General features: G+C 72.8%; 102 protein-coding genes and 1 pseudogene (2 of these 103 only partly in view). 61 read left to right on the top strand and 42 right to left on the bottom strand.

Annotated features, from left to right (window positions below; genetic code table 11):
- Positions 1-381, top strand: the 3' portion of a protein-coding gene (locus SJY07_RS03575; RefSeq protein WP_380157077.1) for a GMC family oxidoreductase. 1161 nt of this gene lie to the left of the window's left edge; only the last 381 of its 1542 coding nucleotides appear in the window; the start codon falls outside the window, past its left edge; its stop codon occupies positions 379-381.
- Between the two features lie 43 nt (positions 382-424).
- Here the strand turns inward: SJY07_RS03575 and SJY07_RS03570 are convergent, their stop codons facing one another.
- The gene (locus SJY07_RS03570) at positions 425-1153 is read right to left on the bottom strand and encodes a Type 1 glutamine amidotransferase-like domain-containing protein (RefSeq protein ID WP_380157075.1); all 729 of its coding nucleotides are present in this window, start codon (positions 1151-1153) and stop codon (positions 425-427) included.
- The gene (locus SJY07_RS03565; protein WP_380157073.1) at positions 1143-2498 is read right to left on the bottom strand and encodes an FAD-dependent oxidoreductase; all 1356 of its coding nucleotides are present in this window, start codon (positions 2496-2498) and stop codon (positions 1143-1145) included. Before SJY07_RS03565 ends, SJY07_RS03570 begins: the two co-directional genes overlap by 11 nt.
- 66 nt (positions 2499-2564) lie before the next feature.
- Here SJY07_RS03565 and SJY07_RS03560 point away from each other — a divergent pair, with 66 nt between their 5' ends.
- Positions 2565-4229: a protein kinase gene (locus SJY07_RS03560; protein ID WP_380157071.1), complete on the top strand. Its 1665-nt coding sequence runs from the start codon at positions 2565-2567 to the stop codon at positions 4227-4229.
- Between the two features lie 3 nt (positions 4230-4232).
- Here the strand turns inward: SJY07_RS03560 and SJY07_RS03555 are convergent, their stop codons facing one another.
- The 5 genes from SJY07_RS03555 to SJY07_RS03535 form a co-directional block, all read right to left on the bottom strand.
- Positions 4233-5123: a TIGR01777 family oxidoreductase gene (locus tag SJY07_RS03555; RefSeq protein ID WP_328295614.1), complete on the bottom strand. Its 891-nt coding sequence runs from the start codon at positions 5121-5123 to the stop codon at positions 4233-4235.
- A gap of 77 nt (positions 5124-5200) precedes the next feature.
- Positions 5201-7009 (bottom strand): 2-oxoglutarate dehydrogenase, E2 component, dihydrolipoamide succinyltransferase, encoded by a 1809-nt coding sequence (sucB, locus tag SJY07_RS03550; protein WP_380157069.1) that lies wholly within the window; start codon positions 7007-7009, stop codon positions 5201-5203.
- Positions 7010-7073: 64 nt separating this feature from the next.
- Positions 7074-8453, bottom strand: coding sequence for a dihydrolipoyl dehydrogenase (lpdA, locus tag SJY07_RS03545; protein ID WP_380157067.1), 1380 nt, complete (start codon positions 8451-8453; stop codon positions 7074-7076).
- A 203-nt stretch (positions 8454-8656) separates the two neighbouring features.
- Positions 8657-9046: a hypothetical protein gene (locus tag SJY07_RS03540; RefSeq protein WP_328295617.1), complete on the bottom strand. Its 390-nt coding sequence runs from the start codon at positions 9044-9046 to the stop codon at positions 8657-8659.
- A gap of 333 nt (positions 9047-9379) precedes the next feature.
- Positions 9380-10879: a leucyl aminopeptidase gene (locus SJY07_RS03535; protein ID WP_328295618.1), complete on the bottom strand. Its 1500-nt coding sequence runs from the start codon at positions 10877-10879 to the stop codon at positions 9380-9382.
- A gap of 22 nt (positions 10880-10901) precedes the next feature.
- Between SJY07_RS03535 and SJY07_RS03530 the strand changes: the two genes are divergently transcribed.
- On the top strand, positions 10902-11609 hold the full coding sequence (locus SJY07_RS03530; RefSeq protein WP_380157064.1) for a GNAT family N-acetyltransferase: 708 nt from the start codon (positions 10902-10904) through the stop codon (positions 11607-11609).
- On the opposite strand, the gene SJY07_RS03525 is transcribed toward SJY07_RS03530, so the two are convergent.
- A complete protein-coding gene (locus SJY07_RS03525; RefSeq protein ID WP_380157062.1) occupies positions 11534-12739 on the bottom strand; it encodes a nicotinate-nucleotide--dimethylbenzimidazole phosphoribosyltransferase in 1206 nt (401 codons plus the stop codon). The genes SJY07_RS03530 and SJY07_RS03525 overlap by 76 nt on opposite strands.
- Positions 12740-12930: 191 nt before the next feature.
- On the opposite strand from SJY07_RS03525, the gene SJY07_RS03520 reads away from it, so the two are divergent.
- From SJY07_RS03520 to SJY07_RS03485, 8 genes are all read left to right on the top strand, one after another.
- Positions 12931-14190 (top strand): GAF domain-containing protein, encoded by a 1260-nt coding sequence (locus tag SJY07_RS03520; protein WP_328295621.1) that lies wholly within the window; start codon positions 12931-12933, stop codon positions 14188-14190.
- Between the two features lie 92 nt (positions 14191-14282).
- A complete protein-coding gene (locus SJY07_RS03515; protein ID WP_380162139.1) occupies positions 14283-15806 on the top strand; it encodes an aldehyde dehydrogenase family protein in 1524 nt (507 codons plus the stop codon).
- A gap of 103 nt (positions 15807-15909) precedes the next feature.
- Positions 15910-16266: a DUF779 domain-containing protein gene (locus SJY07_RS03510; RefSeq protein ID WP_380157059.1), complete on the top strand. Its 357-nt coding sequence runs from the start codon at positions 15910-15912 to the stop codon at positions 16264-16266.
- A gap of 58 nt (positions 16267-16324) precedes the next feature.
- The gene (locus tag SJY07_RS03505; RefSeq protein ID WP_380157057.1) at positions 16325-17371 is read left to right on the top strand and encodes a Gfo/Idh/MocA family oxidoreductase; all 1047 of its coding nucleotides are present in this window, start codon (positions 16325-16327) and stop codon (positions 17369-17371) included.
- Between the two features lie 167 nt (positions 17372-17538).
- Positions 17539-18843 carry an MFS transporter gene (locus tag SJY07_RS03500; protein WP_328295625.1) on the top strand — a complete coding sequence of 435 codons (1305 nt, stop codon included), beginning with the start codon at positions 17539-17541 and terminating at the stop codon, positions 18841-18843.
- An 86-nt stretch (positions 18844-18929) separates the two neighbouring features.
- Entirely contained in the window at positions 18930-20030 is a 1101-nt protein-coding gene (locus SJY07_RS03495; RefSeq protein WP_328296285.1) for a quinone-dependent dihydroorotate dehydrogenase, read from the top strand.
- A 37-nt stretch (positions 20031-20067) separates the two neighbouring features.
- Positions 20068-21588: an MFS transporter gene (locus SJY07_RS03490; protein ID WP_380157055.1), complete on the top strand. Its 1521-nt coding sequence runs from the start codon at positions 20068-20070 to the stop codon at positions 21586-21588.
- 10 nt (positions 21589-21598) lie between these two features.
- The gene (locus SJY07_RS03485; protein ID WP_328295627.1) at positions 21599-21808 is read left to right on the top strand and encodes a hypothetical protein; all 210 of its coding nucleotides are present in this window, start codon (positions 21599-21601) and stop codon (positions 21806-21808) included.
- A 46-nt stretch (positions 21809-21854) separates the two neighbouring features.
- On the opposite strand, the gene SJY07_RS03480 is transcribed toward SJY07_RS03485, so the two are convergent.
- The 3 genes from SJY07_RS03480 to SJY07_RS03470 are packed head-to-tail and all read right to left on the bottom strand — an operon-like array spanning position 21855 to position 24400.
- Positions 21855-22865: an aldo/keto reductase family protein gene (locus SJY07_RS03480; RefSeq protein WP_328295628.1), complete on the bottom strand. Its 1011-nt coding sequence runs from the start codon at positions 22863-22865 to the stop codon at positions 21855-21857.
- A 25-nt stretch (positions 22866-22890) separates the two neighbouring features.
- On the bottom strand, positions 22891-23787 hold the full coding sequence (locus SJY07_RS03475) for a heme A synthase (RefSeq protein ID WP_380157052.1): 897 nt from the start codon (positions 23785-23787) through the stop codon (positions 22891-22893).
- Positions 23788-23800: 13 nt separating this feature from the next.
- On the bottom strand, positions 23801-24400 hold the full coding sequence (locus SJY07_RS03470; protein WP_328295630.1) for a DUF3043 domain-containing protein: 600 nt from the start codon (positions 24398-24400) through the stop codon (positions 23801-23803).
- Between the two features lie 74 nt (positions 24401-24474).
- On the opposite strand from SJY07_RS03470, the gene SJY07_RS03465 reads away from it, so the two are divergent.
- From SJY07_RS03465 to SJY07_RS03440, 6 genes are all read left to right on the top strand, one after another.
- A complete protein-coding gene (locus SJY07_RS03465; protein ID WP_380157051.1) occupies positions 24475-25887 on the top strand; it encodes a dipeptidase in 1413 nt (470 codons plus the stop codon).
- 90 nt (positions 25888-25977) lie between these two features.
- Positions 25978-26349, top strand: a complete 372-nt coding sequence (locus tag SJY07_RS03460) for an iron-sulfur cluster assembly accessory protein (protein ID WP_328295632.1) — start codon at positions 25978-25980, stop codon at positions 26347-26349.
- Entirely contained in the window at positions 26333-27196 is an 864-nt protein-coding gene (gene aat, locus SJY07_RS03455; protein WP_380157048.1) for a leucyl/phenylalanyl-tRNA--protein transferase, read from the top strand. The genes SJY07_RS03460 and aat overlap by 17 nt, the downstream gene beginning before the upstream one ends.
- A 91-nt stretch (positions 27197-27287) precedes the next feature.
- The gene (gene coxB / locus SJY07_RS03450) at positions 27288-28247 is read left to right on the top strand and encodes a cytochrome c oxidase subunit II (protein WP_328295634.1); all 960 of its coding nucleotides are present in this window, start codon (positions 27288-27290) and stop codon (positions 28245-28247) included.
- Positions 28247-30013 (top strand): cytochrome c oxidase subunit I, encoded by a 1767-nt coding sequence (ctaD, locus tag SJY07_RS03445; protein WP_328295635.1) that lies wholly within the window; start codon positions 28247-28249, stop codon positions 30011-30013. Before coxB ends, ctaD begins: the two co-directional genes overlap by 1 nt.
- Before the next feature lie 2 nt (positions 30014-30015).
- The gene (locus SJY07_RS03440) at positions 30016-30417 is read left to right on the top strand and encodes a cytochrome c oxidase subunit 4 (RefSeq protein WP_328295636.1); all 402 of its coding nucleotides are present in this window, start codon (positions 30016-30018) and stop codon (positions 30415-30417) included.
- Positions 30418-30485: 68 nt separating this feature from the next.
- Here SJY07_RS03440 and SJY07_RS03435 read toward each other — a convergent pair whose 3' ends face one another.
- From SJY07_RS03435 to rutA, 5 genes are read right to left on the bottom strand one after another with little or no spacing between them, the layout of a single operon-like run.
- Positions 30486-31499: an ABC transporter permease gene (locus tag SJY07_RS03435; protein WP_380157045.1), complete on the bottom strand. Its 1014-nt coding sequence runs from the start codon at positions 31497-31499 to the stop codon at positions 30486-30488.
- Positions 31496-33091: a sugar ABC transporter ATP-binding protein gene (locus SJY07_RS03430; RefSeq protein ID WP_380157043.1), complete on the bottom strand. Its 1596-nt coding sequence runs from the start codon at positions 33089-33091 to the stop codon at positions 31496-31498. The genes SJY07_RS03435 and SJY07_RS03430 overlap by 4 nt, the downstream gene beginning before the upstream one ends.
- Positions 33088-34269 carry a sugar ABC transporter substrate-binding protein gene (locus tag SJY07_RS03425; protein WP_380157041.1) on the bottom strand — a complete coding sequence of 394 codons (1182 nt, stop codon included), beginning with the start codon at positions 34267-34269 and terminating at the stop codon, positions 33088-33090. The genes SJY07_RS03430 and SJY07_RS03425 overlap by 4 nt, the downstream gene beginning before the upstream one ends.
- Before the next feature lie 52 nt (positions 34270-34321).
- The gene (locus SJY07_RS03420) at positions 34322-35230 is read right to left on the bottom strand and encodes a carbon-nitrogen hydrolase family protein (protein ID WP_380157040.1); all 909 of its coding nucleotides are present in this window, start codon (positions 35228-35230) and stop codon (positions 34322-34324) included.
- Complete coding sequence (rutA, locus tag SJY07_RS03415) at positions 35227-36303, bottom strand: pyrimidine utilization protein A (RefSeq protein WP_328295641.1); 1077 nt, start codon at positions 36301-36303, stop codon at positions 35227-35229. The genes SJY07_RS03420 and rutA overlap by 4 nt, the downstream gene beginning before the upstream one ends.
- Positions 36304-36680: 377 nt before the next feature.
- Here rutA and SJY07_RS03410 point away from each other — a divergent pair, with 377 nt between their 5' ends.
- Both SJY07_RS03410 and SJY07_RS03405 read left to right on the top strand, forming a co-directional pair.
- A complete protein-coding gene (locus SJY07_RS03410) occupies positions 36681-37910 on the top strand; it encodes an Ig-like domain-containing protein (protein ID WP_380157037.1) in 1230 nt (409 codons plus the stop codon).
- A complete protein-coding gene (locus tag SJY07_RS03405; RefSeq protein WP_380157035.1) occupies positions 37859-38851 on the top strand; it encodes a YbhN family protein in 993 nt (330 codons plus the stop codon). Before SJY07_RS03410 ends, SJY07_RS03405 begins: the two co-directional genes overlap by 52 nt.
- A gap of 74 nt (positions 38852-38925) precedes the next feature.
- On the opposite strand, the gene SJY07_RS03400 is transcribed toward SJY07_RS03405, so the two are convergent.
- From SJY07_RS03400 to SJY07_RS03380, 5 genes are all read right to left on the bottom strand, one after another.
- Entirely contained in the window at positions 38926-39687 is a 762-nt protein-coding gene (locus SJY07_RS03400; RefSeq protein WP_328295644.1) for an SDR family oxidoreductase, read from the bottom strand.
- Between the two features lie 100 nt (positions 39688-39787).
- Positions 39788-41458 (bottom strand): ubiquinol-cytochrome c reductase cytochrome b subunit, encoded by a 1671-nt coding sequence (locus tag SJY07_RS03395; protein ID WP_328295645.1) that lies wholly within the window; start codon positions 41456-41458, stop codon positions 39788-39790.
- Positions 41455-42486, bottom strand: a complete 1032-nt coding sequence (locus tag SJY07_RS03390; protein WP_328295646.1) for a Rieske 2Fe-2S domain-containing protein — start codon at positions 42484-42486, stop codon at positions 41455-41457. The genes SJY07_RS03395 and SJY07_RS03390 overlap by 4 nt, the downstream gene beginning before the upstream one ends.
- A 58-nt stretch (positions 42487-42544) precedes the next feature.
- Positions 42545-43330, bottom strand: a complete 786-nt coding sequence (locus SJY07_RS03385) for a c-type cytochrome (protein WP_380162137.1) — start codon at positions 43328-43330, stop codon at positions 42545-42547.
- A 108-nt stretch (positions 43331-43438) separates the two neighbouring features.
- Entirely contained in the window at positions 43439-44098 is a 660-nt protein-coding gene (locus SJY07_RS03380; RefSeq protein ID WP_380157032.1) for a heme-copper oxidase subunit III, read from the bottom strand.
- Between the two features lie 314 nt (positions 44099-44412).
- Between SJY07_RS03380 and trpD the strand changes: the two genes are divergently transcribed.
- On the top strand, positions 44413-45483 hold the full coding sequence (trpD, locus tag SJY07_RS03375) for an anthranilate phosphoribosyltransferase (RefSeq protein WP_380157030.1): 1071 nt from the start codon (positions 44413-44415) through the stop codon (positions 45481-45483).
- A gap of 45 nt (positions 45484-45528) precedes the next feature.
- On the opposite strand, the gene SJY07_RS03370 is transcribed toward trpD, so the two are convergent.
- Together SJY07_RS03370 and SJY07_RS03365 are read right to left on the bottom strand one after the other, a co-directional pair.
- A complete protein-coding gene (locus tag SJY07_RS03370; protein ID WP_328295650.1) occupies positions 45529-45807 on the bottom strand; it encodes an Lrp/AsnC ligand binding domain-containing protein in 279 nt (92 codons plus the stop codon).
- 9 nt (positions 45808-45816) lie between these two features.
- Positions 45817-47577: a DEDD exonuclease domain-containing protein gene (locus SJY07_RS03365; protein ID WP_380157028.1), complete on the bottom strand. Its 1761-nt coding sequence runs from the start codon at positions 47575-47577 to the stop codon at positions 45817-45819.
- Between the two features lie 228 nt (positions 47578-47805).
- Here SJY07_RS03365 and SJY07_RS03360 point away from each other — a divergent pair, with 228 nt between their 5' ends.
- The 3 genes from SJY07_RS03360 to SJY07_RS03350 are packed head-to-tail and all read left to right on the top strand — an operon-like array spanning position 47806 to position 50340.
- Positions 47806-47991, top strand: coding sequence for a hypothetical protein (locus SJY07_RS03360; protein WP_328295652.1), 186 nt, complete (start codon positions 47806-47808; stop codon positions 47989-47991).
- A gap of 7 nt (positions 47992-47998) precedes the next feature.
- On the top strand, positions 47999-49153 hold the full coding sequence (locus SJY07_RS03355; protein ID WP_380157026.1) for a hypothetical protein: 1155 nt from the start codon (positions 47999-48001) through the stop codon (positions 49151-49153).
- Positions 49150-50340, top strand: a complete 1191-nt coding sequence (locus tag SJY07_RS03350) for a glycosyltransferase family 4 protein (RefSeq protein WP_380157024.1) — start codon at positions 49150-49152, stop codon at positions 50338-50340. Before SJY07_RS03355 ends, SJY07_RS03350 begins: the two co-directional genes overlap by 4 nt.
- Here SJY07_RS03350 and SJY07_RS03345 read toward each other — a convergent pair.
- Positions 50243-51616: a hypothetical protein gene (locus tag SJY07_RS03345; RefSeq protein ID WP_328295655.1), complete on the bottom strand. Its 1374-nt coding sequence runs from the start codon at positions 51614-51616 to the stop codon at positions 50243-50245. The genes SJY07_RS03350 and SJY07_RS03345 overlap by 98 nt on opposite strands.
- An 8-nt stretch (positions 51617-51624) precedes the next feature.
- The gene (locus SJY07_RS03340) at positions 51625-53424 is read right to left on the bottom strand and encodes an AMP-binding protein (protein WP_328295656.1); all 1800 of its coding nucleotides are present in this window, start codon (positions 53422-53424) and stop codon (positions 51625-51627) included.
- Positions 53425-53620: 196 nt separating this feature from the next.
- On the opposite strand from SJY07_RS03340, the gene SJY07_RS03335 reads away from it, so the two are divergent.
- The 4 genes from SJY07_RS03335 to SJY07_RS03320 all read left to right on the top strand — a co-directional run bounded on the left by SJY07_RS03335 (position 53621) and on the right by SJY07_RS03320 (position 57219).
- Positions 53621-54229 carry a hypothetical protein gene (locus SJY07_RS03335; protein WP_380157021.1) on the top strand — a complete coding sequence of 203 codons (609 nt, stop codon included), beginning with the start codon at positions 53621-53623 and terminating at the stop codon, positions 54227-54229.
- Positions 54230-54341: 112 nt separating this feature from the next.
- Positions 54342-55343 (top strand): ROK family protein, encoded by a 1002-nt coding sequence (locus tag SJY07_RS03330; protein WP_328295658.1) that lies wholly within the window; start codon positions 54342-54344, stop codon positions 55341-55343.
- Between the two features lie 32 nt (positions 55344-55375).
- On the top strand, positions 55376-56458 hold the full coding sequence (locus SJY07_RS03325; RefSeq protein WP_380157019.1) for an ROK family glucokinase: 1083 nt from the start codon (positions 55376-55378) through the stop codon (positions 56456-56458).
- Positions 56458-57219: an endonuclease/exonuclease/phosphatase family protein gene (locus SJY07_RS03320; protein WP_380157017.1), complete on the top strand. Its 762-nt coding sequence runs from the start codon at positions 56458-56460 to the stop codon at positions 57217-57219. The genes SJY07_RS03325 and SJY07_RS03320 overlap by 1 nt, the downstream gene beginning before the upstream one ends.
- Positions 57220-57228: 9 nt before the next feature.
- Here the strand turns inward: SJY07_RS03320 and SJY07_RS03315 are convergent, their stop codons facing one another.
- On the bottom strand, positions 57229-57765 hold the full coding sequence (locus tag SJY07_RS03315) for a hypothetical protein (RefSeq protein ID WP_380157015.1): 537 nt from the start codon (positions 57763-57765) through the stop codon (positions 57229-57231).
- A 113-nt stretch (positions 57766-57878) separates the two neighbouring features.
- On the opposite strand from SJY07_RS03315, the gene SJY07_RS03310 reads away from it, so the two are divergent.
- The 3 genes from SJY07_RS03310 to SJY07_RS03300 all read left to right on the top strand — a co-directional run bounded on the left by SJY07_RS03310 (position 57879) and on the right by SJY07_RS03300 (position 61236).
- Positions 57879-58679, top strand: coding sequence for a lysophospholipid acyltransferase family protein (locus SJY07_RS03310; RefSeq protein ID WP_328295662.1), 801 nt, complete (start codon positions 57879-57881; stop codon positions 58677-58679).
- 75 nt (positions 58680-58754) lie between these two features.
- Entirely contained in the window at positions 58755-59786 is a 1032-nt protein-coding gene (locus SJY07_RS03305; protein ID WP_380157013.1) for a 6-phosphofructokinase, read from the top strand.
- A 55-nt stretch (positions 59787-59841) separates the two neighbouring features.
- Complete coding sequence (locus tag SJY07_RS03300) at positions 59842-61236, top strand: class II 3-deoxy-7-phosphoheptulonate synthase (protein ID WP_380157011.1); 1395 nt, start codon at positions 59842-59844, stop codon at positions 61234-61236.
- A 53-nt stretch (positions 61237-61289) separates the two neighbouring features.
- Here SJY07_RS03300 and pknB read toward each other — a convergent pair whose 3' ends face one another.
- Both pknB and SJY07_RS03290 read right to left on the bottom strand, forming a co-directional pair.
- The gene (gene pknB / locus SJY07_RS03295; RefSeq protein WP_380157009.1) at positions 61290-63164 is read right to left on the bottom strand and encodes a Stk1 family PASTA domain-containing Ser/Thr kinase; all 1875 of its coding nucleotides are present in this window, start codon (positions 63162-63164) and stop codon (positions 61290-61292) included.
- A gap of 32 nt (positions 63165-63196) precedes the next feature.
- Positions 63197-64342, bottom strand: coding sequence for a LysM peptidoglycan-binding domain-containing protein (locus tag SJY07_RS03290; protein WP_328295666.1), 1146 nt, complete (start codon positions 64340-64342; stop codon positions 63197-63199).
- Positions 64343-64517: 175 nt separating this feature from the next.
- Here SJY07_RS03290 and SJY07_RS03285 point away from each other — a divergent pair, with 175 nt between their 5' ends.
- Complete coding sequence (locus SJY07_RS03285) at positions 64518-64913, top strand: Rv2175c family DNA-binding protein (protein WP_328295667.1); 396 nt, start codon at positions 64518-64520, stop codon at positions 64911-64913.
- A gap of 51 nt (positions 64914-64964) precedes the next feature.
- Here SJY07_RS03285 and SJY07_RS03280 read toward each other — a convergent pair whose 3' ends face one another.
- The 3 genes and pseudogenes from SJY07_RS03280 to SJY07_RS03270 all read right to left on the bottom strand — a co-directional run bounded on the left by SJY07_RS03280 (position 64965) and on the right by SJY07_RS03270 (position 68580).
- Positions 64965-65924: a phytoene/squalene synthase family protein gene (locus SJY07_RS03280; protein ID WP_380162135.1), complete on the bottom strand. Its 960-nt coding sequence runs from the start codon at positions 65922-65924 to the stop codon at positions 64965-64967.
- Positions 65925-65926: 2 nt separating this feature from the next.
- A pseudogene (gene crtI / locus SJY07_RS03275) lies at positions 65927-67588 on the bottom strand (phytoene desaturase family protein); the annotation flags it as partial.
- Positions 67483-68580, bottom strand: coding sequence for a polyprenyl synthetase family protein (locus tag SJY07_RS03270; protein ID WP_328295669.1), 1098 nt, complete (start codon positions 68578-68580; stop codon positions 67483-67485). The gene SJY07_RS03270 and the pseudogene crtI, both read right to left, overlap by 106 nt.
- Positions 68581-68681: 101 nt before the next feature.
- On the opposite strand from SJY07_RS03270, the gene SJY07_RS03265 reads away from it, so the two are divergent.
- Positions 68682-69326, top strand: a complete 645-nt coding sequence (locus tag SJY07_RS03265; protein WP_380162133.1) for a CDP-alcohol phosphatidyltransferase family protein — start codon at positions 68682-68684, stop codon at positions 69324-69326.
- Here SJY07_RS03265 and SJY07_RS03260 read toward each other — a convergent pair.
- From SJY07_RS03260 to SJY07_RS03225, 8 genes are all read right to left on the bottom strand, one after another.
- Positions 69323-70789 (bottom strand): phytoene desaturase family protein, encoded by a 1467-nt coding sequence (locus tag SJY07_RS03260; RefSeq protein ID WP_380162131.1) that lies wholly within the window; start codon positions 70787-70789, stop codon positions 69323-69325. The genes SJY07_RS03265 and SJY07_RS03260 overlap by 4 nt on opposite strands.
- Entirely contained in the window at positions 70786-71889 is a 1104-nt protein-coding gene (locus SJY07_RS03255; RefSeq protein WP_380157005.1) for a glycosyltransferase family 2 protein, read from the bottom strand. Before SJY07_RS03255 ends, SJY07_RS03260 begins: the two co-directional genes overlap by 4 nt.
- A complete protein-coding gene (locus SJY07_RS03250; RefSeq protein ID WP_380157003.1) occupies positions 71886-72674 on the bottom strand; it encodes a carotenoid biosynthesis protein in 789 nt (262 codons plus the stop codon). The genes SJY07_RS03255 and SJY07_RS03250 overlap by 4 nt, the downstream gene beginning before the upstream one ends.
- A 44-nt stretch (positions 72675-72718) precedes the next feature.
- On the bottom strand, positions 72719-73414 hold the full coding sequence (locus SJY07_RS03245) for a monooxygenase (RefSeq protein WP_380157001.1): 696 nt from the start codon (positions 73412-73414) through the stop codon (positions 72719-72721).
- Positions 73415-73423: 9 nt separating this feature from the next.
- Positions 73424-74245 carry an alpha/beta fold hydrolase gene (locus SJY07_RS03240; protein WP_380156999.1) on the bottom strand — a complete coding sequence of 274 codons (822 nt, stop codon included), beginning with the start codon at positions 74243-74245 and terminating at the stop codon, positions 73424-73426.
- Positions 74242-74763, bottom strand: a complete 522-nt coding sequence (locus tag SJY07_RS03235; RefSeq protein WP_380156997.1) for an aminoacyl-tRNA deacylase — start codon at positions 74761-74763, stop codon at positions 74242-74244. Before SJY07_RS03235 ends, SJY07_RS03240 begins: the two co-directional genes overlap by 4 nt.
- 66 nt (positions 74764-74829) lie before the next feature.
- Complete coding sequence (locus SJY07_RS03230) at positions 74830-75540, bottom strand: PKD domain-containing protein (RefSeq protein WP_380156995.1); 711 nt, start codon at positions 75538-75540, stop codon at positions 74830-74832.
- A gap of 125 nt (positions 75541-75665) precedes the next feature.
- Positions 75666-76280 carry a DUF6318 family protein gene (locus tag SJY07_RS03225; RefSeq protein ID WP_380156993.1) on the bottom strand — a complete coding sequence of 205 codons (615 nt, stop codon included), beginning with the start codon at positions 76278-76280 and terminating at the stop codon, positions 75666-75668.
- Between the two features lie 354 nt (positions 76281-76634).
- On the opposite strand from SJY07_RS03225, the gene SJY07_RS03220 reads away from it, so the two are divergent.
- The 6 genes from SJY07_RS03220 (at position 76635) to SJY07_RS03195 (ending at position 84298) form a co-directional block, all read left to right on the top strand.
- The gene (locus tag SJY07_RS03220; protein WP_328295677.1) at positions 76635-77039 is read left to right on the top strand and encodes a DUF6504 family protein; all 405 of its coding nucleotides are present in this window, start codon (positions 76635-76637) and stop codon (positions 77037-77039) included.
- A 57-nt stretch (positions 77040-77096) separates the two neighbouring features.
- Entirely contained in the window at positions 77097-77528 is a 432-nt protein-coding gene (locus SJY07_RS03215; protein ID WP_380156990.1) for an SAV_6107 family HEPN domain-containing protein, read from the top strand.
- 97 nt (positions 77529-77625) lie between these two features.
- A complete protein-coding gene (locus tag SJY07_RS03210; RefSeq protein ID WP_380156988.1) occupies positions 77626-81585 on the top strand; it encodes a DNA polymerase III subunit alpha in 3960 nt (1319 codons plus the stop codon).
- 91 nt (positions 81586-81676) lie between these two features.
- Positions 81677-82426 carry a methyltransferase domain-containing protein gene (locus SJY07_RS03205; protein ID WP_380156986.1) on the top strand — a complete coding sequence of 250 codons (750 nt, stop codon included), beginning with the start codon at positions 81677-81679 and terminating at the stop codon, positions 82424-82426.
- A 27-nt stretch (positions 82427-82453) separates the two neighbouring features.
- Positions 82454-83680 carry a DNA polymerase IV gene (dinB, locus tag SJY07_RS03200; protein WP_328295681.1) on the top strand — a complete coding sequence of 409 codons (1227 nt, stop codon included), beginning with the start codon at positions 82454-82456 and terminating at the stop codon, positions 83678-83680.
- 222 nt (positions 83681-83902) lie between these two features.
- Positions 83903-84298: a DUF3040 domain-containing protein gene (locus SJY07_RS03195; RefSeq protein ID WP_328295682.1), complete on the top strand. Its 396-nt coding sequence runs from the start codon at positions 83903-83905 to the stop codon at positions 84296-84298.
- 113 nt (positions 84299-84411) lie between these two features.
- Here the strand turns inward: SJY07_RS03195 and SJY07_RS03190 are convergent, their stop codons facing one another.
- The 3 genes from SJY07_RS03190 to SJY07_RS03180 are packed head-to-tail and all read right to left on the bottom strand — an operon-like array spanning position 84412 to position 89061.
- Positions 84412-86712 (bottom strand): transglutaminaseTgpA domain-containing protein, encoded by a 2301-nt coding sequence (locus tag SJY07_RS03190; RefSeq protein ID WP_380156983.1) that lies wholly within the window; start codon positions 86710-86712, stop codon positions 84412-84414.
- Complete coding sequence (locus SJY07_RS03185; RefSeq protein ID WP_380156981.1) at positions 86709-88034, bottom strand: DUF58 domain-containing protein; 1326 nt, start codon at positions 88032-88034, stop codon at positions 86709-86711. Before SJY07_RS03185 ends, SJY07_RS03190 begins: the two co-directional genes overlap by 4 nt.
- A 7-nt stretch (positions 88035-88041) precedes the next feature.
- Positions 88042-89061 carry an AAA family ATPase gene (locus tag SJY07_RS03180; protein ID WP_380156979.1) on the bottom strand — a complete coding sequence of 340 codons (1020 nt, stop codon included), beginning with the start codon at positions 89059-89061 and terminating at the stop codon, positions 88042-88044.
- A gap of 454 nt (positions 89062-89515) precedes the next feature.
- Here SJY07_RS03180 and mraZ point away from each other — a divergent pair, with 454 nt between their 5' ends.
- From mraZ to SJY07_RS03065, 23 genes are all read left to right on the top strand, one after another.
- Complete coding sequence (gene mraZ / locus SJY07_RS03175) at positions 89516-89947, top strand: division/cell wall cluster transcriptional repressor MraZ (protein ID WP_328295686.1); 432 nt, start codon at positions 89516-89518, stop codon at positions 89945-89947.
- 196 nt (positions 89948-90143) lie between these two features.
- The gene (rsmH, locus tag SJY07_RS03170; RefSeq protein WP_380162129.1) at positions 90144-91301 is read left to right on the top strand and encodes a 16S rRNA (cytosine(1402)-N(4))-methyltransferase RsmH; all 1158 of its coding nucleotides are present in this window, start codon (positions 90144-90146) and stop codon (positions 91299-91301) included.
- A complete protein-coding gene (locus SJY07_RS03165; RefSeq protein ID WP_328295687.1) occupies positions 91301-91747 on the top strand; it encodes a hypothetical protein in 447 nt (148 codons plus the stop codon). Before rsmH ends, SJY07_RS03165 begins: the two co-directional genes overlap by 1 nt.
- A 56-nt stretch (positions 91748-91803) precedes the next feature.
- Entirely contained in the window at positions 91804-93711 is a 1908-nt protein-coding gene (locus SJY07_RS03160) for a peptidoglycan D,D-transpeptidase FtsI family protein (protein WP_380156976.1), read from the top strand.
- An 82-nt stretch (positions 93712-93793) separates the two neighbouring features.
- Complete coding sequence (locus SJY07_RS03155; RefSeq protein WP_380156974.1) at positions 93794-95362, top strand: UDP-N-acetylmuramoyl-L-alanyl-D-glutamate--2,6-diaminopimelate ligase; 1569 nt, start codon at positions 93794-93796, stop codon at positions 95360-95362.
- Positions 95359-96834: a UDP-N-acetylmuramoyl-tripeptide--D-alanyl-D-alanine ligase gene (gene murF, locus SJY07_RS03150; protein WP_380156972.1), complete on the top strand. Its 1476-nt coding sequence runs from the start codon at positions 95359-95361 to the stop codon at positions 96832-96834. Before SJY07_RS03155 ends, murF begins: the two co-directional genes overlap by 4 nt.
- A complete protein-coding gene (gene mraY / locus SJY07_RS03145; RefSeq protein ID WP_328295691.1) occupies positions 96831-97922 on the top strand; it encodes a phospho-N-acetylmuramoyl-pentapeptide-transferase in 1092 nt (363 codons plus the stop codon). Before murF ends, mraY begins: the two co-directional genes overlap by 4 nt.
- The gene (gene murD / locus SJY07_RS03140) at positions 97919-99487 is read left to right on the top strand and encodes a UDP-N-acetylmuramoyl-L-alanine--D-glutamate ligase (RefSeq protein WP_380156970.1); all 1569 of its coding nucleotides are present in this window, start codon (positions 97919-97921) and stop codon (positions 99485-99487) included. The genes mraY and murD overlap by 4 nt, the downstream gene beginning before the upstream one ends.
- 1 nt (position 99488) lies before the next feature.
- A complete protein-coding gene (gene ftsW / locus SJY07_RS03135) occupies positions 99489-100820 on the top strand; it encodes a putative lipid II flippase FtsW (protein WP_380156968.1) in 1332 nt (443 codons plus the stop codon).
- Complete coding sequence (gene murG, locus SJY07_RS03130; RefSeq protein WP_380156967.1) at positions 100821-101909, top strand: undecaprenyldiphospho-muramoylpentapeptide beta-N-acetylglucosaminyltransferase; 1089 nt, start codon at positions 100821-100823, stop codon at positions 101907-101909. It abuts the gene before it with no gap.
- Positions 101906-103297 carry a UDP-N-acetylmuramate--L-alanine ligase gene (murC, locus tag SJY07_RS03125; protein WP_380156965.1) on the top strand — a complete coding sequence of 464 codons (1392 nt, stop codon included), beginning with the start codon at positions 101906-101908 and terminating at the stop codon, positions 103295-103297. Before murG ends, murC begins: the two co-directional genes overlap by 4 nt.
- On the top strand, positions 103297-104250 hold the full coding sequence (locus tag SJY07_RS03120) for a cell division protein FtsQ/DivIB (protein WP_380156963.1): 954 nt from the start codon (positions 103297-103299) through the stop codon (positions 104248-104250). Before murC ends, SJY07_RS03120 begins: the two co-directional genes overlap by 1 nt.
- 250 nt (positions 104251-104500) lie before the next feature.
- Positions 104501-105952 (top strand): cell division protein FtsZ, encoded by a 1452-nt coding sequence (ftsZ, locus tag SJY07_RS03115; protein WP_328295697.1) that lies wholly within the window; start codon positions 104501-104503, stop codon positions 105950-105952.
- Between the two features lie 15 nt (positions 105953-105967).
- Complete coding sequence (pgeF, locus tag SJY07_RS03110) at positions 105968-106696, top strand: peptidoglycan editing factor PgeF (protein ID WP_380156960.1); 729 nt, start codon at positions 105968-105970, stop codon at positions 106694-106696.
- Positions 106693-107409, top strand: a complete 717-nt coding sequence (locus SJY07_RS03105; protein WP_380156958.1) for a YggS family pyridoxal phosphate-dependent enzyme — start codon at positions 106693-106695, stop codon at positions 107407-107409. The genes pgeF and SJY07_RS03105 overlap by 4 nt, the downstream gene beginning before the upstream one ends.
- A 73-nt stretch (positions 107410-107482) precedes the next feature.
- The gene (locus SJY07_RS03100; protein ID WP_328295700.1) at positions 107483-108058 is read left to right on the top strand and encodes a cell division protein SepF; all 576 of its coding nucleotides are present in this window, start codon (positions 107483-107485) and stop codon (positions 108056-108058) included.
- A 41-nt stretch (positions 108059-108099) separates the two neighbouring features.
- Complete coding sequence (locus SJY07_RS03095; protein WP_328295701.1) at positions 108100-108405, top strand: YggT family protein; 306 nt, start codon at positions 108100-108102, stop codon at positions 108403-108405.
- A 134-nt stretch (positions 108406-108539) separates the two neighbouring features.
- On the top strand, positions 108540-109223 hold the full coding sequence (locus SJY07_RS03090) for a DivIVA domain-containing protein (protein WP_328295702.1): 684 nt from the start codon (positions 108540-108542) through the stop codon (positions 109221-109223).
- A gap of 226 nt (positions 109224-109449) precedes the next feature.
- Positions 109450-109923: a TraR/DksA C4-type zinc finger protein gene (locus SJY07_RS03085; RefSeq protein ID WP_328295703.1), complete on the top strand. Its 474-nt coding sequence runs from the start codon at positions 109450-109452 to the stop codon at positions 109921-109923.
- An 84-nt stretch (positions 109924-110007) separates the two neighbouring features.
- Entirely contained in the window at positions 110008-110571 is a 564-nt protein-coding gene (gene lspA / locus SJY07_RS03080) for a signal peptidase II (RefSeq protein WP_380156955.1), read from the top strand.
- Complete coding sequence (locus tag SJY07_RS03075; protein WP_328295705.1) at positions 110564-111487, top strand: RluA family pseudouridine synthase; 924 nt, start codon at positions 110564-110566, stop codon at positions 111485-111487. The genes lspA and SJY07_RS03075 overlap by 8 nt, the downstream gene beginning before the upstream one ends.
- Before the next feature lie 107 nt (positions 111488-111594).
- Entirely contained in the window at positions 111595-115146 is a 3552-nt protein-coding gene (gene dnaE, locus SJY07_RS03070; protein WP_380156953.1) for a DNA polymerase III subunit alpha, read from the top strand.
- Positions 115143-115343: the beginning of a hypothetical protein gene (locus SJY07_RS03065; protein WP_380156951.1), read on the top strand. 279 nt of this gene lie beyond the right edge of the window; 201 of the gene's 480 nt are visible here — the first part of the coding sequence; it begins with the start codon at positions 115143-115145; its stop codon lies off the right edge, out of view. Before dnaE ends, SJY07_RS03065 begins: the two co-directional genes overlap by 4 nt.

Below are 115343 nucleotides of genomic sequence, written 5' to 3'. Positions count from 1 at the left end.
GTCCAGCCGAACTACCTCGCCGAACCCGACGACCTGCAGGCGCTGGTCGAGTCGATCGACACCGTCTTCGACCTGATGGCGACCTCGGGGTACCGGGCGCTGAGTTCCGGGGCGGCGGCGCCGGACCGTCGCCCGCGCGACCGGGCGGAGGCCGTGGCCTTCGTCCGGCGCAGCGTCGACACGTTCTTCCACTCCAGCGGTACCGCCGCGATGGGGACCGACGACCGGTCGGTGGTCGGGCCGGACCTCGCGGTGCACGGGGTGGAGGGGTTGTTCGTCTGCGACGCGTCGGTGTTCCCGTCGCTCCCGACCTGCAACACCCAGGCCCCCGTCGTCGCCGTCGCCGAACGCGCCGCCGACCTGTTCCGCGCCCGTTCCTGACCCGCGATCCCGCGGGAAAACCCGGCGAGATCGCGGGTAGGGGTCAGAGGGGGCGGGGGTCGACGCGGGTCTCGACGACGCCGTCCTCGCCCCGCCGGACGATGTAGGCACCCTTGCCGGGGACCTCGGTGACGGCCTCGACGAGTTCGGTGTCCTGGTAGACCAGACCCACTCCGTCGTCGCTGCAGTGCGTCTCGCCCAGGACCCCGGAACCCACGAGTTCGTGGACCAGCGGACGGCGACGGGCCTCGGAGTCGTAGTGGACGCCGTTGCCGTAGGGGAGCAGGCCCAGTCCGTTCGTCACGGGGCGCAGTTCCGTCCCGAAGGAGTCGGTCGTGCCGCCCTGGAACCAGCAGATCGACCCCGCGCTCACCCCGCCGAGGACGACCCCCGCCTGCCACGCAGCGCGGAACGCCTCGTCGAGCTCGTGGACGCGCCAGACGGCGAGGAGGTTCGCGACCGAACCCCCGCCGACCCAGACGACGTCGGAACCCAGCAACTGCGCGGCCGGGTCCTCCACGCTGGGCATCGGGAACAGGTCGAGCACGGTGGTGGAGAACCCGGCCCGTTCACCGGCGGCGTGCACCTCGGCGGCCCAGGTCCGCTGGTCGCCACCGGCGGTGCCCAGGTAGGTGAGCCGGGGACGCCGGCTCGCGGGGACCTTCGCGAGCTCCACGGCGAGGTGCGCCGTTCCCGCCCAGTCCAGCCCGCCGCGCTCACGACGGGTGAAACCGCCCGACGTCGCGACGATGGTCGGGCGGTCAGCCGGCACGGCGGATCCCGTTGCGGCCGAACACGCTCGACACCACGGCGTCCGCGGCGCGCCGACCGGACACGAGCGCGCCCTGCAGGGAGGAGTTCTCGCGGTGGTCCCCGGCGACGAACACGCCGTCGCCCACCTCGACCGGCTGCGGCCCCTCGAAGGGCGGCGCGACCACGGGCAGCGCGTGCGGGATGGAGTGCGCGGTGACCAGCGCCCAGGCGCCGGTGTTCACGCCGTAGACCCGGCCGAGCTGCTCGCGCACGCGCTGTTCCGTCTCGGCGCTGGTGTCGGTGCCGAGGGTCTGGGCGCTGACGAGCGCGCGGTGGTCGCTGCCGGCCAGCACGTAGCCGGGGGCCACCGACGACACGACGGCGGAGTTCACGACGGGACCCGACCGGTCGCCGTCGAGGTGCAGCAGCTTCTCCCGCGACTGCGGCGCGGGGGAGGTCGCGGCGGTGAACCAGAACGTCGACAGCCCGTTGCTGTCGGGAACCGAGAGTTCGGGGACCAGGTGGGCAGCGGTGTGCGCGTCGGTCGCGACGACGATCCGCTCGCAGTTCACCCCGCCCGCCACGGTCTGGACGACCAGCGAACGCGGTGCGAGACCGATGTGGCGCACCTCCGTCCCGAGGACGACGGACCCGGCGGGGAGCCCCGCCGCCAGCTGGTCGGGGACGGCCTGCATGCCCCGGGCGGGTAGGCCCGGGGTCCCGCGCAGGAAGCTCCGGACGAGCAGGTCGACGAAGCGGCGCGACGTGGTCCCGTCGACCTCGCCGAGCACCCCCGCCAGGAACGGCTCGAGGATCGACCAGCGCAGTTCGCCGTGGACGTCGGCCGCGTCCAGCGCGTCCGACCAGCCCGTGTCGGCGTCCTTGAGGTCGCCCGCGGAGGTGACCTTCAGGACCCAGCGCGCGAGGGCGGCCTTCTCCTTCACCGAACCGAGCGGGAAGCGCAGGGCGTCCAGCACGGCCGTCGGGTGGCGCCGGGGGTCGCGCAGCGTGCTGACCCGGCCACCGCGGTGCACGGCGACTCCGGCGTCGAAGGACTGCAGGTCGAGGGCCTCCACGTCGAGGACCTTCGGGACCTCGGGGTAGGCGGGGTTCAGCAGCTGGAACCCGCGGTCGACGCGGAAGCTGCCCACCGTCTCCGTGCGCACCCGGCCACCGACGGCGTCGGCGGAGTCCACCACCACCACGTCGAGCCCGGCTGCGCTGAGGTGCTTGGCGCACGCGAGGCCGGCGAGCCCGGCGCCGATGACGACGACCTCGGCCGAGGAGCGCAGCGCCGAGCCGTGCGGGGACTCCGTCCCGTACGGGCTGAGGGAGGAGGCATCGGAAGTGGTGCTGACGGTCACCCGCAGAGCCTATCGAGCCTGTGGACAACCGGCACGGCAGTCCCCGTCGTAGCGCACCCTTGAGACGTGGAGCGCACAGGACCCGGAACGCAGACGGCCCCCGCCCGGCAGTGGCGGCGGGAGGCGCTGGCCGCGCTCGGGGACGATCCCCGCCGCCGCGCCCCCGAGGTGGACGGCTACCGCATCGACCGCCTGCTGGGCGCCGGCGGTTCCAGCGTCGTCTGGGCGGGCACCGGCGTCGACGACGTCGAACGTGCGCTGAAGGTCCTGCACCCCGGGGGTTCCGGGGACCTCCTCGCCGAGCTCTCCATGCTGCGCCGGGTCCGCCACCCCCGGGTCGTGGCGGTGCACGACATCTCCACCGACGCCGAGGGGCGACCGGTCCTGGTCCTCGACCTCGCGGTCGGCGGGTCGCTCGCGGCCCTGGTGGCGCAGCGCCGGCGCCTCAGCGCCGGCGAGGTCTCCGGGCTGCTCGCGGTGCTCGGCCCGGCCCTGGAGGACCTGCACGCGGCCGGTGTGGTGCACGGGGACATCGCCCCCGGCAACGTCCTGCTCGACGCCCGCGGCGAACCGCTGCTGGCCGACCTCGGGGTCTCGCGGGCCCTGGGGCGCCAGCACGGCAGCGTCCTGGGGACACCCGGTTTCGCCGACCCCACCGCTCTGGGCGGCGGTGGTGTCGGTGCGGCCTCGGACGTCTACGGGCTCGCCGCGCTGGGGTGGTGGGCGCTGACGGGTGAGGTGCCGGCCCGCGCCGGGGCGCTCGGCGCGCGGTCGGCCGTCCGGCGGGCGGCCGCGGACCTGCCGCCCGGATCCTCCGCCGTCGTGCTCGCCGCGTTGCAGGAAGGGCTGCACCGCAGCCAGTCCCGTCGTCCGACACCCGGTGAGCTGGCCGCGGCGGTGTCCGCGGCGTCCCGTCCGCGGGCGGTCCGGGGTCTGACGCCGAGCGCTGCACCCGCCGCGCCCCGGCGGGTTCCGGGCACCCCGGCACCCGTGGTCCCGCCACCGCCGGGAGCCACCCGGCAGCTGTCCGAGACGGCCCCGCCGCCGGTCAGCGCGCGCCCGAGCCCCGCGACGCCCACCGTTCGGCGCCGGGCGGTTCCTGCGAGGCCGCCCCGGCGTCGGGCGGGCGGCGGGACCCGCGGCGTGCGGCTCCCCCTCGTGGCCGGAGGCGTCGTGCTCGTCGTGGGCGCTGGGGCGTTCGCCCTCTCGCTGCGCGGCGACGGTTCCGGGTCGTCGGCGCCCGCCTCCCCGGTCGCGTCCGCCGCGGCGCCCGACGTCGCGGCGCCGGTCGCGGGGAAGACCCCGGCAGCGCCGGTGGGTGAGACCCCCGCGGTGATCGCCGGCGCCGACGTCCTCCGGGGGGTCGATCCCGTCGCCGTCGTAACCGAACTCGCCGACCGCCGGGCGAGCGCGCTCTCCTCGGGGGAGGCCGGTGCGCTCGACCGGGTGGACGTCCCCGGGTCGTCGGCTGCCGCGACGGACCGGGCGGTGCTCGACGACCTCGCCCGTGCGGGGACCACCCTCACGGGGCTCGGGTTCGCGGTGAGCGACGTGCGGGTCGAGAGCAGGACGGAGGAGCAGTGGACCCTGAGCGCCGACGTCGTCACGTCGGCGCACGAGACCGTCGCCGCGGACGGGGCCCGGACCAGCGTCCCGCAGAGCGCACCGCGCACGTCCCGGTTGACCCTGGACCGGGTCGAGGGGGAGTGGCGGATCAGCGCGGTCGGGTGACGCTCAGGCGTTCGCCAGCCAGCCGGTGACCGAGGCGACGTCGGGATGGCGGAAGGTGAACCCCGCCTCCAGCAGAGCGGTCGGGACCACCCGCTGGCTCGCGGTGATCTGCTCGGCGAACTCGCCCAGCACCATCCGCAGCGCGAACGACGGGACGGGCAGCAGGGCGGGACGGTGCAGGGCCGCCCCCAGGGCGCTCACGACGGCGGTGTTCGTCGCGGGTTCCGGGGTCGCGAGGTTCACCGGCCCGGGAACGGGGTGGGTGAGCAGGAACTCCAGCGCCGCGAGTTCGTCCGGCATGGAGATGAGGCTCCACCACTGGCGGCCGTCGCCCAGCGGTCCGCCCAGACCGAGGCGGAACAGCGTCAGCAACTGTCCGAAGGCGCCGCCGACGGGGTTGGCGAGCAGGCTGGTGCGGGCCAGGCTGACCCGGATCCCCGCTGCGGCAGCGGGTTCGGTCGCCTCTTCCCACTCCCGCACGACCTCGGCGAGGAAGTCCCCACCGCGGGGGGCGGCCTCGGTGAGCACGGTGTCGCCGCCGTCGCCGTAGGCCCCGATCGCCGACGCGTTCACCAGGACCTCGGGGCGTTCGTCCAGGGCCACGAGCGCGCGCACCAGGGTGGACGTCGTCTCGGTGCGGGAACGGAGGATGAGTTCCTTGTACTTCGGGGTCCACCGCTTGTCGCCGACCCCGGCCCCGGACAGGTTCACCGCGGCGTCGATCCGGCCGAGGCGGGCCGGGTCGAGGTCCCCGGTGGCCGGGTCCCAGCGCAGCTCGGACGGTTCGCGTTCGGGGCGACGGACCAGCACCACGACCTCGTGACCGCCGTTGCGCAACTTCGCGACGAGGTGACGGCCGATGAGCCCGCTGGCTCCGCTGACGAGGATGCGCACGGTGGAACTCCAGGTTCTCGGGAAAGGAACAACCCCGTTCCCGCCGGGCGGGAACGGGGTTGTCGGAACAGGTCGGGTCAGAGACCGAGGTCGCCCTCGAACTCGCCGGCCTCGATGCGCTTCTTCACGGTCTGCAGGTAGCGGGCCGCGTCCGCACCGTCCACGACCTGGTGGTCGTAGGACAGCGCCAGGTACATCATCGAGCGGATCGCGATGGTCTCCTGCCCCTCGGCGTCGGTGAGGACGACCGGACGCTTGACGATCGCGCCCGTTCCGAGGATCGCGACCTGCGGGGCGTTGAGGATCGGGGTGTCGAAGAGCGCCCCGATGCTGCCCGTGTTGGTGATGGTGAACGTGCCGCCGGACAGGTCGTCCGGGGTGATCTTGTTCGACCGGGTGCGGGCCGCGAGGTCGGCGATCTTGCGGGCCAGGCCACCGAGGTTGAGGTCCCCGGCGTCCTTGATCACCGGGGTGATCAGGCCCTTGGGGGTGTCCACGGCCATCGAGACGTTCTCGGTGCCGTGGTAGACGATGTTCTCGCCGTCGATGCTGGCGTTGAGCGAGGGGTGCTGCTTGAGCCCCTCGACCGCGGCCTTCACAAAGAACGGCAGGAACGTCAGCTTCGCGCCCTCGGTCGCGGCGAAGTTGTCCTTCGCCCGCGCCCGCAGCCGGGCGACCCGGGTGACGTCGACCTCGATGACCGTCGTCAGCTGCGCGGAGTTCTGCAGCGAGTCCTTCATGCGCTGGGCGATGACCTTGCGCAGGCGCGACATCTTCTCGGTGGTGCCGCGCTTGGCGGACAACTCCACCGTCGCGGCGGGCTTGGCTGCGGGCTTCTCGGCCGCAGGGGCCGGGGCCGGGGCCGCAGCGGCCTTCGCGGCGGCCGCCGCCTTGTCCGCGGCCTCCTGCACGTCCTGCTTGCGCACGCGGCCACCGACACCGGTGCCGGTGAGGGAGGAGAGGTCCACCCCGAGGTCCTTGGCCATCTTGCGCACCAACGGAGTCACGTAGGTGCTGCCACCGGTGGCCTCGGCCGCGGCCGGAGCCGCCGGCTTCTCCGGGGCGGGAGCGGGGGTGGGTGCCGGAGCGGATTCCCGGGCCGGAGCGGCCTCGGGTTCCTTCGCGGCCGGCGTCGAGGGCTGGGTGGCCTGCTCGGCCTGCGACTGCGCGGTCTCGCGCTCCGCGACCTCGTCGGCCAGGGACTCCTCCCGCGGCGACTCCTGCGGCGCGGGGGTCTCCTCCTGCGGGGCCGGGGACTGCGCGGAGGCGTCGCCGATGCGGGCGAGGTCGGCGCCGACGTCGGCCGTCTCGTCCTCGCCGACGAGGATCTCCAGCAGGGTGCCGGCGATCGGGGAGGGAATCTCGGTGTCGACCTTGTCGGTCGAGACCTCGAGGAGCGGTTCGTCGACCTCGACGCTGTCCCCGACGGCCTTGAGCCAGCGGGTGACGGTGCCCTCGGTGACGGACTCACCGAGCGCGGGCATCTTGACGGGCTCGCCACCACCGGAGCCGGCGGAGGGCGCAGCAGCCGGGGCCGGGGCGGACGGGGCCGCGGGTTCGGGCTCCGGCGCGGGTTCGGGCTCCGGCGCGGGTTCCGTGCTCGACTCCTCCTGCGGCGCCGGCGCGGACTCCCCACCGCCCTGCTCGCTCGCCTCACCGATGCGGGCCAGGTCGGCGCCGACGTCGGCCGTCTCGTCCTCGGGCACGAGGATCTCCAGCAGGACACCAGCGATCGGCGAGGGGATCTCGGTGTCGACCTTGTCGGTGGACACCTCCAGCAGCGGTTCGTCCACCTCGACGGTGTCACCGACCGACTTCAGCCACCGCGTGACGGTGCCCTCGGTCACGCTCTCACCGAGAGCGGGCATCTGCACCGAGTTCGACATGTCTTCGGTTCTCCTCACGGACGTTCTCCGGCGCCCGGAGGACGCCGCGGGTTTCAGTTTCGGGTCAGGAGTGGGAGTGCAGCGGTTTCCCGGCCAGCGCCAGGAACGCCTCTCCGACGGCCTCGTTCTGGGTGGGGTGGGTGTGCACGAGGGCGGCGACGTCCTCGGGGTAGGCCTCCCAGTTCACGATGAGCTGCGCCTCGCCGACCTGCTCGCTCATGCGGGAGCCGACCATGTGGACGCCCACGACGGGGCCGTCCTTCTGCCGGACCAGCTTGACGAAACCGGTGGTGCCGAGGATCTGGCTCTTGCCGTTGCCCCCGAGGTTGTACTCGAGGACGTCGACGTCACCGAACTTCTCCCGGGCCTTGGCCTCGGTGAGGCCGACGGAGGCGACCTCGGGCTCGCAGTAGGTCACCTTCGGGATGCCGAGCTCGTCGACCGGTTTCGGGTCGAGGCCGGCGATCTCCTCGGCGACGAAGATGCCCTGGGCGAACCCGCGGTGGGCCAGCTGCAGGCCGGGGACGATGTCGCCGACGGCGTAGACGCCGGCGACGTTGGTCGCGAGGCGCTCGTCGGTGAGGACGAACCCGCGGTCCATCGTGATGCCCTGTTCCTCGTAGCCGAGGCCGGCGGTGTTCGGACCACGACCGACGGCGACGAGCATGAGGTCGGCGTCGAAGGTCTTGCCGTCCTCGAGGGTGACGACGACACCGGAGTCGGTCTGCTCGACCCCCTTGAAGCGGACGCCGAGGGAGAACGTGATGCCGCGCTTGCGGAACGCGCGCTCGAGGGCCTTGCTGGCCGCCTCGTCCTCGAGGGGGACCAGGTGCGGGAGGGCCTCGACGATCGTCACGTCGGCACCGAAGGAACGCCACACGCTCGCGAACTCGACGCCGATGACCCCGCCGCCGAGGACGATGACCTTCTCGGGCACCGAGTCCAGGCCGAGGGCCGTCTCGCTGGTCATGATCCGGCCACCGATTTCGAGGCCGGGCAGGCTGCGGGAGTAGGAACCCGAGGCCAGGACGACGGACCGGCCCGTGTAGCGCTGACCGTCGACCTCGACGGTGTCCTTCGCGACGAGCTTGCCGGTCCCGGAGATCAGGTCGATCTTGCGGGACTTCACGAGCCCCTGCAGACCCTTGTAGAGGCGCGCGATGACGCCGTCCTTGTACTTGTTGACGCCCGCCATGTCGATGGACTCGAAGGAGGCGCGGACCCCGAAGGTCTCCGACTCCCTGGTCGTGTCGGCGACCTCGGCGGCGTGCAGGAGGGCCTTGGTCGGGATGCACCCGCGGTGCAGACAGGTTCCTCCCAGGAGGTCCTTCTCCACCAGGGCCACCTTCAGGCCCAGCTCGGCGGAACGCAGTGCGGCGGCATAGCCCCCACTACCTCCCCCGAGGATGACGACGTCGTACTGCTGCTCGGCGGCACCTGCCACGAAATGCTCCTGAGGTCGGCTGTGCTGGCGACTGCTCCGTCGCGATCCTCTCACCACGTCCCGCACGCAGCGCGAGGGGGTGTGTGAGCGAGCGGTGACGCTGGGGGGCAGGGCTGGACGCACGACAGCGCCCGGTCCCGGGGGAGCAGGCGCTGTGTGCGGGGGGTTCGGTTCGTCTGGACCGGCAGGTCTGGAGGAGCGGTTCAGCGCTCCTTCTCGGAGGTGACCGATTCCTTGCGGTCCACCGCGGACTCCTTGCGCAGGGTCGCGGATTCCTTGCGGGCGACCGTGGACTCCTTGCGCTGCGTGCTGGATTCCTTGCGGGCGACCGTGGATTCCTTGCGCTGGGTCGCGGACTCCTTGCGGTCGACCGTGGACTCCTTGCGCTGCGTCGCCGATTCCTTGCGCTCGACCGTCGAGGTCGCCTTCAACCCGGGGGCCACCTTGGCGGTCGTGAGGGTCGCGGACGGGGCAGCCGACGCGACGGCCGCCGAGGCCAGACCGCCACCGGCCAGGACGGCGGTGGCCGCGAGACCGGCGGCGAGACGCGCGAGGCGGCGGGAGGAGCGGGACGGGATGGCGGTGCTGGACATGGTGCCTCCGTGACGAGAGCCCCGGTGCACACCGGGGAGCTGTGCGATGTACCGAACCGGTCGGCGTGGTGACGCCCCCGAACTAGGTCGTCACCGAGAGCATATAGCTAGTTGCAGAGAGTGCACGAGTTGTCTCGGAAACGATCACTCGATCAGCAGGCCGGGGCTTCTTCGATCATGGAAACCGTCGGTGAACAGCCTCTGATGCAGAGGTTCCCGTTCCCAGAACGTTTCACCACGGGAATCGGACCGAGAAGCACCGGAATGCCTCATCGGGGCCGCGGCCCTTTCCGGGGAACGGCCCCGCAGGTGCGTCCCGGGCCCCGGCCGGGCTCAGCGCCCGGCGTGGTCCTCGGCCAGCGCGACCAGGGTCCGCACCGCGACACCCGTCCCGCCGCGGTGGGTGTACCCCCACGGCTCACCCGTGGCGAAGGCCGGACCGGCGATGTCCAGGTGCGCCCAGGGGATCGCGGTCCCCGCGGCGGAGTCGCCGACGAACTCGCGCAGGAAGACCGCCGCCACGAGCATCCCGCCCGCCCGGTCGCCGATGTTGGCCAGGTCGGCCACGGGGGAGTCCAGCGTCGCCCGCAGCTCCTCGGGCAACGGCATGGGCCAGAACGACTCCCCGGCCCGTTCGGCCGCGGCGAGGACCGCGCTGCGGAACTCCTCGTCGTTGCCCATGATCCCCGAGACCCGGTTCCCCAGGGCCACGACCTGGGCGCCGGTCAGGGTGGCCACGTCGACGATGGCGTCAGGACGTTCGGCCGAGGCGGCGTCGAGCGCGTCACCGAGGACGAGCCGTCCCTCGGCGTCGGTGTTCAGGACCTCGACCGTCGTCCCGCCGTGCATCGTCAGCACGTCGGAGGGGCGGATCGCGGTGCCGGAGGGCATGTTCTCCGCGATGGCCAGCCAACCGGTGACCTTGACGGGGAGCTTCAGGTCGGCGACCGCCCGGACCGCGGCCAGCACGGCCGCGGCACCCGACATGTCGCTCTTCATCGTCTCCATGCCGCCCGCGGGCTTCAGTGAGAGACCGCCGGAGTCGAAGGTGATGCCCTTGCCGACGAACGCGAGGTGGCCCTTGGCCTTGGCCGGTGCGTGCTCCACGACGACCAGGCGCGGGGGACGCGAAGACCCCTGGCCCACACCGAGGATGCCGCCGAAGCCGCCGTCGGCCAGGGCCTGCTCGTCCAGCACGCGAACGGTGAGCGAGGTCCCCGCCGCGGCCTGCAGCGCCGCCGCGGCGAGGTCGGCCGGTGCGAGGTCGCCCGGTGCCGTGTTGATGAGGTCGCGAGCCGTCGCGACGGCCCGGGCGAGGACCTCGGCCCGCTCGACCGCGGCGCGGAAGGTCTTGTCCCGGGGCTTGTCGACCAGCAGCGTGACCTCGGCGACCGGTTCACGCTCGGCGGCCTTGTAGCGGGTGAAGGCGTAGGCACCGAGCCCGGCGCCCTCGGCGACGGCGGCCAGCGTGGCGGCGTCGGGGGTGGGCAGCGCGAACGCGACCCGGCCCTTGCCGGTGAGGGCGCGCACGGCCTGACCCGCGGCGCGGCGCAGGGTCTCGTGGTCGGGGGCGGTGCCGACGCCCACGAGTGCGACCAGGGGCGTGGCGAGCCCGGTCGTCCCGGGGACGAGGTGCACGGTGCCCGGTTTGCCGTTCGCACCCAGGGCCAGCGCGGCCTCGGCCAGCGCGGAACGCGTCGCGCGGGGGAGGTCGTCACCCCCCAGGACCTCGGGGGCGCCGGGACGCTTGCCGGTCGCGGGAGCCAGTCCCAGGACCAGCGCGTCGACCGAGACGCTCTTGACGGACTTGCTGCTGAGCAGGAGACGCGACACCACGGCACCCTAACGTGGGGGCGTGATCCAGCCACCTGCGCCGCACCCAGACCCCGACGTCAGCGCCGGCCCGCACGAGCTCCGCCCCGGTCTGTGGTGGCGTCAGGTCGGCGTGGCCGACGTCCCCGCGCTGCAGGAGATCTGCCTGCGCACCGGTGACGCGGGTCGCGACGCGACCGCGCGCACGGCCTTCCCCGAACTGCTCGCCGACGTCTACGCGACGCCGTACGCCCACCACGAGGCCCGGTTCGGAACCGTCGTCGAGGACGCCGACGGCGTCGCCGGGTACCTCCTCGGCTGCCGGGACACCGCCGCGTTCGAACGCTGGCGCGAGGCGGAGTGGTGGCCGCCGCTGCGGGCGCGCTACCCCCGCCCGGAGGACGTGCAGGGCTTCGACACCGGGCCGCTGCGGACCGTCCACGGCGGTGTCACCCCGGAACCCGTCTGGGCCACCCACCCCTCGCACCTGCACGTCGACCTGCTGCCCCGGCTGCAGGGCAAGGGGATCGGGCGGGCGCTGGTGCAGCGGGTCTGCGCCCAGCTGGCGGCCGACGGGTCGCCGGGGGTCCACCTCGGCGTGTCGGGCGCCAACCCCGGCGCCGTCGCGTTCTACCGGCGCGCGGGGTTGGTGGAACTCGCCGCGACGGCGCGGGGCTACACGTTCGGGCGGTCGTTCGGGTCGGTGGGTCCTTCCGCGGCGGGTTCCACCGCGACGGCTCCGGCCTCCTGAACCGGGGCCCCGGGTTCCGGCCCGGGTTCCGGCTCGGGCTCCGGCTCGGGCTCGGGCTCGGGCTCCGGTTCCGGGTCGGGCAGCGGGGGGAGCGCCGCCTCGTCCGCCGCAGCCAGGGCCTGCGCAGCCCGCAGCACGCCGAGGGCGCTGAGCGCGCCCGACCCGCCCCCGCGACCGGCGCCGAGGTCCAGCACCGGCACCATCTTCAGCCGGTCCGCGGCGAGGGCCTGCGCCGGTTCCGCGCTCGCCGCGCCGACCTGCCACCACTTCTCCGCCCCCGGCACCCCGCGCGAGGCGAGCAGTGCGGCGGCGACCCCGACCACCCCGTCCAGCAGCACCGGGGTCCGGCGGGCCGCGGCCCGCAGCAGGAACCCGACCGCCGCGGCCAGGTCGGCGCTCGCGACGGCCTGCAGGACGGCGGTGGGCCGGGTCGCGAGCTTGCGCGAGCGGCGGACGGCGTCGCGCACGGCGGCCGTCTTGCGCATCCAGGCGTCGTCGTCGACGCCGCTGCCGCGTCCGACGACGTCGACCGCGCCCTTGCGCAGGCAGGCGGCCACCAGCGTCGCGGCGACGGTCGTCGCCCCGGCGCCCAGGTCCCCGAGCAGCAGCAGGTCCACCCCGGCGTCGACCTCGGCGTCGGCGATCGCCGCCCCGGCGCGGACCGCGACCTCGACCTCCTCGGCGCTCAGCGCGTCCCCGACGGCGATGTCCCCGGCGGGCCGGAGCGCGTGCTCGAGCACGGCGGCGGGCACGCCGTCGGGGCCCTGCTCGCCCCAGTCCACGCCCAGGGCGTGCACGGCCACGGGGACCCCGACCGCCGCGGCGAGGGCGGCGAAGGCCCCCCGACCGGCGACGAGTTCGCGCACGGCCTGCGCCGTCCACCCCGGCTCCAGCCGGGAGATCCCCCGGGCGGCGACACCGTGGTCACCCGCGAACACGACCAGGCGCACCCGCTCCAGCGGAGCCGGCACGTCACGGTCCTGCGTCCCGGCGAGCCAGGACGCCAGCCCGTCGGCGCGCGAGGCCGGACGCAGCGGCGCCACCAGCCGGGGGCGCGCGAGCGGGGTGTGCGGCGAGCGCAGACCCTCGGCGATCTCACGCAGGTTCAACGGCCGCGGGCCGTCGGTCATCGGTGCTCCTCGGGGGGACGGGTGGGACGGGTCTCGCAGCGTGCCACGCGAACCGCGCACGGCGGCGTGCCCCGCATGGTCGCACCTCCGGGCGCCCCGGCGGGCGAGCCGTCCCTTGTCGCTCGTCGCCGACCGGCCTACCGTTCTCCCACCCGGGTCCGACGGAGGGCCCGAGGGGGAGGGACGAGCGGGTGTCGGCACGGTTGTCCCGATCGCGCGAGGACTGGCTGGCGTCCTGCGAGAGCGGGCCCGCGGGGACGCCGTTGCCCGGTGCCCGCGACCTCGTGTCCTCCTCCTGGTGGCGGGCGCGCAGCACCGGCCTCGACCCCGACCGCGTCCTGCCCCCGGTCCTGCTCGAGGGGACCGACCTGCTCGAGCGTCGCGACGCCCACCCCCTCGCCGGTGTCCTGCCCACCGCCCGTCGGTTGCTGCTCGAGGAACCCCTCGGGGTGCCCGTCCTGATGGCCGTCAGCGACGTCGACGGGACGTTGCTGTGGGTCGAGGGCGACCCGGGACTGCGCCGGGCGGCCGAACGGATGGCCTTCACCGCCGGGGCGCGCTGGAGCGAGGACGTCGCCGGCCTCAACGCCCCGGGGACGGCCCTCGCCCTCGGCCGTCCCGTCCGGGTCCGGGCCGAGGAGCACTACGCGACGGCCGTCTCCCGCTGGAGCTGCTCCGCCGCCCCGGTGCGCGACCCCTCCTCCGGGGAGGTGCTCGGCGTCCTCGACCTCACCGGCGGGGACGACCTCGGCCGGGAACGGGCCCTGCAGTTCGTGCGCGCCGCCGTCGGGGCGCTCGAGGGGGAGCTGCGGGTCGCCGCGCTGCGCCGTGGCCTCGGGGGGACGCCCGTCGCGCTGCCGCCCCCCGCTCCCCGGTTGTCGGTGCTGGGGTCCGCCGCGCACCTCGGGGTCGCCGCCGACGTCCGCCCGTTGTCGTTGCGCCACAGCGAGGTCCTGCTCACGCTGCTCACCGGCCCGGAGGGTGGGCAGTCCGCGGCCCGGCTGGCCGCCGAGCTCGACGAACGCCACCTCGCCCCCGTGTCGGTGCGCGCCGAGGTGCACCGGCTGCGGTCGGTGCTCGGGGAACGCACCCGGGGTCTCGTCGCGCTGTCGCCCGCGCCCTACCGGCTGGTCGGAGCGCTCGGCTGCGACGCCCTCGAGGTCCGGGACGCGCTGCGGGCCGGCCGGGTGCGGGACGCGGTCCGGGGCTGGACCGGTGACCTGCTGCCCGCCTCCGACGCCCCCGGGATCCGGGAACTGCGCGAGGAACTGCGCGCCGGGCTGCGCGCCGCCGTCCTCGAGGGGGAGGACGACCAGGCCCTGCTGGAGTTCTCCCGGACCGGCATCGGTCGTGACGACCCCGTCGTGGCCCACGACCTCGTCCGACGCCTGGCCCCCGGGGATCCCGGGCGGGCCGAGGCGCTGGCCCGGGAGGTCCGCCTCCGCGGGTGAGCGCCGCCTGCAACGGGGTTGCAACGCAGCACGGCGCACTGTGGTGGGCAGCGACGGAGCAGTCGCTGTTCTCCTTCACCACGGAGGTCTCCATGACGGTCTACGAAGCCCCCGGACGCACCGGCAGCGTGGTCGAGTACGCCGACCGCTACGACCACTGGATCGGCGGCGAACGCGTGGCGCCCGCCGAGGGCGGCTACTTCGAGAACCCCAGCCCCGTGAACGGGCAGACCTTCACCGAGGTGGCCCGCGGCACCGCGGCCGACATCGAACGGGCCCTCGACGCCGCCCACGCCGCGGCTCCCGCCTGGGGCCGCACCTCGGTCGCCGAACGTGCCCTCGTCCTGAACCGGATCGCCGACCGCATCGAGGCCAACCTCGAGAAGATCGCCGTCGCCGAGACCTGGGACAACGGCAAACCCGTCCGCGAGTGCCTCGCCGCCGACATCCCGCTCGTCGTGGACCACCTGCGCTACTTCGCGGGCGTCGTCCGCGCCCAGGAGGGCGGGATCTCGCAGATCGACGAGGACACCGTCGCCTACCACTTCCACGAACCCCTGGGCGTGGTCGGGCAGATCATCCCCTGGAACTTCCCGCTGCTGATGGCGATCTGGAAGCTGGCCCCGGCGCTCGCGGCGGGCAACTGCGTCGTCCTGAAGCCGGCGGAACAGACCCCGGCCTCGATCATGTTCCTGATGGACCTCATCGGCGACCTGCTGCCACCGGGCGTGGTGAACGTCGTCAACGGGTTCGGGGCCGAGGCCGGGAAACCCCTGGCCAGCAACCCGCGCATCCGCAAGATCGCCTTCACCGGTGAGACGACGACCGGCCGCCTGATCATGCAGTACGCGAGCCAGAACCTCATCCCGGTCACGCTGGAACTGGGCGGCAAGAGCCCGAACATCTTCTTCGACGACGTGGCGAGCGCGCACGACGACTTCTACGACAAGTCCCTCGAGGGTTTCACGATGTTCGCCCTCAACCAGGGCGAGGTCTGCACCTGTCCGTCGCGCGCCCTGATCCAGAACGGGATCTACGAGTCGTTCCTGGCCGACGCCGTGGAACGCACCCGCGCCATCAAGCAGGGGAACCCGCTGGACACCGAGACGATGATCGGCGCCCAGGCCAGCAACGACCAGCTCGAGAAGATCCTCTCCTACATCGACATCGGCAAGCAGGAGGGCGCCAAGCTCCTCATCGGCGGCGACCGGGCCGACCTCGGGGGCGACCTCGCCGGCGGGTACTACGTGAACCCGACGATCTTCGAGGGCGACAACTCGATGCGCATCTTCCAGGAGGAGATCTTCGGGCCCGTGGTCTCGGTCACCCGCTTCGAGGGCCCGGACGACGCGCTGAAGATCGCCAACGACACCCTCTACGGTCTCGGGGCCGGAGTGTGGTCCCGCGACATCCACCTCGCCTACCGCATGGGCCGGGGGATCCAGGCCGGGCGGGTGTGGACGAACAACTACCACGCCTACCCCGCGCACGCCGCGTTCGGCGGGTACAAGAGCTCGGGCATCGGGCGGGAGAACCACAAGATGATGCTGGACCACTACCAGCAGACGAAGAACCTCCTCGTCAGCTACTCCACGAGCAAGCTCGGCTTCTTCTGAGCCACCGCGCGCGTTCGCCTCTCCCGACGAGAAGGAGTTCGACGATGACCCCGACGATCGCACCGCCCGGCGTCTCCCGTCCCGCGGGTGACCGGGAGGCGACGTGCCGGTAGGACTGACCGCGGAGGCGGCGGCGCAGTTGCGCCGCCTCCGCGCCCGGCACGGGGAGCTGATGTTCCACCAGTCGGGGGGCTGCTGCGACGGTAGTTCCCCGATGTGCTTCCCCGACGGCGACTTCATCCTCTCCGACGCGGACGAGTTCCTCGGGAACCTCGAGATCCCGGCCGAGGACGGTTCCGAGGCGTTCACCGTCGGGGTGTGGATGTCGAAGGAGCAGTACCTGCGCTGGGCCCACACCGAACTGACCATCGACCTCGTCCCCGGGCGCGGGGCCGGGTTCTCGCTCGAGGCGCCGGACGGGGTGCGCTTCCTCGTCCGGTCCCGGTTGTGCCGGGTCTGAGCGGGAGGTTGCCGGTCTCCCCGGTCCTCGCGGAGGACGGGTGGCTACGGTGGCCCGCGTGAGCGACGCCGACACCCGCCCTGAACCCGTGACCTTCGCCCTGCTCGGGTACGGCGGGGGTGGGCGCTTCTTCCACGCCCCGATCATCGCGGGCGCCCCCGGGGCCCGGCTGGGGGTCGTCGTGACCTCCGACGCCGAACGGGCGGCGCGGGCGAGGGCCGAGCACGGGGTCGAGGTCGTCGGCTCGCTCGCCGAGGCGAAGGACCTGGGTGTGGACGCGGTCGCGATCTCCACCCCGGCGGCGACGCACACGGACCTGACGAACCAGGCGATCGACCTGGGTCTGCCCGTGGTCTGCGACAAGCCCTTCGCCCTCGACGCCCGGAGCGCGATCGAGACGGTGCAGCGCGCGGAGGCCGCCGGGGTGCTGCTGGCGCCGTTCCAGAACCGCCGTTGGGACTCCGACTTCCTGACCCTGCAGCGGGTGCTGACCGAGGGGGAACTCGGGGACGTGGTGCGCTTCGAGTCCTCCTTCGAGCGGTGGTCCGCGGGCGACCCGCCGGCGGCCGGGGGCGGCCTGGTCCGCGACTTCGGAGCGCACCTGGTCGACCAGGCGCTGCACCTCTTCGGGCCGGCGCGCAGCGTGAACGCGCAGGCCCGGGGCGGGAAGGGGCGCGAGGACGACTTCCGGATCCAGATCGAGCACGTCGGTGGGGTGCGCAGCGAACTGTCCGGGTCGTGGAAGCAGGCCCTGCCGGGACCGCGCTACCGCGTGACGGGCACCCGGGGCAGCTTCGTCGTCGAGTCCCCGATGGACGTCCAGGAGGAGGTCCTCCTCTCGGGCCGGACACCCTCCTCCGAAGGCGCGGCGTGGGGCGCGGAGCCCGCGAGTCGCTGGGGGTGGCTCGCCCTCGGTGGCGGCGCGGTGCGCCGGGTGCCCAGCGAGGCCGGCCGCTGGCCCGACTTCTACGCCGGGTTCGCGGCCGCGGTGCGCGGGCGGGGTCCCGTCCCCGTCGACCCGTGGGACGCGGTCGAGACCTGCACCACCGTGGACGCGGTGCACGGCAGCATCGAACACCAGGAAGTCGTCTATCTCACGGAGTGAGACGGTCGTCTCGCTTGTTGGATGCCTCACAGCTGGGGCGTAGGATCTGCGTCACACCCGGAACGACGACGGCGACCCCGGTTGGGCGACTCCGGGTGTCACGCGCCCGCCAGGACGAACCCTGGGAACGGCTCCCGCACCCACCCGTCGTCCGAAGGTTTCCACTCATGGGTCCCGCCGACCTCAGCACCACCCGGGCAGCGCCGCCGACCAACCCCACGGGGAAGGTCGCAGCCGCCAGCCTCATCGGCACCACGATCGAGTTCTACGACTTCTACGTCTACGCGACGGCCGCCGTCCTCGTCTTCCCGCAGCTCTTCTTCCCCTCCGACAACGACACCGCCGCCGCGCTGGCGTCGCTGGCGTCCTTCGCGATCGCCTTCGTCGCGCGCCCCATCGGCTCGGTCGTGTTCGGGCACTTCGGCGACCGGATCGGCCGCAAGACGACGCTCGTCGCCGCGTTGCTCGTCATGGGCGTCTCGACGGTGCTCATCGGCGTCCTGCCGACGCACGCGAGCGCCGGGACCCTCGCTCCCGTCCTGCTCTGCATCCTGCGCTTCGGGCAGGGTTTCGGGCTGGGGGGTGAGTGGGGCGGCGCGGCGCTGCTCGCGACGGAGAACGCCCCGGCGAACCGCCGGGCCCTCTACGGCATGTTCCCCCAGCTCGGTGCGCCGCTCGGCTTCATCATCGCGAACACGCTGTTCATCGTCCTCTCCTCGACCATGAGCGACGCGACGTTCACCGCGTGGGGCTGGCGGGTGCCGTTCCTGCTCAGCGCCGTGCTGGTGGTCCTGGGGCTCTGGATCCGGCTCAGCCTGGCCGAGACGCCGATCTTCGCCAAGGCGCTGTCGGAGAACCGCCGGGTGCGCGTCCCGGTCGCGGAGACCTTCCGCAGCAGCTGGCGCATCGTCGTCCTCGGCGCCTTCTCGGTAATGCTGACGTACACCCTCTTCTACCTCACCACGACCTGGTCGCTCAGCTACGGGACCAAGGCGCTGGCCTACTCCCGTCACGACTTCCTGCTGATGCTGTGCGTCGCCGTGCTCTTCATGGCCGCCGCCACCCCGCTCTCCGGGATCCTCTCCGACCGGATCGGTCGTCGTCCGGTCCTGGCCACCGCGATGGTCGGCGGCGCGGTCGTGGGGCTGCTGACCGGTCCGCTGCTGGGTTCCGGCAGCACCGCGCTGGTCATGGTGTGGCTGTGCGCCGGGTTGTTCTTCATGGGCCTGGTGTTCGGTCCGATCGGGGCGTACCTGCCCGAGCTCTTCCCGACCAACGTCCGCTACACCGGGGCCTCGCTGGCCTTCAACTGCGGCAGCATCCTCGGCGCCTCCCTCGCGCCGTACACCGCGGTGAAGCTGGCCGCGGCCCACGGCGTCGGTTGGGTCGGGTTCTACCTGGCCGGCACGGCCGTCGTCAGCCTCGTCGCGCTGTCGCTGTTGCGCGAGACCCGGACGTCCTCGATCAGCTGATCCACCGTCTATCGTGAGGCACCACGGCCGCGGGGACGGCGGCCGTGGTGCTCGAACGCAGCGTGACGACCGGGGGAGTGCAGGACGTGGTGGCTGGATCGGGACGCGCCTACAAGACGGTGTACCGACACCTGCTGACGCGCATCGACGCCGAGGACGCCCACCGCTGGGCCTTCGCCGGGATGCGGGTCGCGAGCCGCGTTCCCGTTGCCTCGCAGGTGCTGCGCCGTGTCTTCGTCGAACCGGATCCCCGGTTGCGCACGACGGTCTTCGGCCTCGACTTCCCGACCCCGCTGGGGTTGGCCGCCGGGTTCGACAAGAACGCCACGGGGATCGCGGCGCTCGGCAACTTCGGGTTCTCCTGCGTCGAGATCGGGACCGTGACGGCCCTGCCGCAGCCGGGGAACCCCAGACCCCGTCTGCACCGGCTCGTCGCCGACCGGGCCGTCGTGAACCGGATGGGTTTCAACAACGCCGGCGCCGAGGTCGTGGCGCGGCGGTTGCGCCAGGTGCGGGCCGTCCCGCCCGTGCACCCCGTCGTGATCGGGGTGAACATCGGCAAGAGCAAGGTCGTGGCCGAGGCCGACGCCGCCTCCGACTACGCGGTCTCGGCGCGGCTCCTCGCCCCCTACGCCGACTACCTCGTCGTCAACGTCTCCTCCCCGAACACGCCGGGACTGCGTGACCTCCAGGCCGTCGAGAAGCTCCGGCCGGTGCTGCGCTCCGTGCGCGAGGCCGCCGACGCCGCCGCCCACCGCCACGTCCCGCTCCTGGTGAAGATCGCCCCCGACCTCTCCGACACCGACGTCGACGCCGTCGCCGACCTCGCCCTGGAGGAGGAGCTCGACGGGATCGTCGCCACGAACACCACGATCTCGCGCGAGGGACTGCGTTCCGGCGCAACGCTCGTCGTCGCCGCCGGTGGGGGCGGTCTCTCCGGTGCCCCGCTGAAGGAGCGTTCGGTCGAGGTGCTGCGCCGGCTCGCTGCGCGCACCCACGGACGCCTCGTGCTGATCAGCGTGGGGGGGATCGAGACGGCCGCGGACGTTCAGGAACGCCTCGACGCCGGCGCCTCGCTCGTGCAGGCCTACACCGCGTTTGTCTACGAGGGCCCGGGCTGGGCCCGACGCGTCCTGGGCGAACTGGCTGCCAGCCGCACCCGTCGTGAGGGCGACAAGCGGTTCTGAGTTGTGCCACCCGCGGACGCGGGTGATGGTCGGACCCGTGACCGACCTGGCCCGACGCCCCTCCGCTTCCTCCGACGGGCCCTCCTCCTCCGACCCGGCGCCCGATCCGAACCGCTGGCGTGCCCTCGGGGTCTGCCTCGCCGTCGGGTTCATGACCCTCCTCGACGTCTCCATCGTGAACGTCGCGCTGCCCTCGATCGAGACGTCCCTGGGGGCGGGGTCCAGCCAGATCCAGTGGATCGTCGCCGGCTACGCCCTCGCCTTCGGCCTGGTCCTCGTCCCCGCCGGGCGCGTCGGCGACCTCTACTCCCGGCGGCTGCTCTTCGTCGTGGGTCTCGCCGGTTTCGTCCTCACCAGCGCGGGGGCCGGGCTCGTCCAGTCCGCGACGGCGCTCTCGATCGTCCGCCTCGCCCAGGGGGTGACGGCCGGGCTGGTCAACCCCCAGGTCCTCGCCCTCATCCAGGAGCTGTTCTCCGGCGCCGAACGGGGCAAGGCCTTCGGGCTGTTCGGAACCACGATCGGGCTCTCCACCGCCATCGGGCCGCTGCTCGGCGGCGGGATCCTCGCGGTGTTCGGCGAGGATCAGGGCTGGCGGGGGGTCTTCCTGGTGAACGTCCCCATCGGGATCGTGCTGCTGCCGCTGGCGTGGAAGTGGCTGCCCGGCCGCGACCGGTCGAGGGCCCGCTCCAAGCTCCACCTCGACGTCCCGGGGTTGCTGCTGCTGGCCGCGGCCACGGTGTTCGGCATGCTGCCCTTCGTCCTCACCACCGGCCAGGGGGACTCACCCGCCCGCTGGTGGTTCCTGCTGCCGGGTGCGGTGCTGCTCGCCGCGTTCGTCGGCTGGGAACGCTGGGAGGGCAAGCGCGGTCGCGACCCGGTCGTGGCGGGTGAGCTGGTGCGCACGGCGTCCTTCACCGGCGGAGCCCTCGTCGGGATCGCCTACTTCGCCGGGTTCACCGGGATCTTCCTCGTCGTCACGCTCTACCTGCAGACCGGGCTGGGGTTCTCGCCCCTGCAGGCCGGGCTGGTGCAGACGCCCTTCGCGGTGATGTCCGCGATCTTCGCCCAGGTCGGGGGGCGCCAGGTGAACCGGCGCGGTCGGCCGGTCGTCGTCGTCGGGCTGGTCGTCGTGGCCGTGGGGCTGGCCGGGGCCGACGTGGTGTCCGCCGCCCTCCAGGGCACCGCCGGCGCGCTCGCCCTGTCGGCGTGCCTCGCGGTCGCGGGGGCCGGCAGCGGGCTCGTGATCTCCCCGAACCAGACGCTGACGTTGGCCGAGGTGCCGCGCAGCGTCGCCGGGGTCGCGGGCGGGGTCCTGCAGACGGGACAGCGCGTGGGCTCGGCCGTCGGGGTCGCGGCCACGACCGCGATCTTCTTCTCCACCGTCGCCGCGGGTCCGCGCTCGCAGGAGGTCTTCGGCGAGGCGCTCTCCGACGGGCTGCGCGTCTCGCTGGGACTCGTCGTGCTCGCGCTGGTGCTGGCGATCGTCGACCTGCGCCGCCGCGCCGGGCACCAGCACGGCGCGCACGACGCCAGCGCGGCCCGGCACCGGGTCGAGTAGGTTCGCGAGGGTGAGACCGACGCAGTGGACCTGGAAGTACGAGGACGTCGAGGGTCGTGCCCTCGACGGTGACGAGACGGTGTTCCCGACGCAGTCCGACGCCGAGGTGTGGATCGGTGAGTCGTGGCGTGAGCTGCGCGCCCGCGGCGTCGAGAACGCCCACCTGTGGGCGGACGGCGCCGAGGTCTACGGCCCGCTCTCGCTGCGCCCCGTCGACTGACGAACCGTGATCTTGCTGGAAGACCCAGCAAGATCACGGTCGGGGATCAGGACGGGCGGGACGTGGGGGCGGTCGCGGCGGTGCGGGCAGGGTCGCGCTCGACGACCTCGCCGAGGGCGGCGTCGATCTTCTGGAGCAGCTCCGCCGGGATCGTCACGCCGGAGGCCTTGACGTTCTCGTGCACCTGCTCGGGACGCGAGGCGCCGATGATCGCGGCCGCGACGTTGTCGTTCTGCAGCACCCACGCGACGGCCAGCTGCGCCATCGAGAGCTGCAGCTCGCTTGCCACCGACTTCAGCTCCTGGACCCGCGACAGCACGTCGTCGCGCATCCAGCGGCTGATCATCTGCTTGCCACCCTTCTCGTCGGTGGCCCGGCTGCCCTCGGGCGGCGCACCACCAGGGGTGTACTTGCCGGTCAGCACGCCCTGGGCGATGGGGGAGAAGACGACCTGGGAGATGCCCAGCTCGCGCGAGGTCGGGACGACCTCCTCCTCGATCACGCGGTAGAGCGCGGAGTACTGCGGCTGGTTGGAGATGAGCTGAAAACCCAGGTCCTTCGCCAGCGCGTGGCCCTGGCGGAGCTGGTCGGCGGTCCACTCGCTCACGCCGATGTAGAGCGCCTTGCCGGCGCGGACGACGTCGGCGAAGGCCTGCATCGTCTCCTCAACCGGGGTCGAGACGTCCCAGCGGTGAGCCTGGTAGACGTCGACGTGGTCGGTGCCGAGCCGCTTGAGCGACCCGTCGATGGACTCGTGGATGTGCTTGCGGGACAAGCCCGAATCGTTGTGGCCCTTGGGGCCGGTCGGGAAGAAGACCTTCGTCAGGATCTCCAGGCTCTCCCGGCGCTGGCCCTTGAGCGCGATGCCCAGGACCGTCTCGGCGGCCGTGTTCGCGTAGACGTCAGCCGTGTCGAACGTCGAGATGCCCGCGTCGAGCGCGGCGTGGACGCACGCGATCGCCGCGTCGTTCTCGACCTGGGAGCCGTGGGTGAGCCAGTTGCCAAAGGTGATCTCTGAGATCTTCAGTCCGCTGCGACCGAGGTGTCGGAACTCCATGGTCGCGAACCTAACCTGTGGGCGCTCAGACGGCGAGGGCCTCGGGGGCGAGTCGGTCCACCGTGGAGCTGCGGGCGGCCAGCAGCACGCGCGTCGCACCGGACGCGGTGAGCGCGGCACCGAGGAGGTGCAGGACCACCGCGACCCCCGGGAGGCCGTCGAGGCTCTGGTAGATCCCGAGGCCGGCCTGGAGGACGAAGAGGACCAGCAGGATCGTCGCGCGACGGTGGACCAGGTCGTCCCCGGCACGCTTCGCCACGACGACCACGACGGCCGCGAGCACCAGCGCGAGGACGGCCGAGATCCCGTGCACGACCGTGACGGCCGTCCAGCTCGCCGGGATGCGGTGGATCTCGGCGCTGTCACCGGGGTGCGGCCCGGACCCGGTGACGATCGTGCCCAGCACCACGACGACACCGGTCACCACGACCAGCCCACGGGCCAGCCGGCGGGTCGTCTCGGCCGGTGCGGGGATCACCGCGCGGTGGGCGATGTCGTAGCTGACCGTCGCGGAGACCAGCAGGGCGATGGCGGCGACGAAGTGGGCGGCCACGATGTAGGGGTTCAGCCCGGTGAGGACGGTGATCCCCCCGACGACGGCGTTGAGGACGACCCCGAGGAACTGCCCCCAGCCGGACCAGAGCAGCGCGCGGTGACGCGGCCGCTGCAGCAGGCAGGCGATGATCACGGCCCCGACGGCGATGCAGATGACCGTCGTGAGGAGCCGGTTGCCGAACTCGATCGCGCCGTGGATGCCCGTCGAGGCGGCGGCGGAGGTGAAGGAGTCGGCGGTGCAGCGCGGCCAGGTCGGGCAGCCGAGCCCGGAGCCGGAGACCCGGACGATCCCGCCGGTCACGATGATGAGGATGGCGACGGCCAGGGCCGCCGCGGTCGTCCAGCGGACGGCGCGGGAGTGGGTCACGGTGCGGCTCCGGTCAGCGGGGGAGGGCGCCGCGGTCCACCATCGGCACCGGTCGGCGCATCCGGCGGATCTGCAGCGCACGGGTGACGCCGTAGGAGACGAGACCGCGCTCGGGCTCGGGGAACCGGGCCTTCACCGCACGGGACACCTTGCGGCCCAGCAGGATGCTGTCGATGATCACGACGGCCAGCATCAGGTAGATGAGCAGCGTGGTGCCGAGCAGGAGCTGCGCGGAACCCAGCGGCTGGGCGATCATCGAGAGGATCAGCGAGGCACCGGCGATGATGAGGAAGTACTCACCGACGTTGCGACGGGCGTCGACGACGTCGCGGACGAAGCGCTTCTGGGCTCCGCGGTCGCGCACCGGCAGGTAGCGCTCGTCGCCCGTGAGCAACGCGGTCTGCATCTTGGCGCGCTGTTCGCGCTGGGCCTCGCGGCTCAGCTTCTGCGCTGCCTTGCGGTCGGTGGGGACCAGGGGGCGGGCGTTGCGGGCGCGGGCCTCGCTGCGCTTCGGCGTGGGGCGGCCCTTGCCGCCCTCCTTGGTCAGCTCGACGAGCGACCCCTCGACGACCTGGGTCGAGGCGGCTGGCTTCTCCTTCGAGCGTCCGAACACGAGACCGAGGGTACGTCACCGCGCACCACCTCCACCTCCTCCTGCGGCGGTGGGGCCTGTGTAGCGTCGCGGTCGTGACGGACCTCACGCTGCCATCCCCCGGACCCGACCGCACCGCCGCCCTGCGGGCCGCCTCGAGCGCCCAGGACGCCGCCACCCGCGCCGACCTCGAGGCGCTCGTGCGCATCCCCAGCGTCTCGGCGCGCGCCTTCGACGCCGCGCACGTCAGCGCCAGCGCGCAGGCCACCGCGGAACTGCTGCGCACGGCCGGGATGCCGAGCGTGGAGATCGTGACGGCGCACGCCGCGACGCCCGAGGGGGACCTGGAGTCCAACCCCGCCGTGATCGCGCACCGCCCGGCCCCGGCCGGTGCCCCGACCGTCCTGCTCTACGCCCACCACGACGTGCAGCCGCCGGGGGAGGAGGCCGCCTGGTCCTCGCCCGCCTTCGAGCCGACGGAACGGGACGGACGCCTCTACGGCCGCGGCGCGGCCGACGACAAGGCCGGGGTGATGGCCCACGTCCACGCCCTGCGCACGCTGCTGCCGCTGTGGGGCCCCGAGGACGGGGTCGGCGTGACCGTCTTCCTGGAGGGGGAGGAGGAGATCGGCTCGCCGACCTTCGGCGCCTTCCTCGCCCAGCACCGCGAGGCGCTGGCCGCGGACGTCATCGTCGTCGCGGACTCCGGCAACTGGCGGATCGGGATCCCGGCGATCACCACCACCCTGCGCGGTCTCGTCGACTGCGACGTCACCGTCGACGTGCTCACCCACGCCGTGCACTCCGGGGTCAACGGTGGGCCGGTGCTCGACGCCCTCACCAGCCTGGCCCGTCTGCTCGCGACGCTGCACGACGAGAACGGCGACGTGGCGGTGAAGGGGCTGCTCACCACCTCCGCCCCCGACGTCGACCTCACGGAGGAGATGTTCCGCTCCGACGCCGGCGTGCTGGCGCAGGTCCACCTCGCGGGGACGGGGACGATCGCGCAACGGCTCTGGACCAAGCCCGCCATCGCCGTCATCGGCCTGGACGCCACCCCGGTGGACCGGGCCAGCAACACCCTGGTCCCCTCCGCCCGGGCCAAGATCAGCATGCGCATCGCCCCGGGGCAGGACCCGTCGGCGGCGATGACGGCCCTGCGGCGCCACCTCCTGGCCAACGCCCCGTTCGGGGCGCGGGTCACCGTCGCCGACGGTGAGGAGGGGCAGGCGTTCTCCGCCGACACCACCTCCACGGCGCACGACGTGGCCCGGGCCGCCTTCGCCGAGGCCTACGGCGCACCGACGGTCGAGATGGGCATGGGCGGGTCCATCCCGTTCGTCGCCGACCTCGCCGCGGTCTACCCCGGCGCCGCGATCCTGGTCACCGGGGTCGAGGACCCCGACTCCCGGGCCCACGGGGCCGACGAGTCGCTGCACCTGGTGGACTTCACCCACGCGTGCCTCGGCGAGGTGCTCCTGCTCGACGGTCTCTCCGCGGCGACGTAACCTCGGGGCAGGGAACATCCGCGGTCACCGCGCCGTTCCTGACGAGGACTGCACGGCAAGGCCCCGCGAGCGAATCTGGAGACGATGCTCATGACCACGACCACCGACACGACCACCACCGGGTCGACGGGTGCGAGCCACGGGGTCCTGCTGACCGACGTGGCCGCGACGAAGGTCCGCACGCTGCTCGAGCAGGAGGGCCGCGACGACCTGCGTCTGCGCATCGCCGTCCAGCCCGGTGGCTGCTCGGGCCTCATCTACCAGCTCTACTTCGACGAGCGCACGCTGGACGGGGACGCCCTGCGCGACTTCGACGGCGTCGAGGTCGTCGTGGACAAGATGAGCACCCCTTACCTCGAGGGCGCCACCATCGACTTCGCGGACACGATCGAGAAGCAGGGCTTCACGATCGACAACCCCAACGCCGGGAGCAGCTGCGCCTGCGGTGACTCCTTCAGCTGATCCGCAGAACCCCGCACTGCACCCGTCGGCCCCCGCACCCACCGGTGCGGGGGCCGACTGCGTCTGGGGGGTACCCCTGCCCGAGGGGCCGCAGGGTCGCCGACGCCGGGATCCGGGTCCGGCCCTCTTCGGGTTCGCCGACCTCGCCGTCGAGGCGGGGGAGGACCTCGCCGCCGCGGGTGGGGACCTCTCCCCGGCGACCCTCCTCGAGGCCTACCGGCACGGGTTCTTCCCGATGGGTCTGGGAGGCGGCGGCGCCGGGCCGGTCGGCTGGTGGTCGCCGGACCCCCGTGGCCTCCTCGTCCCCGAGCGGGTCCACGTGTCCCGGTCGTTGCGCCGCTCGTCGCGCCGCTTCGAGGTGCGCGTCGACACCGCCTTCGAGGAGGTCGTCGCCGGCTGCGCCGACCCCGGACGCAGCGGCGCCTGGATCACCCGGGAGGTGGCCCGGGCCTACGCCCGGCTGCACCGGCTGGGCTGGGCGCACTCCGTCGAGGTCTTCCTCGACGGGGAGCTCGCCGGCGGTCTCTACGGCCTCAGCATCGGCGGGCTCTTCGCGGCGGAGTCGAAGTTCCACCGCGTCACCGACGCCTCCAAGGCGGCGGTCGTGGCGCTGGCGCAGCTGATGACCGCCGATGGCGTCCCGGGTCGCCTCGTCGACGTGCAGTGGCGCACCGACCACCTGGCCACCCTGGGGGTGGAGGAGGTCGACCGCACGGCCTACCTGCGCCTCCTCGGGGCCGCCCTGCCCCTGCCCGTGCCCCGCGCGTTCACGGCGGCGGGGGTGCCCCGCGACGAGGTGCACGACGCGGCACGCCCCGATCGGCCCATCGACTACGACAAGGGGTAGTCTCCTCACCAAAGGACGGCTCTGCTCAAGACCAACGCGTCGGGAGCACGAAACGTCCCCGTTCACCGCACGAACCGTGGGAAGGCCGACGTTGGGCACGCGAGACTCGGGCGCGACACGTCGTCGCCGTCCCCCCAAGGCACTGCTGGCAGGCGCCCTCACCGGTGGTGCGGCCCTGCTGCTGTCCGGCTGCGCCGGCGACTGGCCGGACGCTTCGGCGAGCAACTTCTTCCTGCCGAACGCCAGCATCGGCGCAACGGACATGACCGACCGGATCTCCAAGCTCTGGGACGGGTCGTGGATCGCCGCCCTGGCGGTCGGCGTCCTGGTCTGGGCCCTGACGATCTGGTGCGTCGTGGCCTACCGGCGTCGCAAGAACGACCCGGAGATGCCGCCGCAGGTCCGCTACAACATGCCGATCGAGATCCTCTACACGATCGTCCCCGTGATGATGGTCGGTGTCCTCTTCTACTACGTGGCGCGCGACCAGCAGACGATCCTCGACACGAAGAAGGCCCCGGACGTCACGATCCAGGTCGTGGGCAAGAAGTGGTCCTGGGACTTCAACTACCTCGAGGACAACTCCAAGCCGGGCGTCTACGACACCGGTCGTCAGGCCGACCTCTCGGGTCGGGCCGACGTCGAGGACGAGCTCCCGACGCTGTACCTGCCCGTCAACGAGACGGTCCGCTTCGACCTGTACTCCCGCGACGTCATCCACTCGTTCTGGGTCCCGGCGTTCCTCATGAAGATGGACCTCATCCCGGGCAGCCCGAACGCCTTCCAGGTCACCCCCACCAAGGAGGGGACCTTCAAGGGCAAGTGCGCCGAGCTCTGCGGTGAGTACCACTCCGAGATGCTCTTCAACGTGAAGGTCGTCTCGGCGGAGGAGTACCAGCAGCACCTCGACGACCTCGACGCCGCGGGTCAGACCGGCTCGTTGCCGACGACCCTCGCCGGCGCCGAGGAACTCGCGGGTGTCCAGGCCGACTCCGTCGGCGAGGCCCCTGAGACCGCGAAGGACACGACCAGTGACGGGAACAACGGCTGATGGCTGCTGAGAGCTTCAACCTGCCCGGGACGGCAGCGCGCGTCACCACGCGCCAGCCCCTGGGGCAGGTCATCCCGCGCCGTCGTGGCGCGGTCATCGCCGGCTGGCTCTCCAGCACCGACCACAAGGTCATCGGCAACCTCTACTTCATCACCGCGTTCATCTGGTTCCTGCTCGCCGGGATCATGGCGCTGCTCATCCGTGCCGAGCTCTTCGAGCCCGGCATGCAGGTGTTCAACACCAAGAACGAGTACAACCAGGCGTTCACGATGCACGGCACGATCATGCTGCTGCTGTTCGCGACGCCGTTGTTCTCCGCCTTCGCGAACGCGATCATGCCGCTGCAGATCGGTGCACCGGACGTCGCCTTCCCGCGGCTGAACATGTTCGCGTACTGGCTCTTCCTCTTCGGCGGTCTCACCGCCGCGGCCGGTTTCGTCACCCCCGGCGGCGCCGCCTCCTTCGGGTGGTTCGCCTACGCGCCGCTGAGCGACGTCGTCCACTCGCCCGGTCTGGGCGGGAACCTCTGGGTCATGGGCCTGGCGTTCTCCGGGTTCGGGACGATCCTCGGTGCCGTCAACTTCATCACCACGATCATCTGCATGCGCGCCCCCGGCATGACGATGTTCCGGATGCCGATCTTCACCTGGAACACCCTCATCACCAGCGTGCTGGTCCTGATGGCCTTCCCGGTGCTGGCCGCCGCGCTGCTCGCGCTGGCCGCGGACCGCATCCTCGGGGCCCACGTCTTCGAGGCCGCGAACGGTGGGCCGATCCTCTGGCAGCACCTGTTCTGGTTCTTCGGGCACCCGGAGGTCTACATCATCGCGTTGCCGTTCTTCGGCATCGTGACCGAGATCTTCCCGGTGTTCAGCCGCAAGCCCGTCTTCGGCTACAAGGGCCTCGTCTTCGCGACGATCTCCATCGCCGGCCTCTCGGTGACGGTCTGGGCCCACCACATGTACGTGACCGGCAAGGTCCTGCTGCCGTTCTTCTCGTTCATGACGATGCTCATCGCGGTCCCGACGGGCGTGAAGTTCTTCAACTGGATCGGCACGATGTGGCGCGGGTCGCTGACCTTCGACACCCCGATGCTCTGGGCCGTCGGCTTCCTCATCACCTTCCTCTTCGGTGGTCTGACCGGCGTCATCCTCTCCGCGCCGCCGCTGGACTTCCAGCTCTCCGACTCCTACTTCGTCGTGGCGCACTTCCACTACGTCGTCTTCGGGACCGTCGTCTTCGCGATGTTCGCCGGCTTCTACTTCTGGTGGCCGAAGCTGACCGGGAAGATGCTGCATGAGGGCTGGGGCAAGCTGCACTTCTGGCTGCTCTTCGTCGGGTTCCACACGACCTTCCTCATCCAGCACTGGCTGGGTGCGGCCGGGATGCCGCGTCGTTACGCGGACTACCTGCCCGGTGAGGGGTTCACCACCATGAACCAGATCTCCACCATCGGGTCCTTCATCCTGGGCCTGTCGTTCCTGCCCTTCCTCTGGAACGTCTACCGCACCGCCCGCCACGGCGAGCAGGTCACCGTGGACGACCCCTGGGGCTACGGTGCCTCGCTGGAGTGGGCGACGTCCTGCCCGCCGCCGCGGCACAACTTCACCTCGCTGCCCCGGATCCGCTCGGAGCGTCCGGCGTTCGACCTGCACCACCCCGAGATCGCCGCGCACGACATCCACGACGGCGGCGGCAACCTGCTGGACGCGGTGTACGGCGGTTCCGACCGCCGTGGCCGTGAAGACGTGACGGAAGGCCGCTGACGATGAAACCCGAAACCTGGCTGTTCTCCGGCGGGATCCTGTTCTTCGTCCCCGTCGCGTTCGTCTACGGGATGCTGACCCAGTGGACGGAGTGGGTCGGCTTCATCGCCCTGCTGCTCACCGGTGGTCTCGCCCTGCTGGTCGGTACCTACCTGACCATCACTGCACGGCGCATCGACGAGCGTCCCGAGGACAACCCCCGGGCCGACATCAGCGAAGGCGCGGGCGAGCAGGGCATGTTCTCCCCGCACTCCTGGTGGCCGTTGTTCCTCTCCGCCGGCGGGGCGGTGACCTTCTTCGGGGTCGCGGTCGGCTGGTGGCTCTGGTTCATCGGGGTCGTCATCTCCGTGCCGATGATCGTCGGCTGGGTCTTCGAGTACTACAAGGGCGAGCACGCCCACTGAGTTCCACCCGCACGACGAAGGGCCCCCACCGGAATCCGGTGCGGGGCCCTTCCTCGTGCGGTGGGGGCTCAGCGGGTCGCGCGGTGGCGGACGTAGCGGGAGAGGCCGACGGCCACGACCAGCGCCCCGCCGTAGAAGAGCTGCTGGACGAAGCTCTGCGCGCCCAGCATCTGCAGACCGACGACCCCGGAGGAGAGGAAGTACACGGCGACGACGGTGCCGAGGGGGTTGAACTGGCCCGGGACGATCGCGGTGGCGCCGAGGTAGGCCGCGGCGAAGGCCGGCAGCAGGAACGACTGCGCCGAGGACGGGTCGGCGCCGCCGAGGGCCCCGGCGTAGACGACGCCGGCGAGACCGGCGATGGTCGAGCACCCGAGGAACGCCCCCGCCCGCAGGCGCGGGACGTCGAACCCGGACAGCTTCGCCACCTGCGGGGAACGACCGACGAAGAGCAGCCGTCGTCCCAGGGGGGTGAGCTCCAGGAGCGCGGCGAGCAGGACCGCGGCGGCGAGACCGTAGAAGAACTGCAGCGGCACCCCCAGCAGTCGCGTCCCGACGGTCGCCTGGACGAGGTGGGGGTCGATCCCGGTCACCGTGGACTGCCCCGAGATCCACTGCACGACGCCGAGCGCGAAGGTGCCGGACCCGAGCGTCACGATGAACGACGGGATCCCGAACACGACGACGCCGATGGCGTTGACGATGCCCACGCAGAGCGCGGAGGCTACCCCGGCCAGCACCGCCGCACCGATGCTCCAGCCGTGCTGGACGTTCATGACGGCCGTGACCATGGAGGACAGACCCAGCGCGGAGGCGACCGAGAGGTCGAACTCCCCGGTGATGAGGGGGAGCAGGACACCGAGGGAGGCGACCAGCAGGACCGCTTGGGAACCCAGGACGCCCTGCAGGTTCCCGGCGGTCGGGTAGGTCTGCGGCCGGGCGAGGGAGAACACCACCAGGACGACGACCCAGACGCCGATGAGGGCGAACCGCTCGGCGTGCGGAGCCAGTCGCCACCGGCTCCGGCCACCGGCCTCCGTGCTGGGGTCGGTGGACGTGGCGGTGCGGGTGCTCGTGCTCACGAGGCCTCCCTGGTCTGGGTGGGGACGGGGAAGTGGGTGTCCAGCAGCCGGGTGCTGGACAGGACGCGGTCGGACAGCGTGGCCTGGGTGAGCTCGGCGCCGCTCAGTTCGGCGACCACGTGGCCGCGGGCCAGGACCAGGACGCGGTCGCAGACCGTGGCGAGCTGCTCGTAGTCGGAGCTGGCGAGCAGGATCGAGGCGCCCCGCTCGGCCGCCTGGCGCAGCAGGTCGAAGACGAAGGCCTTGGCGCCCACGTCGATCCCCTGGGTCGGTTCGGCGAGCAGGACGACCCGCGGGTCGGTCTGCAACCACTTGGCCAGGACGGCCTTCTGCTGGTTGCCGCCGGAGAGGGTCCCGAACGCCTTGCCCGGGTCGAAGGGCCGCACGTCGTAGCGCCGGGACAGCTCCTGGGCCCGGCGCTGCAGGGCACGGCGGTCGAGGCGGAACCGCGACCCCAGCGTCGTCATGACCGGCATCGTGACGTTCCGCTCCACCGACTCCTCGGCGATGCCACCGTCGCGGCGACGGTCGGCGGGGACCAGGACGATCCCCGCGCCGAGGGCCCGGGCGGGGGTCAGGGACGAGAGCTGGAGGGCGTCGCGGTCGACGAGGAGGTCCCCGGAGACGTCGTCCGCGGCCCCGTAGAGCGCGGGGAGGACCTCGTCGTAGCCGGAACCGGCCAACCCGGTGAGCCCGAGGACCTCGCCGCGTCCGACGTCGAAGGACACCCCGTGCAGGCGCGGCGCGACCAGGCGGGCGACCTGGACCAGTCCCTGCCCCGGGACCGGTCCCGGCTGCGGACCCGGTGCGTCCGCGTCGGCGCGCTTGCGCAGGGCCGCGGCCAGGTCGGCGCCCACGATCAGCTCGGTGAGACCGACCGGGTCCGTCGTGGCCGAGTCCACCGTCCCCGCCCGGCGACCGTCGCGCAGGACGGTGACCTGGGCGGTGTGCTCCAGCACCTCGGTGAGGTCGTGGGAGACCAGCAGGACCGAGGTGCGGTCGTCCGCGACGAGGTCGCGCACGACCCGGAACAGCAGGTCGGTGCCCTCGCGGGGGAGGAAGACGGTGGGCTCGTCGAGGATCAGCAGCGTGCGGGAGTCCCCGAGCTCGTCGACCGCGCGCAGGATCGCCACCAGCGCCCGTTCGGTGTCGCTGAGGGTGGCGACCGCGGCGGCCGGGTCGATGTCGAGGCCGTGCCGGCGCAGGGTCTCGCCCGCCAGTCGGCGTTCGGTCCGCCAGGAGACCACCGCGCGACGGGTGGCGATCCCCTGGGCGATGCGCATGTTCTCGGCCACGGACAGCTCGGGCAGCAACCCGAGATCCTGGTGCACGACGCTGATCCCGAGGGCCCGGAAGGCCCCCGGGGCCAGCGGCAGGGGGGCAGGGCGGCCCCCCACCTCCAGGACCGCTCCGGCGTCCGGCTCGTAGACCCCGGTGAGGACCTTGATGAGGGTCGACTTGCCCGACCCGTTCTCCCCCAGGAGCCCGTGGACGGTCCCGGCGGGGATCTCCAGGCTGACGTCGTCCAGGGCGCGGTGGCCGCCGAAGGTCTTGGTCAGCCCGGTCAGCCGGATGGCGGGGGCGGCTGTCACGGTCGGCCCCAGAGCGCCTCGTACCCCGCGACGTAGGCGTCGCCGTAGCCGGTGCCGGCGGCCGGCGGGGTGCCCGTCTCGGCGACGTTGTCATCGGTGAAGACCTTCAGCGGGGTGCCCTCGTCGCCGTCCTCGACGATCGGGGCCCCGGTCAGGACGCGCCCGGCCTGGTCCAACGTCGAGTAGGCCAGCCAGGAGATGTTCTCGCCGACGTCCATCGCCATGACGTCGCCGTCCTGGATGAGCTTCAGCAGGTCGGGGGTCCCGTTGAACGAGGCCATCTGGACCTGGCCGGTCTTCCCGGCCGCGGTGATGCCCTGCTGCGCGTAGATCGACATGGAGTCGTAGATCGGCAGGACGTAGTTCACCTCCGGGTCGGACTGCAGGGCGGTCTGGACCTCGCCGGAGATCTTCGTCGCCCAGTCGGTGGTCGGGACGTTGACGACCTTGCTCGTGCAGGAGGGGCAGTTCTCCTTCAGCGTGGCCTGCATCGCCTCGACCATGCCGTTGGAGGGCGGCACCTCCTGGGAGGTGATGATGACGGCGTCGACCGAACCCCCGGAGTCGGCGATGGACCAGTTCGCGATGAGGGCGGCGGCCTCGTTGAACGGGGCCGTGACCTGAGCCGCGATCAGGGGCGCCGAGGTGGCGCTGAACGTCGTCCCCGTCTGCTGGGTGTGGGTCACGATGACCGGGATGCCCGCGGTCTTGGCCCGTTGCAGGGCCGGGGTCAGCAGGTCGGCGTTGATGCCCTGCGCGAGCACGATGAGGTCCGCGCCCTGGCTGATGGCCTGGTCGATCCCGGCGCTGTGCTCGGTGGGGGTGCCCTGGTTGGTGTACTCCACCCAGGTGGCTCCGTACTTCTCGGCGATCGTCGCGCTCTCGTCGTCGACGGCCTGGATGTAGGGGATCGCACTGGAGTTCGGGATGTTGAAGATCTTCTTGCCCTTGATGCCGGACATCGCGAACGCCGGGGCGTCGAGGGTGAACGTCGGGTCGACGCTGGCGGCCTCGACCGCGGCGGCGGCCGCGGTCACCCCGGCCTGGTCGACGTCGCCGGAACCACCACCGGTCGAGGCGTCGGAACTGCTGCAGGCGGTGAGGGTCGCGGACAGGCCGACGGCGAGGAGGAGGGCAGCGGCCCGGAACGAGGGGCGGCGCGGCGAGGCGACGGGCACAGGAGCTCCTGGAGGGTCGGCGGGAGTTCGTGGGGGGTTTCGTGCTGGTGGTTCAGCGGGTCGCGACGAGGCGGGCGAGCAGTTCGACGACGTCGGAACGGCGGTCGCGCGACAACGGGAACGCCGCGCGGGTGCGGGTGACCAGGTCGAGGTCCAGGTCGACCTGCAGGACTGCTCCGGCGGAGTGCGCGGGTGCCTCGGAGAGGACGGCGCCGGTGGGGTCGACCGCGCAGGAACGGCCGAAGTAGCTGACCCGGTGGCCGTTGAGCTCCTCGGCGCCGGCCCGGTTGGCGGCGAGGACGAACACCTGCGACTCCATCGCCCGGATCGACAGTTCCTGCAGGAACAGCTCCTCCCGGCTCCCCAGGGAACTCACGACGGCCAGCACGACCTCGGCGCCCATCGCCCGGGCCAGCGCCCAGTGCTCGGGGAAGGACCGGTCGTAGCAGATGACGCAGGCGAAGCGGACCCCGAGCACGTCGAGGACGACGGGGGAGGCGCCGGGGGAGAAGAAGAACTTCTCGTCCACGTCGACACCACCGACGTGGTTGGCCGGCAACGACAACTTCCGGTAGGCCGGGCGGCTGTTCCCGTCGGCGTCCCGCCAGGGGAGCAGGTCGCCGTTCGCGTCGACCGCGACGGCGGAGTTGTGCAGGACGTCGGAACCCGTCCGCTCGTACATCCCCCAGACGATCGCGACCCCGAGTTCGCGGGCGAGGGCGGCGAAGCGTCCGGTGGTGGGCCCGGGCAGGGTCTGCGCCCACCCGGAGCGGTCCGTCGCCCGGGAGGTGCAGAAGTAGGGGGTGGTGATGAGTTCCGGGAGCAGCACGAGGTCCGGGGACGTCCCGTCGTCGCGTCGGGATGCCCTGCGCACCAGCGCTTCCAGTGAGTCGAGGTTCGCGTCGAGGTCTTCGGTGGACTCCCCGGCCTGGACGACCGCCGCGCGCAGGACCCGGCTCACGCGGGGACCGCCACGTGCCGGCGACTGGTCATGAGCGGCTGGATGCGTTCCCCGAACGCGTCCACGCCGGCGACGAAGTCGTCGAAGGTCAGCATGACGCCGGCGATCCCGGGGACCGTGGACAACTCGTCGAGCATCCGCGCGACGGAGGCGTAGGAACCGATGAGGGTTCCCATGTTGAAGTTCACCGCGCCCTCGGGGAGGGAGATGGTGCGGGCGGTCGAGTCAGCGTCGGCGTGCACGTCGGCGGCGGCCTCGTCGGCGCGGTAGTCGAGGGCGGAGAGGTCGGCGTTGGCGTGGTAGTCGTGCCACTTCGCCATGGCCAGCTCGTCGGTCTCGTCGGCGATCACCATGAACAGGGCGAGCGCGCCGACGTCGCGCCCGGACTCCTTCGTCGCGGCCAGCAGGCGTTCGCCGTGCGGGGCCATCGCGGTCGGGGTGTTGATCCCGACGCCGTTGAGGAAGTCGTACTCGGTGTTCTCGGCCGCGAAGCGGATCCCGGTCTCGGACTGACCGGCGGCGACGACGTCGATGTGTCCGGGACGGGGGGAGAGCACGCAGTCGTCCATCGTGTAGAACTCGCCCTCGAGGTCGCTGCGACCGTTCTCGGTGAGGTCGCGCAGGACCCGCACGTACTCCTCGGCTCGGCGGTAGCGGTCGCGGAAGTGGTCGTCGCCGGGCCAGAGACCCATCTGCGAGTACTCCTTCGGGGCCCACCCGGTGACGATGTTCACGCCGATCCGCCCGGGGGCGATCGAGTCGATGGTCGACACCATGCGGGCGACCAACGCCGGGGGCAGGGTGAGGATCGCGGTCGAGGCGTAGAGCTTGATGCGGTCGGTGACCGCCGCGAGCCCGGCCATCAACGTGAAGGACTCCAGGTTGTGGTCCCAGAACTCCGTCTCCCCGCCGAAACCGCGGAGTTTGATCATCGAGAGGGCGAAGTCGAACCCGTGCTGCTCCGCCTTCTGGACGATGGTCTTGTTCAGTTCGAAGCTGGGCATGTACTGCGGCGACGACGTGGAGATGAGCCAGCCGTTGTTGCCGATCGGGATGAAGACGCCGACGTCCACGAGACTCCTCGGTTGGTCGTGGGTGGGTGCGTGACCTGCTTCGATGACTTCGAATGTCACTCGAGTCGAACGTAGGTCGTCCGCGTTGCTTGCTCGTCTCGTTCCTGTGAACAGCTCGTTTCGCCGGGGCCGGGAACATCCGGGGCCCGGCCCGGGCGGGGAAACCCTGCGGCTGGTCGTCCGGGGATCGCGGTCTCCCGTCACCCGTTGCCGGCATCCCCCCGACCGGTACCCGTCGCGACCGTGACCGGATCGTGATGTGCACGCGTGCAACGCGACGTGTCCGCGCGGCGTCACCAGGGTGAGCCGTCCAGGTGCGAGGATCGACGGTGGGGGAAGTACGAGAGGGTCCTGGTGACCCGGGGGAGAAGCGCTCGGTGGAGAACAGCACGTACGTCCAGGTGCGGCGACGCACGATCGTCGCGGCGGTCCTGGCGGGGGTCGCCCTGCCGTTCGGGCTGACCGCCTGCCAGTCGGACGCCGACTCCGGCGCGGCCGGGAAGCCGTCCGCGAGCGGGACGCCGTCCGCACGGCCGGCCACGATCACCGTGACCCCGGCCGACCTGACCGGTGACGTCCGTCCGGACGCACCCGTCACCGTCACCGCGGCCGGGGGCAAGCTCACCGACGTCACCGTGACCGCGGCCGACGGCACCCCGCTGGCCGGTGCCGTGGACGCCGCCGGGACCACGTGGACCAGCAGCGCGGCACTCGCGCCGGCCACGGCCTACGCCGTGCACGCCGTCGCCACGAACACCGCGGGTTCGGCCGCGACGCGGGACAGCACCCTCACGACGTTGACCCCGACCGAGACGGCCTTCCCGGCCGTGGCGCCGCTGGCCGGTTCCGAGGTCGGGGTCGGGATGCCGGTCATCGTCACCTTCGACGCCCCCGTCGCCAAGGACAAGCGCAGCGTCGTCGAGCAGAACATGACCGTCACGGGGTCCCCGAACCCCGTCGCCGGGTCGTGGAACTGGCGTTCCGACACCAAGGTCGAGTTCCGGCCCGAGCAGTACTGGCCCGCGCACAGCACGGTGCACGTCGGCCTCGCGCTCGGCGCGATCGAGGTCGCCCCGGGCGTGTGGGGCAAGAGCCGCGACATCGACTTCACGATCGGCTCCGCGATGCTCAGCACCGTCGACATCGGTGCGCACACCCTGACCGTCACCCGCGACGGTGAGGTCCTCAAGACCATCCCCGTCACCCTGGGGCAGTCCGGCAGCGGCGGGCAGTTCGTCACCCGCAGCGGCACCAAGGTGATCATGAGTCTCGAGAAGTCCCGGGAGATGAACTCCGAGACCACCGGCATCGGGCAGGACGACCCGCGCTACTACAACCTCGACGTGAAGTACGCGATGCGTCTCACCAACTCGGGGGAGTTCCTGCACGCCGCCCCGTGGTCCGTCGCCTCGCAGGGCAGGGCGAACGTCAGTCACGGCTGCACGGGCATGAGCACCGAGAACGCGCAGTGGATGTTCCAGAACTCCAAGGTCGGTGACGTCGTGACCTACACCGGCAGCGACCGCGGCATCGAACCCGGCAACGGCTTCAACGTGTGGAACGAGACCTACGACCAGTGGCGCCAGGGCTCCGCGCTGACCGCCTGAGACGCCGCCGACGGTGGGCCCGTCGCTTCTGGCGGGTCCTCCTCGCGGTCGCCACCGTCGTGGCCGTGGTCGTCCTCGTGCACCGTCTGCAGGGGGCCGACCTGGGGGAGCGGCTGCGCTCCGCCGACCCCGGCTGGGTGACGATCGCAGCGATCGTCGCCGTCGTCCCCCTGCTCGGCAACGTCGCCTCCATGACGGCCCTCTCGCCCGTGCGGATCCCGGTCGTGCGGACCTGCCTGCTCTGGCTCGCGACGTCCTTCGTCAACCTCGTCACCCCGTCGAGCACCGGGGGGGTCGCGCTGACCGTCCGCTACCTGCAGCAGCGGGGCCTGCCGCTCGCGGTCGCGGCCACCACCATCGGCATCGTCCAGTCCACCTCGTTCGTCGTCACCGCGGTGCTCCTGCTCGGCTGCGTCCTCCTCGCGGGTCGCGAGCCCGAGGCCGGGGTGTCGCTGCCCTGGCCGGTCCTCGGCGGGGCGGTCGTGCTCGCGGGCGTGCTGTTCCTCGTCGTCCGCTGGTGGCCCCGCGCCCGGCGTCTCGTCGCCGAGAAGGTGGTCGAGCCGGTCCGGGCGGAATGGCCGGCGCTGCGCCGCGTCCTGACCCACCCGACCCGCGTCCTGGTGGCCCTGCTCGGACACCTGGCGGTGCCCCTGGGGTTCGCCTCCACCCTGCTCTGCTGCGCCCGTGCGGTCGGGGGAGACCCCTCGCTGCCCCTGCTGGTGCTCGTCGTCGTCGGGAGCTCCGCCGTCGCCGCCGCGATCCCCGTTCCGGGGGGCATCGGCGCCTCCGAGGCCTCACTGGCCGCGGGACTGGTGGCGTCGGGGCTCGACCCGGTGCCCGCTCTCTCTGCCGCGCTCCTCTACCGGGCCCTGACGTTCTGGCTCCGCGTACCCTTCGCCTGGGTCGCTCTCCTCTGGCTGCGGCGGCGCCGCGCGGTCTAGGGGTTCGGACCGTCGACGCACCGGGCGAGACGGTCCGCCCGGTGCGTCGACGGTTCCCACCCGGGCGGGCGGGATCAGCCGGTGAAGCTGCCCGTGTCGCCGACGTAGCGGGTGTGGTCCGCGGGGACCGGGTCGACCGCGGCACTCGCCACCTCGGCGGCGAACTCGGCGACGTCGTAGAGCTTGCCGGCGGCCTCCTTGCGGGTGGCCAGCGCACCGGGGTTGGAGCGTTCGAGCAGGGTGGCGGTGATGGTGCCCTCGATCATGTCCCCGGACACGACGACGAACTCGATCCCGCGCGCCTCGAGATCGGGGAGGAGAGCCCGCAGTGCGTCCTCTCCGGCCCGCTTGCTGCGCGCGACCGCTTCGTACTCCGGCATGGTCTCGGTCGTGTTGATGAAGTGCGCCTGGTGGCTGGTGACGAAGACGATGCGGGAGCCGGCGGCGAGCAGGGGGAGCGCGGTCTGCAGGACGCGCACCTGGGCGTCGCGGTTGAGCTGCATCGCGTAGTCCTCGGCCATGCCCTGTTCCATGCCGCCCGAGGCGTTGAGCACCAGCACGTCGAGACCACCGAGTTCGGCGCGGACCGTGTCGAACATCGCGGTGACGGAGGCGTCGTCCGTCAGGTCCGCGGCGACGGCGAAGGCCGTGGCGCCCGACTCGGTGAGCTGGGCGACGAGCTTCTCGGCGCGAACGGCCTTGTTGCGGTAGTTGATCACCACGGACGCACCCGCCTGAGCGAAGTACGTGACGGTCTGGGCGCCGATGCCGCGGGAGGAACCGGTGACGAGGACGCGCTTGCCGGTCAGGGTGTCAGGGGCGAGGGGGGAAGTCACGGGGGGAGAGCCTAACTGTTCGGTTCAACGGTTCGACGTGTCGAGGGACAGCAGAAGGGCCCCGAACCGTTCCCGGCTCGGGGCCCTTCGGTGGAGCTGATCAGCCGTGGGTCGTCTGCGACGTCCCGATGGCCGGGTTGTCACCCCGCTCGAGCTCGTCGGCGTGGGCGTTCTCGAGCTCACTGTGCTCGTCGTGGTGCGAGGCGGCCAGTTCCGTCGGGGTCACCGGCTCGACGCGGTCTTCGAAGTAGAACTTCGACAGCTGGCGCTGGATCTTCCCGTAGATCGTGTCCGGGTTCCCCGCGTCGACGCGGTCGTCGATCTCCATGGGGCGCGGGTTGTCGTGCTGGACCAGGGTCCACCGCTCCAAATCGGTCAACGGGGCGTGGACCTCGATGAACTCACCGTGGGGGAGGCGGACGATGCGCCCGGTCTCGCGACCGTGCAACGCCTTTTCGCGGTCGGCCCGCTGCAGGCCGAGGCAGATGCGCTTGGTGATGACGAACGCGAGGGCCGGGAGGACGAACACGGCGAGCCGCAGGAAGCGCGTGATGTCGTTGATCGACAACGAAAACATGTGGGCGATGATGTCGTTGCCGCCCGAGATCCACAGCAGGACGTAGAACGTCAGCGCCATGACACCGAGACCCGTGCGGGTCGGCTGGTTGCGCGGCCGGTCCAGCAGGTGGTGCTCACGACGGTCGCCCGTCGCCGCCTGCTCGATCCAGGGGTAGACGACCGCCGCGAGGACCATCAAGCCGCAGATGACGAGAGCCATCAGGATGTTGAACGAGAAGGTGTGACCCCACAGCTGGAACTCCAGCCACCCCGGCATCAGCCGGACTGCACCGTCGGTCCAACCCATGTACCAGTCCGGCTGCGAACCGGCGGTGACGGGCGAGGGGTCGTAGGAGCCGTAGGCCCAGATCGGGTTGATCGAGACCAGCGACGCGATGAGGGCGATGACCCCGAAGACCAGGAAGAAGAACCCGCCGGCCTTGGCCATGTACACCGGGAAGAGGGGGAAGCCGACGACGTTGTCCTCGGTGCGGCCCGGGCCGGGGTACTGGGTGTGCTTGTGCACGACGACGAACATGAGGTGCACCGCGATGAGCGCGAGCATGATCGCCGGCAGCAGCAGGATGTGGATGGTGAAGAACCGCGGGATGAAGTCCGTCCCGGGGAACTCGCCACCGAAGAGGAAGAAGCTGATGTAGCTCCCGACCACCGGGATCGCGAGGATGATCGCCGACGCGATGCGGATACCGGTACCGGAGAGGAGGTCGTCCGGCAGCGAGTACCCGGTGAACCCCTCGCCGACGGCGAGGACGGCGAGCAGGACGCCGATGACCCAGTTGACCTCACGCGGCTTGCGGAACGCGCCGGTGAAGAACACCCGGCACATGTGCACGACCGTCGCGGCCACGAAGACCAGCGCGGCCCAGTGGTGGACTTGGCGCATCAGCAGTCCACCACGGACGTCGAAGGACAACCGCAGGGTGGACTCGTAGGCCTCCGAGACGTGCTGTCCCGTCAGCGGCAGGTAGATGCCGTTGTACGTCGTCTCGGCCGCGGACGGCTCGTAGAAGAACGTGAGGAAGGTGCCCGTGAGCAGCAGGATCACGAAGCTGTACAGCGTGATCTCGCCGAGCATGAACGACCAGTGGTCGGGGAAGATCTTGCGGGCGAACCCGTTGACGACCTTGCTCGCGCCGACGGTGTCGTCGGCGAAGTTCGCGACGCCACCGGCCGCCTTGTCGATGGTGCTCATCCGCGCTCCCAGAAGCTCGGGCCCACGGCTTCGTCGAAGCCGTCCGTCGCCACGAGGTACCCCTCGTCATCCACCGCGATGGGCAGTTGGGGGAGGGCCCTCTTGGCGGGGCCGAAGATCACCTTGCAGTCTTGCGTCAGGTCGAACGTCGACTGGTGACACGGGCACAGCAGGTGGTGGGTCTGCTGTTCGTAGAGGGCCACCGGGCAGCCCATGTGAGTGCAGATCTTGGAGTAGGCGACGGTTCCGTCGACCCCCCACTCTGCGGACTTCTGCGTCAGCAGACCCTCGTCCAGACGCATGAGCAGCACGGCCGACTTGGCCTTCTCGTTGAGGACCGACTCGGCGTTCTCGATGCCTTCGGGCAGCACGTGGACGACAGACCCGATGCTGACGTCCGCCGCACGGATGCGACCACCCTCGGGGTCCTTGACCAGGTGGGTGCCCGCTTCCCACATCGTGATGGAGAGCTTGTTGCCGGGCAGCGGACCCGTGTCGCGGAAGAAGAACACCGCGGGGATCGGGAAGAGTGCCAGCGCACCGACGAGGGTGTTGCGGATGAGCGGACGACGCCCCAGACCGGCCTCCGCGGTGCCCTCCTTGAGGATCCCCACGGCTTCGTCACGCTCGGCGGTGGTCCCGCGCTGGCGGTGACGGAGGTCGATGCGCTCGTCGTCGGGCATGAGGGTCTTGGCCCAGTGCACCGCCCCGACCCCGAGGGCGAAGAGGGAGACGAACATCGACAGGCCGATCGCCTTCGTCGACAGGCTGACCCGCTCGAAGCTGTCGTCGTACTTGATCGCGATGATCGAGACGATGATCCCGATCGTGCCGATCATCGAGAGGATCAGGAAGAAGGCGACCTGACGTTCGGCGCGCCGGGCGGCGGCCGGGTCGGTGTCACCCATGCGGTGCCGGTGCTCCGGCAGCCCCGGGTTGTCGAAGCGGTCGGGAACGCCGCCTGAGGGCTTGGCGAGGGTGGTGTTCGCCTGCCCGTGCGCCTCTTCGGCGCGTTCGATGTCGCTCATGCTCCCTGTCCGTCCGGTTCCTTCGCCTGTCGCTTCGCGGTGTTGCAGATGTCGCTCATCAGGACGACTTCATCCCCAACCAGACGGAGACGCCGATCAGGAGGCCGATGCCGCCGATCCAGGCCAGCAGACCCTCGGAGACCGGGCCGATGGAACCCAGCGTGAGGCCGCCCGGGTCCGGCCGCACGTCCTCGTTGGTCAGCCAGGCGATGATCGCCGTCTTGTCCTCGGTGCTGATGGTGTTGTTGTTGAAGACCGGCATCGACTGCGGGCCCGAGACCATGGCCTCGTAGATGTGCTTGGCGGAGACCCCGTCGAGGCTCGGCGCGTACTTGCCGGCCGTGAGAGCTCCACCCTTGCCGGCGAAGTTGTGGCACATCGCGCAGTTGGTGCGGAAGATCGCGGCGCCCTGCGCGAGCTGCTCCTTGCTGACCGAGCTGGTGTCGAGCTGCTCGTCCGTCGGCATGGCCGGGCCCGGGGCGAGGGAGGCGATGTACGCCGCCATCTGGTCGATCTGGTCCTGCGAGAAGCGGACCTTGCTCACCTCGGGGGCCTGGGCGCCCGACTGGGCCAACGGCATGCGCCCGGAGCCGACCTGGAAGTCGACGGCCGCGGCGCCCACGCCGATGAGGGAGGGGCCGGGGTTCTTGCCCTCGACCACGCCACCACCCTGCGCGTTGAGCCCGTGGCAGGTGCTGCAGTTGGCGAGGAACAGCTTCTTGCCCGCCTCGACGTCATCGGCCGACGCGGTCGCGGTGGTCGCCTGCGCGTCGCGCGGGGCCACCGCGGCGTACAGGCCGCCGACGAGGAGGAGCGCCAACGCGATCAGCACGACGACGGCCATCGGGTGGCGCCGTCGGGCGCTGAGTGCGGTGAGGGTCCTGGTCACGGTGCTGGTGCTCGCTTCCTACGGGGCGTTCGGACTGCGGGAACTGCGCTGGCGGTCGGGGCGTTACTTGAGGATGTAGATGATCGTGAACAGACCGATCCACACGACGTCGACGAAGTGCCAGTAGTACGAGACGACGATGGCGCTGGTCGCCTCCTGGTGCCCGAAGCGCTTCACGGCGAAGGACCGGCCGATGACCATGAGGAAGGCGATGAGTCCGCCGAAGACGTGGATGCCGTGGAAGCCGGTGGCGAGGATGAAGACCGAGCCGTAGGCGTTGGTGGCGATGGTCAGACCCTCGTGCGCGAGTTCCGCGTACTCGAAGACCTGACCGGCGACGAAGAGCGCCCCGAAGATGTAGGTGAGGACGAACCACTCCTGCATGCCCCACTTGGAGAGCTGGTGGAGCTTGCCGAGGCGGCGCGGCTGGAAGCGCTCCGCGGCGAACACCCCGAACTGGCACCAGAACGACGAGATCACGAGGATCGTCGTGTTGACGCTGGAGAACGGCACGTTCAGCAGCTCGGGGCCGGACTCCCAGAGCGCCGGGGCCACCGACCTGATCGTGAAGTACATGGCGAACAGGCCCGCGAAGAACATGAGCTCGCTCGACAGCCACACGATCACGCCGACCGACACCATGTTCGGTCGGTTCACGGACCCGTGGGCCGGACTCGGGGTACTGCTCTGGACAGCCTGTGCACTCGCCACGCGCACAATCATGCCCCACCCGTTTCCGCTTCGCTGCCCGGCCCACCGACAACGTGTCGTAGATCTCCGTTGGGCCGGTCGGGGGAGGTTCGCCACGGGGTGTGCGCAGGTCGTGCGGAGGGTGCGGATCCTGCGTGGAGCAAGGCGTCCGGGCCGCGCGACGGCGTCTACCGCCCCCTGAGGTCACGGAACGGTCTCGATCTGGGGGCCGCGCGTCCGGCGCGTCGGCAGGTGGGCCCGCCCGTTCCCGCGATCAGTAGGGTTCGGGTCGCCGCGTGCTCGAGCGCGGCGCTCGATCGTCTCGACCCAGGGAGCCAGGACCAGCCATGACCACCCCCGCCGCACCCACGTGGTCCGGGCTGCTGACCGAGCTGATGGCCGGTCGCGACCTCGCCCTGGAGCAGGCGTCGTGGGCCATGGACCAGGTGATGCGCGGCGAGGCCAACGACGTCCAGCTGGCGGGCTTCCTCGTGGCCCTGCGCGCCAAGGGTGAGACCAGCGCCGAGCTGACCGGGCTGGCCGAGGCCATGCTGAGCCACGCCGTGCCGTTGGAGGTCCCCGGCCCGATCGTCGACCTCGTCGGCACCGGCGGGGACCGCGCGCACACGGTGAACATCTCGACCATGGCCTCGCTGGTGCTCGCCGGAGCCGGCCACCGCGTCGTCAAGCACGGCAACCGGGCCGCCTCGTCCTCCTCCGGCTCCGCCGACGTGCTCGAGGCGCTCGGGGTCCGGCTCGACCTGCCGCCGCAGCGGGTCGGCCAGCTCGCCGTCGAGGTCGGGATCACGTTCTGCTTCGCCCAGGTCTTCCACCCCGCCATGCGCTTCGCCGCCGGCGCCCGCAGCGGCCTCGGGGTGCCGACGGCCTTCAACGTCCTCGGCCCGCTGACCAACCCGGCGCGGGCGGGGGCCTGCGCCATCGGGGTCGCCGACCGCCGGATCGCCCCGCTCGTGGCCGGCGTCCTGGCCGGCCGGCGGACCTCGGCGCTGGTCTTCCGCGGCGAGGACGGGCTCGACGAGCTCACGAGCACGGGGCCGGCCCGGATCTGGGTCGTGAGCGGCGGCCAGGTCACCGAGACGGTGCTCGACGCCGTCGCGGAGCTCGGGCTGGCGCCGTCGACGCTGGCCGACCTGCGCGGCGCGGATGCGGCCTACAACGCGGAGGTGGCCCGCCGCCTGCTCGCGGGAGCCCGGGGTCCGGTGCGCGACGCCGTCGTCCTCAACGCGGCCGCGGCGATGGTCGCGGCCGGGGTGCGGGCCGCGGGCTCCACCGCCGTCGACCCCGCGCCCGCGCTCGTCGACCACCTCGCCGAGGGGATGCGGCGGGCCGAGGCCGCGCTGGACTCCGGCGCGGCGGCCGACGTGCTCGACCGGTGGGTCCGCGCCAGCGCGGCCTGACTCCCGGGCGCCCCGCGGTGGGGGTCCCGCAGTCGAAACCGTCCCTCAGTCGAAACCGAGGGCGAAGGCCGTCTCGAGGTCGTGCTTGGAGTAGGCGCGGAAGGCGATGTTCGTCGTCGTGCTGACGACGCCGTCGACCCGCGCGATCCCGCCGGCGATGACGTCGGCCAGCCGGTCGTGCTCCTGCACGCGGACCATGACGACGAGGTCGACGTCCCCGGTCACCGAGTAGACCTCGCTGACCCCGTCGAGGTCGGCGAGCGCCTGCGCGACCTCGGGGATGCGCCGGCCGTCGCACTGGACGTTGACGATGGCGGTGATCACGCGCCGAGACTACTCGGGCTGCCCCGGGCGCAGGTGGTACCGCGCCCAGCCCGCGCCGCGCACGGGTGAGGCCCAGGGGCGCCGGTCGTCCTCCTCGACGCTGACCAGGCGCACCCCCGGTTGCTCGAGCCAGCCCAGCAGCAGGTCGGTCTCCTCCACCAGCAGGCCGCTGCGGGCGGCGTCGGGCGCGGGGACGGCCTCGCCGGTGGCCCGCAGGGCGGCGATGTGCGGCATCGGGTCGGCCCCCCGCGGGGTCACGCACGTCCCGGCGAGCCGGCCGTGACGGATGAGGACGACCTCCCAGCCGCCGTTGCGCCAGCCCGGCGTCGCGACGCTGCGCCGAGCCGCGACGATCTCGGGGGCCGAGGCGATCGGCGCGCGACGCTGGGAACGGTCGGCGGCGTGCAGGAACGCCTCGAGGCGGTCCCGGGCCCCGGCGGCCTCCTCGTAGCGCTGCTGCTCGGTGAGGAGCTGCAACCGGTCCCGGCCGCGGGTGAAGGTCGTCGTCGCGTCGTGGTGCATCGCGTCGCGGACGGCCGCGACGACACCGGCGTAGGACTGCGCGTCCTGCCCGCCGCGTCCGGTGCCCAGGCAGGGCGCGCCGCAACGACCGATCTCGAGCAGGACGCAGGCGCCCGGGCCGTCCTGCGTAGGGTTCTTCGGGATGCGACGGGTGCACTGGCGCAACGGGTGGGCGTCGTGCAGGGCCTCCACGGCGAGCTCGGCGGTGCGGGCCGAGCGGAAGGGGCCCAGGTAGTCGCCACCGTCCTCGCGCCGTTGCCGCACCAGCGACAGGCGGGGCCAGGCGTCGGTGGTGAGCTTGACCCAGGTCACCTTCTCCGGGGTCTTCGACCGCCGGTTGTAGGGCGGGGCGTGCTCGGCGATGAGCCGGAGTTCGCGCACCCTCGCCTCCAGCGGCGTCTCGCAGACCACCGGGACGACGCTGGTCGCCGCCCGGACCATCTCGGTCATCCGCGGACGCGTCTCCGAGGCCGTGAAGTAGGACGACACCCGCCGGTGCACGTCGACGGACGTGCCGACGTAGAGGATCCGCCCGGCGGCGTCGCGGAACTGGTAGACCCCCGGGGCCGAGGGCAGCCCGACGGCGAGGTGCTTCTTCTCCCGGCGTGCCTTGCTGACGACCGTCGCGGCGAACGCGGTCAGGTCCTCGATCGTGTGGACGCCGCGGTTGCCGACCCGCCCGAGCAGCGCGTGCAGGACGTCGACCGTCGCGCGGGCGTCGTTGAGGGCGCGGTGGTCCGGGGTGGTCACGGTGCCGAACAACCGGGCCAGCGAGCCGAGCTTGTTGTTCGGGGCCTCGTCGCGGTCGACGAGCTGACGGGCCAGGACGACGGTGTCCACCACCCGCGGCTTCGGCCAGTCGCGGTCGGTGAGCCCGCAGGCGGCGACGAGGAACGAGACGTCGTAGCGGGCGTTGTGCGCGACGAGGACCGCGCCGCGGTCGAAGCCGGCGAACTCCAGGAACGCGGGGAGCGCCTGCCGCAGCGTCGGCGCCGAGGCGACCATCCGGTTCGTGATCCCCGTGAGGACCTGGACGAAGGCGGGGATGGGGGAGGTCGGGCGCACCAGGGTCTGGAACTCGCCGAGGACCTGGCCCCCGCGGACCTTCACCGCGCCGATCTCGGTGATGCCGGCCTCGGCCGGGGGGCCACCGGTCGTCTCGAGGTCGACGACCACGAAGGTCACGTCCGCCAGCGGCCGGCCCAGGTCCTCGAAGCTGCTCTGGAAGCTGGTGGTGCCGCTGGACATGGGGGGACCGTAGGCGCCGGGCCCGACAGGACCGCGGCGCGACACGCGCAGACCGCCCTCCGCGGTGGTCGGCCAGCACGCCGCTCCGTCGGGCGCTGCGGTGCCCACGGACCTCCCCCGGCCCGCTGACCTGGTCGAACGCCCGTTCGAGGGGTCGTGTCGGAGGGCGGTGCTGGGATGCGGAGCACCGGCCGCTGGGGCCGGTCCCGACGATCCGGAGGTCACCCGGTGCTCATCGACTGCGACAGCTGCACGGTCCGTCCGCAGGCGTGCTCCGAGTGCGTCGTCTCGGTCCTGCTCGGACCACCGGGGGACGCGGTGCTCGACGTCGACGAGCTCGGGGCGGTGGAGGTGCTCGCGGCCTCCGGGCTGGTCCCCCCGCTGCGGCTGGCGACCCGGCGCGAGGCGGGATGATGCCGAGGTGCGTCCCGTCCCGTCGTTGCCACGACGGCTCTTCCTCCTGGCGCCCCCCGTCCTCGCCGGGTGCTCCGCGCGGCCCACGGCCCCCGCAGCCGACGGCGTCCAGCAGGTCCTCGCCGCCCGCGGGGCCGCGCTGGTGGCCGGTGACCTCACGGCGGCCGGTGCGGGCTACGACCCCGCCGAGCGCAGCGCCGTGCGCGTCCTCGACGCCCGGGCCGTGCGCGCCGGACTGCGCGAGTGGGCCGTCAGCGGGCTCGACGACGCTGCCGCGGGCGTCGCGGGGACCCTCCGGGTCCGCGTCGAGGGCGAGGGGCGGGCCGTCGCCGGCGCCTTCCGGGCCGGCTGGGACGGTCGGCTCCGCACCTCCACCGCGGGGACACCGCAGCCGTGGGACCTCGGTGACGTCGAGGCCCGGGTCGTCGGGGGCGGGGTCGTCCTCGTGCTCGACCTCGCCGCCGGTGAGGTCGCCGACCAGGTCGCGGCCGACCTCCCCGACGCCACGGCGCGCGTCGACGCCGCCTGGGGCGGGGACTGGCCCCGGGGGACGGCGGTCGTCGTCCTCCCCACGGCCGCCGAGGTCACCCGGTTCGCCGGACGCGACCCCTCCGGGCGGCTCGACGCCGTCGCCGTGGGCCTCGACGCCGACCTGCCCGACGGTGCCCCGGCCGGGGTCCGCGTCGTGCTCTCGGTGGAGCGCTTCACCGCGCTGAGCCCGCTGGGGCGCAGCGTCACCCTCACCCACGAACTCGTCCACGTTGCGACCCGGGCGACCCCCCGCGCCGCCGGTGCCGTGGTGCCCACCTGGCTGACCGAGGGCTACGCCGACCACGTCGCCCGCCTGCGCCGTGACGTCGCCGCGACGGCGCTCGCCGCCCCGCTGCTGAGCGCGGACGGCGTCCCGCAGGTCCCCGACGACGCGGCGTTCCGCAGCTCGGAGCCGGCGGCGCTGCAGCTCGCCTACGCCGCGGCGTGGACGCTGGTGACCTCGGCGGCCCGGGTGGCGGGGACGTCCGCGGTGACGGCCCTGCTCCGCACGGTGCTGGCCGGGACGGACCTGGAGGCCGCCTGCCGGCAGGCGCTGGGCCGCTCGTTCGCGGACGTCGTCGAGACCTGGCGCGCCGACGTCGTGAGCGACCTGGTGGGGTGGGGGCCGTGAGCACGCTCGTCGTCACCAACGACTTCCCGCCGCGGACCGGGGGGATCGAGTCGTTCGTCCACGCCGTCGTCCGCCGCCTGCCCGCCTTCGGCGACGGCGACGCGGCCCGGGTCGTCGTGCACACCGCCCGCCAGCGGGGTGACACCGCCGTGGACGCGGAGCTGGCCGCGCGGGGGATCGTCGTGGTCCGCGACCCGTCCCCGCTGATGGTGCCCACCCCGGGCATCGTGCGGCGGGTGCAGCGCACGGCCCGCGAGCACGACGCCGACCGGGTCTGGTTCGGGGCGGCGGCCCCGCTGGGGCTGATGGCGCCCGCGCTGCGCACGGCCGGGGTGCGGCGCACGGTCGCGACGACGCACGGCCACGAGGTGTGGTGGTCCAGCCTGCCCGGATCCCGCTCGGCCCTGCGCCGGATCGGGGAGGGCAACGACACCGTCACCTACCTCGGCGACTGGTGCCGCTCGCGCATCGAGCGACCGCTCACCGTCGCCGCGAGGTCCCGGATGCGCCGGCTCACCCCGGGCGTCGACGCGGAGGTGTTCCGTCCCGACCCCGCGGCCCGGGAGCGGGTGCGCGCCGAGTTCGGCCTGGGGCAGCGCCCCGTCGTCGTCTGCGTCTCGCGGATCGTCGCCCGCAAGGGCCAGGACGTCCTGGTCCGGGCGCTCCCCGAGATCCGGCGGCGGGTGCCGGGCGCGGCGCTGCTGATCGTCGGCGACGGTCCGCACCGCGGGGCGGTGGAGGCGCTCGCCCGGCGCGCGGGGGTGTCCGGGGACGTCGTCTTCACCGGGTCGGTCCCGTGGGACCGGGCGCCGGAGTACTACGCCGCCGGTGACGTCTTCTGCATGCCGACCCGCACCCGCCTCGGCGGGCTGGAACCCGAGGCCCTCGGCATCTGCTACCTCGAGGCCGCCGCCTGCGGGTTGCCCGTCGTGGCGGGGGACTCCGGGGGAGCCCCGGACGCCCTCCTCGACGGGGTGAACGGTCACGTCGTCGACGGCCGCTCCAGCGCTGAGGTGGCCGCCGCGGTCGCCGACCTGTTGCAGGACAGGAGGACCGCCGAGGCGTTCGGTGCCGCGGGACGCGAGTGGGTCAGCCGTCGCTGGGGCTGGGAGGAGCAGGCACGTCGACTGGCCGACCTGCTGGCCGGGACCGACGTTCCGCCCGACCCGGCGGAACGGCGGGACTGAGCGCGCCCGAGGACGCGGCCACGGCGAGCAGCAGCAGGGCCCCGACGAGCCAGAACTGGTTGTAGAAGGCCTGCTTGTTCACCAGGTTCGCCACGAACAGGACGGCCGCGCACCAGCTCAGCAGGCCGGCCAGGCCGACCGCGCGGCGGCGCAGCGTCACCACGGCCGCACCCAGGACCGCCAGGACGACCACCCCGACGACGGCGATCGGCAACTGCACGCCGGCCTCGTTGAGCACGAAGGTGTAGAGCGTGTCGGCGAAGCGCAGGGGGGCGAGGTCGAGCATCGTCGTGACCGTGTCGTGCCGGAAGTCGCCGAACCCGGCGACGATCCAGGGCGCCATGAGCAACCCCGCCCCGCCGGTGGCGACCGCCGTGCGCCGCCAGCCGAAACGGGGCCAGACCGCGAGCAGCGGCAGCAGGGCCACCACGTGCTGCTTGCTGGCCAGCGCCACCGCGAGCGGGACCACGGCCCACCAGGCACGCCCGGTCCGCACCAGCAGCGCCCAGCCGGCGAGACCGACGAGCACCGTGGGTTCCGTCCAGGCCTGCTCGATCAACGTCCCGGAGCCGGGAGCGAGCAGCAGCAGCGCGGCCGCCGCGACCGCCGGCCGGCGCCAGCGGCCCAGCGCACCGACGCAGAGGGCGCTGACCAGCACGAGGACCAGCAGCGCCCAGCGCACGTCCCCGGCGAGCCAGCGACCCGGGGCCGTGAGCACCGCCGTCCACGGCAGGTACGCGAAGGCGTCGGTGATGCCGGGGGAGCCGACCCAGGTCTGGGCGTACATCGACTTCCCCGCCGCCATCGCGTCCGCGGACTGCTGCAGGATGACCCAGACGTCGATGCGGGGCGCCGGGTCGCCGACGATCACCAGCGTGCCCGTGCCCACGGCCCCGACGACCCCCGCGAGCACCGCCAGTCGCCGGCTCGCCCCGCTGCCGGGCAGCAGCAGCCCGGCGACGACGAAGCAGCACACCCCGAGCACGATGCGGACCAGCAGCTGCCCCGCGTCGTCGAGGTAGCTGAAGGCGGGGACGCCCAGGTTCACCAGGCCGACGAGCGCCAGCAGGGCGGAGGGCACCCACCCGCCCGCTGCGCCGTCCCGTGCCTCCCGAGCCTCGCGGTCGTCGCGTGCCGTCCACGCCAGCCCCACGACCAGGGCGGCGATGACGACGTAGCCGGCGACGATCCACCACCGGTAGCGCACCACGCTGTGGGTGGCCAGGGCCATCAGCCCCGTCCACGCCACGAGCGTGGACGCGTCGCGACGGCTCATCGAGTGGATCACGAGGAGTAGAGGGCCTCGACCTGGTCGGCGAGGTCCTTCAGGACCTCCGACCGCTTCACCTTGAGGGAGGGGGTCAGGTAGCCGTTCTCCACCGTGAAGTCGTCGGCCAGCACCCGGAACTTGCGGATCGACTCCGCCCGGCTGACCGACTCGTTGGTCCGGTCGACGGCCTTCTGCAACTCCGCCAGCACCTCCGCGTCGGTGCGGGCGGTCGCGAGGTCGAGACCGGGTCGGCCGTGGTTGGCGCCCCAGCCCGGCAGCGCCTCCTCGTCCAACGTCAGCAGGCAGGCCACGAAGTGGCGCCCGTCGCCCACGACGACGGCCTGCGAGATCAGCGCGTGCGCCCGCAGCCGGTCCTCCAGCGCGGACGGCACGACGTTCTTGCCGTTCGCGGTGACGATGATCTCCTTCTTGCGCCCGGTGATCCGCAGGTAGCCGTCGTCGTCGAGGGTGCCGAGGTCGCCGGTGCGGAACCAGCCGTCGGCGAAGGCCTCCCGGGTCTCCTCGGTCCGTCCGCGGTACTCGTGGAAGACCCCGACCCCGCGGGCCAGGATCTCGCCGTCCTCGGCGATCGTGATGTCGGTGCCCGGCAGGGGGAGTCCGACCGTTCCGACCTTGATCTTCGAGGGGCGGTTGACCGTCAGCGGGGCCGTCGTCTCGGTGAGGCCGTAGCCCTCGAGCACGACGAGGCCGACGCCGCGGAAGAAGTGCGCGAGGTGCTCACCCATGGGCGCACCGCCGGAGACGGCGTACTCGACGCGGCCTCCCATGAGCGTCCGCAGCTTGGAGTAGACCAGGCGGTCGAAGACGCGGTGGCGCACCCGCAGCGCCACCGACGGGCCGCCGGTGTCGATGGCCCGCGACCACGCGTCCGCGGTGAGCGCGGCCTGCTCGAAGATCCGCGCCCGGAACCTCCCGCCGGAGGCGGCGCGCTGCTCGGCCCCGTTGAAGACCTTCTGGAACACCCGCGGCACGGCCAGGATGAAGGTGGGCCGGAACCCGGCGAGGTCGGGCAGCAGGTCCTTGGCGTCGGCCGTGTGGCCCATCCGGATCCGGCTGACCAGGCACAGCGCCTGGATGAAGCGGGCGAAGACGTGGGCCAGCGGGATGAACAGCAACGTCGCCGCGTCCTGGCGGCGCAGCACCTCGGGGATGGCCTCGTCGGCGTTGCGGGCCAGGTCGAGGAAGTTGCCGTGGGTGAGCAGGCAGCCCTTGGGGCGGCCCGTCGTCCCGGACGTGTAGATCATCGTCAGCGGGTCGCCCGGACGGGCCAGCGAGCGGGAGTGCTCGACGTCGGCGTCGCTGACGTCCTCGCCCGCGGTGCGCAGGTCGGCGACGGCCCCCGACTCCAGCGTCCAGACGTCGCGCAGGGCGGGGAGGCGCTCGCGGACGGAGGCGATCCGGCCCGCGTTCTCGGTCGTCTCCACGACGGCGGCCACGCAGCCGGAGTCGGAGAGGATCCACTCGATCTGCTCCGGGGAGCTCGTCTCGTAGACGGGGACGGTCACGGCCCCCGCGAACCAGCCGGCGACGTCGAACAACGTCCACTCGTAGCTGGTCCGGCCCATGATCCCGATCCGGTCGCCGGGGTGGATGCCCGCGGCCAGCAGGCCCTTCGCGATCGCGGTGACGTCGGCGAGGAACTCCTGCGCCGTGATGTGCTGCCACGTGCCGTCCGCACCCTTGCGGCTCACGCTGACGTGCCGGGGGTCCTGCCGCGCGGTGTCCACCACGCAGTCGGTCAGGTTGCCGGTCGTGGCGGGCTGGACGAGCGGTGGCTCGCAGCTGCTCCGCACGCTGGTTCCTCCTCGCATCGCTCCCGGGCCGCCGTGCTCGCGCGGTGCGCGGACGTCCGGGCGCCGCCGTCTCCGTCGGCGGTGCGACGACCCTACCCGCGAGGGGTCCCCGCCCCGGCGCGACGTCACCGCGACACCCGCACGGAGCAGCGGGAGGGGTTCAAGGTCGGGGCCGGGGGTGTCGATGCGTGCAGGTGTGAACGACGAGAAGGCGCGACCGCTCCCCGTCGGGGACCTCCACGGCTTCGCGCCGCTCGACGACCAGGGCCTGCTGCCGGCCCCCCGGCACGCCGGTCGCGACACGACCCGCACCAGCGCCGCGTTCGGCGCGGTCGAGGTCGGCCCGCCGGTCAGCCGGCTCGCGCAGGAACCCGTCGCGGCGCCCGCACCGGCGGGTCCCGTCGTGGCGCGCGCCGAGCGCTGTCCCTCCTGCGCCGCCCGGGTCCGCCCCGAGCAGGACTGGTGCTCCCTCTGCCACGCCTCGTTGCTGCCCGCCCCCGCGCCGGTGGTGATCGCGCCGGTGGTGACGGCCGCGCCCGTGCGCCGTGAGCTCCCGCCCGCACGGGTCGTCGAGGACGAGGACGGTCAGCTCGCGCTGGACTTCGAGCAGCCCCGGCCCGCCGCGCCGGCCGTCGACGAGGCCGAGGTCGAGCGGATGCTCGGTGCCCTCGCCCGCACCGACGTCAAGGGACCGCGCGGCCTGCAGAGCCGGCAGGCGAAGATCGCCGTCGCCGTCGGGGGCGGCCTCGGCCTGACGGCCTTGCTGCTCGGTGGCATGACCGCCCTGGGAGTCGTCCTCGGCTGAGGCGCGGGACCGGCACGGGTCACCCGCACGCACCGGGTAACCTCGCCGGGGCTGCACGTTCGGGCAGCCGCCCCGGTCGCGGGGCCGACGTCGCAGGGAGAACCGCACCGGCATGGTCGAGCAGCGCGCCGAGACGCACCACCACGACGCCACGAGCACCGGCAACGCCGTCGGTGTCGACATCGGGGGGACGAAGATCGCCGCCGGGGTCGTCGACCATCGCGGCGAGATCATCGCCCAGACCCGCCGGGAGACCCCGGCCCTGCACCCCGAGGCCATCGCCGACGCCGTCGCGGACGCGATCGCGGAGCTGGAGACGACCCACGAGTTCGGTCCCGTCGGCGTCGCCGCGGCCGGTTTCGTCGACGCCGCCCGGCGCAGCGTCGTCTTCGCCCCGAACCTCGCCTGGCGCGACGAACCCCTCGCCGACCGCCTGGAGTCCCGCGTGGCGCGCCGCGTCGTGGTCGAGAACGACGCGAACGCCGCCGCGTGGGCGGAGTACCGCTTCGGTGGCGGTCTCGACGAGGAGGGCAACGCGGTCGCCGACCTCGTCATGCTCACGCTCGGCACCGGCCTCGGGGGCGGGATCGTCTCCGGCGGTCTGCTGCAGCGCGGGGCCAACGGCGCCGCCGCCGAACTCGGTCACGTCCGCGCCGTCCCCGGTGGCCGCGCCTGCGGGTGCGGGAACTCCGGCTGCTGGGAGCAGTACGTCGCCGGGAACGCCCTCGTCCGCGACGCGCGCGACCTGCTCCGCTCCGGCGACGCCGACGGTGCGGTGCTGCTGCGCGAGGTCGGCGGCGACCCGGACGCGGTGACCGGCCCGGTCATCACCCGCCTCGCCCAGGCCGGTGACCCCGGCTGCGCGCGTCTGCTCGCCGACGTGGGCCGCTGGTTGGGCGAGGCCGTCGCGAGCTTCGTCGCGATGCTCGACCCCGAGGTCGTCGTCATCGGTGGCGGCGTGTCCAGCGCCGGTGACCTGCTGCTGGCCCCGGCCCGGGTGAGCCTGGCGGAGAACCTCTCCGGCCGGACCCACCGCAAGCCGCCGCCGCTGCGCACGGCGACGAAGGGCAACGACGCCGGGATCATCGGCGCCGCCGACCTCGCCCGGGTCTGACGGACGACACCCCTGCGATCGGGAGCAGAGACATGGCCGTACCCCGCACCCCGCGTCCGCCCCGCCGTCGGCGCGCACCCGACCCGCGACGGGTCGCGCTGCAGCAACGGCTGCGCCAGCAGACCCGCCGGGTCTTCATCGGGGACGGGCCGGCCGTCGGCGTCGACATCGGCGGGACGAAGGTCGCGGCGGGAGTCGTCGACGGCGAGGGCAACGTCGTCATGCAGTTGCGGCGCGACACGCCCACGACCAGCCCGCAGGGGGTCGAGGACACGATCGCCGAGGTCGTGGAGGAGCTCGCCGCCCACCACGACATCGTCTCCGTCGGCATCGGGGCCGCGGGTTTCGTCGACGCCGAACGCGCGACGGTGCTCTTCGCGCCGCACCTGGCCTGGCGCCACGAACCGTTGCGCGAGGCCGTCGAACGACGCATCCGCGCCCGGCTGGGTCGGCGCATCGGCCGGCGCACGATCGTCGAGAACGACGCCAACGCCGCCGCCTGGGCCGAGTACCGCTTCGGGGCCGGCCAGGAGGAGTCGCGGCTCGTCTGCGTGACGATGGGCACGGGCATCGGCGGTGGGATCGTCAACCAGGGCCGCGTGGTCCGCGGCCGCTACGGCATCGCCGGTGAGTTCGGGCACATGATCGTCGTTCCCGGTGGCCACCGCTGCGAGTGCGGCAACCGCGGCTGCTGGGAGCAGTACGCCTCGGGCAACGCACTGGTGCGCGAGGCCCGGGAGCTCGCCCGGTCGAACTCGCCGGTCGCGCACACGTTGCTGGAACTCGCCGGGGGCGATCCCGAGGCGATCACCGGCCCGCTCGTCACCGAGGCCGCCCGGGCCGGCGACCCGGCCGCGGTGGAACTCTTCGAGGACGTCGGCCGCTGGCTCGGCATCGGTGTCGCGAACCTCGCCGCCGCGCTGGACCCGGGGACCGTCGTCATCGGGGGTGGGGTCTCCGACGCGGGCGAACTCCTGCTCGGCCCCTGTCGCGAGGCGTTCCGCCGCACCCTCACGGGGCGGGGTTTCCGTCCCGAGCTCACGATCGCCCGCGCCAAGCTCGGCCCGGCGGCGGGTCTGGTGGGTGCGGCGGACCTGTCCCGCGGCTGGGGCTGATGGCCGGCCCGGGTTCCGTCGGGCGCCCTGTCGCCCGGATGCGGGTGGCGACGTTCAACGTGCGTGAACTGCTCGACGACACCGTCGCGCTGCGCGACCTGCTGCGCACCGCGGCGGCCGACGTCGTGTGCCTGCAGGAGGTCCCCACGTTCGGTCCGGTCGCCCACCGCCTCGGCGACCTCGCCGCCGACACCGGCCTGTGGCTCGCGGCGTGGGGTCGGGCCGGTGCGGGGACGGCGGTGCTCACCGCCGCCCGCGTCGACGTGCGGGCCGGCGCGGTGCGGGAACTGCCGACCGCCCGCTGGCGGGGGCGCAGGCCGGTGCGGCGCCGGGGAACCGCCGAGGCCGTCGTCCGCGTCCCGCTGGGTGAGGGGTGGTCGCGGGAGGTGCTGGTGCGCAGCGTCCACCTCGGCCTGGAGGCCGGGGAGCGTTCCGACCACGTGGCCCGGCTGCTGCCCGCGACCCCCGTCCCGGGGTCCTGCGGGCCGTGGTCCGACGCGCCCCTGGTGATGGCGGGGGACCTCAACGAAGAACCCGGCGGAGCGGTCCACCAGCGGTTCTCGACGGTGCTCGCGGACGCGGCCGAGGTCGCGGGCCGCCCCTTCCCGACCTTCCCGGCGCGGGCACCGCGCAGGCGGCTGGACCTGGTCCTCGTCGATCGCCGGCTGAGCGTCACCGAGGTCAGCACCCCGCCGGGGAACGCGGCCGCAGCCACCGACCACCTGGCGGTCGTCGCCGACCTGCTCGTCCCGGCCGGTTGAGGACGGGTCTCAGACCACGGCACCGTCGTCGTCGTCGTCGTCCCGCGAGCCGGGAAGACGGATGACCAGGGTCGCGAACCCGGCCACGAACACCCCCGCGGTGATCGCGGTCACGAGCTGCGGGACGTCGTTCCAGCCCAGCGCCACGACGAGCAGGAAGAGCGGTGCGCCGACGACGGCGATCCACGCGGCCCAGCCCAGGAGGTCGCGGGGGAGGGGTTGCGGTTCGGCGGGGACGAAGCGTTCCTCGGAGGAGGACCGCAGTTCGACCGGCTCGTCGTCGCGCCGGCGGGGGGTCGCGAACCACTCGGGCGTCGGGACGTCCTCGTGGGGGGGCGGAGGGAGCGGAGTGACCGGGCGGACCAACCGGGGCTCGGGGCGAGGCGCCTCGCCGGCCTGGGCGTCGTCCTCGTCGGCCGCGGGGGTGGTGTCCCCGGCCGGCGTGTCGGTCCTCGAGGTGGCTTCCTCACCCCAATGCGCGACGATCAGCGCGAACGCCGCATCGACGTCGAGGGGACCGGATCCGTCGTCCGGGGTTCGAGGCACGCTCCATGGTGTCACGGGTGACCCGAGGTGGTCGAGGTTTCGGCGTGGCGCGCGCCGGTCCGTTCGCTAAGGTCGGCGATCACCGATCGGGCGACGAAGGACGAGGGGGGCCGGTGCCGCGCTTTCCCGTCCTGTACTGGCCGATCAAGCTGCTGGTCGCGGAACCGCTGGTCACGGCCGTGTTCCGGCCCTGGGTCCGTGGGCTCGAGAACGTCCCCACCGACGGTCCGGCGATCCTGGCCAGCAACCACCTCTCCGCCGCGGACACCGTGCTGCTCCCGACGGTGGTCCAGCGGCGGGTCACCTTCATCGCCAAGGCGGACCTGTTCACCGGCCGCGGCGTGCGCGGCCGGCTCACCAAGGGCCTCATGCACGGGATCGGTCAACTGCCCGTCGACCGTTCCGGGGGCCGGGCGTCCTCGGCCGCCATCGCGGGGGCGGTGCGCGTCCTGCAGGAGGGCGACCTCTTCGGCATCTACCCCGAGGGGACGCGGTCACCGGACGGTCGCCTCTACCGCGGCCGCACCGGTGTCGCCCGCATCGCCCTCGCCTCGGGTGCCCCGGTGATCCCGGTCGCGATGATCGGCACGGAGGACCTGCTGCCGACCGGCCGGAGGCTGCCCCGGATCCGGCGCGTCGGCGCCGTGTTCGGGGAGCCGCTGGACTTCTCCCGCTTCGCCGGTCGGGGGGACGACCAGCTCGTCGTCCGCTCCGTCACCGACGAGATCATGTACGCGATCCAGAAGCTCTCGCGCCAGGAGTACGTCGACGCCTACGCCGAGCGCAGCCGGCTGCGCAGCGAGCTGTCCCGCAGCACCGGCGTCCCCGAACCGCCGAGCACCGCCACCGGCGGTCCGGGCGGGCGCGCCGCCCCGACCGGCGACGCGCCGGGGCCGGACGACGCGCAGCACTAGACCCGCGGTGGCAGAGTTCCCTCCGGACGGACGACAGGCACGTCGGCGAAGGCGCCGAGGACTGGAGAACGCACGATGCGGGTCGGGATCCTCACCGGGGGCGGCGACTGCCCCGGACTGAACGCGGTCATCCGGGCGGCGGTGCTGGCCGGGACGCAACGGCACGGGATGGAGTTCGTCGGGTTCCTCGACGGCTGGCGCGGGGTCCTCGACGGGGACACCGTTCCCCTCGACGAGGACACCGTCAGACCGCTGCTGACCATCGGCGGCACGATCCTCGGCTCCTCGCGGACGAACCCGCTGGCCGACGGCGTCGACGACGGCGTCGCCCGGGTCCGCAAGCAGCTGACGGCGCTCGAGGTGGACGCGCTGCTGGCCATCGGCGGCGAGGACACCCTCGGCGTCGCCACGGCCCTGCACGCCGCGGGCGTCCCGGTCGTGGGCGCCCCCAAGACCATCGACGACGACCTGTCGGCCACCGACGCGACGTTCGGGTTCGACACCGCGGTGCAGACCGCCGTCGACGCCTGCGACCGCCTCGCCACCACCGGCGCGAGCCACCACCGGGCGATGATCGTGGAGGTGATGGGCCGTCACGCCGGCTGGATCGCGCTGCACACCGGGATGGCGGCCGGCGCGCACGTCACGATCCTGCCCGAGGAGGACCCCGACCTCGACGCCGTCGCCGACGTCACGCGTTCCGTCCTGGCCCGCGGTCAGGCACCCCTCATCGTCGTCAGCGAGGGCGCGAAGGTCCACGGCGAGGAAGCCGCGAAGAACGCCCCGCGGGACGCCTTCGGACACGCCCAGCTCGGCGGGGCCGGCGACGCCCTGGAGCACGAGCTCCTCGCCCGCGTCCCGGGGTTGTCGACGCGGGTCACCGTCCTGGGCCACCTGCTGCGGGGCGGGACCCCGTCGGCGGCCGACCGGATCCTCGCGACGCGGTTCGGGCTGTCGGCGATCGAGGCGCTCGCGAGCGGGAACCTGGGCACGATGGCGTCCCTGCACGGGGTCGAGGTCCACCAGGTGCCGCTGGCCGAGGCCACCGGGGTGTTGCGCACGGTGCCCGACGCGCGACGGGCCGAGACGGCCGGCGTCCGGTGGTGACGCTCGGTCACGAGTGTGGTGACCCCACCCCGCGGGGGGTGCGACACTTGCCCGCGTGAGCACTCCCACGACGACGAACTCCGCGGGTCTGTCCAGCATCACGTGGCCCGACCTGCCCGCCGCCCAGCAGCCGCAGTGGCCGGACGCCGCCGCGCTGGCCGAGGTGCACGCGGAGCTCGCGTCGTATCCGCCCCTCGTCTTCGCGGGGGAGTCCGACCAGCTGCGCGGTCAGCTGGCCAAGGCCGCCCGGGGCGAGGCGTTCCTGCTGCAGGGCGGGGACTGCGCCGAGACGTTCGCCGGCGCCACGGCCGACGGCATCCGCCGCCGGCTGAAGACGATGCTGCAGATGTCCGCCGTCCTCACCTACGGGGCCAGCCTGCCGATCATCAAGGTCGGTCGCATGGCGGGGCAGTTCTCCAAGCCGCGCTCCAGCAACGACGAGACCCGCGACGGCGTCACGCTGCCCGCCTACCGCGGCGACGCCGTCAACGACTACGCGTTCACCCCCGAGTCGCGGATCCCCGACCCGCAGCGACTGCTCCGCGCCTACCACACGTCCTCCGCGACGCTGAACCTCATCCGGGCGTTCACGACCGGTGGGTACGCGGACCTGCGCAAGGTCCACGAGTGGAACCGCGGCTTCGCGGCCACCGCGGCCAACGCCAAGTACGACTCCCTCGCGCACGACATCGACAAGGCCATGAAGTTCATGGCGGCCTGCGGCGCCGACTTCGACGCCCTGCAGACCGTCCAGTTCTGGTCCAGCCACGAGGCGCTGCTGCTCGACTACGAGCGTCCGCTGACCCGGACCCTCGACGAGGAACCGCCGCTCAGCGGTCCCGCCGCCGAGGACGTGCGCCAGGGCGGTCCCTACGACGTCGCCGCGCACATGGTCTGGATCGGGGAGCGCACCCGTCAGCTCGACGGTGCGCACGTGGACTTCGCCGCGAAGATCCGCAATCCCATCGGGATCAAGCTGGGGCCGAAGACCTCCGTCGACGACGCGCTCGCGCTCATCGACAAGGTCGACCCCTACCGCGAACCGGGCCGGTTGACGTTCATCACGCGCATGGGCGCCTCGACGATCCGCGAGGCCCTGCCCGCCCTCGTCGAGGGGGTCACGAAGTCCGGCGCCCAGGTCACCTGGGTCTGCGACCCGATGCACGGCAACACGATCACCTCGACCAGTGGGTACAAGACCCGTCGCTTCGACGACGTCGTGGACGAGGTCCGCGGGTTCTTCGAGGTCCACCAGGGCCTGGGCACCGTGCCCGGCGGCCTGCACGTCGAACTCACCGGGGACGACGTCACCGAGTGCCTCGGTGGGGCCATGGAGATCGACGACGCGGCGCTGGCGACCCGCTACGAGTCGCTGTGCGACCCGCGGCTGAACCACCAGCAGTCGCTGGAGCTCGCCTTCCTCGCGGCGGAGATGCTCTCCAAGCGCTGACCGTGCACGACGAAGGGCCCGCCACCTCCGGGTGGCGGGCCCTTCGTGCGTCCTCAGACGACGGTGAGGGTGATCGTCGAGCCCTTGGGGATCGACGTGCCGGCCTCGGGGTCGCTGGAGCGGACGGTGCCGAACACCCCGCCGAGGACGTTGTTCACCTGGACCTGGAACCCGAGTCCCTGGAGCTTGGCGCGGGCCGCGTCGACCTGCGTGCCCTGCACGGCCGGGACGGCCACCAGCGGCGGACCCGAGGAGACGACGAGGTCGACGGCGTCACCGCGGAACAGCGTCCCGTCGGGGGGTGTCTGCGAGATGACCTCACCGGCCGCGACGCTCTCGCTGACCTGCTGGGTGATCTTGCCCACCGACAGACCTGCGGCGGTGATGGCCTTCTGGGCGGCGTCCTGCGTCTGGTTCACGACCCCGGGCACGCCGATCGGCTCCCGGCCCTTCGAGACGACGAGGTCGACCCTGGAGTCGTGGGGCACGACCTGCCCCACGGCCGGGGTGGCGGCCACGATCGAGCCGTCCGGGACCTTCTCGTCGAACTGCTCGCTGACGTTCCCGACCGTGAGGCCGGTACCGGTGAGGAGCTGTTCCGCCTCGTCCCGGGTCTTGCCGACGACCTCGGGGACGGCGAACTGCTGGACGCCCTGGGAGACGACGATCGTGACGGTGCCGTCCTTGCGGACGCGACCGCCCTCCCCGGGGTCGCTGGACACCACCAGGCCCTGGGCGACGGTGTCGCTGAACCCCTGCTGCTCGTCAACGGCGAGACCCGCGGCCTGCAGGGTGCTGGTGGCCTCCTGCGGTGACTTCCCCGCGACCGGCGGGGTCGTGGTGTACGCGCCGGGGCCGGCGGTGAAGTACCAGGCCAGTCCGGCGGCGACGGCGAGCACGAGCAGGACCAGTCCGACCAGCAGGCCGCGGCGGGAACGGTGGCCCTCGGTCGGCGCGGGTCGCTTCTCCGGGACAGCCGCGGCGGTCTTGCCGATGCGGGTCGTGCTGCCCGGCGCGGCCGCACCGGCGGGGCGGGGCGGACGGGCGGCGAGCTGTTCCGGGGTCAGCGAGGCCTGCACCGCGCGCAGCTGCTCGAGCATCTCCCCGGCGTCGTCGGGACGTTCGTCGGGGTCCTTGGCCAGGGCGTCGAGGACGAGGGCGTCCATCGAGGGGGACAGCCCGGGCGCACGGGTCGAGGGCGGCGGGACCTGCTCGTGCACGTGCTTGTAGGCGATCGTGAACGGGCTCTCACCCGTGAACGGCGGAGCGCCCGTGAGCATCTCGTAGAGCATGACGCCGACGCCGTAGACGTCGCTGCGGGCGTCGGTGGTCCGCGACTCCAGCTGCTCGGGGGCCAGGTACTCCGCGGTGCCCATCAGGTCGCCCATGCCGACGGTGGTGCTCTGCCCCCCGGGACTGGCGGCGCGGGCGAGACCGAAGTCCGCGACCTTGACCCGGCCGTCGTCGGCGACGAGGACGTTGGCGGTCTTCACGTCGCGGTGCAGGACGCCCTTGCGGTGAGCCTCGGCCAGCGCCTCGAGCACGCTGGCGGTGACCTTCAGCGCCTCACCGGGGGTGAGGGCCCCCGCGTCGAGGACCACGTCGCGCAGGGTCCGGCCGTCGACGAGCTCCATCACCAGGTACGCCGTCTCGACGCCACCCTCGTGGTCGACGCCCTGGTCGAGCACCGCGACGACCCCGGGGTGCCCGATCCGCGCCGCCGACTTCGCCTCGGTGACGAACCGGGCGCGGGCGGCCGGGTCGTGGGCGAGGTCGGCCCGGAGGACCTTCACGGCGACGGCGCGGTCGAGCCGCTCGTCCTCGGCGCGGTAGACGACACCCATCCCACCCCGCCCGATCCGTCCCAGGACGCGGTAGCGCCCGTCGAGGCGTCGCCCGACGAGGGGGTCGGAGAGGGTTGCGTCCACGATCAGCGAGTCTAGGTGGACCGAGCGTCAGGTCAGCTGAAGCGCGCCTGCAGTGTCTGCACGTTGGCCACGTAACGACGCGTGTCGTCGTACATCCCGCGCGAGCGCACCGACGCCTGACCCTGGTAGTAGGACGCGATCGCGACGTCCGGCGGGTTGTTGGCGACGAGCGTGCGCAGGATCGCCACCCCGGCCCGCGCGTTGTCGCGCGCGTCGAACAGGTCGATGGGTCGTCCCAGCAGGTCCGAGGCCCACTCGCCGGAGCTCGGGATGACCTGCATCGCGCCGATGGCGTTGGCGCCGGAGACGACCTTCATGGTGAAGCCGGACTCCTGGTAGCCGATGGCCAGCGCCAGCGACGGGTCCACCCCGAGCTTCACCGCGGTGGAGCGGATGATCTCGCGCATCTCGTCGCGGCTCGGCTGGGCGGAGGCCTGCAGCTTCGCGCGGTTGGTCTCGACGGCTTCGCTGACGGTGGCCGCCTGGGTCGGCTGCGGGGCCGGGGCCTGCGTCGCCGTCGTGGGGCGGCCGCCGAGCTGCAGCGCCTGGCCCTCGAGGATGAAGCCGGTGTCGTCGAGGCCGTTGAGCGCGACGAGGTCGTCGACGCTCACCCCGGTCGTCTGCGCGATGTGGGACAGGGTGTCCCCGGCGCGGACGGTGTACGTCGTGCTGCCCGTGCGGGTGGTGGGTCCGGCGCCGGCACCCGTGCCGCCGGACAGCGTGAGGACCTGACCGGCGCGGATGAACCCGTCGGCGCTGAGCCCGTTGGCCTCACGCAGGGCACCGACGGTGGTGCCCTGCGCCACGGCGATCGCCCCGAGGGTGTCACCGGGGCGGACGGTGTAGCTGCCACCGGCGGGCGCGTCACCGGCGTCGCTGCCGGTCGCCTCGGGCCGGGGGATCCGCAGGCGCTGGCCCTCGACGATGGTGGCGCCGCGGTCGAGGCCGTTGGCCTCCACGATCGCGTCGACGGTGGTGCCGGAGCGGTTCGCGATCGCCCCCACGGTGTCGCCGAGCTGGACGGTGACGGTCTCCTCCGGCGTCGCGGCGTGGGCCGCGGTGGCCGTGGCGGGGACGAGCGCGGTGGGAGCGGCGGCCCCGACGAGGGCGGCGGCCAGCCACCGGCCGCGCCGGGAGTTCTTCTCGGGTGCGTCGCTGGGATCGTGGTCGTCGGCCATGGCGGGGGTTCCTCGCAGGTCGTCAGGGGCTAGTGGTGCACGAGCTTCAGGTGGGGCTGGTGGGGCGGGGGTGAACCTATCGGACGCTCCCGACACCACCACCCCAACGATGGTGGAGAGCGTGACTTCGTCGGGGGAGGTGGGCGGGCGCGTCGCGAGACGGCAGACTGGTGGGGTGGTTGCACCGCTGAGAGCAGAGATCGCCCGTGAGACGGGTACCGACGAACTGGACGCCCTCGTCCCCGAGTGGCTGACCGTCCCCGACGTGGCCGAGGTGGCCGGCGTCGACCAGCGCGAGGTCCGGCGCTGGCTGCAGGAACGTGAACTGGTGGCCGTCCGTCGCGGGGAACGTGCCGTCGCGCACGTCCCCGCCGGGTTCGTCACCCCCGAGGGTCCGCTGAACCACCTGAAGGGCACGTTGTCGGTGCTCGCCGACTCTGGCTTCACCGACACCGAGTCCATCGGGTGGCTCTACACGCCGGACGACACGCTGCCGGGCACGCCCGTCGACGCGCTGAAGGCGAACCGCAAGACCGAGATCCGCCGCCGCGCGCAGGCCCTCAGCTTCTGAGGACTGTGCCCGACGACCTCGCTGGTCCCAGCGAGGTCGTCGGCGGGGACCTCAGCGGGCAGCGGTCTGCCAGCGCGACTCCTCGCGGCGCGCCCGCCGGGCCCGGACCAGGCCGGGCAGGGCGACGGCCAGGCGCCGGCGTCCGCTGACCCGCACCCGACGCGCGAGGACGTCGTACCCGGCGCGCTCGACCTCGTCGAGGATCCCGCCGTAGAGCAGGTACGCCGTGCGCAGGCAGTCCCGGCTGGTCGGGTGGACCATGTCCAGCCCGAGCTCCGCCTCGGCGTACAGCTCCCGGGTCCGCTCGGTCTCGAAGGCGAGCAGGTCGCGGACGGCCTGCGGTGTCGTCCCCGCCCTGCGCGCGGCGAAGAGGTCCTCGCGGGTCAGCCCGAACCGCGTGAGGTCCTCACCGGGCAGGTAGACCCGACCGCGGTCGAGGTCCTCGCCGATGTCGCGGATGAAGTTCGTCAGCTGGAACGCCACGCCCAGGGCGCGGGCCGGCGCGACGGCGCCCGGGGTGAGCGGCTCCAGGATCGGCAGCATCTGCAGACCGATGACCGCCGCGGACCCGTAGACGTAGCGGTCCAGGTCCGCGTAGGTGGGGTAGCCGGTCTCGGTGATGTCCATCCGCATCGAGTCCAGGAACGCCTCGACCTGCTCCCGCGGGATGTCCCAACGGCGCATCGTCACCGCCATCGCCCGCCCGACCGGGTCGTGCGGGCCGTCCTCATCCAACGACTTCAGGAAGTCGTCGGACCACGCGACGAGGGCGTCCGGGTCGGGGTCGGTGAAGGAGTCGACGAACTCGTCGGCGTAGCGGGCGAACCCGTACAGCGCCCACACGTAGGGACGCTTCGCCGCGGGCAGCAGCAACGTCGCCAGGTAGTACGTCTTCCCGTGGTCGGCGTGCAGGCGCCGGCAGGTCTCGAACGCGGCGCGCAGTTCCGGGTCGTGCAGCGCGGGGTCGGTCGCCGCGGCCGCGTCCAGGGCCGCGGCGCTGCTGCGGGGCAGCTTCACACGCTGCGCCAGGCGCGCGAACGGTACGAGCGGTCCCGGCCCGTCACGCGCTCGGCCGCCAGCCGACCCGAGACGAGCACCATCGGCACCCCGACCCCGGGCTGGGTGCCGGAGCCGGTGAAGACGACGTTCTCGCCCCACATGTTCCCCGGCCGGAACGGCCCGGTCTGGCGGAACAGGTGCGAGGACGCGAACGGGGCGCCGTCGGCCATGCCCCGGCGTTCCCAGTCGGCCGGGGTGGCGACGTCCTCGACCTCGAGGGAGTCGCCGAAGCCCTCGTAGCCGCGCTGCTCCATGACCTCCAGCACGTGCTCGCGGTAGCGCGGGGCGTGGGTGTCCCAGTCGATCCGGCTCGAGCCCGCCGAGAGCGACGGCGTCGGGAAGAGCACGTAGTAGACGTGCTTGCCGGCCGGGGCCAGCGACGGGTCGGAGACCGTGGGGCGCGAGACGAGGACCGAGGGGTCGCTCATCAGCCGCCCGTCGAGGAGTTCGGCGAACACCTGCTCCCACGCGTCGCCGAAGTGGATCGAGTGGTGGACGGGGTCGGGGTAGTCCTTCGAGGACCCGGCCAGCAGGAGGTAGCAGGAGGGGGAGAAGGTCAGCTTGCGCCGCACCGGGTCCCCGAGGAGCTGCTCCCGGGCGACCGGGAGGTCGGGGTTGAGCACGACGACGTCGGCGGGGAACCGGCGCCCGTCCGCGGTGAGGACCGCCGTGGCCCGTCCGCCGTGGTGCTCCACCTTCGTGACGGTCGTGCCGTAGTGGAACTGCACCCCGTGCTTCTCCGCCGCGGCCGCCATCGCCGTCGGCAGCGCGTGCATGCCGCCCTTGGGGAAGAAGACCCCCGCGACGGAGTCCATGTAGGCGATGACGGCGTAGAGCGCGAGGGCGTCGTAGGGGGACAGTCCCGCGTAGAGGGCCTGGAAGGAGAACATCCGCTGGGTCCGGGGGTCCTTGAGGAACTTCCCGACCTCGGGGGCCATCTTCTTGAAGCCCCCGGCCGCCAGCAGGCGCACGAGGTTCGGCTTGAGCAGGTCCAGCGGGGTGTCGATGTTGGAGTCGATGAAGTCGCGGATCTCGTAGCGGTAGAGGTTCGCGACGTGCTGGACGAACCGCCGGTAGCCGTCGGCCTCCGCTGCGCCGCAGAGCTTCTCGATCTCCACCGCGGTCCGCTCCACGTCCGAGGAGACGTAGAGGCTCGAACCGTCGGCGAAGTTCCCGCGGTAGAGCGGGTCGACGGGCTGCAGGTCCAGCCAGTCGTTCATGTCCTCGCCGAGGGCATCGAAGCAGTCGGCGATGAGGTCCGGCATGGTGAGGACCGTCGGACCGGTGTCGAAGCGGTACTGCCCGTCCGCCGTGTCCGTCACGACCAGTCCGGCACGACCACCCGGCACGTCCTCCCGTTCGAGGACGGTGACCTTGCGTCCGGCACCGGCCAGGCGCATCGCGGTGGACAGCCCGGCGAGGCCGGCCCCGACCACGACGACGTTCTCGCTGGGGCCGCTCACGTGCCGGGTGCGGCCCGGCAACCAGTCGAGGGTGCGGTCGAGGGCGCTCACGAGCGACGGCTCGTGGCGGCGACGACGAGTTCGTGCAGCGCAGCGCGGGCCGGTTCGCTCACGTCGGCGGCGTCCAGCGTCGCGCAGGCCACGTCTACCTGTTCGGAAATGATCTTCTCCACTCCAGTCAGGGCACCGGTGTCCACCAGAACCTGTCGCAAGGTCTGGACGCCCGAGGCGTCCAGGTCGGGGGCGCCCAGGTAGCGCTTGATCTGCGCGGCCTGGGCGGGGTCGGCGGCCTGCACGGCCAGACCGACCAGCACGGTGCGCTTGCCCTCCCGGAGGTCGTCCCCAGCGGGTTTGCCCGTCTCGGTGGGATCACCGAACACGCCCAGGACGTCGTCGCGCAGCTGGAACGCCTCACCCAGCGCCAGCCCGAAGCGCGAGTAGTCGGCCAGCAGGTCGGTCGAGGCCCCGGCCAGCGAGCCCCCCAGCAGCAGCGGGTGCTCGATGGAGTACTTCGCGCTCTTGAACGTCACGACCCGCCGGGCCCGGTCCACGGCGCCGGCGGCACCGCGCTGGTCCGAGGACGCCTGCTCGAGCATGTCGAGGTACTGCCCGCCCATGAGCTGCGTGCGCATCACGTTGAAGATCCGCCGGCCGCGGTCCAGGGCGTCGGGGTCCAGGCGGGCCCGGGAGAAGAGTTCGTCGCTCCACCCCAGGCACAGGTCGCCCGCGAGGACCGCCCCGGCCAGCCCGAACCGCTCGCCGCTGCCGTCCCAGCCCTGCGCCGCGTGCAGCGACGCGAAACGGCGGTGCACGGCGGGCTGGCCCCGGCGGGTGTCGGAGTCGTCCATCACGTCGTCGTGGATGAGCGCCGCCGCCTGGAAGAGTTCCAGCGATGCGGCGGCGGTCACGATGCCCTCGTCGGGGAGGTCACCACCGACGCCGCGGAAACCCCAGTAGCAGAACGCCGGACGCAACCGCTTCCCACCGGAGAGCAACGACGAGATCGCGTCGAGGATCGGCGTGCAGTCGTCACTGACCTCGCTCAGGACCGCGGCCTGGTCCCGCAGGAAGTCGTCGAGGACCTCCGAGACGGCACGTCGCAGATCGCTGGTCACCGTCGGGTGGGCGGAGGAGGCGGGCGGCACAGGTGCACTCTAAGCACCCCCCTGTCGGCAGGCGAACGCGCGTCCGGGCTGGTCACCGGCGGGTCACGGGCGGGTCGGGCTCTACCGTTGGGTCCGTGGCGATGGATCGAGAGGCGTACCTGCGCACCTGGCGTGCACTGCACGGTGGAACGCACGCCAACGCCCTCGTCCGCGGCTGGCTCAGCGCGGCGCACGCCCTCGCCCGCCCGCTCGCCGGGGCCGGCGTCCCCCCGGCGGCGATCACGCTGTCCGGCGGTGCCCTCGCGGTCGTCGCGGCGGCCGTCGCCGTGCTCGGTGGCCGCGGCGGGGTGGCGGCGGTGGCGGCCGGGGCGCTGCTCGCGATCGCCGGGATCTTCGACAACCTCGACGGTGCCGTCGCGGTCATGACGGGCCGGACCAGCCGCCGCGGCGCGCTGCTCGACGCGGCCTGCGACCGGGTCGGTGACGCCGCGTGCGCCGTCGTGCTCTGGGGGTGCGGCGCCCCGGCCTGGTTGGTCCTCACCGCGGGCGGGTTCGCCCAGCTGCAGGAGTACCTGCGCGCGCGGGGTCAGGGCCTCGGCGTCGACGACGTGCGGATCGTCTCCGTCGCCGAACGCCCCGTCCGGCTCGCGATCGCCGCGTCCTGCGCCGCCGCCACCGCCGTCGTCGTCTGGCTGGACTGGGCGACGCTCGGCGCCGGGGTGTGGGCCGTCCTCGGCTTCATCGGGCTGGTGCAGGTCGCGACCGCGGTCGGCCGCCGGCTCTAGGCCGGCCCGATGAGGTCGGTGACGATCCGCGCCGAGAGACCCACCAGGGGCAGCCCCCCACCCGGGTGCGAACTGCCCCCGACGAGGAACAACCCCGGGACGGGTGAGCGGTTCGCCGGGCGCAGGAAGGCCGAGCGCGCCCCGTTGCTGGCCGTCCCGTAGATCGCCCCGCCGTCGCTGCCGGTGCGGCGTTCGAGGTCGGCGGGGGTGCGGACCTCGCTCCAACGCAGCCTGTCCCGGACGTCCAGACCGCGCGACGCCATGGTCTCCAGCACCGTGCGGGTGTGCCGGCGCACGAGGTCGGGTGCGCTCCAGTCGGTGCCGCGCTCCGGGTCGTGCACGGGGGCGTTGACCAGGACGAACCAGGCCTCGGAGTTCTCGTCCGGACGCAGCGCCGGGTCGTCGGGGGCGCTGACGTAGACCGTCGGGTCCGCCACCGGCCGGCCGGCGGCGAGGTCGGCGAACTCCGCGTCGTAGTCGTCGGGGAAGAGGACCGTGTGGTGGCGCAGCCCCGGGGTCCGCCCGTCCAGGGCCAGCAGCAGCACGAACCCCGACGTCGAGCGGCGCGAACGGCGGGGCGCCAGCCGCGGTCGGGGCAGCAGCGTGCGGTACAGCTGCGCAGCGTCCACCGCCGAGACGACGACGTCGGCGTGCACCTCGGTGCCGTCGGCGAGGCGGACCCCGCTCGCACGGACCCCCTCGTTCAGCACGGCGGCGACCGGGGTCCCGGTGTGGATCCGCACCCCCAGCTCACCCGCCCGGTCCGCGACGGCGCGCGCCAGCCCGTGCAACCCGCCGCGGACGTACCAGGCGCCGAAGGCCTGCTCGACGAAGGGCACCGTCGCCAGCGCGGCGGGCGCCTTCGCGGGGTGGGACCCGGAGTACGTGGCGTAGCGGTCCAGCAGGACCCGCAGGCGCGGGTCGCTCAGGTAGCGCCGTCCCAATCCCCGCAGACTCGCCCACGGGGCCACCGTGGTGACGTCGGAGCGTCTGCGGGCCAACCGCACCAGCGTTCGCGAACCCTCCAGGGGGGACTCGAGGAACGGTTCGCGGGCCACGTCCCAGATCGCCGCGGCGCGGCGGTGGAACGCCGTCCACTGCGCTCCCGTCCCCGCCCCGAGGGCCTCGTCCAGGGCCTTGGCGACGACCGGCAGCCCGCCCCCCGGCAGGTCGAGTTCCGTGCCGTCGGCGAAGCGGTAGTGCGCGATCGGGTCGAGCGGGACGACGTCCAGCACCGACTCGATCGGGTCACCCGTCTTGAGGAACAGGTCGCGCTGCACCGCGGGCAGCGTCAGCAGCGACGGACCGGTGTCGAAGGAGAACCCGTCCCGGCTGAACCAGCCGAGCTTCCCGCCGACCTCCTCGGCCTGCTCGAAGAGCTCCACGCGGTGCCCGAGGGCAGCCAGTCGCGCCGCGACCGACAACCCCCCGAGGCCCGCCCCGATGACGACGACGGTGCTCAGAGCGTCCGCCCCTTCCAGGTCAGTTCGCCCCGGCCGTGGCGGCGCCAGGAGTCGGCCAGCAGCCCGAGGAAGACGGCGATGGAGGCCGGGTGCGCGAACGCGTCCGGGACGGAACGGCCACCGGTGCGCTCCGCCGCCGCGTAGCGGCCGACGACGCCGGCGAGGTAGCCGAGCGCCCCCGCCTTCGACCCCGTCAGGGCCGCGACCGGCGGCACGAGGTAGGCCAGGGCCAGGGCCGCACCCACGGCACCCGCCGCGGGGGCCGACCCGAACGCCGACCACAACGACTTCGCGTACCCCTCGCGCAGCTCGTCCCAGCCGCCGTACATCCGGCACGTCGCCAGCGCCGTGCCGTCGGCGACCCCACCGCGCCCACCGTGCGCCTTCACCGACCGCAGCAGCGCCAGGTCGTCGAGGACCTCGGCCCGCACCGCCGCGTGCCCGCCCGCGTCGCGGTAGGCGGCGGTGTCGACGAGGAGGAACTGACCGTTCGCGGCGGCGAGGCTCGCCCGCGGCGAGACCTCTGCCCGCCGCAGCGGCAACGTCGTCAGCCAGGACCACTGCAACAACGGCTGCACGAGCCGCTCGCTCCAGGTGTCGGCGAGCTGGCGGGGGTAGGGACTGACCAGGTCCAGGCCGGTGCTGCGCAGCAGGTCGACCCCCGCCGCCACGGCGTGCGGGGCGAGCACCACGTCCGCGTCCACGAAGACCAGCACCTCACCCCCGGCGGCCTGGGCCAGCAGGTGGCAGGCGTGGGTCTTCCCCAGCCACCCCGGCGCCGGGCCGTCGCTGCGCAGCAACCGGACCCGCGGGTCGGCGGCGGCGATCGCCGCGACGATGTCGCCCGTGCGGTCGGTCGAGGCGTCGTCCAGGACGAGCACCTCGTAGTCGGGGACGCTGAGCTGGTCCAGCAGCGAGGTCAGGCAGGCCTCGACGCGGTCCTCCTCATCGCGCACCGGCACCAGCACGCTGATCCGTCCCGGGACCGGCGGTGGATCGAGCGGAGGGAGTCGCAACGCGCGGGCGTTCACCAGCGAGTGGGCGGTCAGCGCCACGGCGCTCGCCGTCCCGGCCCAGGTGAGGGTGCGCCACCAGTTCACCGTCGACCCCCGAGCACGACGCGGAGGTAGGGGAGGACGGTGAGTCCCATCGCGACCCCGCCGTAGGCGGCCACGACGGGACGCCGGAAGAACACCGCGTTGCCCAGCGTCGAGCCCAGCCAGGTCCAGCTGAGCAGGGTCGCGGGGACGGTCTGCGGGTCCTCGTCCTCCGCCGGCAGGGCCCGGTGCAGCGCCGCGCAGATCACGAGGGCCGTCAGCAACCAGCCCGCGTAGTTGCCCAGGGGGATGCCCGGCACCCCCGGCAGGTGCGGGTGGGGGTCGGCGAAGACCCAGTGGCCCGCGGCGGTCATCTGCGGGTCGAGGAAGAGGTCCCAGCTGGCCAGCGTCCACGCGGCCGTGGCGACGACCACGACGTCACGTCGTCCGCGGGACCACTCCCGGGGCAGCTCCCGGGCCAGGCGCCGTCCGAGCCGGACCGCCGGCTGGGCCAGCATCGTCCACGCCAGCGGGACGACCACCGGCACGTCCAGCACCTGCGGGCCGAGGGTCCCGGCGTAGCGGTAGCGCCCGAAGGGTTTCCCCGTGCGGGTACCCACCGCCTCGGCCAGCAGGCCGAGACCGCCCGCGACGGCCAGGGTCGTCACCGTCCCGCGCGCACCGCCCCGGCGGGCCGCGTCACCGAGGGCCGCCGCGGAGAAGGCCGCGACCGATCCGATCGTCGTGCGGCGCAGGGTCTCGCCCCGCAGCAGCGGGTGGGCGATCTGCGTGAGCACGGCCGCCCCGGTGAGGACCCCGGTCAGGAGCGGCGCGAGTTTGGGAGGCACCCCCGCACTCTAGGAGTCGGCTCCGACACGAGCCCCGGCCGGCCTCAGGGCACGGCTCCGTCCAACGTCCCGCGGACCTCCAGCACCCGGAACCGCGCGAACAGTTCCTCCGCGTACCAGCCTTCCCGCGGGGTGGCGGCCATGACCTCGCGGTGGGCGCTGCGGCGGTGGGCGAACTCCCGCATCGCGTTCGTCGACTCCCACAACGAGAACGTCCCCTGGTACCCCAGTGGCGCCTCACCCACCCCGATCGCGCACCGCAACCCGGGCACGGTGTGCAGGTCGGCGGCGACGGGTGGGACCGCCCGCCAGAACGAGGGCGCCTTCGTCGGTCGCAACCGGGCGCGCGTGATCGAGGCCACCGGCCCGCCGTAGTCCGGCGCCGACCGGGACCCGCCGAAGGGTTCGCGCCCGGACCAGCTGCCGCGGCTGCTCAGCGGGGCCAGGCGGACCTGCAACCGCTCGGCGGCGAAACCCCGCCAGGCCCGGACCGGCCGGGAGTCCTCGTAGCGGTCGGCGTCGGCCCGGGAGTTCCAGGCGACCAGGACGGCCCAGTGCAGCGGGTCCGCGTCGCGGACCGTGAAGGTCGTGCCGTCACCGGTGCCCAGGAGCTTCGCGAACTGCGCTCCCGGCAGTCGCGTCACCGTCCGGCGGTCCACGGCCATCCGCCACAGCGCCCGCGGAACGGTCTGCGCCGCAACCTTCCAGACGTCGAGCGTGACGATCTCAGGGGTGGGCACGCGCTGAGGCTACGCGGTGCGCAGCCGGTCGCGGACGACGGTGGCGCAGTCCGCGGGCCGGTCCCACACCGGGACGTGACCGCAGTCCTCCCACTCCAGCCAGTGCGTCTGCGGTGGCGCGCAGGCCCGCACCACGAACGACGGCGGCAGCACCCGGTCCCGCAGCCCCGTCACGACCGTCACCGGGACGAGCACCGCACCGCCCCGGGTGAACGCCCCGCTCGCGATGCCGGCGTCCGCGCCGGCGTACCCGGGTGCGGCGGCGATGGAGCGCACGGCCGCGCGCACGACCTCGGCCGGCAGGCGGCGGGGTGCGGTGCTGGTCGCCCCGAGGGCCAGCGTCCGCCCGATCCTCGTCGTGACGAGTCCACTCGGGAATCGGCCGGCGAGGCGGGCGAACTGCTGACCGGTCGGCAGCAGCGGCGGCCGTCGGCGGGGAGTGGTCCAGAGCCCCGCGGGGGTGAAGGCGGTGACGCTGGCGATGGTGTCGCGGGCCCCGGGTTCCGCCGCGGCCTCCAGGCAGATCCAGCCGCCGAGGGAGTGCCCGACCAGGTGGACGGTGCGTCCCTGCCGGTTCGCGAGGGTGGCGGTGAGCCGGTGCAGCCGGGCACCCAGCGCCCGGGGGCTCATCTGCGCGCTGTCGATCGCCGGACCGATCCCGTGCCCCGGGAGCTCGACGACGATGAGGCGGTGGTCGGTGGCGAGGTGCGGGACGAGGGGGGCCCACGTGCTCGCGGCGCCGCCGAGGCCGTGGACGAGGACGAGGACCGGTGCCTCGGAGGCGGTGGACCCGGTGTGGTGGACGGCGAACCCCTCGAGGAGTTCGGTCATCCGATCTCGACGGGGTGCCCGCTGGTGAGGCGGAGGAGCTCGTCGTAGCGGGTGCGGAACACCGCGTGCGGGTGTCCGGCCGGGACCCAGATCGCCGGGTACGGGGCCAGGGCCACGTCCACGAAGGTCGGTAGTTCCGCGGTGAGTCCGATGGGTGACGCCGATCCCAGGACGGATCCGGTGCGGCGCAGCACTTCCGAGTCGTCGTCCCACCGGAGTTCCGGTTCGCTGAGCACGCCGGCGAGGGTGGGCAGGAAGATCGGGTGCGTCGCGGAGGCCACGACCAGCAGGTGCCTGCCGTCCCGGGTCTTCAGCACGGCGGTGGTCGCCACGGCGGCGAGCGGGACCCCGAGGTGTTCCGCGAGCTCGGCCGGGTTGCGCAGGGTCGCCGGTACTTCGAGGACCTCACCCGCGCCGCCCAGGTCGACGAGAGCGGTCGCGGTGGCCTCCACGGCGGGGGGCGTGGCGGTGGTCGGCCCCCCGTTCCCAGGAGTCTCCTGCAGCACCGTCCACCTCATGCACCACCACGGTAGGCCGGTTCGCGCGCCCCGTCGCGCCGAGCGTCCGGGAGACGTTCGTGCAGGTCAGCGCGTGAGGACGGCGGATCCCGTGAGGACGTGGACCGGGGTCGGTGCGGACGACACCGAGGCGGTGCCGTCGATGGCTCGGTAGGGGAGTCCCGCGATCGTGTACTCGCCGGTGTAGGTGGTGGTGAGGGTGATCTCCCGGTCGCCCGCTGCGGTGTACGTGTGGGTGAGGCTCTGGTGGGGGTAGGGGTTTCCGGGGTCCTCGGTGGGCCCCAGGGTGGAACCGTCGCCCAACGTCCACGTCCAGCTCGTCGGCGTGGCGCGGATGGTGACCGGGTAGCCCAGGACGGTGGTGTCCCGGGTGACCGTCCCCGTGGTGGTGTGCAGGATCAGCGGGACGTTGAGCAGAGCCTCTCCGCCGTCGGGTTGGAGGTTCACCGGGCTCGCGGGCAGCGGGACGCGGCGCAGGTCGGCCTCGGTGACGGTCGGCAGGACGACGGGTTCTGCGGTGGTTGCGTCGGTCGTGCAGGAGTTCCCCTGGTTGACCCAGCGGATGTCGTCGCCGGTCCGGGTCCAGGTGGTGACGAGGAACTGCCCGGGCGGGCAGTTCGCGATGGAGGCCCGGCAGGTGTCGGACCCGAAGGAGCCTTCCGGACCGTTGCGGCCGCAGGCGGGGGTCTTGGAGACCTGGACCGGGGGTCCTTGGTGGGCTTTCCTGCTCCCGGGATTCTGGTCCCATCCGCCCCTGTTCGTCCGAGTTACCCCCACCGCGACTTCATCGCCTTGAGTGAATCCACTGGATGTGGGGGGTGCGGCGGAGGCCGAAGAAACTGCGAGGAGTAGTGGATTCAAGATCAGGGTAGTTCCTACTGTGAGTGTGAATCGCTTGACTTTCATTCCACCTCCCATACGACCCAGTGGCCCTCGAACCACTTCAAGTCGATCCGCGCTTCTGCATCTGATTCTGCTGGGGCGGAACCGAGGATGCTCCCGTCGCGGTCGGTGGTTTCGAAGGCTGGTCGAGTCATGGTGACCGTCAAACTGATCTTGCCGTCCTCGGGATCCCAGGACTCGACTCGGGTACCGGTGAACTGCAGTAGAAAACCTTTCGAGGTGTAACCCTTGGTGCGGTATTCGTCGATTACTTCGGCGTAGTAGGTGCAACCCCCGCAATCAGGATCCGAGATCGACCGCAGCAGTGCGGGGTTCCCGGTCGCACGTGAGTAGTTCAGGACCCGTGTGAAGTAGGCCGCGAACGTCCCGGCTCCGTCCACCGTGAACGTCCGGCTCAGGTCATCCTGCTCCGGGAGCGGGAACTCCGCCGTCGCGACCGAGGTCGGCGCCGCGAGGGCAGTCTCCGACGGCGTCGGGGTCGCGACGGGTCCGCTCGTCGCGGTGGTCGTGGAACTCGCGATAGGTGCGGCGACGGTCTCGTTCGAACACCCGACGAGCAGGCTGGTCGCGGCGAGCGTGACGAGGGGTGCGGCGGCGCGGTGGAGCTGGATCACTGCGGCACGGTCGCACGGCCGGGGCTCTCGCAGGCACCGCCGGACGGCGTCTGTGGACAACCTGTCGGCCGTTCGGGTGACCTCTCGCGAGAGCTCACCCTCCGTCCCTGGGGAGGGACTCTCCGCTCTGTGGATGACCCGGTTCGCCGTTGACGACCCCTGAGTGGGGTGGTGTAGCTTCAAGTTGCGTTCGAACCGGTGTTCGAACGTGGTGACCGCCCGGTGGCGCGGTCCGGGGGGAGGGGAAGCTCCGCGGGCCGCGCTCCGGGTGTGTCGTCGCGGGCCGCTTCCCCCGGCTCGCCGCGCTGCGGGTGATCCACCGCAGCGCCGGCTCGAGTGGGGAAGGTGACAGCGGTGCGACGGTTCTTCGACGAGGTCCACGTCCGGTCCGGTGCGGTGGGGGAGGCGCCCGACGAACCCGTCCAGTTCGTCTGGCACGGACGGCTCTACGTCGTGCGCACGGTCCTGTCCCGGTGGCGTGAACGCAGCGCCTGGTGGGAGCACCCGGCCGTCGCCGCCGTCCACGGGGACGGCCCGACGGGCGGTGGCACGGCGACCGCGGTCCGTCCCGTCCTCGAGATCGGCGACCTCGAACGCGAGGTCTTCCGCGTCGAGGCCAGCGTCGGGCGCTCCGGTGCGGTCGGTGTCTACGACCTCGCCCGCCGCGTCCCGCCCGGAACGGCGGCTGTGTCGGAGGGCGCTGCTACTCCTTCTCCTGACGGATCGGACGGCTGGCAGTTGCTGCGCGTCAGCGACTGAACCGCCGCCCGACCTCACCGCACCGCACCAGACCGACCGATCACGGAGGAGAACGCGATGCCCGCCACCCTCGACGTCCCCCAGGGTCTCCCGCGCCCGCTGACCACCGCAGCTCTCGACCTGCTCGAGCGCTGCGAGGACGAACTGCTCGTCGCCCTGCGCTCCGACGACACCGCCGAGCGCTACGTCCACGCCCACCTCGCCGCCCTGCGCGCGGGCGCCGCCCTCGTCGCCGTCCACGGACGTCCCACCAGCCCCCGGCGCAGCGGCCCCCGCAGCGTCTGGGAGATGCTCCCCGCCTTCGACCCCGCCCTGCAGGAGTGGGCCGAGCGGTTCGCCGCGACCGCCCCGCTGCGTTCCGCGGTCGAGGCCGGCCGGACCGGTGTCGTCGACGAGGCTGCCGCCGAGGAACTCCTCGCCGACGCCGAGCAGTTCCACCGCGTCGTGGAATCGTTGCTCGGGCTCAGCGCCCTCCCGCTGGCCGGCTGAACGCCGCGGGCGACCACCGGCGGACGCGCCCGCGACCCAGCACCTCGCACCACTCCGCTCGGCCTTCCCCACGGGCGCGTTCTCGAAGGACGTCCCCATGCGCACCACCGCACCCTCGAACTCCCCGTTCACGCACCTGCACGTGGCCTCCGGCTACTCGCTGCGCTACGGCACCTCGACCCCGACCGCTCTGGTCACCCGGGCCGCCGAACTCGACATGGCGACCCTCGCCCTCACCGACCGCGACGGTCTCTACGGCGCCGTGAAGTTCGTGCGCGCCTGCAGCGAGGCGGGGATCACCCCCGCTCTCGGCGTCGACCTCGCCACCGCCCCCAGCGGGCTGGTCGACGGTCTGCCGGCCTGGGCCGACCCCTCGGTCGCAGTGCGCCGCACCACCTCCGGCAACCCCACCCGCGGTGGGGCGGTCGTCGACCCCCGGCTGCCCCGGGTCACCGTGCTCGCCCTCGGCGCCGACGGCGCCGGCGCCGCTCGCGGCTGGGCGGGGTTGTGCCGGCTGGTGAGCGAGACCCACCTCGGCGGGGTGCGCGGAGCCCCGATCAGCAGCCTCGAACTCGTCGCGGCGAACGCCGTCGACACCTCGGGTCGTCCGGCGCTGGTCGTGCTGCTGGGCCCGGGGTCCGAACTCGGGCGGGCGGTGCTCGCCCGTCGCGACGACCTCGCCCGGTCCGTCCTGCAGCGGTGGCGGGACCGGCTGCCCGTCGGTTCGCTGCACGTCGAGGTGGTCTGCCACCACGCCCCACCGGGAACGGCGGGCAGCGTCGAGCACGCCGCCCGGATGCTGGGCCTGGCCCAGGAGGTCGGGGTTCCCGTCGTCCTCACCGCCGCCGTCCGCTCCGCCGGAACCGACGGGGCACCCACCGCCGACCTGCTCGACGCGATCCGCCGGCTCGTCCCGCTGGGCACCCGGCACCTGGACCGGACGACGGGACAGGGGCACCTGCTGCCCACGGCCGACATGGTCCGGACGGCGGCCGACGTCGCCCGTGCCGCCGGCGACCTCGGCTGGGCCGCGGAACTCCTGAACGCCACGACGACCCTGGCCGAGCGTCTCCGCCTCGACCCGGCCACCGACCTCGGCATCGGCGCCCACCACCTGCCCGACCGGGAGGCCCTGGGGCTGGCGCCGGACGTCGAGGCGATCGCCGTCCTGCGGCAACGCTCCGAGGCGGGCATCTCCCGGCGCTACCCCGGCGCCGACCTCAAGCTCGAGGCCACGGTCCGTCGCCGCCTCGACGAGGAGCTCGACATCATCGGGAAGGTCGGTTTCGCCAGCTACTTCCTCACCGTCGCCGACGTCTGCGACCTCACCCGGTCCCTGCACGTCCGGGTCGCGGCCCGCGGGTCCGGTGCGGGCAGCCTGGTCAACCACCTGCTGGGGATCTCCGACGTCGAACCCCTCGAGCACGGCCTGCTCATGGAACGGTTCCTGAACCCCCGCCGTGGGCAGCTGCCCGACATCGACCTCGACGTCGAGTCCGCCCGCCGCGAGGACGTCTACGAGGCGATCCTCGACCGCTTCGGCGGCGAGCGCGTCACCTGCGTCTCGATGATGGACAGCTACCGGGTGCGCCACGCCGTCCGCGACGTCGGTGCGGCGCTGGGTCTGCCGCCGGGGGAGGTGGACGCCATCGCCACGGCGTTCCCGCACCTGCGCGCCCGCGACGCCCGCAACGCCATCGCCGAGCTGCCCGAGCTGCGGCGCAGCGGGTTGGGGGAGGAACGCCTCGACGTCTTCTTCGACCTCGTCGAACGCCTCGACGGTCTGCCCCGCCACATCGCCCTGCACCCCTGCGGGGTCGTGCTGTCCAACCCCACGCTGTTGGACCGGACCCCGGTGGAGGCCAGCTGGAAGGGTTTCCCGATGAGCCAGTTCGACAAGGACGACGTCGAGGACATGGGCCTGCTCAAGCTCGACGTCCTGGGGATCCGGATGCAGTCGGCGATGGCCTACGCGGTGCAGGAGGTCGAACGCGTCGAGGAGACGACGGTGGACCTCGACGACCGCGACCAGGTACCGCTGGACGACCCGGCCACCTACAAGCTGATCCAGTCCACCCGCACCCTCGGCTGCTTCCAGATCGAGTCGCCCGGCCAACGCGAACTCGTCGGCAAGTTCGCCCCCGCCACCTTCCACGACGTCATCGTCGACATCTCGCTGTTCCGGCCCGGACCGGTGAAGTCGGACATGGTCAACCCGTTCCTGCGCGCCCGGCAGGGGTGGACGCAACCGGAGTACCTCGACGACCGGCTGCGCCACGTGCTCGAGCAGACGTACGGGGTGGTCGTGTTCCACGAGCAGGTCATCGAACTCATCCAGGCCACCACCGGCCACGACCTCGCCGTCTCCGACGAGTACCGCCGCCACCTCGGCACCCGCGCCGGTCAGGAGGAGATGGAACCGCAGTTCAAGCGCCTCGCGATGGAGCACGGCTACCCCGAGGCGACGGTGGACCGGATCTGGGAGGTGCTCAAGGCGTTCGCCTCGTTCGGGTTCTGCAAGGCCCACGCCGCCGCGTTCGCCCTGCCGACCTACCAGTCGGCGTGGTTGAAGGCGCACCACCCGGCGGCGTTCCTGGCGGGGGTCCTCACCCACGACCCGGGCATGTACCCGAAACGACTGATCCTCGACGACGCCCGCAACCTCGGCATCGAGGTCCTCGGCCTCGACGTCAACGCCTCGGGTGACACCTACCGCATCGAGCGCGTGGCCGTCCCCGAACCTCGGACCGGGCAGAGCGGTCAGGAACTCCTCGACCCCTGGCTCGGTGGCCGTGGGGTGCGCAACGCCGACGGCCTGGGGGAGGGCATCGCGGACGGGACGGGGTTCGGCATCCGGCTCTCGCTGACCGACGTCAAGGGGATCTCCGGGGCCGAGGTGACCCGCATCGTCGCCGGCCGGCCCTACCGGTCGTTGGCCGACCTCTGGCAGCGGGCCCGGCCCACCCGGCTGATCGCCGAACGTCTCGTCCTCGCCGGCGCGCTGGACTCCCTGCACGGCATGCGCCCGGTGGGGCGGGCCGGCGACGCCGCCCCCCGACGGGGCCGCACCACCCGCCGCGACCTGCTGCTGCAGGTCGCCGAACTCGACCGCTGGAGCCGCTCGCTCACCGGGACCACCACCACGCGCGCCCGCAGGACCGCCCCGCGCAGCGGCCCCCTCGACGTCCGGGCGGCTGCGGCCGCGCAGTCCCGGGCCGCCCGGCCCGTCGACGACTCCGCCCGCACCGTCCAGCTCGCCCTCGACCTCGGGGACGCCCCCGAGGAGGTCGCGCTCAGCGGGTTGCCCGAGATGACCGGGGCCGAACGGGTCCGGGCGGAACTCGACGTCCTCGGCCTCGACGTCAGTGCGCACGTCGTCGACTTCTACGCACCGCTGCTGCGGGCGCTGCAGGTCACCCCGGCCCGTGATCTGCGGTCGCGGCGCAACGCCGCCGAACTGCTCGTCGCCGGGGTGAAGGTCGCCACCCAGACCCCGCCGGTCCGCTCCGGGCGGCGTGTCGTCTTCCTCACCCTCGACGACACCACCGGCCCCCTCGACGCGACCTTCTTCGAGGACGCGCAGGGTCCCTACGCCGCGACGGTCTTCCACTCCTGGTTGCTCGTGGTGCGGGGGGTGCTGCGCCGCACCGGCCCGCGCGGGGTCTCCTTGCGCGCCACCGGCGCCTGGGAACTGCCCGCGTTGTGGGACGCCTGGACCGAGGGCGGGATCGAGGTCGTGCGCGACCTCATCACCAGCGCCCCGAACCCCGAGTACTCCCGCGCAGCGACCGTCGGCGCCGCCGCCAGTCGTTCCTCCCGCCCGGTGATGACCCCGGCCCCGCACGCCGAGGAGCACGGTTCCGCCGGGGGGATGGGCACCCGACGCGTGCTGGTGCACGCCAGCGGGTTCCGCCAGTCGCCCTACGCCGACCTGAGACCGGCGGGCGAGGACACCCGCAACTCCCGGTCCATCGGCCGGGCCGCGGCTCCCGAGGAGGACCGGGAGGAGCCCCCGCGCAAGCTGTGGCACTCCAGCCAGGGCAGTTCGGGGTGGTGACCGGGATGGCGGACGGGCACGGCGGTACGGGGTGTCTAGGGTGGGGAGGCGCAGCACCGACCGGACGAACCGCACGACCCTGGAGGAACGAGTGGCGAAGGAACGGGGCCGTCCCCGCACGTCGACGGTCCTCTGGGAAGGGGTCGCACGCCTGCTCGAGGCGGCCGCGGGGTCCGGAGGCTCGGGCAGCGCTGAACTCACCGTCGTCGACCTCGGTGGCGGCACCGGCGGGCTCGCCGTGCGGGTCGCCGCGCTGGGTCACCGGGTCGTCGTCGTCGACCCCTCGCCCGACGCCCTCGCCGCGCTGGAGCGCCGCACCGTCGAGGCGGGGTTGTCGGACCGGGTCCGTTCCCTGCAGGGCGACGCGTCCGACCTCGCCGCCGTCCTCGAACCCGGCAGCGTCGACGTCCTGCTCTGCCACGGAGTCCTCGAGGTCGTGGACGACCCGGCCGCCGCGCTCCGGGCCGCGCACACGGTCCTGCGCCCCGGGGGCCGGCTCAGCCTGCTCGTCGCGCAGTGGCCGGCGACCGTCCTGTCCCGCGTCCTCGCGGGTCACCTCGACCAGGCGCTGCACGTGCTCTCCGACCCCGACCACCGCTGGAGCGGGCACGACCCGCTGCGCCGACGCTTCGACCGCGCCTCGGCGACGGCCCTGGCCGAGGTGGTCGGGTTCGACGTCACCGCGGTCGAGGGAACCCGGACCTTCAGCGACGTCGTGCCCTCGGCCGGCACCGGGTCCGACGACGCCCTCGCCCTCCTGCGCGAGCTGGAGTCGCGGGCCTCGGCCTCACCGGAGCTGCTCGGTCTCGCCGGCCACCTGCACCTGCACGCGACCCGCTGAACCGCTCCCTCCCACGGGGAGGGGGCGGTGAGCCGCCGGCAGCTGCGGCGTCCCAGCGCGCCCGGTGGCTGGGGACTGGAGGACGACGACTCCGGCTGCACGGTGCTGCACGTCGACATGGACGCCTTCTACGCCTCCGTCGAACTGCTGCGCCGTCCCGACCTGGTCGGCACCCCGGTCATCGTCGGCGGCGGCAGCCGCGGGGTGGTGCTGTCCGCGACCTACGAGGCCCGCCGCTACGGAGTGCACGCCGCCATGCCCATGGCCCGCGCCCGGCGGTTGTGCCCGAGCGCCACCGTCCTGCTCCCGCACCACGAGGACTACTCCCGGATCTCCGCAGGGGTCATGGAGGTGTTCCGGTCGGTCACCCCGCTCGTCGAACCGCTCAGCCTCGACGAGGCCTTCCTCGACGTCTCCGGTGCGCTCCGCCGCCTCGGCCGCCCGGCCCAGATCGGCGCGGCCCTGCGTGACCGGATCGCCGACGAGCAGGGCATCACCTGCTCCGTCGGGGTCGCCTCGACGAAGTTCGTGGCCAAGCTCGCCTCCGGTGGGGCCAAACCCGACGGCCTGCTGGTCGTCCCGCACGCCCAGACGGTCGCCTTCCTGCACGCGCTGCCCGTCTCGGCGTTGTGGGGGGTGGGGGAGCGCACCGAGGAGGCGCTGGCCCGGCTCGGCCTGCGGACCGTCGCCGACATCGCCCACACGCCGGAGTCGACCCTGGTGCGGGGGTTGGGGGAGGCCACCGGCAAGCACCTGCACGCCCTGGCCTGGGGCCGCGACGGACGTCGGGTCGTGGCGGCCGCTCCCGAACGCAGCATCGGTTCCGAGGAGACGTTCTCCCGCGACGTCGACGACCCCCGGGTGGTGCACCGCGAACTGCTGCGGCTGGCCGAGCGGACCGCCTCGCGCGCCCGGGCCGCGGGGATGGCCGGACGCACGGTCGTCCTCAAGGTCCGCTTCGCCGACTTCACGACGATCACCCGGTCCCGCACCCTGCGCGAACGCACCGACGTCACCCGGGAGATCCACACGACCGCCCGTGACCTCTTCGACGCCCTCGCCCTGGACCGCGCCCGGTTGCGCCTGGTCGGGGTCCGGCTGGAAGGGCTGGCCGACGCCGCGACCCAGCCGCGCCAGCTGGTCCTCGGGGAACGGGCCCACGGGTGGCGCGACGCCGACGGGGCGGTCGACCAGGCGGGTGCCCGCTTCGGAGCCGGGAGTGTGAGACCCGCCACTCTCCTCACCCCCCGGTGATCGCCCGACCCGGGGGAGCGTTTCCGGTGGCCATCCGGCACACTCGTCTGACCTGCGGTGGAACCGACTGCAGAGCTGCGTCGTTCATCCGGCAGAGGTACGAGACACGCCAACAGCACCACGGCACGACGGTCGGTACGCGACGATGTGGTAAGCCGAGTTTCGTCCGCAGCCGCGGGGACATATCCTTGAAGCTCAACGTGCGCACGCCAGGAGGTACAGGTGCCGCTCTCGGAACATGAGCAGCGTCTGCTCGAGCAGATGGAACGTGCGCTGTCCGCGGACGATCCCAAGTTCGCCAACGCCATGAAAGGTTCTCGTCACGGACGCGCCGCCAAGCGGCGCCTCTTCATCGGCATCGCTGCCGTCGTGGTGGGTCTCGTGCTCCTCATCATCGGGGCCAGCATGAGTCTGATCTGGCTGGGAGCAGGCGGTTTCATCGTCATGCTCGCCGGCACGATCTGGGCCTTCTCGCCGGCTCGGGGAACGTCGGGGACCGCCGCCGGACAGCCTCCCGCGAGTGGCCCACGCCCGACGCGACCGGCCAAGTCGCGGAAGAGCGGGTCCTTCATGGAACGCCTCGAGCAACGGTGGGACCGCCGACGCGGTCAGTGGTGATCCACGCCGCACCGGACCCGGTCCGGTGCGGACCACACGCAGAACACCAGGACGGGCGCCGCGAGATCCTCGCGGCGCCCGTCCTCGTCGTACCCCGGTGAGCCGGGGACCGGTCAGTCCCGGTCCCACCACGCCAGCAGCCGACGCACCCCGGCCATCGGGAACAGCCGCGCCCGCCACCGCTGCCACCGCGACCGGCTCGCCGCCACGGTGTCGACCACGACGTCGACCTGGGCGCGGACCAGGCGCCCGGTCTGGGCCGCCGAGCGCGACTCCACCAGCACCGAACCCGCCGCGGTGGGCCGGGAGCCGAAGCGGTTGCCCTCCACCGCCGCGCGCATCCGCTGGACCTCCTCCGCCGCGGGCGAGCCGGGAACGGTGAACGCCAGCAACTCCGCCGCCCGCTGACGGGGCGTCGTCGACGGGGACCAGTGCACCCCCAGGTCGTGGACCCGTTCCTCCAGCTCCGACCAGGCCGCCTCCGCCGAGGAACCGGTGTCGTGCACCCCGGCCCACCGCCGCCGCCCGGTCACCACCGCCGACACCCACGGCGTGAGGACCAGCAGCACCAGCAGCAGGGCCCCGAGGATCCACCCCCACGGCAGCGCGGCCACCCGGCCCCAGCCGGTCAGCGGCGCAGCGTCAGCCGCGCCGCTCGCGGTCGCGGTCGAGGTCGAGGAGGTCGCCGTCGGGGACGAGGCGGACGGCCCGGCGACGGGCGCCGAGGCCGAGGAGGACGGAGCCGCGGTCGGCACCGGGGTCAGCGGCACCGTCCAGGACGGCGACCGACCGGTCCGGGTGGCGGGCGTGGGTTCGAAGCGGGTCCAGCCCACCCCCTCGAAGTACAGCTCCGGCCAGGCGTGCGCGTCCTGCGCACTGATCCGCCAGCTGCTGGTGCCGTCGTCGCCGCCGGTGGAGTTCTCCTGACCCGGTAGGAACCCGATGGCCACCCGGGCGGGGATCCCCAGCGAGCGGGCCATCACGGCCATCGCCGAGGCGAACTGCACGCAGAAGCCCGACTTCTGGGTCAGGAAGTCCACGACCGCACTCGTGCCGCCGTCGTTGGGGGCGTCCGTCGAGTAGGTGAACCCCCCAGTGGAGCGGAACCACTGCTGCAACGCGGCGGCCTGCTCGTAGGGGTTGCTCGCACCGCCCGTGACCTGCTGGGCCGTCTGCTGCACGACCGGGGGCAGGTCCTTCGGCAGCTCGGTGTAGCGCGACTCGATGTCGCCCGGTGCCGCGGGGGCGGCCCGCAGCTGGTCCTCCGTCGGCGTCACCTCGAGGTGGTTCACCGTGTAGGAGCGGCCCCGGGTCGTCTCACCGTCGCCGACGACGTTGAGGCTGTCGGTCTCGTAGAGCCAGTCGCCGTTGATGGCGACCTTGAGGCTCGGGTACGGCAGCGGGAGGTACGTCTGGTCCAGCCCGCGCACCGAGATCGAGGTGGTGCGCACCGTCGAGGCGTCGCGCACCACCTCGGAGAGGCCCGGCGCAGGGGACAACCCGTCCTGCACCCGCTGGCTGCGGGGGATGTCCGCCCCCGTGCTCGGCGCCCAGGTCTCGCCGTCGAACACATCGGCGGTCACGATCCGCAACGGCGCGGGATCGGGCTGGTCGGTCCGGTACGTCAGGATCGTGGCGTCCGACCGCGCGCCCAGGCTGGCCTTGAGGTTCAGGATCGGGTTGATCACCGCGATGGTGTCGCCCGGGCCGGTGTCGATGGTCAGCGGCCGTTCGTCCAGACCCGGGACCGCTGCGGGCACGGCGATCGCGGCCACGAGCGCGACGGCCGCCGTGGCGCTCGCGGTCACCCCTGCGACCGAACGGCGGGCGGACCCGGCCGGGCGCAGGAAGGCCCCGCGACGGTCGCTCGCCAGCAGCACCAGGAACGGGATGCTCGCGATGACGAAGGTGATCGCCCCCGAACCGCCGGGGGCCAGGGCCAACGGCACCGCCATCACGACGAGCAGCGGCAAACCCGCCAGCGCGGGCCGTCGCAGGGTGACGGCGAAGAGGTCCACGGCGAGGGCCGTGAGCCCCGCACCCGTCACCAGCAGCAACCGCAGCCCCCGCAGGTCGACGGCCGGCACGCTGTAGCGACGGATGACCTGCACCCCGTCGGTGGCCAGCTGCACGAACCGGCCCGGGGTGCTGGGCGTGGGGACGACCCCGAGCAGGGTGGTGCTCCCGCCGAACAGCACGAGGAGCACCGCCAGCAGGACGAGGACCTGCACCCCGACGGCGAGCCCCCGACGACGGAACAGCCCCCGGACCAGCAACCCCGAGGCGGTCACGGCGCAGACCATCCCCAGGGCCCCGACGACCCACCCGGAGGAGACGACGAGCGGACGCAGGGTGAGGACGGCGGCGGCGCTCGCGACTCCCGCCCACAGGGCCGTACGGGCACTTCGGGTCACGGGGTGACCTCCTGGTCGGTGAGCGGGGTGGTGTCGCTGACGCCGGCGGCCGTGCCGGAGGAGACCCCCGTCGGTACTCCCCGCGCACCGGTGCGGGTCAGCCGGGCCCAGACGTCGGAGACGGGGTCACCGGGACCGGCGAGCGCGGTGCGCCAGCCGGCCCGGGCCAGGACCAGGTGCGCACGCTGCAGACCGGCGCCGTCCTCCGACGGCCCGGGACTCGCCCAGGCCGCGGTCCGTTCCAGGATCGCCAGCGCGGGCACCCCGAGCGGGCGCGCAGCCAGCAGCGGAGCGACGTCGTCCTCGTCGACGGCACCGAGGACCGCGACCAGCAGGGTGGACTCGGCGCGACCGAGGGCGGCGGTGGAACGCGCCAGCCCGTCCGGCGAGCCGGGCTGCAACCGGGCCAGTGAGCGCATCAACCCACGGACGGCGGAGGTGTCGTCGAGCTCGCGCGGGGGGTCGAAGGCGCCGTCGTGCAGCAGCCGGACGCGGTGCCCGCGCCGGTGCAGGTGCACGGCGGCCGAGGCGGTCAGGCTGACCGCCCACTCCAGCGAGGAACCCGCGCCCCGGCCCGCGTGCGCTCCGGCCCGGCTGTCCAGCAGCAGCACCACGTCGGGGCGGCCCGGGTGCTCGTCGGAACGCACCATGACCGACCCGCGACGAGCGGTGGAGCGCCAGTGCACCCGACGCAGGTCGTCGCCGACGCGGTACTCCCGGATCGACAAGTCGTCGGGGGAGGCGGCCGCCGAGGCGCTCGCGGACGAACCGCGGGCTCCACCCAGCTCGCCGAGGGTGAGGTCGGCCAGCGGGTGGACGCGGGGCAGGACGTCGAGGGTGACGCTCTCACCGACGGTCCGGCTGGCCGTCACGAGCCCGAACACGTCACGGGCGATCAACGTCGCCGGTCCGAGGGGGTAGGACCCCCGGACCTCAGCCCTCACCGTGTACTCGAGGTCGAGGGTCTGGCCCTCCCTGAGGCGCGGCACGGCGAGGCGCGCCGTCCCACCGAGCGTCAGTGGAGCCTGGTCCTCGACCACGAGGCGCACGCCGGACCGCGACCGGCCGAGGACGGTCAACCGCACGATGCTGGAGACCCCGGCCTCGACCAGTTCGGACTTCGACCTCGCCACGAGGTCGAGGGTTCTCGCGCTGCGCACCGACGACCAGCCGGCGACGACGAGGAGCACCGCCAGCAGAACCCCCACCCGCAGGATGTCGCGCTGCCCCAGCACGGGGGCGCCGATCAGCAGCACCACCGCGACGCCGGCGAAGGACCACCCCCGCGCGGTCGGGCGCAGACGAACCGGACCCTGGTTCACCGTGCGCTCACCGCGGCGAGGGGAGGGCCGTCGTGCGCAGGACGTCGGTGACCACGTCGGACCCGTCCCGGCCGGCGAGCAGAGCGTCCGCGGTCAGCAGCAGGCGGTGGGAGACGACGGGGACCGCGAGGGCCTGGACGTCGTCGGGCAGGACGTGGTCACGCCCTTCGAGCGCAGCCCGGGAGCGGGCCGCCCGCAGCAGGTGCAGGGCGGCGCGGGGCGAGGCACCCAGACGCAGGTCCGGGTGCACCCGCGTGCGCCGCACCAGGTCCACGACGTACTGCTTGAGCGCCTCGGCGGCGTGCACGCCGCGGACGGCCCGGGCGAGGAGCCGGACCTCGGCGACGTCCACGACGGGGCTCACGGCGTCCAGGGGGGCGGCTCCGCCGTGCTCGTTGAGCATGGTCAGTTCCGCGTCGGCCGAGGGGTAGCCCATCGAGATCCGGGCCATGAACCGGTCGCGCTGCGCCTCGGGCAGCGGGTAGGTGCCGTCCATCTCCACCGGGTTCTGGGTGGCGAAGACGATGAAGGGCCGGTCCAGCTTCCAGGTGGTGCCGTCCACGGTCACCTGGCCCTCCTCCATGCACTCCAGCAACGCCGACTGGGTCTTGGGCGAGGCGCGGTTGATCTCGTCGCCGATGACGACGTTGGCGAACACCGCGCCCGGGCGGAACTCGAAGGCAGCGCGCTCCTGGTTCCAGATGCTCGACCCGGTGACGTCGCTGGGAAGCAGGTCGGGGGTGAACTGGATGCGGCGGACCGTGCCGTCCACGGCCCGGGCGAGGGTCTTGGCGAGCATCGTCTTGCCGACCCCGGGCACGTCCTCGACGAGCAGGTGCCCCTCGGCGAACAGGACGGTCAGCGCGAGGCGGACCGTCTCGTCCTTGCCCTGGATGACCCGGTCCACGGTCGTCGCCAGCGCGTCGGCGGTGCCGCGCAGGCGTTCCAGGGCCGCGGGGAGCTCTCGGGGGTCGAGGGCGAGGGGCTCGCCGGAGTGGCTGCCCGGGAGTGCGCTCGTCGTGGTCACGTGGCCTCGTCTCGTCGATGGGCGTCCGCGGGTACGAACGTCCTAAGCCGCCGAAGGGTGCCCGAACCCCTCAGGTCCGAGCACCCCAGCACGCGACGGCTCCACTCTGCCCCACGACACAGGCGCTCCGCCCGTTCACTCCCACACCCGTTCCCCCCACCTCCCCCCACCTCCCTCCACCCCGCCACCCCCCGCTCCTCCACACCGCTCCACGACCCGCGCGGACCGCTCCCCGAAGGGCTCCCGGACGGCCTGGCGGGCCGTGCGCGCAGCGTGGCGAGCCCACGGCCCTCCACCGGCCCTCCCCGGCGCCCCACGCCTCTGACCTGCGTCGACGGCTCGATCGGACCGTCACTCCGGGTCGACGCACGTTGACCGTGGAGGAAAGTGGAGTACGGTGGAGGAGTCCGGTCCGCCAGGACCGGACGACGACCCGTCCGGGTGGGGGTGCGCGGTGTTCCTCGGAACCCACACACCGCGTCTGGACGACAAGGGTCGACTGATCCTCCCGGCTCGTTTTCGGGACCAGTTGCTCGACGGGCTGGTCATCACCAGGGGGCAGGAACGCTGCCTCTACATCTTCCCCATGCAGGAGTTCCAGCAGATGCACGAGGAGATGCGGCAGGCGCCGCTCACCAACAAGGAGGCGCGCGACTACCAGCGCGTCTTCCTGTCGGGTGCCTCGAGCGAGCTGCCGGACAAGCAGGGGAGGGTCACGGTCCCGCCGCTGCTGCGCACCTACGCCGGACTCGAACGCGACGTCGCCGTCATCGGTGCCGGTGCCCGCGTCGAGCTCTGGGACCTGCCGACCTGGGAGACCTACCTCGACGAGGTGGAACCCGCCTTCGCGGGCCAGCGCGAGGAGGTCCTCCCGGGGATCCTGTGATCCCCGACCTCCGGATCGAGGTCGAGACACCGACCGTCGGCCGCGGCCTCCAGCCGCTCTGTCCCGCCGGTCCTGACGCCACTTCCCCGGCGCCAGGGCCGTCGGAGCACGAGCGGATGGGGACCGCGGCCTACGGCCGCCGCTCCGCAGGGGCAGCAGGAAGCAGTGGCACGCAGGAACCCGGGGGGTGACGACGATGGACGAGGACGACCCGCGGGGCGACGCGCAGGGCAGGGCGGACGACGCCGCCCGTCGTCACGCCTCCGTGATGCTCGAGCGCTGCACGCAGGTGCTGTCCCCGGCCCTGGGCCACCCCGGTGCGGTGAGCGTCGACGTCACCCTCGGCATGGGCGGGCACGCCCACGAACTCCTGCGCCGCCACCCGGACCTCCGCCTCGTCGGGATGGACCGTGACCCGCAGGCCCTGGAACTCGCCGCCGCCCGCCTGCACGAGTTCGCCGACCGGGTCACCCTGGTGCACAGCGTCTCCGACGGTCTCGACGACGCGCTGGACGACCTGGGGATCGAAACCGTCGACGCGGTGTTCTTCGACCTCGGTGTCTCCTCGCTGCAGCTCGACGAGGTCGAGCGGGGTTTCTCCTACTCCCGGGACGCGGCTCTGGACATGCGCATGGACCGCGGCGCGCCCACCACGGCGGCCGACGCCCTGAACTCCTACTCGCACAGCCAGTTGACGCGGATCCTCCGGATCTACGGCGAGGAGCGCTTCGCCCCGCGCATCGCCTCGGCGATCGTCCGCGAACGTGAGCTGGAACCCTTCACCACTTCTGCGCGACTGGTGGACCTGGTGCGCGCCAACGTTCCTGCCGCCACCCGGCGCACCGGCGGCAACCCGGCCAAACGCACCTTCCAGGCGTTGCGCATCGAGGTCAACGACGAACTCGGCGTCGTGGAGCGGTCGCTGCCGGCGGCGTTCGAACGGCTTGCGCCGAACGGTCGGCTCGCGGTGCTGACGTTCCACTCCCTCGAGGACCGCATCGCCAAGAACGTGCTGCGGGAACTCTCGACGAGTTCCGCCCCGCCCGACCTGCCTTTCGTGCCAGCGGGTTCCGGGCCGCGAGCAGAACTCCTGACCCGCGGGGGAGAAACCGCCGACGAGCAGGAACTCGCGGAGAATCCGCGCGCCGCGTCGGCGCGCCTCCGCGCCGTGCGTCGCCTGCCCCGCGAAGATCGTGATGGTTCAACCGGAACGGACCCGGCGTCGAGGCGCCGGAAACGCACCGGTGGCCGAACCCCCGGGAACTCCGGTTCTCCACGCGAAGACCAGCAGTTCGAGACCGCAGACCACCTCGAGCCGGACGAGCCCGGCACGACCGACGGAAGGACGCCGTGATGAGCCAGCCCCTGATCGCGGCCCGGAACGCTCCGGTCCGCCAGCTCAAGGCGCGTCAGGACGCGGCTGCCGCCCGTCCCGAACTGCAGGTCATCACCCCGCCCGCCATCCGTCGGCTGCGCATCCCGCTCCCCGTCGCGTGCGTGCTCATGCTGACGCTCGGCCTGTTCGGGCTGCTCATGACGAACATCGCCATCGCCGGTGACGCCTACCAGATCACCGACCTGCAGGTCACGTCCCAGCGTCTCGCCGACCAGCAGCAGGCGGCCGCGGAGTCGCTGGCCGCCGCGTCCTCGCCCGGTCAGCTCGCGGCGAAGGCGCAGACGCTCGGCATGGTCCCGGCGCCCGACGCGGTGCACCTCACCGGGAGTTCCGCCGTCGGCGACCCGACACCGGCGCCGAAGGCGTCGAACCCTCCGGCCCAGGGTGAGACCCCGAGCAACTGACGGTCGACCCACCCGACACGTCACAAGCCCGCCCCGAAGTCCCGAGAGGTCACCGCGTGTCCCGACTCCGTCGCAACCGCTCCCACGGCTCCGGCGACGGCGCGCCACGTCCCGACATGCGGATGCGCGTCTACAGCGTCGGCGTCCTGTTCGGGCTGACGGTCCTCGGTGGTCGCCTCGTCCAGCTGCAGGGGGCCGACGCGTCGTCCCTGGCCGAGGACGCCCTCAAGCAGCGGACGTCGAAGACGAAGCTCTACGCCAAGCGCGGGGACATCCTCGACGACAAGGGCGTGGTCCTCGCGACCTCGGTCGAACGGCGGGACGTGATCGCCGACCCGTCGACGATCGAGACGTTCAACACCAACCAGACCGACGGGTCGAAGTACAAGGAGTCCCTCGGCCAGGGACCCTCCGGCGCGGCCGCGCTGCTGGCGCCGATCCTGGGGATCGACGAGCAGACCCTCACCACGAAGCTCACCAAGAAGCGGCCCAAGGACCAGTACGCCGTCGTCGCCGTCGGCATCACGCCAGAGTTGTGGCAGCAGGTCGCGGACGCGGGGGTCAGCGGCATCACCTCCAAGCGTCAGACCCAGCGGATCTACCCGACGGGATCGGCCTCCTCCACGCTGGTCGGGGTGCTCGGCACGCCCGTCACGGACGAGGAGACGGGGGTCGTCAGCGACTACCCCCTCGGCGGTCTGGAGCTGGCGAAGAACACCCTGCTCACCGGTACGGACGGCTCGATGAAGTACGAGCGCAGCCTCGGCGGTCAGGAGATCCCGTTGGGGGACAGGGAGACCGTCGAACCCGTCGACGGCACCTCGCTGCACCTGACCATCGACTCGGACCTGCAGTGGAAGGCGCAGTCGGCGATCGTGGCCAAGGTCGCGGAGACCGGTGCGATCTCCGGAACCGTCGTCATCATGGACAAGCAACAGCGGCTGCTCGCCCTGGCCAGCGCCCCGAGCATCGACCCCGCCAACATGACCAGCTTCACCAACAACCAGCTGCTGAACACGGCGCTGACCGAGGCGTTCGAGCCCGGCTCGACGGCGAAGGTCGTCACCCTGGCCGCGGTCCTGGAGGAGAAGGTGTTCTCCGAGGACAGCCCCTTCACCGTCCCCGGTGAGCTGAAGCGCTCGGACAAGGTGTTCCACGACTCCCACCCCCACGGGGACGAGAAGCTCACCCTCGCCGGGATCCTCGCCCAGTCCAGCAACATCGGCACGATCATGGCCGGCGAGAAGATGAAGGCCGAGGAGATCTACGAGTACCAGCGGGCCTTCGGCTTCGGTAGCAAGACCACGTTGAACTTCCCCGGGGAGACCGCCGGCATCGTGGCCAAACCCGAGGACTACTCGGGGACCCAGCGCTTCACCGTCATGTTCGGCCAGGGGATGTCCGTCAACGCGGTCCAGGCGGCCTCGGTGTTCGCGACCATCGCCAACGACGGCGTCCGCATCGAACCGACGCTGATCGCCGGGACGTCGGACCCGAACGGCAACTACGTGGCCGGAGCGGCCGGCGATTCCTCCGTGGTGGTGAGTCCCGCGACGGCGAAGACGTTGCGGGACATGATGCAAGCCGTGGTCAGCGAGGAGGGGACCGCTGCCGCCGCGGCGATCCCGGGTTACCTCGTCGCGGGCAAGACCGGTACCGCCGCGCGCTACGACCAGGACCTCGGCCGCTACTCCGGCTACACCGCGTCGTTCATCGGACTGGCCCCGGCCGACGACCCGGAACTGGTCGTCGCGGTGATCCTGCAGGACCCCAAGACGAACTACTACGGTGGTTCGGCCGCGGGCCCCGTGTTCAAGGACGTCATGTCCTACGCCCTGTTGCAGCGCGGGGTGACGCCGTCCGCGGAACCCGCCGCGGACCTCCCGCTGACCTGGGGCGGTGACCAGGGCGCCGAGGCCGAGATCAGTCAGGGTGCCGTCGCGGACAGCACGGGGGCGCAGTGAACCGCCGACCGGAACGCACCGGGAACGGGACACGCAGGCCGAGCGGTACGGGCGCCCCCACGAGGACGGGTAGCCTCCCACCGTGCCGTTGAACGACGGCCCGGACGCCCTCGGCGCCCGCGGCCCGCTGAACCTCTCGGACGTCGCGCAGGTCCTCGGTACCTCGCTCGTCGGCGGTCGCACGACCCCTCCCGGACCCCCGGTGACCGGGGTGACCCTCGACTCCCGTCGGGTCGGCGCGGGTGACCTCTACGCAGCCCTGCCCGGCGCCAACGTCCACGGTGCCGCCTTCGCCGCGCAGGCCGCCGCCGCGGGGGCCGTCGCCGCCCTCACCGATCCCGACGGGGCCGGTCTCGTCACCGCCGCCGGTCTGCCGGTCCTCGTCGTGGACGAGCCCCGCGCGGTCCTCGGTGACCTCGCGGCCCGCATCTTCGGCCGCCCCGGCGACCGCCTGCGCACCGTCGGCGTCACCGGCACGAACGGCAAGACCACCACCGCCTACCTGGTCGAGTCGCTGCTGCGCTCGGTGGGCTGGACCACGGGCCTGCTGGGGACGGTGGAGACCCGCATCGCCGGTGAACGCGTCGAGAGCGTGCGCACCACCCCCGAGGCGCCGGACCTGCACGCGCTGCTCGCCCGGATGGTCGCGGCGGGGGTGCAGGGCTGCGCGCTGGAGGTCTCCAGCCACGCCCTGGCCCAGCACCGCGTCGACGGACTCGTCGTGGACGTCGCGCTGTTCACCAACCTGTCCCAGGACCACCTGGACTTCCACGGGTCGATGGCCGACTACTTCGCCGTCAAGGCCCTGCTCTTCACCCCCGCCCACGCCCGGACCGGGGTCGTCTGGGTCGACGCCGCGGACGAGGACCGGTGGGGTCTGCAGCTGGCCGCACGCGCGAGCGTCCCCGTCACGACGGTCGGGACGGCCGGGACCGACTGGCTGGTCTCCCGGGTCGACGTCGGCCGGGCCTCCAGCTCGTTCCGACTCAGCCGGGGCGACGTCGTCCTGGACCTGGTCTGCCCGCTGCCGGGGGACTTCAACGTCGCGAACGCGGCCCTGGCCGTCGTGGCCGCGCTGCAGCTCGGGCTGGCTCCCGCCGGGGTCGTGGCGGGGCTGGCCGCGGCGGACGGCGTCCCCGGTCGGATGCAGCCCGTCCCGGCCGACGAGGACGCCCCGCTCGTCGTCGTCGACTACGCCCACACCCCCGACGCGCTCGAGCGGGTGCTCCGGGCGTTGCGGGAGATCACCCCGGGCCGCCTCGTCGCCGTCTTCGGTGCCGGCGGGGACCGCGACCGCGGCAAGCGGCCGTTGATGGGGGCCGCCGTCGCCGCCCTCGCCGACGTCGCCGTGGTCACCGACGACAACCCCCGCTCCGAGGACGCCGCGGCGATCCGCGCCGCCGTGCTCGCCGGGGCGGGTTCCGGGCCCGCCGAGGTCGTCGAGGTCGCCGACCGCGCCGACGCCATCGCGGCCGCCCTCGAGCGCTGCACCGGACCGGGGGACACCGTGCTGCTCGCGGGCAAGGGCCACGAGACGGGTCAGGAGAGCGCGGGCGGCGTGACGCCCTTCGACGACCGGGCGGTCGCCGGGGCGGCGTTGCAGCAGTGGCGGCGGAGCAGGTCCGCGGCCCTACCAGGGGGTGTGTCGTGATCGCGCTGACCGCGGCGGAGGTGGCGGAACTCACCGGAGGCCGCCTCCTCGCCGGCACCGGGTCCACCGAGGTGACCGGACCGGTCGTCATCGACTCCCGGGCCGCCGTCCCCGGGTCCCTGTTCGTCGCGCTGCCCGGGGAGCGGGTCGACGGTCACGACTTCGCCGCCGCGGCCGTGGCCGCCGGGGCGGGCGTGGTGCTGGGCGAACGCGCGGTCGACCTCGACCCGGCCGCCGCACTGGTCGTCGTCGACGACGCGGTCGCGGCGCTGGGGAGGCTCGCCCGGGGCGTGCTCGACCGGCTGCGCGCCAGACCACCACACGCCGGAGTGGCCGGCCCCCTCGTCGTCGGCGTCACCGGCAGCCAGGGCAAGACCACGACCAAGGACCTGCTCGCGCACGTCCTCGCGCCCGGCGGTCCCGTCGTGGCCCCCGTCGGCAGCTTCAACAACGAGATCGGTGCGCCCCTGACCGTGCTCCGCGCCGACGAGGCGACGGCGTCGCTGGTGGTGGAGATGGGCGCCCGTGGCATCGGTCACATCGCCACCCTCTGCGCCATCGCCCCGCCCGACGTCGGCGTCGAACTGGTCGTCGGGTCCGCGCACGCGGGGGAGTTCGGCTCCCTCGAGGCGACGGCGCTGGCCAAGGGCGAACTCGTCGAGGCGCTGACCGCCGACGGTCTCGCGGTGCTGAACGCCGACGACGACCGCGTCGCCGCGATGGCGTCGCGGACCCGGGCCCGCGTCCTCACCTTCGGTCGCAGCCCGGGTGCCGACGTCCGCGCGGTGGACGTCGAGCTCGACGACCGCGCACGGGCGCGGTTCACCCTGCAGCACGCCGGCGCCGATGCCCCCGTCACGCTGCGGTTGCACGGCGAGCACCAGGTCACCAACGCCCTGGCCGCGGCGGCCGTGGCCCTCGGGACGGGCCGGGCCCTGACCGAGGTGGCGGCCTCGCTGTCCACCGCGGAGGACCTCAGCCCGGGCCGCATGCAGGTCGTCGAACGGGCCGACGGGGTCACCGTCGTCCACGACGCCTACAACGCCAACCCCGACTCGGTGCGGGCCGCGCTGAAGGCGCTGGTCGGCATGGCCACGACCCCCTCGGGAACGCGGCGCACCTGGGCCGTCCTGGGCGAGATGCTCGAACTCGGCCCGGCCTCGCGCGACGAGCACGACGTGATCGGGCGCCTCGTCGTCCGCCTCGACGTCGACCAGCTGCTGGTCGTGGGGGCCGGTGCCCGCCCGATCTACACGGGAGCCGTCATGGAGGGTTCCTGGGGGGAGGAGGCGGCGTTCGCCACCGACGTCGACGACGCGCTGGAGTTCCTGCGGCCACGGCTGCGTCCCGGCGACGTCGTCCTCGTGAAGTCCTCGAACGGAGCCGGCCTCGCCCGGCTCGCGACCACCCTCATCAGCACCCCCACCAGCACTACGGACAGCACGCAAGCTACGGAGGCGTCGAACTCGTGAGGACCGTCCTCATCGCGGGAGCGTTCTCGCTCGTCGTCTCCCTCTTCGGGACGCCGCTCTACATCCGCTGGCTCGTCAAGCGCGGCTACGGACAGTTCGTCCGTGACGACGGCCCGACGAGTCACCACACCAAACGCGGTACCCCCACCATGGGCGGTGCCGTCATCATCCTGGCCGCGCTGCTGGCCTACGGGGCGGCGCACCTGTTCACGGGGTGGACCCCGACGGCGTCGGGGTTGCTCGTCCTCCTGCTCATGACCGGGCTGGGGATCGTCGGTTTCCTCGACGACTTCCTCAAGATCTCCAAGCAGCGCAGCCTCGGGCTGACGGCCCGGGCGAAGCTCGCCGGCCAGGGGATCGTCGGGATCGTCTTCGCCGTCCTGGCCCTGCAGTTCCCGGCGGCCTCGCGCGGCGGCGCCACCCCGGCGTCGACGCACATCTCGATCCTGCGCGACACCTCCCTGGACCTCGCCGTGTTCGGGGCCGTCGGCGGGACGATCCTCTTCGTCCTCTGGGCGCTGGTCATCACCTCGGCGGTGAGCAACGGCGTGAACCTCACCGACGGTCTCGACGGCCTCGCGACCGGGGCGACGACGATGGTGCTCGCCGCCTACGTCCTCATCTGCACCTTCCAGTCCAACCAGAGCTGCTACACGCTGCGCGAGGTCGAGGCCCGCTGCTACGAGGTGCGCGACCCGCGCGACCTCGCCGTCGTCGCGGCCGCGGTGATGGGTGCCTGCTTCGGGTTCCTGTGGTGGAACGCCAGCCCCGCGAAGATCTTCATGGGCGACACCGGGTCCCTGGCCCTCGGCGGTGCCCTGGCCGGGCTGGCGATCCTGTCCCGCACCCAGATCCTGCTGGTCCTGCTGGGCGGGTTGTTCGTCATCATCACGCTGTCGGTGATCCTGCAGGTCGGGGGGTTCAAGCTGACCAGGAAACGCATCTTCCGGATGGCCCCGTTGCAGCACCACTTCGAGTTGGCGGGCTGGGGTGAGGTCACCATCGTCATCCGGTTCTGGATCATCGCCGGGTTGTTCGTCTCCCTCGGCCTCGGGGTCTTCTACGCGCAGTGGGTGACGGGCGGATGACCGTGTTCGAGAGCTGGCTGGGCAACCCCAACCCGCGCGCCGACGACACCGACCGCGTGCGCGAACTGCGCCACCTGACCTCCCGCTGGTCCGGCCTGCGCACCCTGGTCACCGGCATCGGGATCTCCGGTTTCGCCGCGGCCGACGCGCTCCTCGAGGTGGGGGCCGAGGTCGCCGTGGTGGACTCCGCGACCGGGGAGACCCAGCAGGAGAAGGCCCGCCTGCTCGAGGTCCTCGGCGCGACCGTGCTGCTGGGACCCGAGCACGTCGTCACCCCGCCGCAGCCGTGGGACGCCTACGACCTCGTCGTGACCTCACCCGGCTGGCACCCCGACGCCGAACTCCTCGTGGGCGCCGCCCGGGCCGGGGTCCCCGTCTGGGGCGACGTCGAACTCGCCTGGCGGATGCGTCCCGAGACGGGCGCCGCGCCGTGGCTGACGCTGACGGGCACGAACGGCAAGACGACCGTGGTCGAGATGGCCGCGGAGATGCTCCGCGCCGCCGGCCTGCGGGCCACGAGCGCGGGCAACGTCGGGACCCCGCTGGTCGAGGCCCTGCGCCACCCGCACGGTTTCGAGTTCCTCGCCGTGGAGCTCTCCAGCTACCAGCTGCACTGGCTGTCCACCGACGTGGAGAACTCCGTCCGCCCGCTGGCGGCCGCCGTCCTCAACGTCGCCCCGGACCACCTCGACTGGCACGGGTCGATGGAGGCCTACACGCTCGCCAAGGGCCGGATCTACCAGAACACCGAGGTGGCCTGCGTCTACAACGTCGCCGACCCGGTGACCGAGGACCTCGTCCGCGAGGCCGACGTCGTCGAGGGCGCCCGGGCCATCGGTTTCACCCGCGCGGTCCCGGGACTGTCGATGCTCGGGCTGGTCGAGGACGTCCTCTGCGACCGCGCGTTCGTCGAGCAGCGCCGGGACAACGCCGCGGAACTCTGCTCCCTCGCCGACCTGCGGCCGGAGGGCTCGAGCGAACCCGTCCCCCCGCACACGGTCGAGAACGTCCTCGCCGCCGCCGCGCTGGTCCGGGCGGCGGGCGTCCCGCAGATCGCCGTGCGCGACGGTGTCCGGGCGTTCCGCCCTGCGCCGCACCGGGTCGCGACCGTCGCGGCGCCGAGCGCCGCGACGGGTGAGGTCCGCTGGGTCGACGATTCCAAGGCCACCAACCCCCACGCCGCGAACGCCTCGCTGGGGACGTTCGAGAGCGTCGTCTGGATCGCCGGCGGGGACGCCAAGGGCGGGTCCTTCGACGACCTGGTGACGACCCACGGGCCCCGGATGCGTGGCGCGGTCCTGTTGGGAGCGGACCGTGCGCTGGTGGCCGACGCGCTGCGACGACACGCGCCCGAGGTCCCGGTGGTCGAGGTGGACCTCCCGCAGACTGGCGAGGTGAGCGACCTGATGGATGCCGTGGTGGCCCGCGCCGCCGAACTCGCGCAGCCCGGGGACACCGTGCTGCTCGCCCCGGCCTGCGCCTCCTGGGACCAGTTCCGCTCCTACGGCCACCGCGGCGACGAGTTCGCCGCCGCCGTGACCCGACGGTTCCCCCAAGGTTCCTGACGTGGCGGTCACGGGACAGGAACGCACCCGCCCGAAACCGCCGTCGGCCGGGAAGCGCGCGCCGAACTGGCGTCGTCCCGTCTGGCTGGACGCGACGGGGGAGTGGGTCCGCGACCGGGTCCGGTTGCTGGAGTCGCCGTTGGCGACCCACCACGTGCTGCTCGGGACCACGGCGATGCTCGTCGTCATCGGACTCGTCATGGTGCTCTCGAGTTCCAGCGTCGAGTCGCTGACCGAGAAGGGCACCCCCTACTACTACTTCCGCAACCAGGCGACGTTCGCCGTCCTCGGGGCCGTGGTCCTGATGATCGCGAGCCGGGTCCCGGCCCGGCTCTGGCAGCGGCTCGCGCTGCCCGCCCTGTTCGCGTCCGCGTTCCTCCAGCTGCTGGTCTTCGTCCCCGGTCTGGGCAAGTCCGTGGGCGGCAACCGGAACTGGATCCACGTCGGGTCCTTCACCGCCCAGCCCTCGGAGGCCGCCAAGGTCGCGCTGGTGCTCGCCCTCGCCCTCGCCCTCTCCCGACGGCGGGAACAGCTGGGTGAGCCGGGGAAGCTGGTCGGCGCCATGCTGCTCCCCGTCGGGCTCACGGTCGGGATCGTGCTGCTCACCAAGGACCTCGGGACCGCGCTGATCATGATGGTCATCGTGGCCGTCATGCTCTGGGTGGCCGGCGTCCCGGCGAAGTGGTTCGCCCTCGCCGGTGCGGGTGGGGCCCTGCTGGCGACGTTGCTGGTCGTGACCAGCGAGAACCGGGTCGGTCGCGTCAAGGACTGGCTCGTCGGCACGGCCGACACCCAGGGACTGTCCTGGCAGCCCGTGCAGGGCAAGTACGCCCTCGCCTCCGGCGGGTGGTGGGGTCTCGGTCTGGGGGCCAGCCGCGAGAAGTGGTCCTGGCTGCCCGAGGCCCACAACGACTTCATCTTCGCGATCATCGGTGAGGAACTCGGCCTGCCCGGGACGCTCACGATCCTCGCGCTCTTCGGGGTGCTCGCCCTGGTCACCCTCCGCCTGGTCCGACGTTCGGGGAACTTCTACGCCAAGCTCGCCGTCGCCGGTTTCGCCGCCTGGATCCTGGGCCAGGCGACGTTGAACGTGGCCGTGGTGCTCAGCCTGCTGCCGGTCATCGGCGTTCCGCTGCCCTTCATCTCGGCGGGTGGTTCGGCCCTGGTGCTGACGCTCCTCGGGATGGGCATCCTGCTCTCCTTCGCGCGGGCCGAACCCGGTGCGCCCGAAGCCATCCGGACCCGGGAGTCGGTGGTCGCCCGTTCGCTGGCCGTGCTGCCGCGCCGGACCCCGACCCAGCGCACGCGCACGCGCACGACGAAGGGTTCCTGAGTGAACGTCCTGCTCGCCGGCGGGGGCACGACGGGCCACGTGGCCCCGTTGCTCGCCACCGCCGACCGCCTGCGCGCCCGGGACGCGTCCTCGCGTCTGCTGGTGCTCGGCACCGCCGAGGGGATCGAGGCCCGCCTCGTCCCGCAACGCGGGTACGCGCTCGCCGTCGTCCCCCGGGTGCCGTTGCCCCGCAAGCCCTCCGCCGACCTGCTGCGGTTGCCCGGCAGGTTGCGCGCCGCCGTCGCCGCGGCGCGGACGGCCCTCGAGGACGTCGAGGCCGACGTCGTCGTGGGGTTCGGCGGCTACGTCGCGACGCCGGCCTACCTCGCGGCCCGCCGGGCGGGGATCCCCGTCGTGGTCCACGAGCAGAACGCGTTGCCGGGCATCGCGAACCGCCTCGGCGCCCGCTGGGCGAAGAGCGTGGCCGTGACGTTCCCCGGCACGCCGTTGCCGCACGCCGTGCACACCGGGATGCCGCTGCGTTCGGAGATCACCGCCCTGGCCCGGTCGAGCGACCGGTCGGCGCTGAAGCGGGCGGCCCGCGTCGAGCTCGGCCTCGACCCCGACGCGCCGACGTTGCTGGTCACGGGCGGTTCGCTGGGCGCGCAGCGGCTCAACGAGGTCTTCGGGGCCTGCGCCGCGGAGCTCACCGCGGCCGGCGTCCAGGTGCTGCACGCCTCCGGGCGGGGCAAGCAGGTCCCGCTGGCCGTCGGCGCCGACGAGGACCGCTACGTCGTCCGCGACTACCTCGACGGCATGGACACGGCCTACGCGGCGGCGGACCTCGTCGCCTGCCGCAGCGGCGCCGGCACCGTCAGCGAGCTCACCGCGGTCGGGTTGCCGGGCGTGTACGTCCCCCTGCCCATCGGCAACGGCGAACAGCGCCGCAACGCCGAGTCCGTCGTCGCGGCCGGCGGCGGCGTCCTCGTGGCCGACGCCGACCTCGACGCGGCGTTCGTGCGCGAGCGCGTCCTCCCGCTGGTCACCGACCCGCAGGCGCTGGCCGCGGCGGCCGCGGCGGCGGCGGGGTTCGGGATCCACGACGGTGACGAGAAGCTCGCCGACCTCATCGAGGCGGTGGCCCGGTGAGCGGGCTCGAGGACCTGGGCCGGGTGCACCTGCTGGGGATCGGCGGGGTCGGCATGTCCGGGATCGCCCGGTTGCTGCGCGGTCGCGGGGTCGAGGTCTCCGGGACCGACTCGGCCGCCTCGGAGACGCTGGAGCGGTTGCGGGAGCTGGGGATCGCGACCTTCGTCGGGCACGACCCGGCGAACCTGGGCGACCTCGGCACCGGGGACACCCTCGTGGTCAGCTCCGCGGTCCGGACGGGCAACCCCGAACTCGTGGCGGCCCGGGAACGGGGTCTGCGGGTGCTGCACCGCTCCGAGGCGCTGGCGGCCCTGATGGTCGGCCGCGCCGGGGTCGCCGTCGCGGGGACCCACGGCAAGACGACGACCTCCTCGATGCTCGGTGTCGCCCTCTCCGCCGCCGGGTTGGACCCGTCCTACGCCATCGGGGGCGAACTCACCGGGGGCAGCGACGGCGGCGCCCGGGACGGTTCGGGTCCCTTCGTCGCCGAGGCCGACGAGTCCGACGGGTCGTTCCGCGCCTACGCCCCCGTCGTCGACGTCGTGACGAACGTCGAACCCGACCACCTGGACCACTACGGCACCGCCGAGGCCTACGCCACGGCCTTCGAGGAGTTCGTGGCCCGGCTGCTGCCCGGTGGCCTGCTCGTCGCCTGCGCCGACGACGCCGGGTCCGCCGCGCTCGTCGAGCACGCGCGGGCCCGGGGGGTCCGGGTCCGGACCTACGGGACGGCCGGCACCGCCGACGTGCGGCTGGAGGACGTCCGCCCGGGGGTCGCGCCCTCGGCGGTCCTGCTCGACGGGGCCGAGCGGCGCGAGCTGCGCCTCGTCGTGCCCGGGCACCACAACCTGCTCAACGCGACCGCCGCCTACTGCGCCGCGCTCGAGCTCGGCGCCGACCCGGTGCCCGTCCTCGAGGGGCTGGCCCGCTTCGGCGGGGCCCGGCGCCGCTTCGAGCTCAAGGGCGAGGCCGCGGGCGTGCGCGTGGTCGACGACTACTCCCACCACCCCACCGAGGTCGAGGCGCTGCTGCGCGCCGCGCGCCCGGTGGCCGGGGACGGCCGGGTCGTCGTGGTCTTCCAGCCGCACCTGGTGAGCCGCACGCGCACCTTCGCGACGGAGTTCGGCCGCGCCCTCGGCCTGGCCGACGAGGTCGTCGTCCTCGACGTCTACGTCGCGCGGGAGGACCCCGATCCCGACGTCACGGGAGCGTCGGTGGCCGACGCCGTCCCGCTGCCGCCCGGGCACGTGCGGTTCCTGCCGGACCGCTCCGCGGCGGCCGAGGTCCTGGCCGGCACCGTCCGCGCCGGCGACCTGTTCCTGACCGTCGGCGCCGGCGACGTCACCACGCTCGGACCCGAGGTCCTCGCCCTGCTGGCGGCCCGCTGATGCCCGCGCGTCCGACCCGTCCCCGCCGGCCCCCGTCGTCCCCGCCCGCCCCGGCACCGCGCGACGTCGAGGCGCCCCGGACGAGCGGCGCCCCGCAGCGACGTCGCGCGGTGCGTGCGGCCGCCCAGGCCCCGGCGCACGCCCCGCGGAAGCCCGCGGTGGCCCGTCCGCGTCCGGTGGAGGGGGCCGCTGCGGCCCCCGGACGCCCGGCCGGTCAGCAACGACCACGGGTGGCCGACCTCGCGGGAGCCCGTCGCGCCCGCCGCCGCCGTCCCGGTCGACGCGCGATCGGTGTCCTGGTCGGTCTCGTGGTGGTCCTCGCCGCCGGTCTGTGGGCGGTCTTCGGGTCTCCGTGGTTGCGCGTCGACCAGGTCCGGATCACCGGGACCGAGCGGACCGACCTGGCCGCGGTGCAGGCCGTCGTGGACGGCCAGCAGGGGCGGGCCCTGGCCCGGGTGAACACCCGGGCGCTCGCGTCCGACGTGTCCTCGCTGCCGCTGGTGGAGAGCACCGACGTGACCCGTTCGTGGCCCTCCACGCTGCTCGTCACGGTGCACGAGCGGCAGGCCGTCGCGGCCGTCCCCTCGACCGGTGGGGGAGTCGACCTCGTCGACGGTGGGGGCACCGTCCTCGTCCACGAGGACGCGGCACCGACCGGTGTCCCGACGGTGGACGTCGACGTGGCGAGCGCCGGCAACGACTCCCTCCAGGCTGCCATCGCGGTGAACTCGACGTTGTCCACCGCGGTCCGTTCCAAGGTGGCGTCGATCTCGGCGACGACGCCGGACGCGGTCCGGTTCCGGCTGATCGACGGCCCGGAGGTCGTCTGGGGTGACGACAGCCGGCCCGAGCGCAAGGCCGAGGTCCTGCTCCGGCTGCTGCAGGACCCGACGGCGGCGGGGGCGAAGGTCCTCGACGTCTCGGCGCCCGACGCGCCGGCCGTCACCCCCTGATGCGGGCTCCGCCACCCCTCCACCAGGTGTAGTTCGCTGATCACACTGAGTCATATGTGCCCCTGATCCCAGATCCGTCCAGGGTGTTGTCGCGACACGCCGTGCCAGCTGTTGCAGTTCACCCGCTTCGCTCCCTACGGTCACCACCCAGCAGAAGTGACATAACGTTGACCCTCTACTTGAGGGTCAGGGTTGGCACCACAGCCCCGAGAAGCAAGAACCCAGGCGAAAGAGGCGAGAGGCACTCACCGTGGCAGCTCCGCAGAACTACCTAGCGGTCATCAAGGTCGTCGGCGTCGGCGGCGGCGGTGTGAACGCGGTCAACCGGATGATCGAGGTCGGCCTCAAGGGCGTCGAGTTCATCGCCGTCAACACCGATGCGCAGGCGCTCCTCATGTCCGACGCCGACGTCAAGCTCGACGTCGGCCGTGAACTCACGCGCGGGCTCGGCGCCGGCGCCGACCCCGAGGTCGGCCGCAAGGCCGCCGAGGACCACGCGGAGGAGATCGAAGAGGTGCTCAAGGGCGCCGACATGGTCTTCGTCACCGCGGGCGAGGGCGGTGGCACCGGTACCGGTGGCGCGCCCGTCGTGGCTCGCATCGCGCGCTCGCTCGGCGCCCTGACCATCGGTGTCGTCACCCGCCCGTTCACGTTCGAGGGTCGCCGCCGCGCGAACTCGGCCGAGAGCGGCATCGCGGAACTCCGCGACGAGGTCGACACCCTGATCGTCATCCCGAACGACCGGCTGCTGTCGATCTCCGACAAGCAGGTCAGCATCCTCGACGCCTTCCGCTCGGCCGACCAGGTGCTGCTCTCCGGTGTCCAGGGCATCACCGACCTCATCACCACGCCGGGTCTCATCAACCTCGACTTCGCCGACGTGAAGTCGGTCATGCAGGGTGCCGGTTCGGCCCTCATGGGGATCGGTTCGGCCCGGGGTGACGACCGCGCCATCCAGGCGGCGGAGTCGGCGATCTCCTCCCCGCTGCTCGAGGCGAGCATCGACGGCGCGCACGGCGTGCTGCTGTCCATCCAGGGTGGTTCCGACCTCGGTCTCTACGAGATCAACGAGGCCGCCCGCCTCGTCCAGGAGGCCGCGCACCCCGAGGCCAACATCATCTTCGGTGCGGTCATCGACGACGCCCTCGGTGACGAGGTGCGCGTCACGGTCATCGCCGCGGGCTTCGACTCCGGCACTCCCGTCCGTCGCCGCGACGAGCGTGCGCTCGGCCAGGTCTCGGGTCGTCCGCAGCAGGGCAGCGCCGTCCCGCCGCGCACCACGCGTCCGGACACATGGGGTGCACCGGTGGCCCCCGCCCAGCCGCAGTACTCCGAGCAGCAGCCCCCGGCGCAGCAGCCCGTCCAGCAGCAGCCGGCCCAGCAGCCGCCCGCCCAGCAGCCGCAGGCCCCGGCGCAGCCCGCCTACGCGCAGGCTCCGTCGCGTCCCTACGGCCAGCAGGAGTACGCACCCTCGCAGTACTCCCAGCCGCAGTACGCCCCCTCGCAGTACGGCCAGCAGCCGGCGCAGCACGCGCCCCAGCAGCAGCCCGCGGCCCAGCAGGCGCCGCAGGTCGTGCCCGGCGAGGACCCGGTCCAGGTCCCGCGGATCATCGAACTGCCGCAGGACACCGCGTCCGTGCGTCGTCCGGGACGTCCGCGTCCCGAGGAGGACGACCTGGACGTGCCCGACTTCCTCAAGTGAGGTCCGGGCGTCCCCGTGGTTGAACAGCACGTCCCCCTCGTGGACGCCGGCCTCCCGGTCGGCGTCCACGGTGGGTTCACCACCCGTGCGGGCGGCTCCGGCCGTGCGCCCTACGACGGTCTGAACCTCGGGGACCACGTCGGTGACGATCCCGACTTCGTCGCCGCGCACCGGGACGCGGTGCGCCGCGCCGTGGGCGCCACCCGTCTCGTCGTGGGTGAGCAGGTCCACGGGGCCGACGTCGTCGAGGTGACGAGCGCCCCGGCGACGGGGACCCCCCGTGCCGACGCCCTCGTGACCTCCGTCCGCGGTCTCGCCCTGACCGTCGTCGTCGCCGACTGCGTCCCCGTCCTGCTGGCCGACCCCGCGGCGGGACTCGTGGGCGTCGCGCACGCCGGCCGCCCGGGCCTGCTCGCCGGGGTCGTCCCCGCCGTCGTCGCCGCTCTGCGCGCACGCGGAGCCACCGCCATCACCGCGGTCCTCGGCCCCTCCATCTGCGGCGGCTGCTACGAGGTCCCGCAGCAGATGGCCGACGACGTCGCGGAGCGGGTCCCGGCCGCCCGCGCGCGCACCCGGTGGGGGACCCCCGCCGTCGACGTGGCCGCCGGCGTGCTCGCGCAACTGCACGACCTCGGGGTCGTGGCGACGTCGGTCGGGCGCTGCACCTACGAGCACGACGACCTGTTCTCCTACCGGCGCGACGGCCGGACCGGCCGCAGCGGGGGCGTCGTGGTGCTCCGGTGAACCGCGACCAGGAACTCTCCTCGAACCTCGACGCGGTCCGGGACCGGATCGCGGCCGCGGCGCGCGCCGCCGGACGCGGTCCCGCCGGACTCACCCTCGTCGTCATCACGAAGTTCTTCCCGGCCGCCGACGTCCGCGCGCTGGCCCACCTCGGGGTGCGCGACGTGGGGGAGAACCGCGACCAGGAGGCGTCGACGAAGGCCGCTGAACTGGCGCCGGAGTTCCCCGACCTGCACTGGCACTTCGTCGGCCAGCTGCAGAGCAACAAGGCGCGTTCGGTCGCCCGCTACGCCGACTCCGTGCACTCGGTGGACCGGACCAAGCTCGCTGACGCGCTCGGACACGCTGCGGCGCAGGAGGACCGTGAGCTCGGTTGCTTCGCGCAGGTGGACCTCGCCACCGCTCTCGGGCTCACCGGGGACACCGGTCGCGGGGGCGCCGCGGGTGAGGACGTGTTCCGCGTCGCCGACGCGGTGGCCGGGCACGACGCCCTCCGCCTGCGCGGGTTGATGGCCGTGGCGCCGCTGGGGGTGGACCCGGGTGCCGCCTTCGAGGTGCTGGCCCGGACCGCGCAGCGCCTGCGCGGGCACCACCCCGGGGCGGTCGAGCTCTCGGCGGGGATGAGCGGTGACCTCGAGCAGGCCGTGGCCGCCGGCGCGACACACCTGCGTGTCGGCAGTGCCATCCTGGGATCGCGCCCTCCTGCGCGGTAGCGTCCCTCGTGTCCGGTCCCTTGGCCGGACGCACGACACAGGACGAGATCGAGCACATCCCGAGGAGCCTGCGATGGCCGGCGCGCTGCGCAATGCGATGGTCTACCTCGGCCTCGCGGAGGACGACCGCTACGCCGAGGACGGCGAGGTGGAACAGTCACGTCCCCGGACCGAGCCCGCCCGTGAGGTGCGCACCGAGTCCCGGCACGAGTCGCGGCAGGAAGCCCGACCCGAGGTCCGGCACGAGCCGCGACCGGACCTGTCCGTCGAACGTCGGCCCAGCCCTTCGACGACCACGGCCCAGGTGACCCCGATCAGGAAGCAGGTGGCCCACGTGGTTCCCCAGACGTCGTCCTCGTCCGTCGCCGAGCTGCACCGGATCACCACGATCCACCCGCGGACCTACAACGAGGCCAAGACCATCGGCGAGTCGTTCCGCGAGGGCGTCCCCGTGATCATGAACCTCACCGACATGGACGACTCCGACGCCAAGCGGCTGGTCGACTTCTCGGCCGGTCTGGTCTTCGGCCTGCACGGCGCGATAGAGCGTGTGACCAACAAGGTCTTCCTGCTCTCGCCGGCCAACGTCGAGGTCGCCTCCCAGGAGGAGGAACGCCCGACCGAGCGAACCTTCTTCAACCAGTCCTGAACTGGTCGTGACCACACAGCGCCATCAGGCAGGATGAATCCGTGGCCGTGGTCTTCAAGCTCGCCGAGTTCATCGTCTTGATCTTCTTCATCTGCCTCATCGGCAGGTTGGTCCTCGACTGGGTCCAGGCGCTCTCGCGCGAGTGGCGTCCGCGGGGGCCGGTGCTGGTGGGGGCGGAGGCCGTGTACACGGTGACCGACCCGCCGCTGAAGCTGCTGCGGCGGATCCTGCCGCCGCTGCGTCTCGGCGCCGTGCAGCTGGACCTGGCCTTCCTGGTGCTGGCCATCCTGTGCTCGATCCTGATGCCCACCTTCGAGGGCCTGGCGAGGACCGCCGCGTTGTCCTGACCTCCCGCGCGGGTGACCGGCGGGGCCGCACGTGGGCCCGGCCGCACCACCGGCGGGGCCCCGACGATCACGTGGGCTACCGTTAACCGAGGTCAGCCGTCCGTCCGGGGCGGTCCATCAGCAGAGGTGTGGAGATGCCGCTCACTCCCGAAGAAGTCGTCGAGAAGCGTTTCAACCCCACGCGGGTACGCGAGGGCTACGCCCAGGACGAGGTCGACGACTTCCTCGACGAGGTCGTCGCCGAGCTGCGCCGGCTCAACGGCGAGAACGCCGAGCTGCGCGGTCAGCTCAACCAGTGCCAGGCCCGGGTCTCCGAGCTGACGCGGGCGGGTGCCCAGGCCGCGGAGGTCCCCGCGCCGGCGTCCGAGGTCGTGTTCGAGAAGGAGCCGGAGCCCGTCGCGGCCCCGGAGCCGGAACCGCTCCCGGAGCCCGAGCCCGTCCAGGCCGTCCAGGAGACCGCTGCGGCCACCGTCCAGCCTGGTGCCCCGGGTGAGGACGCCACTGCGCGTGCCGCCGGGGTCATCGCCCTCGCGCAGCGTCTGCACGACGAGTACGTCCGTGAGGGCGAGTCGCAGCGCGACGCGCTCGTCGCCTCCGCCCAGGAGCAGGCCCAGCAGGTCGTGTCCGAGGCGGAAGCCCGCCGCGACCGCACGCTGGGTGAGCTCGAGGGCCGCAAGCACGCCCTCGAAGGCGTCATCCACGAGCTGCACGGCCGGGAGACGACCTACCGCGAGCAGCTCGAGCAGTTCATCGCGACCCAGCTCGAGGACCTGCGTCGTGTCGCGCGCGTCGTTCCCGACGACGCGGTCATCCGCTGACCCAGTCGCACCGGCCCGACAGCCGCCGCTCCCCGTGACCCGGGGGTCGGCGGCTGTCGTCGTTCCCGCGTCGTTCCGATGTCGTGACACTCCGTGATCACCGTCCGGACCGGCCGAACAGTCGAATTTCGGCGACTTTCCGTTTCCGGTTGCTTACGGAGGGTGATAGTCCCTAGTGTCTCCCGCACGCGGCAACGGCCGCCGCGCTCGACGAGGGGGGACCACCATGCACGGGGTGTCTGCAGGAACCGCGACCGCGGGAGCGTCCACGGGGATCACCGGACGGGCCGTCCGCGCCGCTGCGGTGCGTGAGTTGCCGGTCAAGGACTCCGAGGAGGCCTGGACCCCGGCCGAGCTCGACGAGGTCCGCGCGGAACTCCAGAGCGAGATCGACCGCCTCACCCACCAGCTCGACGACGCCAACTCGTCCTTCTCCGCGCTGGTCCGTTCCGGCGGCGAGGGGGCCGGCGACGACCAGGTCGACCACGGTGCCACCACGGCCGGTCGCGAGCACGAGATGACGATCGCCAACAACGCCCGTGACCTGCTCGAGCAGACCCAGCGCGCACTGGTCCGCATGGGTTCGGGGGTCTTCGGCGTGTGCGAGTCCTGCAGCGGCCCCGTGGGCAAGGCGCGCCTGCAGGCCTTCCCGCGCGTCACCCAGTGCATGACCTGCAAGTCCCGCGCCGAACGCCGCTGAGCCTCCCCGGTCCGTGAGCCGGCCGGGCGACCGGCGGGATCGCGGACCGGGAGGGGGAGCGGGGCGTGGGAGACTGAGGTCGCCATGACCGATGCCTCTCGATCCCCGGAGCCGTCCCCCCCGGGGACCGACGCCCGGCGCCCCCGCCGCACGCTGTGGACCTTCCTCGTCTGGGTGGTCGTCTTCGCCCTCGACCAGGTCACCAAGGTCCTCGCCGTCGCGAACCTCGAACCCGGTGTGGTGCAGCCCTTCGTCGGCAAGGTGTTGCAGTTCCACCTGATCCGCAACCCCGGAGCGGCGTTCAGCTTCGCCACCGGCAGCACCTGGATCTTCACCGTCCTCGCCGCGGCGGTCGTCGTCGTGGTCGTGCGGTTGTCCCGCAAGCTGCGCAGCACCGCCTGGGCCCTGGCCTTCGGCTTCCTGCTCGCCGGCGCCACCGGCAACCTCGTCGACCGGCTGCTGCGCGAACCCGGGTTCGCCCGCGGGCACGTCGTGGACTTCCTGCAGCTGCCGCACTGGCCGATCTTCAACGTCGCGGACTCGAGCATCTGCGTCGCGGCCGTCCTCATCGCCATCCTCGCGATCCGCGGGGTGGGCCTCGACGGCACCCGCGAGACGCGCCCCGAGAAAGCGGCGAACGATGCCTGAACAGCGCAGTCTCCCGGTCCCCGACGGTCTTGAGGGGGAGCGCGTCGACGCGGGCCTGTCCCGACTCCTCGGGTTCTCCCGCACCCGCGCCGCCGAGATCGCGGCCACCGGTGGGGTCCTGCTCGACGGCCGCGCCGTCGGCAAGTCCGACCGCCTCACCGCCGGGTCCTGGCTCGAGGTCGAGGTGCCCGACCCGGTCGGCGCACCGACCGCCGTGGCCGAGGTGATCGACGGGCTGACCATCGTGCACGACGACGACGACCTCGTCGTCGTCGACAAGCCCGTCGGGGTGGCGGCCCACCCCAGCCCCGGCTGGACCGGCCCGACCGTCGTCGGCGGGCTGATGGGCGCGGGGTACACCATCGCCACGTCGGGATCGGCGGAACGCCAAGGGGTCGTGCACCGCCTCGACGTCGGCACGTCGGGTCTGATGGTGGTCGCCAAGAGCGAGCACGCCTACTCCGCCCTGAAGCGCGCCTTCAAGGAGCGGACGGTCGAGAAGGTCTACCACGCGCTCGTCCAGGGCCACCCCGACCCGTTGCGGGGCACCATCGACGCCCCCATCGGTCGCCACCCCGGGGGGACCTACAAGTTCGCGGTCATGGCCGAGGGCAAACCGTCCGTCACCCACTACGAGGTGATGGAGGCCTTCCGTTCCGCCGCGCTCTGCGAGGTGCACCTGGAGACGGGGCGCACCCACCAGATCCGTGTTCACTTCTCCGCGCTGCGCCACCCCTGCGTCGGGGACATGAGCTACGGCGCCGACCCGACGCTCGCGGCCCGTCTCGGCCTGCAGCGCCAGTGGCTGCACGCCGTCCGGCTCGGTTTCGAGCACCCGGGGACGGGCCGGCCCGTCGAGTTCACGAGCAGCTACCCGCTCGACCTGGCCACCGCCCTGGAGCGCCTCGCCGACTGAGGCGCGGACGTGTGTCGGGTCGGGTCCGTGTCCGGGCCGGCACTTACCATCGACAGGCACGGCCAGGCGCCCACCCGGCCGGCCGACCCACCTGGAGGCGCACCCCCATGGCATCCGGTTCGTCCAGCGGCGACTCCTTCGCCCACCTGCACGTCCACACCGAGTACTCAATGCTGGACGGTGCGGCCAAGGTGGACGACCTGTTCCGCACCGCCGCGGAGATGGGGATGCCGGCGGTCGCGACGACCGACCACGGCTTCGTCTTCGGCGCCTACGACTTCTGGAAGACCGCCAAGAAGCACGGGGTCAAGGCGATCATCGGGGTCGAGGCCTACCTCACGCCGGGCACCGCCCGCCAGGACAAGACCCGCGTGAAGTGGGGCGACCCCAACGGCCGCTCCGGCGACGACGTCTCCGGTGCCGGGTCCTACACCCACATGACGATGCTGGCCGAGAACACCGCCGGCATGCACAACCTCTTCAAGATGAGCAGCCTGGCCAGCCTCGAGGGCTTCCTCTACAAGCCCCGCATGGACCGCGAGCTGCTCTCGAAGTACTCCTCCGGGCTCATCGCGACGACGGGCTGCCCCTCGGGTGAGGTCCAGACCCGGTTGCGGCTCGGTCAGTACGACGAGGCCCGCAAGGCCGCCGCGGAGTACCGCGACATCTTCGGCAAGGACAACTTCTTCTGCGAGCTGATGGACCACGGCCTCGACATCGAGCGCCGCGTCCAGGACGACCTGCTGAAGCTCGCGAAGGACCTCGACCTGCCGCTGCTGGCCACCAACGACCTGCACTACACCAAGGCTGAGGACTTCAAGGCGCACGAGGCGCTGCTCTGCGTGCAGTCCGGCTCGACGCTGGCCGACCCGAAGCGCTTCAAGTTCGACGCCGACGAGTTCTACCTCAAGAGCCCCGCCGAGATGCGCCACGTGTGGCGCGACCACCCCGAGGCCTGCGACAACACCCTCCTCATCGCCGAGCGCTGCGACGTCTCCTTCACCGAGTCGACCGGTGCCTACATGCCGCGCTTCCCCTGCCCCGAGGGGGAGAACGAGGAGAGCTGGTTCATCAAGGAGGTCTGGACCGGGCTGGCGCACCGCTACCCGGGCGGCATCCCCGACGACGTCCGCGCGCAGGCGGAGTACGAGATCGAGGTCATCGTCTCCAAGGGGTACCCCGGGTACTTCCTCGTCGTCGCCGACTTCATCAACTGGTCCAAGGAGAACGGCATCCGGGTCGGGCCGGGCCGTGGCTCGGGCGCGGGGTCGATGGCCGCGTACGCCATGGGGATCACCGACCTGGACCCGTTGCGCCACGGTCTGTTCTTCGAGCGCTTCCTCAACCCCGAGCGCATGTCCATGCCCGACTTCGACGTCGACTTCGACGAACGTCGCCGCGGTGAGGTCATCCAGTACGTCGTCGAGAAGTACGGCACCGACCGCGTCGCGCAGATCGTCACCTACGGCACGATCAAGGCCAAGCAGGCCGTCAAGGACTCCTCGCGCGTCCTCGGGTTCCCCTTCTCCATGGGCGACCGGATCACCAAGACGATGCCGCCGGCCGTGATGGGCAAGGACATCCCGCTGGCCGGGATCTTCGACCCGAACCACAAGCGGTACTCCGAGGCGGGGGAGTTCCGCGAGCTCTACAAGTCCGACCCCGAGGTCGTGAAGGTCGTCGACACCGCGCGTGGTCTCGAGGGTCTGAAGCGCCAGTGGGGCGTGCACGCGGCCGGCGTCATCATGTCCTCGGACCCCCTGATCGACCTGATCCCGATCATGAAGCGCGAAGCCGACGGCGCGATCATCACCCAGTTCGACTACCCGACGTGCGAGACGCTCGGGCTGGTCAAGATGGACTTCCTCGGCCTGCGCAACCTCACGATCCTCGACGACGCGTTGAAGAACGTCATCGCCAACGGCAAGGACCCCGTCGACCTCGACGCCCTCGAGCTCGACGACCCGGCGACGTTCGAACTGCTCGGCCGCGGCGACACGCTCGGGGTGTTCCAGTTCGACGGCGGCCCGATGCGCTCGCTGCTGCGCCTCATGCGCCCCGACAACTTCGAGGACATCTCCGCCGTCGGTGCGCTGTACCGCCCGGGACCGATGGGGGCGGGCTCGCACACCGCCTACGCCCGGCGCAAGAACGGCCAGGAGCCGATCACCCCGATCCACCCCGAGCTCGAGGAACCCCTCAAGGAGATCCTCGGCACGACCTACGGCCTGATCGTGTACCAGGAGCAGGTCATGTCGATCGCGCAGAAGGTCGCCGGGTACTCCCTCGGCAGCGCCGACCTGCTGCGCCGCGCGATGGGCAAGAAGAAGCGCGAGGTCCTCGACGCCGAGTACGTCGGCTTCGAGAAGGGGATGCTGGACAACGGGTTCTCCACGGAGTGCGTCAAGGCGCTCTGGGACATCCTGGTCCCGTTCTCCGACTACGCCTTCAACAAGGCGCACTCGGCGGCCTACGGCCTGGTCTCCTACTGGACGGGCTACCTCAAGGCCAACTACCCGGCGGAGTACATGGCCGCCGTCCTCACCTCGGTGCGCGACGACAAGGACAAGTCGGCGCTGTACCTCAACGAGTGCCGTCGCATGGGCATCCAGGTGCTCCCGCCGGACGTCAACGAGTCGAGCGCGAACTTCACCGCGGTCGGTACCGACATCCGCTTCGGGCTCACCGCGATCCGCAACGTCGGCGCCAACGTCGTCGACGGGATCGTCGAGGCCCGCCAGGCGAAGGGCCGCTTCGAGTCGTTCACCGACTTCCTCACCAAGGTTCCCGCGGTCGTCTGCAACAAGCGGACCATCGAGTCCCTCATCAAGGCCGGGTCCTTCGACTCCCTCGGCCACGTCCGTCGCGCGCTGGTCGCCACGCACGAGGACGCGGTGGACGCCGTCGTCGGAGTCAAGCGCAACGAGGCCATCGGCCAGTTCGACCTCTTCGCCGGGCTCGGTGGGGACGACGACGGGGCCAGCGGGTTCCAGGTCGAGATCCCCGACATCCCCGAGTGGGAGAAGGCCGAACTCCTCGCCCACGAACGGCAGATGCTCGGCCTCTACGTCTCCGACCACCCCCTCTTCGGGCTGGAGCGGTTGCTGGCCAACGCCTCCGACATGTCCATCTCGTCCCTGCTGGAGGACGAGTCCCGTCCCGACGGGTCGCAGATCACCATCGCGGGGATGATCACCGGCCTGCAGCGCAAGACGACGAAGCAGGGCAACTACTGGGCCATCGTCACCGTCGAGGACCTCGCCGGGGCCATCGAGTGCCTGTTCTTCCCCCAGTCCTACATGGACGTCGCGCAGTTGCTCGCCGAGGACCTCGTCGTCGTCGTGAAGGGCCGGTTGAACCGTCGGGACGAGGTCCCCACGATCTACGCCTCCGGCCTCACCGTGCCCGACATCTCCAGCACGGACGGGGTGCCGGTGACGGTCACCCTGCCCACCGCGAAGTGCACCGCGCCCGTCGTGGAGCAGCTCAAGACGGTCCTCGAGACCCACAAGGGGTCCACGGAGGTCCGGTTGCGCCTCACCCGCAACGGCGGTGGGGCCGGCACGCTCATGCGTCTCGACGACTCGTTGCGGGTGACACCCAGCCCGGCGCTGTTCGGTGACCTCAAGCAACTCCTCGGCCCGGCGTGCCTGGTGTGAGCACGACCCTCCCCGGCGCCGCGCAGCGGTCGAGCCGCCTCCCGCTGGTGCTGCTCTTCGGGCAGGCGGTGCTGGGGCTCGTCGTCGGCGTGGTGTGGTGGGCCGCCACCCGCCACCCGGCGACGTGGATGGTGGGGGAGCCCGTCGTCACCTCGACGTCGGTGTACCCGATCGCCCGGGACGGGGTGTTCTCCGTC

This window comes from Kineococcus sp. R86509, assembly GCF_042466365.1.
Taxonomy (GTDB): domain Bacteria; phylum Actinomycetota; class Actinomycetes; order Actinomycetales; family Kineococcaceae; genus Kineococcus.
Note: the sequence above shows the minus strand (reverse complement) of the source record. Positions and strands in the feature narration are given on the sequence as shown.

Bases quoted from the DNA above. Each gene is read 5' to 3' on its own strand.
- SJY07_RS03480 (WP_328295628.1), bottom strand. From the start codon at position 22,865: ATGGAGTTCCGACACCTCGGTCGCAGCGGACTGAAGATCTCAGAGATC.
- trpD (WP_380157030.1), top strand. From the start codon at position 44,413: ATGACCACCCCCGCCGCACCCACGTGGTCCGGGCTGCTGACCGAGCTG.
- SJY07_RS03525 (WP_380157062.1), bottom strand. From the start codon at position 12,739: ATGACCGACGGCCCGCGGCCGTTGAACCTGCGTGAGATCGCCGAGGGT.
- SJY07_RS03075 (WP_328295705.1), top strand. From the start codon at position 110,564: ATGCCTGAACAGCGCAGTCTCCCGGTCCCCGACGGTCTTGAGGGGGAG.
- SJY07_RS03320 (WP_380157017.1), top strand. From the start codon at position 56,458: ATGGCCGGCCCGGGTTCCGTCGGGCGCCCTGTCGCCCGGATGCGGGTG.
- SJY07_RS03380 (WP_380157032.1), bottom strand. From the start codon at position 44,098: ATGATTGTGCGCGTGGCGAGTGCACAGGCTGTCCAGAGCAGTACCCCG.
- SJY07_RS03330 (WP_328295658.1), top strand. From the start codon at position 54,342: ATGGTCGAGCAGCGCGCCGAGACGCACCACCACGACGCCACGAGCACC.
- SJY07_RS03395 (WP_328295645.1), bottom strand. From the start codon at position 41,458: ATGAGCACCATCGACAAGGCGGCCGGTGGCGTCGCGAACTTCGCCGAC.
- SJY07_RS03305 (WP_380157013.1), top strand. From the start codon at position 58,755: ATGCGGGTCGGGATCCTCACCGGGGGCGGCGACTGCCCCGGACTGAAC.
- rsmH (WP_380162129.1), top strand. From the start codon at position 90,144: ATGGACGAGGACGACCCGCGGGGCGACGCGCAGGGCAGGGCGGACGAC.
- SJY07_RS03500 (WP_328295625.1), top strand. From the start codon at position 17,539: ATGGGTCCCGCCGACCTCAGCACCACCCGGGCAGCGCCGCCGACCAAC.
- dnaE (WP_380156953.1), top strand. From the start codon at position 111,595: ATGGCATCCGGTTCGTCCAGCGGCGACTCCTTCGCCCACCTGCACGTC.
- SJY07_RS03365 (WP_380157028.1), bottom strand. From the start codon at position 47,577: ATGTCCAGCGGCACCACCAGCTTCCAGAGCAGCTTCGAGGACCTGGGC.
- SJY07_RS03235 (WP_380156997.1), bottom strand. From the start codon at position 74,763: ATGAGGTGGACGGTGCTGCAGGAGACTCCTGGGAACGGGGGGCCGACC.
- SJY07_RS03120 (WP_380156963.1), top strand. From the start codon at position 103,297: ATGCCCGCGCGTCCGACCCGTCCCCGCCGGCCCCCGTCGTCCCCGCCC.
- SJY07_RS03390 (WP_328295646.1), bottom strand. From the start codon at position 42,486: ATGAGCGACATCGAACGCGCCGAAGAGGCGCACGGGCAGGCGAACACC.
- SJY07_RS03085 (WP_328295703.1), top strand. From the start codon at position 109,450: ATGCACGGGGTGTCTGCAGGAACCGCGACCGCGGGAGCGTCCACGGGG.
- SJY07_RS03515 (WP_380162139.1), top strand. From the start codon at position 14,283: ATGACGGTCTACGAAGCCCCCGGACGCACCGGCAGCGTGGTCGAGTAC.
- SJY07_RS03240 (WP_380156999.1), bottom strand. From the start codon at position 74,245: ATGACCGAACTCCTCGAGGGGTTCGCCGTCCACCACACCGGGTCCACC.
- SJY07_RS03090 (WP_328295702.1), top strand. From the start codon at position 108,540: ATGCCGCTCACTCCCGAAGAAGTCGTCGAGAAGCGTTTCAACCCCACG.
- sucB (WP_380157069.1), bottom strand. From the start codon at position 7,009: ATGTCGAACTCGGTGCAGATGCCCGCTCTCGGTGAGAGCGTGACCGAG.
- SJY07_RS03165 (WP_328295687.1), top strand. From the start codon at position 91,301: ATGAGCCAGCCCCTGATCGCGGCCCGGAACGCTCCGGTCCGCCAGCTC.
- SJY07_RS03460 (WP_328295632.1), top strand. From the start codon at position 25,978: ATGACCACGACCACCGACACGACCACCACCGGGTCGACGGGTGCGAGC.
- SJY07_RS03325 (WP_380157019.1), top strand. From the start codon at position 55,376: ATGGCCGTACCCCGCACCCCGCGTCCGCCCCGCCGTCGGCGCGCACCC.
- SJY07_RS03440 (WP_328295636.1), top strand. From the start codon at position 30,016: ATGAAACCCGAAACCTGGCTGTTCTCCGGCGGGATCCTGTTCTTCGTC.
- SJY07_RS03265 (WP_380162133.1), top strand. From the start codon at position 68,682: ATGGATCGAGAGGCGTACCTGCGCACCTGGCGTGCACTGCACGGTGGA.
- ctaD (WP_328295635.1), top strand. From the start codon at position 28,247: ATGGCTGCTGAGAGCTTCAACCTGCCCGGGACGGCAGCGCGCGTCACC.
- SJY07_RS03210 (WP_380156988.1), top strand. From the start codon at position 77,626: ATGCGCACCACCGCACCCTCGAACTCCCCGTTCACGCACCTGCACGTG.
- SJY07_RS03345 (WP_328295655.1), bottom strand. From the start codon at position 51,616: ATGAGCCGTCGCGACGCGTCCACGCTCGTGGCGTGGACGGGGCTGATG.
- SJY07_RS03215 (WP_380156990.1), top strand. From the start codon at position 77,097: ATGCCCGCCACCCTCGACGTCCCCCAGGGTCTCCCGCGCCCGCTGACC.
- lspA (WP_380156955.1), top strand. From the start codon at position 110,008: ATGACCGATGCCTCTCGATCCCCGGAGCCGTCCCCCCCGGGGACCGAC.
- murD (WP_380156970.1), top strand. From the start codon at position 97,919: ATGACCGTGTTCGAGAGCTGGCTGGGCAACCCCAACCCGCGCGCCGAC.
- SJY07_RS03290 (WP_328295666.1), bottom strand. From the start codon at position 64,342: ATGGCCGACGACCACGATCCCAGCGACGCACCCGAGAAGAACTCCCGG.
- SJY07_RS03100 (WP_328295700.1), top strand. From the start codon at position 107,483: ATGGCCGGCGCGCTGCGCAATGCGATGGTCTACCTCGGCCTCGCGGAG.
- SJY07_RS03540 (WP_328295617.1), bottom strand. From the start codon at position 9,046: ATGTCCAGCACCGCCATCCCGTCCCGCTCCTCCCGCCGCCTCGCGCGT.
- SJY07_RS03385 (WP_380162137.1), bottom strand. From the start codon at position 43,330: ATGGCCGTCGTCGTGCTGATCGCGTTGGCGCTCCTCCTCGTCGGCGGC.